Below are 115,343 nucleotides of genomic sequence, written 5' to 3'. Positions count from 1 at the left end.
TTTTAAATGTTGAACTTCTTTGCGTAATTTTATTAACTCTTTTTCATCACTTTTTAAATTATCTTGATGATTGAAGGATCCAGTATTTTGGTGTTGTTTTATCGAATTTGAGAAAATTGAGGGTTTTAAATCATACTCGCGTATAATTTCATTCTTAAGCTTACCATTTTTATATAATCTAACCATTTGTAACTTAAACTCTGAACTAAATGTTCTTCTTTCTTTTGTCATAATAAAATTGACTACTTTCTTAATTTAACAATATCTATTCTCATAGAATTTGTTCAATTAAGTGTAGACGACTCACTGACACATCATAAGTACGTATGGAATTTTGATCGTTCATTTTTATTGCTTTATGTTTTAGGAAATGTGCTATTGAAGGGTTTAAAGATGTTTGGAATTTCTTGGTTTCTTGACTTATATAGTTATGAAAGAGGGCGTGGTCCTTTATTAAATTTCTGAGATCAGAAATGCTATAAATAAAGTGATTAAGATTTTTTGTTTTCATGTAATTTAAGAAATGGATTTGTTTTTTGTGGGGTATTTTTAATTCTATTATGAAATGGTTTGAATTTTGCAGTTGCAAATATGATAGCTGCTTCTTTTGACAAAGTAATAGAACCTTTTTCTTCTGGTACCATGATATTCACTCATTGTACAATTCAATTTAAGTATTATAAAATAATTTTACTATACAATTACCTTTGTGTAAATCGTTTCCTATTGTTACCAAATTATTTGTTTAAAAGCGTTATGCAATGCCAATCAACACTAATGGGGTGTAAGTATTTCCCTGTTAATATTTTATTAGCGTTATTTACATATACCTTCTGTAATGTGAATTTTTAAAATTACAGTTTACATGGAACGTTGTGGCGTATATTCTGTATATAGAAGTGTAAAAACACAATTGGGTTGGTAGTCCTAATGCAGTTTTAAAACTGTCAGTAACCTTCCTCCTCGGGTCGTCCGTCATTTCTAATTAAACTAGAGAAGGGATAGCATGGAGCTATCTATTTTTTACAATGGGCAATTTTTTGTAGCATTGGTAGAATATAAAATGGGAAATAAATCAAAATTTATCCAATACACATTTGGGAATGAACCTGATGATATAGAGGTATTGGATTTTATTCATCATCAATTAATGAAAATGATTGATGATGTGCAAACTATTGTTTATACGAAAAATATTTCTAGAAAAGTAAACCCGAAAAGGCTACAAAGACAAATTGCTAAGGAGCAAAAGAAACCTAAATACTCTACCCAAGCACAAATAGCTATTAAGAAAGAATTAGAATTAAAGAAAAAGCAAAAGCGGAAGAACTATAAAGAAAAACGTGATGCATTTCGAAAAAGAAAAAGAGAAATTAAAAAGGTTAAAGCAAAAGAGAAGCATAAGGGGCATTAGCAATACGACAAATAAATTAAAGCAAAATGATTTATAGGTGGTTGGGATGATTTTAATTAGTTCGTGTTTGATAGGCGAAAATGTAAGATACGATGGTGGCAATCAATTGGATGTTAGATTGAAAAAATTAATAGACAGCGGAAAAGCTATTCACGCATGTCCAGAATTACTTGGTGGATTATTAATTCCTAGAGAACCTGCAGAAATTATTGGTGGCGATGGTTTTGATGTGTGGAATGATGCTGCAAAGGTTGTTACTATTTCGAACAAAGACGTAACTGATGATTATAAACATGGAGCAATAGTTACATTAAAAATTTTGAAAAAATATCAATGTGATACAGTTATTTTAAAAGCAAATAGTCCATCTTGTGGATCTCAAGAAATATATGATGGGAATTTTACAGGAAATAAGAAAAAGGGTATAGGTGTGGCAACTGCTTTACTCATTAATGAAGGTATAAACGTATATGATGAAAATACGTTTTTTGACCAAAACATGATTGAAACGATAGTACATGAAAAGTAAGTATTGAGGATATACGTAATAAACCAAGTGTTTAAGTTGTGCGATGTTTTATGAAATGTTTTTTAAATATCCTGAATAATATTGAAATAATAAACTTATAGTGATAATATTTATTTAACTGATCCATGAGAGTAGGAACCCCACCATACGGGAATTTCGAAATCATGGGTTTTTTGTTTTAAAGGATTGATGCAATAGATAAAGTAGCCATTCTAATATATGGAGTATTTATCAACTGAAAATTAAATCAGATATGGGTTTTCTTCATTAAATAATTTTTCTATAAGGAAACAGAGGCAACGCTACTGTCACCTCTGCTTGAAATAATTAGGATGAAATACTCTGAGTCTAAAGTCCACACCCAAATCACTCAAATTCTTAAATCCTCCAAACCTCCGACTACATCTCCAAATCCCCAAACCCCAATACTTACCAAAGCATTGATATAAGTGCCAATACTGGCAATGTGCCTTGTTTGAAAAAGATACTAATATTGCTTGAAAGGCCACCATAAATAGCAACGCCAATGATATACACTAAAATAGCTGCGCATATTTCTTTTGGATTACTGCTGATAAACAAACCGTATATTAGCAAAATTCCGATTAAACCGTTATATACGCCTTGGTTCTTCAAAAGTACGTTAATATTTTTGTCTTTCAACTTATCGACGCTTATATTAAATGTCTCGCTAGTCTTTTTGGAAGTTGTAGCAATCGTTTCAAGGTACATAATATAGAAAAACTCTATTGCTACAAATATGATTAAAATTGTCGAGATGATATTCACTGTAACGCTCCTTTAGTATTAAATATTTTCTTGTAAAAATGATTGCAGTGTCTGTGGTTGATCATTGACTAATTGTTGGAAATCATTGGATTCTTGGTCTAATAGTCCTCTTGCTCCTGCGTCGTACATTGATGCCAATAATGCACCAAAGCCTTTAGGTTCATCGTACATTTCTGCAAATGTCTCTAATGAAACGGGCTCATATTTAATTTCTGTGCCTGATGCCTCAGATAAAATTGCAGCAAGTTCTTTCATATCATAACTGTAGCCTGATAATAAATAGCGTTTGCCCCAAGTATCTGGATTTTTAATAATAGCAATGACACCTCTAGCAATATCATTTCTAGTAATATAATTAATACGACCATCACCAGCTGGATAAATCAGTTTATGCATATTCATCAATTCTGGTAAATATGGTTTAAGTGGATCCATGTACATTGCCATTCTTACATAGGTATAGTCAATGCCACTTGTTGCCAATAGACGTGTTGCATAACCAAAATAAGGACTCATATGGAATGGATTATTATGCTGATCTGCGTAATAACCTATGAAAATGATATGAGCAACGCCACTTTGCTTTGCCGCATATACTAAATTTTCCACTTCAGGAATACGTTTGAATGATGGATGAATAATACTTGGAATAAACACAACGGTATCCATTCCTTTAAATGCTTCTACCATGCTTTCTTGATTAAAATAATCTAATTGTCGAACAGAAACTTTTCCACGCCAATCTTCTGGAACTTTCTCAACATTTCTAACACCAATGTGAAAATGATCTATGTGATTTGCAATGGCTTGATTTGTAATATGTGTGCCTAAATGACCTGTAGCACCTGTTAACATAATATTCATTCACTTCATCTCCTAATCTTTATATACATAACATAATACTTATTCGATGGTTTTCAAAACATTTGATTTTATAAAAAATTGTAATCTGTATTTATTGTCGTCGTGTATAGTAAATACGTATATGTTATTAATGTTGAAAATACCATAATGACGCGTTTTAGTTGATGCGTGTCACCATGATCTTTGAAAATTTTGACATGGTACTGCGACGATATGGTGTCATTTTTGTGTCTGAAACTTTTACATTTTTTAAAATAAAATGGTATAAAGTGTGAATTGTATAAAAATGAGTCTCGTAGGATAAGAATTGATTAATAACAGTTAGCATTTTATTAATTACCTTAACAATGATTCAAGTTTAGTTAAATGAGGTTTAATTTGAAAGGGGATAGCGCCTCAATATAATGTAGGTAGATTGTTCATATTACGTAATTGAAAAATCAAATTTAAATAGATTGGGGCTAAAAATTATGAAATTTAAAGCGATAGCAAAAGCAAGTTTAGCATTGGGAATGTTAGCAACAGGTGTAATAACGTCGAATATACAATCAGTACAAGCGAAAACAGAAGTTAAACAACAAAGTGAATCAGAGTTGAAACACTATTATAATAAACCATTTTTCGAGCGTAAAAATGTGACTGGATATAAATATACTGAAAATGGTAAAGATTATATGGAAGTCGCAACAGATCATCAGTATTATCAAATATCGTTACTAGGTCCGGATAAAGATAAATTTAAAGAAGGAAATAATCCAGGTCTAGATATATTTGTCGTTAGGGAAGGTGACAGTAGGCAAGCTGCGAATTACTCAATTGGTGGCGTAACAAAAACAAACAGTCAACCTTTTATTGACTATATACACACACCAATCCTTGAAATCAAGAAAGGTAAAGAAGAACCACAAAGTAGTCTATACCAAATTTATAAAGAAGACATCTCATTAAAAGAACTTGATTATAGATTACGAGAACGTGCAATTAAGCAACATGGCTTGTATTCAAATGGTCTTAAACAAGGTCGAATTACAATTACAATGAAAGATGGCAAATCACATACTATCGATTTAAGTCAAAAACTTGAAAAAGAACGTATGGGTGATTCTATCGACGGCAGACAAATACAAAAAATTCTAGTAGAAATTAAATAATACATTCTAACAACAAAGCGCTATGTTGAATAGTGCTTGTTATAGAAACTATGGAAGTTAAGCGACGTACTGTTGCTTAGCTTCTTTTTTGAGGGGAAAAGTTACAAAACTCACACAAACAGTCGCACCACGCATTATCTTTTGCTTAAATAGCTTAATCATATTTTATGAATAGTTAAAAACAGGTTAATGTGAATATCCGAATACAGCTCCTATAATATGGGTGTATGATTCAAATTACGTAATAAAACAATCTAATTATAATAGATTGGAGAATACAACTATGAAAATGAAAAATATTGCAAAAATAAGTTTGTTATTAGGAATATTAGCAACAGGTGTAAACACTACAACGGAAAAACCAGTTCATGCCGAAAAGAAACCTATTGTAATAAGTGAAAATAGCAAAAAATTAAAAGCTTATTATACTCAACCTAGTATTGAATATAAAAATGTGACAGGTTATATCAGTTTCATTCAACCAAGTATTAAATTTATGAATATCATAGATGGTAATTCTGTTAATAATCTTGCTTTAATTGGCAAAGATAAGCAACATTATCATACGGGTGTACATCGTAATCTTAATATATTTTACGTTAATGAGGATAAGAGATTTGAAGGTGCGAAGTACTCTATTGGGGGTATCACAAGTGCAAACGATAAAGCTGTCGACCTAATAGCAGAAGCAAGAGTTATTAAAGCAGATCATATTGGTGAATATGATTATGACTTTTTCCCATTTAAAATAGATAAAGAAGCAATGTCATTGAAAGAGATTGATTTTAAATTAAGAAAATACCTTATTGATAATTATGGTCTTTACGGTGAAATGAGTACAGGAAAAATTACCGTCAAAAAGAAATACTATGGAAAGTATACATTTGAATTGGATAAAAAGTTACAAGAAGACCGTATGTCCGATGTTATCAATGTCACAGATATTGATAGAATTGAAATCAAAGTTAGAAAAGCATAACACAAACTTGACGACGAAATAATTTGAAATTGAAATAGAGAGGTTAAGTGATGATCAAACGTTGCTTAACTTCTTTTTAATGCTTAAAAATCATTTCAAAGGCACATAGAAACGCTATATTAATCTCATAATCACTCATTATTTTTTGCTTAAATTACTTAATAATACTTCAATAATTGTTAAAAGGGGTTTAATGTGATTATCTTAGAACGCCATCTATAATGATGTTGTATGATTCAAATTACGTAAAAAGACAATCGAATATAATATAGATTGGAGCATACAATTATGAAAATGAGAACAATTGCTAAAACCAGTTTAGCACTAGGGCTTTTAACAACAGGCGCAATTACAGTAACGACGCAATCGGTCAAAGCAGAAAAAGTACAATCAACTAAAGTTGACAAAATATCAACGCTTAAAGCAGAGCGATTAGCAATGATAAACATAACAGCAGGTGCAAATACAGTAACAACACAAGCAGCTAAAACAGGACAAGAACGCACGCCTAAACTCGAAAAGGCACCAAATACTAATGAGGAAAAAACTTCAACTTCCAAAATAGAAAAAGTATCACAACCTAAACAAGAAGCGCAGAAATTGCTTAATATATCAGCAACGCCAGCGCCTAAACAAGAACAATCACAAACGACAACCGAATCCACAACGCCGAAAACTAGAGTGACAACACCTCCATCAACAAACACGCCACAACCAATGCAATCTACTAAATCAGACACACCACAATCTCCAAACATAAAACAAGCACAAACAGATATGACTCCTAAATATGAAGATTTAAGAGCGTATTATACAAAACCGAGTTTTGAATTTGAAAAGCAGTTTGGATTTATGCTCAAACCATGGACGACGGTTAGGTTTATGAATGTTATTCCAAATAGGTTCATCTATAAAATAGCTTTAGTTGGAAAAGATGAGAAAAAATATAAAGATGGACCTTACGATAATATCGATGTATTTATCGTTTTAGAAGACAATAAATATCAATTGAAAAAATATTCTGTCGGTGGCATCACGAAGACTAATAGTAAAAAAGTTGATCACAAAGCAGAATTAAGCATTACTAAAAAAGATAATCAAGGTATGATTTCACGCGATGTTTCAGAATACATGATTACTAAGGAAGAGATTTCCTTGAAAGAGCTTGATTTTAAATTGAGAAAACAACTTATTGAAAAACATAATCTTTACGGTAACATGGGTTCAGGAACAATCGTTATTAAAATGAAAAACGGTGGGAAGTATACGTTTGAATTACACAAAAAACTGCAAGAGCATCGTATGGCAGATGTCATAGAAGGTACAAACATTGATAAAATTGAAGTGAATATAAAATAATCATGACGTTCTCTAAATAGAAGCTGACATCGGAAAAACAAGAAGTTAAGTGACAACGGTTTACATGTTGCTTAGCTTCTTTTATTATGCGCAATGATGTAAAAAGACGAATATTCATTTGTTTGCAAAAGTGGCATTTCTATGTCTTAAAAGTGACGGAACCTCAAATGTGCCAAGTGTTGAATCACATCAAAATCATTTTTATTTAACGAACATTATGGATTTCTTAATTTACTTAACGATGATTCAAATATAGTTAAACAAGATTTAATGTGAATGGAGCAATACGCCATCTATAATAAAGCTGTATGATTCAATGAATGTAATCGAACAAATCTAATAATTATGAATGGAGCATACAACTATGAAAATAACAACGATTGCTAAAACAAGTTTAGCACTAGGCCTTTTAACAACAGGTGTAATCACAACGACAACGCAAGCAGCAAATGCAACAACACCATCTTCAACTAAAGTGGAAGCACCGCAACAAACAGCAAATGCGACAACACCGCCTTCAACTAAAGTGGAAACAACGCAAGCAGCAAACGCGACAACACCATCTTCAACTAAAGTGGAAACACCACAACAAACACCAAATCCACCAACTTCGCCTTCAACTAAAGTGGAAACACCGCAACAAGCAGCAAACGCGACAACACCATCTTCAACTAAAGTGGAAGTACCACAATCAACACCGCTCTCAACTAAAGTAGAAGCACCGCAATCAAAACCAAACGCGACAACACCACCTTCGTCTAATGTAGACACATCACCACCACAATCGCCAACCACAAAACAAGTACCAACAGAAATAAATCCTAAATTTAAAGATTTAAGAGCGTATTATACGAAACCAAGTATAGAATTTAAAAATGAGATTGGTATTATTTTAAAAAAATGGACGACAATAAGATTTATGAATGTTGTTCCAGATTATTTCATATATAAAATTGCTTTAGTTGGTAAAGACGATAAAAAATATGGTGAAGGAGTACATAGGAATGTCGATGTATTTGTCGTTTTAGAAGAAAATAATTACAATCTGGAAAAATATTCTGTCGGTGGTATCACAAAGAGTAATAGTAAAAAAGTTGATCACAAAGCAGGAGTAAGAATTACTAAGGAAGATAATAAAGGTATAATCTCTCATGATGTTTCAGAATTCAAGATTACTAAAGAGCAGATTTCCTTGAAAGAACTTGATTTTAAATTGAGAAAACAACTTATTGAAAAAAATAATCTGTACGGTAACGTTGGTTCAGGTAAAATTGTTATTAAAATGAAAAACGGTGGAAAGTACACGTTTGAATTGCACAAAAAATTACAAGAAAATCGCATGGCAGATGTCATAGATGGCACTAATATTGATAACATTGAAGTGAATATAAAATAATCATGACATTCTCTAAATAGAAGCTGTCATCGGAAAAACAAGAAGTTAAGTGACAACGGCCTACATGTTGCTTAGCTTCTTTTGTTATGTTCGATGATTTGAGAACCCGAATTTTCGATGGGTCCAAATATGACGTGGAAGAGTCCTGAATTTATCTGTAAATCCCTATCTATCGGGTGTGAAGCACAACGGGATCAGTTTTATTTAACGAACATTATAGATTCCTTAATTTACTTAATAATGATTCAATGATTATTAAAGATGGTTTAATGTGAAAGGTCAAATACGCCAACTATAATAAAGCTGTATGATTCAATAGACGTAAGCGAACAAATCTAATAATTACGAATGGAGCATACAACTATGAAAATGACAGCAATTGCGAAAGCAAGTTTAGCACTAGGTATTTTAGCAACAGGAACAATAACATCAACGCATCAAACTGTAAATGCGAGTGAACATGAAGCAAAATATGAAAATGTGACAAAAGATATTTTTGACTTAAGAGATTACTATAGTGGCGCAAGTAAGGAACTTAAAAATGTTACTGGTTATCGTTATAGCAAAGGTGGCAAGCATTACCTTATCTTTGATAAAAATAGAAAATTCACAAGAGTACAGATATTTGGTAAAGATATTGAAAGATTTAAAGCACGCAAAAATCCGGGATTAGACATATTTGTTGTTAAAGAAGCGGAAAACCGTAATGGCACAGTGTTTTCATATGGTGGTGTCACTAAGAAAAATCAAGACGCTTATTATGATTATATAAACGCACCAAGATTTCAAATCAAGAGAGATGAAGGTGACGGTATTGCTACGTACGGTAGAGTACACTACATTTATAAAGAAGAGATTTCACTTAAAGAACTCGACTTTAAATTGAGACAGTATTTAATTCAAAATTTTGATCTGTATAAAAAGTTTCCTAAAGATAGTAAGATAAAAGTGATAATGAAAGATGGCGGCTATTATACGTTTGAACTTAATAAAAAATTACAAACAAATCGCATGAGTGACGTCATTGACGGTAGAAATATTGAAAAAATAGAAGCCAACATTAGATAATGCAATGAAATATGGATAATAGTAAAATATGGATAGTATAGAGGAGTTAGGCAACATAAGTTGCTTAGCTTCTTTTTTGTGTTGGAGAGATGAAAAATAGAAGAGGGTTCATGATCAAAATTTTGGAAATAGTTGATACCTATAGTCGCGCGTTGTCCTTTTCGTGACATGAAACAATGTGGAAAACATAATTAAATTGAGGGAAAGTGTGAATAGTTAAAAAATTAGCATTGTGTTATAAAAAATAATTAATACTGTTAGGATTTCATTAACTAACTTAACGTTGGTTCAAAAATAGTTAAAAAGAGGTTAATTCATAGCGCAGTATCTCGCTTATATAATGATAGTAGATTGTTCGTATTACGTAATTGAATTAATCATATAAAAATATATTAAGACAAAATTTATAAATAGATTGGGAGAATAGTACTATGAAATTAAAAACGTTAGCTAAAGCAACATTGGCATTAGGCTTATTAACTACTGGTGTGATTACATCAGAAGGCCAAGCAGTTCAAGCAAAAGAAAAGCAAGAGAGAGTACAACATTTATATGATATTAAAGACTTACATCGATACTACTCATCAGAAAGTTTTGAATTCAGTAATATTAGTGGTAAGGTTGAAAACTATAACGGTTCTAACGTTGTACGCTTTAACCAAGAAAAACAAAATCACCAATTATTCTTATTAGGAAAAGATAAAGAAGAATATAAAGAAGGTATTGAAGGCAAAGATGTCTTTGTGGTAAAAGAATTAATTGATCCAAACGGTAGATTATCTACTGTTGGTGGTGTAACGAAGAAAAATAACCAATCTTCTGAAACTAATATACATTTATTAGTTAATAAATTGGACGGAGGAAATTTAGACGCTACAAATGACTCATTTTTAATTAATAAAGAAGAAGTTTCACTGAAAGAACTTGATTTCAAAATTAGAAAGCAATTAGTTGAAAAATACGGTTTATATCAAGGTACGTCTAAATACGGTAAAATCACTATCATCTTGAACGGCGGGAAAAAGGAAGTAATTGATTTAGGTGATAAATTGCAATTCGAGCGCATGGGTGATGTGTTGAATAGTAAGGATATTAATAAAATTGAAGTGACTTTGAAACAAATTTAAAGTAAGTAATCAATGACTCGAAAGTAATAAATTTGAAGCAGCTTAACGATGAAATGTTGAATAAATACGTACATCCTCCAAAAAGGGGCGTATCTAAATCAACAGTGTCGTTAGGCTGTTTTTATGTTTTATAACGCAGGGTATAAGCATACTAAAAATTCAAATTACTCCTGAAAGTGATGTCCACTGAATATTAATTAGAACTTCATTAACCATGATTTAAGTTTAATTAAACGAGTGTTAATGTCAGTCTGTCTCAAAGCCCTTTATAATAAATGTGTATTATTCAAATTACGTAATAAAAGCAATCCAATATATTAAGATTGGAGCACATGAATATGAAATTTACAGCGATAGCTAAAGCGATATTTGTATTAGGAATATTAACAACAAGTGCAATGATAACAGAAAATCAATCGGTTAATGCAAAAGGAAAGTATGAAAAAATGAACCGTTTATATGATACAAACAAGTTACATCAATACTATTCAGGACCTAGTTATGAGTTAACAAATGTTAGTGGCCAAAGTCAAGGTTATTATGACTCTAACGTTTTGCTTTTTAACCAACAAAATCAAAAGTTCCAAGTATTTTTATTGGGAAAAGATGAAAATAAATACAAAGAAAAAACACATGGTTTAGATGTCTTTGCGGTACCAGAATTAGTAGATTTAGATGGAAGAATATTTAGTGTTAGTGGTGTAACGAAGAAAAACGTAAAATCAATATTTGAGTCTCTAAGAACGCCGAACTTACTAGTTAAAAAAATAGACGATAAAGACGGTTTTTCTATTGATGAATTTTTCTTTATTCAAAAGGAAGAAGTGTCATTGAAGGAACTTGATTTTAAAATAAGAAAACTGTTGATTAAAAAATACAAACTGTATGAAGGGGCAGCTGATAAAGGTAGAATTGTTATTAATATGAAAGATGAAAATAAGTATGAAATTGATTTAAGTGATAAATTAGATTTCGAGCGTATGGCAGATGTCATTAGTAGTGAACAAATTAAGAACATCGAAGTGAATTTGAAATAATCAATGATATATATAGAATGAAAGCTTAAGAAGCGGTTTAATAATTCCATGTTTAATGATTTTGATACGTGTTTTTATAATAAAAACATATCGAACATTGACTACATTATTAAGCTGCTTTTTTGTACACTTTATAATGAATAACTTAAGATTTAAAACTAATCTGAAAGAACAATGATTCACCAAAAAATATTTATGTTGCTATTAAAAATCAGTTAATACGAATGTTAACATACGTTTGATTTTCATTAATAATGATTCAAGTTTATTTAAATGAGCGTTAATGTCAGTCTGTTTTGATGCACCTTATAATAAAGACAGATAGTTCAAATTACGTAATAATAACAATCCAATACATTAAGATTGGAGCAAAAAAATATGAAATTAACAACGATAGCTAAAGCAACATTAGCATTAGGAATATTAACTACAGGTGTGTTTACAGCAGAAAGTCAAACTGGTCACGCGAAAGTAGAACTTGATGAGACACAACGCAAATATTATATAAATATGCTACATCAATACTATTCTGAAGAAAGTTTTGAACCAACAAATATTAGTGTTAAAAGCGAAGATTACTATGGCTCTAACGTTTTAAACTTTAAACAACGAAATAAAGCTTTTAAAGTATTTTTACTTGGTGACGATAAAGATAAATATAAAGAAAAAACACATGGCCTTGATGTCTTTGCAGTACCTGAATTAATAGATATAAAAGGTGGCATATATAGCGTTGGCGGTATAACAAAGAAAAATGTGAGATCAGTGTTTGGATTTGTAAGTAATCCAAGTCTACAAGTTAAAAAAGTTGATGCTAAAAATGGCTTTTCGATAAACGAGTTGTTTTTTATTCAAAAGGAAGAAGTATCATTGAAGGAACTGGACTTTAAAATAAGAAAACTCTTAATCGAAAAATATAGATTGTATAAAGGAACGTCTGATAAAGGTAGAATTGTTATCAATATGAAAGACGAAAAGAAGCATGAAATTGATTTAAGTGAAAAATTAAGTTTTGAACGTATGTTTGATGTAATGGACAGTAAGAAAATTAAAAACATTGAAGTGAATTTAAATTAGTTCGAGTTAATAGCATAATAGCTTAAGAAGCGACTTAACGACAAAATGTGAATTGACATCTGTGTCCTTATATAAGGAACTGTGTTAAATACATTACTGTTGTTAAGTTGTTTTTGTAATTCAAAGAGCAGAACAGAGTAACATCATCAGTTGTAGTAAACGATAATCCAGTAAAACAACTAAATGAAATAATGAAAGTCATTTAACCTGAACATTAAAATATATTTGTTTTTCATTAAGAATAATTCAAGTATATTTAAATCGAGGTTAATTATCGTATGAAACGATGCACGTTATAATAAAAATGTATGATTCAAATTACGTAATGAAAACAATCCAATATATTAAGATTGGAGCAAAACAATATGAAATTAACAGCGATAGCTAAAGCTGCATTAGCTTTAGGAATTTTAACAACAGGAACTTTAACAACAGAAGTTCATTCAGGTCATGCAAAACAAAATCAAAAGTCAGTAAATAAACATGACAAGGAAGCATTATACCGATACTACACTGGAAAGACTATGGAAATGAAAAATATTAGTGCTTTGAAACATGGTAAAAACAACTTACGTTTTAAGTTTAGAGGTATTAAGATTCAAGTTTTACTGCCTGGAAATGATAAAAGTAAATTTCAACAGCGTAGTTATGAGGGGTTAGATGTTTTCTTTGTTCAAGAAAAAAGAGATAAGCACGATATATTTTATACTGTTGGTGGTGTAATACAGAATAATAAAACATCTGGAGTTGTCAGTGCACCAATATTAAATGTTACAAAGGAAAAAGGTGAAGATGCTTTTGTGAAAGGGTACCCTTATTATATTAAAAAAGAAAAAATAACATTAAAAGAGTTAGATTTTAAATTGAGAAAGCATCTAATCGAAAAATATGGACTTTATAAAACAATCTCAAAAGATGGTAGGGTTAAAATTAGCTTGAAAGATGGCAGTTTTTATAACCTTGATTTAAGATCTAAATTAAAATTTAAATATATGGGGGAAGTCATAGAAAGCAAACAAATTAAAGATATTGAAGTTAACTTAAAGTAAATAATTACGAATAATTAAAAGTAATTGAAGCGGCTTAACGGTGAAATGTAAATTGGTGCGCATAGCTTATACAAAAAGGAGGCATCAATCGATATCGTCGTTAAGCCGTTTTGGTTTGCGTTTCATAAATCCTATTCCAATCTCTATGAATATAAAAATTTCCACCACCAACATCAAAATTCTCCACATCGCAACATAACCAAATGTTATAATAAATCTATTACACAAAGAGATAAATTACTTATTCAAAGGCGGAGGAATCACATGTCTATTACTGAAAAACAACGTCAGCAACAAGCTGAATTACATAAAAAATTATGGTCGATTGCGAATGATTTAAGAGGGAACATGGATGCGAGTGAATTCCGCAATTACATTTTAGGCTTGATTTTCTATCGCTTCTTATCTGAAAAAGCGGAACAAGAATATGCAGATGCCTTGTCAGGTGAAGACATCACGTATCAAGAAGCATGGGCAGATGAAGAATACCGTGAAGACTTAAAAGCAGAATTAATTGATCAAGTCGGTTACTTCATTGAGCCACAAGATTTATTTAGCGCGATGATTCGTGAAATTGAAACGCAAGATTTCGATATCGAACATCTGGCGACGGCAATTCGTAAAGTTGAAACATCAACACTAGGTGAAGAAAGTGAAAATGACTTTATCGGACTGTTCAGCGATATGGATTTGAGTTCAACGCGACTAGGTAACAATGTCAAAGAACGTACTGCACTAATTTCCAAAGTCATGGTTAACCTTGACGACTTACCATTCGTTCACAGCGACATGGAAATTGATATGTTAGGTGATGCATATGAATTCCTAATCGGGCGCTTTGCGGCGACAGCGGGTAAAAAAGCAGGCGAGTTCTATACACCACAACAAGTATCTAAGATACTGGCGAAGATTGTCACAGACGGTAAAGATAAATTACGTCATGTGTACGACCCAACATGTGGTTCCGGTTCATTGTTGTTACGTGTTGGTAAAGAAACGCAAGTGTATCGTTATTTCGGTCAAGAACGTAACAATACCACTTACAACTTAGCGCGCATGAACATGTTATTACATGATGTGCGCTATGAGAATTTTGATATCCGTAATGATGATACGTTGGAAAATCCAGCCTTTTTAGGCCATGCATTTGATGCGGTTATTGCGAACCCACCATACAGTGCGAAATGGACTGCAGATTCAAAATTTGAAAATGATGAACGCTTCAGCGGTTACGGCAAACTTGCGCCAAAATCCAAAGCAGATTTTGCCTTTATTCAACACATGGTACATTACCTAGACGATGAAGGGACCATGGCAGTCGTACTACCACATGGTGTATTATTCCGAGGGGCCGCAGAAGGTGTCATTCGTCGTTATTTAATCGAAGAAAAGAACTACTTAGAAGCCGTGATTGGCTTACCTGCCAATATTTTCTATGGGACAAGTATTCCAACATGTATCCTTGTATTTAAAAAATGTCGCCAACAAGACGATAACGTATTATTTATCGATGCATCCAATGATTTTGAAAAAGGAAAAAATCAAAACCATTTAAGCGATGCCCAAGTCGAACGTATTATTGACACATATAAGCGTAAAGAAACGATTGATAAATACAGTTACAGTGCGACATTACAAGAGATTGCCGATAACGATTACAACCTAAACATACCGAGGTATGTCGATACATTCGAAGAAGAAGCACCGATTGATTTAGATCAAGTCCAACAAGATTTGAAAAATATCGATAAAGAAATCGCAGAAATTGAACAAGAAATTAATGCATACCTGAAAGAACTTGGGGTGTTGAAAGATGAGTAATACACAAAAGAAAAATGTGCCAGAGTTGAGATTCCCAGGATTTGAAGGCGAATGGGAAGAGAAGCAGTTAGGGGATCTTACTACCAAAATAGGTAGTGGAAAGACTCCCAAAGGTGGAAGTGAAAACTATACAAACAAAGGCATACCATTTTTAAGGAGTCAAAATATTAGAAATGGTAAATTAAATCTTAATGACTTAGTTTATATTAGTAAAGATATAGATGATGAGATGAAAAATAGTAGAACGTACTATGGTGATGTTCTTTTAAATATTACAGGAGCATCAATAGGTAGAACAGCCATTAATTCGATAGTTGAAACGCATGCTAATTTAAATCAACATGTATGTATTATTAGATTGAAAAAAGAGTATTATTATATTTTTTTTGGACAGTATCTATTATCAAGAAAAGGAAAAAGGAAAATTTTCCTTGCACAAAGTGGAGGTAGTCGAGAAGGTCTAAACTTCAAAGAAATTGCTAATTTAAAAATCTTCACCCCAACTATATTTGAAGAACAGCAAAAAATAGGCAAGTTCTTCAGCAAACTTGACCGACAAATTGAATTAGAAGAACAAAAACTTGAATTACTTCAACAACAGAAAAAAGGCTATTTGCAGAAAATCTTCTCACAGGAATTGCGATTTAAGGATGAGAATGGAAATGATTATCCAGAGTGGAGATTTGCTAGATTTAAGGACTTTATGTATAAACCAATAAACATACGACCTGCAATAAATATTAGTAAGTCAGAATTGCTAACTGTAAAATTACATTGTAAAGGGATAGAGAAAGCTAATATAAATCGAGTATTAAAACTAGGAGCTACGAATTATTATAAGAGATTTGAAGGTCAATTTATTTATGGGAAACAAAACTTTTTCAATGGAGCATTTGACATAGTGCCAAAAAAATTTGATGGACTTTATTCATCAAGTGATGTGCCAGCGTTTGAAATAAATACCGAAAAGATTGAACCTAACTATTTTATCAGCTATATCTCTAGACCAAGCTTTTATAAAAGTAAGGAAAAATATTCTACTGGTACAGGTAGTAAAAGAATACATGAAAATACGGTGTTAAATTTCTCTTTACATTTACCTTGTTTAAACGAACAATTAAAAATTGCTTCTTTCGTTTGTTTTCTCAATAGAAAAATTGAATTACTAGAAAGAAAAATCTATCTAATAAAGAAACAAAAGCAAGCTTTGCTTCAACAAATGTTTATTTAAACAATTGTATCGTTCTACGAATCTATTAATGTATTTATGAAAAATTTTTCTAAAAATAACGAATGAATCGATCATACCAAAAACGAACATTAAATTTAGGCACTGTGAAAGCGCAGTGTCTTTTTTGTGTCGAAATTGTGTACAGAATAAGTAGTTAAATAAAGATTAAGTTGAGATAAAGTGTTATTCGTAAATAAAAGAGAGTAGATCGATAGGAATTAAATGATATTAGTTAACTATTTATTAAATTACTTAATAATGATTAATTTTTAGTTAAAGTAAGTTTAATGTGAAGCACGACCGTTGCTCATTATAATGAATGAGGATTGTTCGTATTGCGTAATAGAATAAATCAAATAGACTAAAAATTGGGAGCATAGAATTATGAAATTAAAAAATATTGCTAAAGCAAGTTTAGCACTAGGGATTTTAACAACAGGGATGATTACAACTACTGCTCAGCCAGTAAAAGCAAGCGAGTACAGCGATTTAAGAGCAGTATCAAATGATACATTTAATTTAAAAACATATTATACTGGTCCTAACTTTAATTATAAAAATTTAAAAGGTTATAAAGAAGGGAACAAAGTTGAATTTGTAGATGAGATTACTCACCAATTAAATGTAATTGATTTGAAAGGTTCAGATAAAGAAAAATTAAAAGATATGATAGATGGTACTCTGTTTGATGTGTTTGTAGTTAGAGAAGGAACAACTAAAGACGCTACTAATTATTCAATAGGTGGAATTAGTAAACCGAATAGTAAAAGCTATATAGATACACTCAAAAATGTAAATCTAAAAGTTTCAAAAAAAGTAAGCTCAAATTCAGCTACAGTAGCATCATCGCATTTTGAAATTAATAAAGAAGAAATTTCATTAAAAGAATTAGATTTTAAATTGAGAAAACAATTAATTGATAATCATGATCTTTATAAAACAGAACCTAAAGACAGCAAAATTACAGTTACTATGAATAATGGAGACTATTACACATTTGAATTAAATAAAAAGTTACAAGAACACCGCATGGGTGATGTAATCGATGGTACTAAAATAAAAGAAATTAATGTTGAATTAAACTAATAATATTCGAGGGAGTAAATCATGAGGGAAAATTTTAAATTACGTAAAATGAAAGTCGGTTTAGTATCTGTTGCAATTACTATGTTATATATCATGACATATGGCGAAGCAGAAGCATCAGAAACTAGTGATGCTATTGGAAATCACAATGTGAATAAAACAGAAGAATCTGAAACTACGTCACAAATTGTTCAAAATAATAAAGAAATAAATGCGGATCAAACAAAAAAGAATACTGTCAAATTGGATCCTATCAAGCCAGGAGATCAAAAAGTCACAGGTACTACATTACCAAATCAATTAATTTTATTAAGCATAGACAAAAAAGATGTGAGTTCATTTGATAGTGGAAATAGTGAGCTAGTGATGTCAAAGGAAGATGGAAAATTTGAGTATGACTTAAACGGAAGAAAAATTGTCCATAACCAAGAGATTGAAGTAACTTCATCTTCAACGGAAGGTTTATTTGACGATGAAGAGGATGAAGAATTGGAAGAAGCTACAACTGAAAAAGCTGGTGATGAGGAAGAAAGTACAGAAGCTAAAGCTACATATACTACGCCTCGATATGAAAATGCCTATAAAGTGCCTGAAAAGCAATTAGATAAGAAAAATGGACATCATCAAGTTTTCATCGAACCAATTACTGAAGGTTCAGGTATTATTAAAGGTCATACGTCTGTAAAAGGTAAAGTTGCACTTTCTATTAATAATAAATTTATTAATTTTGAAGAGAGCGTTAAGGGCGGAGTTAGTAAAGAAGATACTAAAGCTAGTTCAGATGGTATCTGGATGACTATTAAAGATAAAGGGTACTTTGATTTTGATTTCAAAACGAAACGTTTCGATAATTTAGAGTTAAAGAAAAATGATGATATTTCATTAACATTTGTACCTGATGATGAAGAAGATGCATTAAAACCTTTAATTTTCAAAACTAAAGTAACAAGTTTAGAAGATATTGATAAAGCAGAAACTAAATATGAACATACTAAAGTAAAAAAAGTTAATGTTTTAAAAAATGATGAAGAAGATTTACAAGTAGATGAAATTTATGGAAGCTTATATCATACAGACAAAGGTAAAGGTATTCTTGATAAAGAAGGTACTAAAGTAATTAAAGGGAAGACTAAATTCGCAAACGCAGTAGTGAAAGTATATTCTGAACTAGGTGAAGCACAATTGTTCCCTGATTTACAAGTTAATGAAAAAGGTGAATTTAGCTTTGACTCACATGGTGCAGGGTTCAGATTACAAAATGGAGAAAAGCTTAACTTCGCAGTAGTTGATCCAATTACTGGTGACCCCCTTAGCAAATTGGTAACTAAAGAGATTGATATTGAAGAAACACCTGAAGAAAAAGCAGATCGTGAGTTTGATGAAAGAATGGAAAATACACCCGCTTACTACAAGTTATATGGTGATAAAATAGTTGGTTTCGATACTAATGATTTCCCGATCACTTGGTTTTATCCATTAGGTGAAAAGAAAGTTGAACGCACAACACCAAAATTAGAAAAATAATTAATAAAATAAAACAGCTTAATGATGTAATGAAACTAGTGAGTTAATCACTGACTTCAACGTCATTGAGCTGTTTTTTTGAGCTTTGTTACAAAGCATTATTGAATTTATTTTACGTGTTCATATTTTGAAACATCAAAGCCGTCTTGCTTAGCTTTGTTGATGATGTCTTTGATTGAATGTAATCCTTTATCGGCGAAGTATGATCTTAAGTTGTCTTTTGTAGCTTGGTCAGCATTCTTATCTAGTAACACATCGATATAACTTAACTCGTGTTCTAAGAAGTTTGCGTCATCATGTAGTACGAGTCCATTTTGAGAATACACTTTCGCATCTGCTTGATTACCATATCCAACAACGCCAGTTGCTAATACACCTACCATTGCCGTAGCTACTAAAACCTTTTTTAATTTCATATCTATCACTCCTCTAAAAATTGTAACTCTATCATAACACTGAATATTAAGAAAAATACGTTTATTAAGTCGATTTAATAATTTTTAATAAATAGTTAAAATGGCAAATATTGATAAAAAGCAATTAATCTTTAATACGATGATTATGGATTTTCCTACTAAAACCTTGATTTCAAAGAGGGTTTAAATCAAATGAAACAATAATAAAAAATAATGCAACATAATAATAAGTACAAATTTAATTAAGAAATTAAATTGATTGTATATGTATAATTTGGTAACGTAAAAGAGAAATATACAAAATAATTAATTATTTATATGAAAAGAGAATATAAATGAAGTATAAAACAGAGAGACGTGAAACGATGCGATATTTAAAAAGACTTTCATGGTACATAAGCATCTTAATTTTAATAGTTGTTATAGCTGGTTGTGGCAAAGGTAATGAAGCAAAAGAAGGTTCAAAAGAAGAACAAATCAAAAAGAGCTTTGCGAAAACGTTAGATATGTATCCAATTAAGAATCTCGAGGATTTATACGACAAAGAAGGATATAGAGATGGTGAATTTAAAAAGGGCGATAAGGGGACTTGGACTTTACTCACAAGTTTTTCAAAAAGTAACAAACCGGGTGAAATAGATGACGAAGGCATGGTTTTATATCTAAATAGAAATACCAAAGAAGGCAACAGGATATTATTATATGAATAAAGCTCATGATGAATTTAATGAAAAAGATCAACAAAAAAAATATCATGTTGAACTTAAAAATAATAAGATTGTTCTTTTAGATAATGTAGAAGACGAAAAACTTAAACAAAAAATTGAAAATTTTAAATTTTTTTAGTCAGTATGCCGATTTTAAAGATTTAAAAAATTATCAAGATGGAAGTATAACAACTAATGAAAATGTACCGAGCTATGAAGCAGAATACAAATTGAATAATAGTGATACAAATGTAAAAAAACTTAGAGATATTTATCCAATTACAACGAAAAAGGCTCCAATATTAAAGTTACATATAGATGGTGATATAAAAGGAAGTTCAGTTGGATACAAAAAAATAGAATATAAATTTTCAAAAGTTAAAGATCAAGAGACAACATTAAGAGATTATTTAAATTTTGGGCCGTCTGATGAAGATAGCTAAAGTTTATTAAATGTAGAAATAATTCTAAAACAGAGAGACGTGAAATGATGGGATATTCAAAAAGGTTTGTATTGTACATAAGTATCTTGATTTTAATAGTTATGGTAGCAGGTTGTGGTAAAAGTGATGAAACAAAAGAAGATTCCAAAGAAGAACAAATTAAAAAGAGCTTTGCGAAAACGTTAGATATGTATCCAATCAAAAATCTCGAGGATTTATACGACAAAGAAGGATATCGAGATGGCGAATTTAAAAAGGGAGATAAGGGGACGTGGACTTTACTCACAAGTTTTTCAAAAAGTAACAAACCGGGTGAAATAGATGACGAAGGTATGGTTTTATTCCTTAATAGAAATACAAAGAAGGCAACAGGATATTATTATATGAATAAAGCTCATGATGAATTTAATGAAAAAGATCAACAAAAAAAATATCATGTTGAACTTAAAAATAATAAAATAGTTCTTTTGGATAATGTAGAAGATCCAAATCTCAAAAATAAAATAGAGAATTTTAAATTCTTTAGTCAGTATGCTGATTTTAGAGATCTTAAAAATTATAAAAATGGAAATATATCAAGTACAGATAATGTGCCAAGCTACGATGCAGAATATAAAATGAGTAATACGGATAAAAATGTAAAAAAACTTAGAGAAGTTTATCCTATTACAACCAAAAAGTCGCCAGTATTAAAATTACATATAGATGGCGACATAAAAGGAAGTTCAGTTGGTTATAAAAATATAGAATATAATTTTTCAAAAGTAAAAGACCAAGAAACAGCTGTAAGAGATTTTGTGAATTTTGGACCATCTGATGGAGGTAGCTAAAGTTTATTAAGTGTAGAAATAATTCTAAAACAGAGAGATGTGAAAAGATGGGATATTTAAAAAGGATTGGATTGTGCATAAGTATCTTGATTTTAATAGTTATTGTAGCAGGTTGTGGCAAAAGTGATGAAACAAAAGAAGGTTCCAAAGAAGAACAAATTAAAAAGAGTTTTGCGAAAACGTTAGATATGTACCCAATTAAGAATCTCGAGGACTTATATGACAAAGAAGGATATCGAGATGGCGAATTTAAAAAGGGTGATAAGGGGACTTGGGTTATCAGTTCAGCAATGGTTAAACAGCCAAAAGGTAAAATTATGAGGTCAAGAGGTATGTATCTATTTTTAAATAGAAATACAAGAACGGCAAAAGGATATTTTATTGTAGATGTAACAAGTAACGATACATTAAAAAAGACAGAAGATAAAGAAAAGCGTTATCCAGTAAAGATGGTAAATAATAAAATAATACCGATTGGTCCAATTAATGACGAAGGCATAAAAAAAGAAATTGAAAACTTTAAGTTTTTCTCACAATATGGTGATTTTAAAGGATTAAAGAATTATCAAAATGGTGATTATTCATATAACGCAGAAGCACCTACTTATTCTGCTAAATTTCAATTAAGTAATGATGATTATAATGTAAAACAATTACGTAAAATGTATGACATTCAAACCAAAAAAGCTCCTAAATTGTTGTTGAAAGGTACTGGAGATTTAAAAGGTTCATCAATTGGACATAAGGACATTGAGTTTACCTTCGTTGAGAATCAAGAAGAGAATGTATTTTTTACTGATAGTTTGGAGTTTACCCCAAGTGAGGACTATTAACTATGATAAAAAAAGGGGATACGGAACAATGAATAATTTTAGACAATGCGCGTTGTGTATAGGTACATCGGTCTTTATTCTATTAGTATCAGGTTGCAGTGGCGTATTTGACACTCCTGAAGATTCAAAAGAAATACAAATTAAAAAGAGCTTTGCGAAAACATTAGATATGTACCCAATCAAAAATCTTGAAGATTTATACGACAAAGAAGGATATCGAGATGGAGAATTTAAAAAGGGAGACAAAGGGACGTGGGTTGTTAGATCTGAAATGATAATTCAACCAAAAGGTAAAAGTTTAACTTCAAGAGGCATGATATTATACATGAATAGAAATACTAGGACCACAACCGGTTATTTTTCAATAGAAGAAATAGATTCAAGAAAAAGCCTTGATGAAAGAGAAACAGAAAAAAAGTATCCTGTGAAAATGATAAACAATAAAATTATTCCAACTGAGGAGATAAAAGATGAAAAGTTGAAAAAGGAAATTGAAAACTTTAAGTTTTTTGTGCAATATGGCAGTTTTAAAGGAATAGAGAATTATGAAAATGGTGACATTTCCTATAATTCTGAAGCTCCTATTTATTCAGCGAAATATAAACTGAAAAATGATGATTATAATGTTAAAGAATTACGAAAAAGATATAATATTCCAACAGAAAAGGCGCCTAAATTGTTGTTGAAAGGTTCGGGGGATTTGAAAGGGTCTTCAGTTGGATATAAGGAAATTGAATTTATATTCATAGAAAATAAAAAAGAAAATATATATTTTTCAGATGGATTAAACTTAATTCCAAGTGACTAAAAATAACACAAAGGTTGATAGTACTCAACAAATATTAACATGATAGAGAGAAGTGAAAAAATGAGGGATTCAAAAAGAGTAGTATTGTACATAAGCATTATGGTGTTGAGTATTTTTATAATTGGTTGTAATAGTTCAAGCGAGAATGCAAAAAAATCAAAAGAAGACTCAAAAGAAGACCAAATTAAAAAGAGCTTTGCGAAAACATTAGATATTTACCCAATCAAAAATCTTGAAGATTTATATGACAAAGAAGGATATCGAGATGGCGAATTTGAAAAAGGTGATAAGGGGACGTGGACGATATATACAGATTTTGCCAAAAGTAATAAAGCGGGTGAATTGGATAGTGAAGGTATGGTATTACATTTGAATAGAAATACGCGGACGGCTAAAGGATATTACTTTGTAAGAAAAACTTATAACGAAGAGGATAAGATGCCGCAAAGGAAAGATTATCGTATTGAACTAAAAAATAATAAAATAGTCCTTTTAGATAAAGTAGAAGATGAAAAACTCAAACATAAAATAGAAAATTTTAAATTTTTTGGGCAATATGCAGATTTTAAAGACTTGAAAAATTATCAAAACGGGAAAATATCGAGCAATGAAAATGTTCCATATTATGAAGCAGAGTACAAAGTAGAAAATAGTGATAGAAATGTAAAAAAACTTAGAAATGTTTATCCAATTACAACCAGTGAATCGCCAACTTTAAAATTTCATATAGATGGGGATATAAAAGGTAGCTCGATAGGATATAAAAAAGTGGAATATATCTTTTCAAAGCAAAAAGATAACCAAATTTCTGTCAGTGATTTTTTAAATTTTAACCCATCAAAAGATAATCAGTAGAGATTCAATAAAAAATCAGACAAGAAAGATGTGGAATAATGAGAAATTTAAAGAGAGACGTATTGTACATAAGCATTATGGATTTGAGTATTTTTATAATAGGCTGTGATAAATCTAGTGTTACTGCTGAAAAAGCAAAAGAAGACTCAAAAGAAGACCAAATCAAAAAGAGCTTTGCGAAAACGTTAGATATGTATCCTATTAAGAATCTCGAGGATTTATACGACAAAGAAGGATATCGAGATGGTGAGTTTGAAAAAGGCGATAAAGGGACTTGGACGATGTATACAGATTTCGCCAAAAGTAATAAACCGGGTGAGCTAAGTAATGAAGGCATGTTCTTGAGCTTAGATAGAAACACACGTACAGCTAAGGGGTACTAATTTGTCAGGACGTTTTATCGCAAGTATAAATTACCTTATAGAAAAAATTATAAAGTTAAAATGAAAAATAATAAAATCATTTTATTGGATAAAGTAGAAGATAAAAAGCTTAAACAAAAAATAGAAAATTTTAAGTTTTTTGGACAATATGCAAATTTTAAGGATTTGGAAAATTACAACAATGGCGACGTGTCAATAAATTGGAATGTTCCAAGTTATGACGTGAAATATAAAATGAGTAATAAAGATGAAAATGTTAAGCAATTAAGAAGTCGTTATAATATTCCTACTGATAAATCACCGGTATTAAAAATGCATATTGATGGTAATTTGAAAGGGAGTTCCGTTGGAGATAGGAAGTTAGAAATTGATTTTTCAAAACGCGAAAATAGCCATTTATCAGTAATAGATTCTTTGGATTACCAGCCAGCGAAAACTAATAAAGATGACAAATGATAAGGATGGTGTGAAACAATGAGGTCTATAAAAAGGATCAGATTGTGCATAATCCTATTGATTCTAATCATTTTTGTAACATCTTGCGGTGGTGGTAATAAGATTACTGGAGATTCGAAAGAAACACAAATCAAAAAGAGTTTTGCGAAAACATTAGAAATGTACCCAATTAAGAATCTCGAGGATTTATACGATAAAGAAGGATGCCGTGATGGTGAATTTAAAAAGGGGGACAAAGGTACATGGACAATATCAACAGATTTTGCTAAAAGCAACAAACAAGGTGAAATGAATAGCGAAGGTATGGTACTACATTTTAATAGAAATACGAGGACAGCAAGAGGATATTATACTGTAAGAACAACTTATGATGAAGTGGATAAGTTGGCACGCGAAAAAAATACCGTGTTGAATTTAAAAACAATAAGATAGTTCTATTGGACAAAGTAGAAGATGAAAATATTAAACAAAAAATAGAAAATTTTAAATTTTTCGGGCAATATGCCGATTTTAAAGACTTGAAAAATTATAAAAATGGAAGAATATCTAGCAATTTAAATGTTCCTTATTATGAAGCAGAGTACAAAAGGAATAATAGTGATGGAAATGTAAAAAAACTTAGAGAAAAGTACCCAATTACAACCAAGCAGTCTCCAATATTAAAACTGCATATAGACGGCGATATTAAAGGTAGCTCAGTTAGATATAAACAGATAGAATACACATTTTCTAAGGAGAAAGATGATGAGACTTTTATGAGTGATTTTTTGAACTTCGGTCCCTCACACAGTAAATAGTAAATAAAACCAAGGGCATAAACTAATTTGAAACAAGAGAGAAGTGAAAAGATGGGATATTTTAAAAGAGTTGTACTTTACATAATTGTTATGGTTGTGAGTGTTTTTATAATAGGTTGTGATAGTTCAAGCGATACTGCAGAAAAATCAAAAGAAGATTCAAAAGAAGAACAAATCAAAAAGAGTTTTGCGAAAACATTGGATATGTATCCAATTAAGAATCTCGAGGACTTATATGATAAAGAAGGATACCGTGATGGCGAATTTAAAAAGGACGACAAAGGAATGTGGACTATATATACAGATTTTGCTAAAAGCAATAAATCAGACGAATTGGATGATGAAGGTATGGTTTTAAATCTGGATAGAAATACTCGAACGGCTAAGGGATATTATTTTGTTAAGAAATTTTATGAAAAGGATAAATTTTCAGATAGAAAAAATTATAAAGTTGAAATGAAAAACAATAAAATTATTTTATTAGACAAGGTAAACGATCCAGACCTTAAAGAAAGAATAGAAAATTTTAAGTTTTTTGGACAATATGCAAATTTTAAGGATTTGGAAAATTACAACAATGGCGACGTGTCAATAAATTGGAATGTTCCAAGTTATGACGTGGAATATAAAATGAGCAATAAAGATGAAAATGTTAAGCAATTAAGCAGTCGTTATAACATTCCTACTGATAAAGCTCCAATGTTAAAAATGCATATTGACGGGGACTTAAAAGGAAGTTCTGTTGGATATAAAAGGTTAGAAATAGACTTTTCAAAAGAAGATAGGGATATTTCAGTCATTGATTATTTAAGTTATAAGCCAGCGAAAAAATAGTGTTGATAATTAAATATTAGGGTGTGAAATGATGAGATATTTAAAAAGAGTTGTACTGTACATAATTGTTATGGTTTTGAGTGTTTTTATAATAGGTTGTGATAAATCAAGCGATACTTCAGAAAAGCCAAAAGAAGATTCAAAAGAAGCACAAATTAAAAAGAGTTTTGCAAAAACGTTAGACATGTATCCTACTGAAAATCTAGAAGACTTTTATGACAAAGAGGGATATCGAGATGGAGAATTTAAAAAAGATGATAAAGGTACTTGGCTAATTAGATCCGAAATAGTTAAACAGCCAAAGGGCAAAGTGATGAAAACAAGAGGTATGCAATTATATATTAATAGAAATACCAAAACAGCCAAAGGTTTCTTTGTTTTGAAAGAAATAAGTGAAAATAATAATCGTGTAAATAAAGATAAGGAGGAAAAATACGAAGTGAAAGTGGTAGGAAATAAAATTATTCCTACTGAACAAATTAATGACGAGAAAATAAAAAAAGAAATTGAAAACTTCAAGTTTTTTGTGCAATATGGAAACTTTAAAAATTTCGAAAAATACAACAATGGTGAGTTTTCATATAATCCTGAAGCACCAATCTATTCGGCTAAATATCAATTACACAACGATGATTACAATGTAAGGCAACTACGTAAAAGATATGACATTTCAACAAAAGAAACACCGAAGTTACTTTTGAAAGGTGGAGGAGATTTTAAAAATTTCTCAGTTGGTCAAAACGATATTGAATTTACTTTTGTTGAAAGAAAAGGTGAGAATATTTATTTTAACGATAGTGTTGAATTCATACCAAGTAAGTAAAGTTAAATTACAATGTGTAGTTTGATGAAATAATCAAATATCAAAAAATGTGCAAAGAGATGTGACAAGATGAAGTGTTTTCAGAAATTATACATATTTATATTAATTTTAATCGTATTAATGGCAGGATGCGAAAGTAATAAGATCACTGGAGATTCGAAAGAAACACAGATTAAAAAGAGCTTTGCGAAAACGTTAGATATGTATCCTACTGAAAATCTAGAAGACTTTTATGATAAAGAAGGATATCGAGATGGAGAATTTGAAAAAGATGATAAAGGGACTTGGCTAATTAGATCTGAAATGAAAATCCAATTAAAAGGAGAAAATCTGGAATCTAGGGGAGCAGTTATAGAAATTAACAGAAATACTAGAACGGCTAAAGGGAATTATATTGTTAGAGAAGTTGTTGAAGATAGCGATGGAATGACACACAATCATACAAAAAGGTATCCTGTGAAAATGGAAAATAATAAAATGATTCCATTAAAATCAATTGATGATGAAAAAGTAAAAAAAGAAATTGAAGAATTTAAATTCTTTGTACAATACGGGAATTTCAAAGAATTGGAAAACTATAAAGAGGACGAAGTGTCATATAACCCAGAAGTACCAATATACTCTGCACAATATCAATTGAAAAACAGTGATTATAATGTAGAACAATTAAGGAAGCGATATAATATCCCGACGAAAAAGGCGCCTAAATTATTATTGAAGGGTTCAGGTAATTTAAAAGGCTCATCAGTTGGATATAAAAATATTGAATTTACCTTTGTTGAAAATAAGAAAGAAAACATTTACTTCACAGATAGTGTCTACTTTAATCCAAGCGAGGATAAATAAATATAATTACTAATATAAAAAATGACGTTAGAATATTTAATAATAAAGTTAAATTAGTTATATATATTAAATTGATTAAGTGAGTTTTGTTTGATAACATAAAAGTTGAATAATCACTATTTTAATAAGTTGTATGAAATATTCAAATGTTTATAAAATTAAAGCAGAGAGATGTGAAATGATGAAGTATATTAAAAAAAATGCTTTGTACATGTGTGTATTACTTTTAATCATTTTTATTGGAGGATGTGGAAATATGAAAGATGAACAAACAAATAAAACAGATTCAAAAGAAGAGCAAATCAAAAAAAGTTTTGCGAAAACGTTAGATATGTATCCTACTGAAAATCTAGAAGACTTTTATGATAAAGAAGGATATCGAGATGGAGAATTTAAAAAAGATGATAAAGGTACTTGGCTAATTAGATCTGAAATGAAAATTCAATTAAAAGGAGAAAATCTGGAATCTAGGGGAGTAGTTTTAGAAATTAATAGAAATACTAGAACGGCTAAAGGGAATTATATTGTTAGAGAAGTTGTTGAAGATAGCGATGGAATGACACACAATCATACAAAAAGGTATCCTGTAAAAATGGAAAAGAATAAAATCATTCCATTAAAACCAATCGATGACGAAAAAGTAAAAAAAGAAATTGAAGAATTTAAATTCTTTGTACAATACGGGAATTTCAAAGAATTGGAAAACTATAAAGAGGACGAAGTGTCATATAACCCAGAAGTACCAATATATTCTGCGCAGTATCAACTGAAAAACAGCGATTATAATGTTGAACAATTAAGGAAGCGATACAATATACCGACGAAAAAAGCGCCTAAATTATTATTGAAAGGGTCAGGTAATTTAAAAGGTTCATCAGTCGGATATAAAAATATTGAATTTACCTTTGTTGAAAATAAGGAAGAAAATATTTACTTCACAGATAGTGTCTACTTTAATCCAAGCGAGGATAAATAAATATGAAAAATAAGGATTATACTATAAATCCAGGTAATTTAAAAAGCAATTCCGAGGCAACAAGCTCCATATCTAGTGTTAGTTATGAAATAGAAAATGCTAATAATCATGGATTAAAAAAAGATAAAATACACGATCAAATTGAAGACTTAAAAGCAGGAAAAAAATTCCCTTCTAATCTTGAGTATATAGATAGTCACACAGATAAAAAACACGGTGTGACAGCATCAGCTTTCCTAAACAAAGATACCGGGAAAGTGATTATTGGCATGACTGGAACAAACTTCAAAAAGGAAGCTCTTGCGAAGCAACTTTTGCTACCAGGGTTTGCAACAACAAAACAAGATAAAATTGACTCAGCTGAGACTAGAAAGGATTTAATTTCCGGTGTCCAAATTGGAACATTTCCTCCGTCTGATAAAAGCAAACATTATGAAGAAACACAAGAGTTCATCAAAAAATAAAAAATAAGTATGATATTGATTTTATTACTGGGCATTCATTAGGCGGTAGAGAAGCGGTAATATTAGGTATGAGTAATGGTATTCCTAATATCGTTGTTTATAATCCAGCTCCCATATCAGCTATTGGCTTAGACCCTAATTCTCGATTATTTAAATTATATAAAGGATATAAAGGTAACATTACTAGAGTTGTATCTAATAAAGATGAGTTAACTAATTTTATTCAGGGATATACGAAATATGTTTATTTTGGACATGAGATAGTGATTGAAAATGGTAAAGGTCATTCAATGGATGGATTCTTAACTGAACAAGAACAAAAAGCTATAAAAAAAGAACTTAAAAAACTACAAGGTTATGTAGAAGAAAATAATAAGTCATTTGTAAAGCATTCTAATAATGCCATATCTAAATTAGCTAGTATAGAATTACTTAGAACAAATATGATGACTACAAATGGAGGTTGGTTATCTTCTTCGCAACAAAAAGCTTTAGAAAGTTTATCAGCTTTAACAATTGCGCAGTCATTCAGTCAACTGATAGATGATGAAATTAATCAAATTAAAAAAATGTATAATGAAAAGGAAAAGAAATTTGAAAAAAATTGGGAAGACGCGCAAAAAGCTGGAAACGCTGTAGGTAAAGATATAACTGTGAGTGAAGTGCTAGAAGCTTTAGATGAAGGTCATGTGAATGAAAGTAGTATGGTAGGAGATCCTGAACAAATGATATCTGCAAAAGAAAGACAACTTTCAACGATAGGGTCTTCTGTATCAAATTATATTCTAAGAGTTAGATCTAGTATTAATGAAATCGTTGATAAAGATCAAGTGCTTGCATCACAAATAGGTGGATTACTATGATGTTCAATCGAATTAATAATAAAAATGAATTAGAAGAATCATATGAATATGAGAAAAAACGTATAGAGAATGAACTGCAAAATTTGAATGAGTTTAGGCATAGAGCTCGAAAAGAAAATGAACGTAGTTATGATGTTTTTCAATATTTGAAACACGAAATGAATTATAGTGAAGATGCACAAAGGAAAATGACGAGAAATATAGAAGCGTATGAGCAAGAAATCAATGAGATAATTAGAAAGCAAGAATGGAAATTAGAAGAATATAAAGAAGACTTAAAAAAATCTTATAAAAATCAGTTAGATAAACTAAGTGATTGATAATTTGGAGGAGATTAAATGAGTCCAATGGTAGGACCAGTTATAGGACCGGATATAGTACCGAGTATATCGTCAATGATAAAGGATGCTCAAAAAGTAAATATTCGCACAGTTATTGCACCTGAACATAAGAAAAAACAGAAAAATATTGAAAATGAATTAAAAGGTGAAGAAAAAGTATTGATTGAACAAATGGCGCAGCATTGCGAAGCTTTTAAAGCTAATTTTAAAGGCGCAGCTCAAGGAGATTGGGTTAAAAGTGCCATGTCTGAGATAGACAGCATTAAGGATGACCTGAAAAAAATTAATAGCTAAACTACATATCATATTAATAAATAAAGCTCCCTTCAAAATTTTCATTTTTTCAATGTCTACTTTGGAGGGAGCGCTTCAGTATAATCACAACTGACACTAGGCCGCTTCTTTTTAATTTAATTTATTCCCATGTAAAGTGATTCGAACCGAATCGAAATATCACACTCACAATTGTAAAAACACAACTTAAATTACTGTCCCGCATTAAACATATCCACATTCCAAACAGCAACAACAAAATCCTCAAGTACCAAAAGCTATGATCACTTTATCAAAATCAACGCAAGTTAACCTCTCTGGAACTACCCGCCATAAATCATCTTCACCTTATAAACCATAAAGCGCTGCAGTTAAGTATTGAATGGCATAGCCAATTGAAATGAAAATAGCAATCGTTATAATAGCACTGCCAATGGTATATAACGTATGTTTCGTAGATAATCCTTCAGTCTTTGAACCAAAAACACTGAGTAGAATAAATGCAATACCAATGACATATAAAACTAAAATGACAAATAGCATGTTTATACACCTCGATTCTCTTTCGTGAGATATATCTTTGTCTCCATTATAAAGTAAAGCGCTCAATAATTTAATTAAGTATACTATTTTTTTATTATCGAAGATTGCGAAAGATGAAACGCTCCTATATAATGTAAAACGGAATTATTCCTATTTACAAATAAATTGAAGTGAGGGTATATATATGGCTAAAATTCCAGTTACGGTATTAAGTGGTTATTTAGGCTCGGGGAAAACAACGTTGTTAAATCATATTTTACAAAATCGTGAAGGTCGACGTATCGCGGTAATTGTAAATGATATGAGTGAAGTTAATATCGATAAAGATCTTGTCGCAGATGGTGGGGGACTATCGCGTACAGATGAAAAATTAGTCGAACTTTCTAATGGTTGTATCTGTTGTACACTTAGAGATGATTTATTAAAAGAAGTTGAGCGTTTAGTGAAAAAAGGTGGCATCGATCAAATTGTTATTGAGTCAACAGGGATTTCAGAGCCAGTACCTGTTGCACAAACTTTCTCATATATTGATGATGAACTTGGCATTGATCTTACAGCGATTTGCCGTTTAGATACAATGGTTACAGTTGTGGATGCTAACCGCTTCGTACATGACATCAACTCAGAAGATTTATTGATGGATCGTGATCAAAGCGTTGATGAAACAGATGAGCGTTCGATTGCTGATTTATTAATTGACCAAGTTGAATTTTGTGATGTATTGATTATTAATAAAATTGATTTAATTAGTGAAGAAGAACTAGCGAAGTTAGAAAAAGTGTTAAGTGCATTGCAACCGACTGCTAAAATTATTAAGACAACAAATTCTGAAGTAGATTTAAAAGAAGTTTTAAATACGCAGCGTTTTGATTTTGAAAAAGCGAGCGAGTCAGCAGGATGGATCAAAGAACTTGAGTCTGGTGGGCATGCATCGCATACACCTGAAACAGAAGAATATGGTATATCATCGTTTGTATATAAACGTCGACTTCCTTTCCATGCTAAAAGGTTCAATGATTGGTTAGAAACCATGCCAAATAATGTCGTACGCTCAAAAGGTATCGTATGGCTAGCACAATACAATCACGTAGCATGTTTATTATCTCAAGCAGGGTCATCTTGCAATATTCATCCAGTTACATATTGGGTGGCTAGTATGTCTGAAGCGCAACAAACGCAAATATTAGCAGAACGCCAAGACGTCGTAGCTGAATGGGATCCAGAATATGGCGATCGTCATACACAATTTGTCATTATTGGTACCGACTTAGATGAAGAAAAATTAACAAAAGAACTCGATGCATGCTTAGTCAATGCGCAAGAAATTGATGTAGATTGGCAACAATTTGAAGATCCATATCAATGGCAAATTAGACCAGCACGATAAGTTGAATGAAGTATAATCATTTTTGAATTGTGGCTTAATTGTTTGCAATTTATGACAATTAATAAAAAGTTAAGGTGTTCTTAGGATCTTTTTGTTTTCAATCTATCTAAAGTGTGATAGTTTTGATAAAGCAGAAATTTGCATTTTATCCATAGGGCTAGGACATGTATGTGTCTTAGTCCTTTTTATATTTACGTTGATGAAAAATGGCAAAACCATCGTACCAACTGTTAATTGAAGGTACAATCATTGTTTAACAGTCATAAAAATGAGCGAAGTAAATGCAGCTATCAATGTACTATTAACACTTACGGTCACACGAGTGTTTCAGTCTAAACGTGCAACGCAATTCTGCACGTGGCCAATATATCTTGCGCTAGATCATGAAGATCATTAAGATTTCGCATGCCAAATCATGAATGTCTCAAAACTCGAGTATCAAACATAAAACACGCCACAAAAATATAACGCGTCAGACTACAAAGATCACGAATATTCCGTACGTCCCACCAAGAACATCCTATACAAAAAACCAAGACCATTTATTTGCAACAAACAAGACTCACCTCACATCAATAAATCAACACAAAGCAAAGCCACCATCCCTATTGGCATAGTGGCCTGAGAATTTTAAGTATTCAATTCGCTTAAATTATTTTGCGAAAATGTCGATAATTGCTTTGATGATTTTAATGATAGTACCTACAATAGCCATCGTTTTGTCCTCCTGTATGTTGATTTAACATAGTGATGAGTTGTTGATCGTTAATGTTTGAGATTAGTTGTTACCTAAAAATTTACCAAGTAAATCTTTAAAGAATTTGAATAATTTTGCTACGAATTCCATGTGAATGGCCCCCTTCAAATAAGATGTTCATATCTATGAGATTTTTATAACTTACTTACCAGTGAATTTCTCAATTAATCCTTTAATGAATTTAATGATTCCTGCAATGATACCCATGTGAAAGACCTCCTTTGTTTGTTATGAAATCTTATTTACCAGTGAATTGTTCGATTAAGCTTTTGATAACTTTAATGATGCCAGCGATGATACCCATTAAGATTACCTCCTTTGCTTATGAGTTAACTTTATTGTACATAGTTATCTTGTGCGTAATTGATTTTTTTCCTAACTTGAATTGTTATGATCATAACTGCGAATTTTTTATTTTAAAAGGACGGGAAATACTGCCTAACTGTACAGGTGCATTTACAAAATCTTTACAATCATTGGTTTAATAGAGGTTAAGCTCATGAATTTGACATGAAGCAGAAATTTAATTATATTTTATGTTATAAGTTTAAAACGAATAACACGTTAGGTCTCGTCTAGGCAAAGCATATTTATGAAGATGAATTGAACAGACAGAAGTAACATTTTATATACATATGTGCATGGGAGCACGCTTAAAGAGAACACTGCAACAAGGTATATCAACGTACCGTGATGCAGTGTTCTAGTTAAACTGAAACCTGCAATAGTAAATTTTCTGCCATTATGTACAGAATCTACTATTGTAGGTTTTTATTTTTATACATAAGCAATTATGCGAGAGATTAGAAATAAGGAGGTTATGCAGTGTTAAGTTTTCAATTGCTATTTTCACTGTTTGTTATTGCGCTTATCATTGCATTGATAAGTGGCTTGTTATTTTTAGCACCAGTTATGCCAATGAGATATATTAAATTACATTTATACATACTAGTCATGCCAGTATTATTTGCAGTCATTGGCTTTTTCGGTATTCATGGTCAACATGTCTTAGGTCCATTTAAAATAGATCGTTTATCTTGGTTATTAGCTGGCTTTGTAATGGCGCTTGGCTTTATTATTCAAAAGTTTTCAATGCGATATTTACTAGGTGATCATCATTATAGACATTACTTTCCATTGTTCACTGCGATTACGTCGTTTGCATCTTTAGCATGGATGTCTGAAGACTTAAGACTGATGGCACTCTGCTGGGGTATGACATTATTATGTTTAACATTGCTGATGAACGTTAATCGTTTTTGGAAAGTGCCACGTGAGTCTGCGAAATTATCAAGCATGACATTTTTATGTGGTTGGCTTGCATTCGTTGGAGCAATTGTAACTATTTATATTGCGACTGGCGAGTGGCGCGTGCCTCAACATATGTCCAATTCGACATGGTCATTGTTGACGAATGTACTACTTGTATTAGCTGTCATGATACCAGCAGCACAATTTCCATTTCATCGATGGTTGATTGAATCTGTAACGGCACCAACGCCAGTATCAGCAATTATGCATGCAGGAATTGTGAATGCAGGTGGTGTTATTCTAACTCGTTTTGCGCCGATATTTGATAATGGATTTGCGTTATCATTATTACTTATCCTTTCTAGTATTTCTGTATTGTTAGGATCGGGTATTAGCTTAGTTCAAGTTGACTATAAACGCCAATTAGTGGGCTCTACGATGAGTCAAATGGGCTTTATGTTAGTTCAATGTGCATTGGGTGTATATTCAGCAGCGATTATTCATTTAATATTGCACGGTATTTTTAAAGCAACATTATTTTTACAATCAGGTTCTATCGTGAAGCGATTCAATATTCCAAAACAAGCATCTGCTAAAGACGCTTATGGCTGGATTGTCATGGGACGTGTATTAGCTATTATCGTGGCATTTCTATTTTGGATGAGTAGTGACAGAAGTGCATATGAAGTGTTAAGTGCACTCATTCTAGCATGGTCATTACTTGTATCTTGGAATCAGATGGTAGCCTTTAGTAAAGGGCGCATGGCACGTCTGGTTGGCATGATTTTGATTGCAATTGTGACATTTATCTACATCATCACACATAATTATTTTTACGATGTATTGCGAAATATAACAACACATGCGACAACACCGCCTACAGTGAGTGTCATCATTAGTGTTGTCATTTTAATCTTTGGTAGTTTATTAAGTATTTGGGTGGCGCGTCATCGATACTCTAAGGGTTTTGCGGTATTGTACGTGTGGTTAGTTAATCTAGGTGAAGCACGCTCGAAAGCGATAGAAAGTCATCCGAATTATTTGAAGAAGTATTTATAGGAGGTGAAAGGTATGACAACACAGTTAAATATCAATTCAGTCATTGAAAATGCGAAACGTGTTATTACACCATTATCACCGATTTCGATTTTTGCAGCACGAAATCCATGGGAAGGATTAGAAGCGGATACGTTTGAAGATGTTGCAAAATGGTTACGTGATGTTCGAGCTGTGGATATTTTTCCAAATAAAGCATTAATAGAAAGTGCTGTGGCACGTGGTGAATTAGATGAAAGTGTCTTTAATCAACTTGTTACTGATATGTTACTTGAACATCACTACAATATCCCGCAACACTACATCAATCTTTATATTGATAACATTAAAACATTAAAAGACGTACCTGCATCATATATGAATCATTCAAATGTTGATGTTGTTGCTGATCTACTATTAGAAAAATCAAAACTTGATATGGCTGATTCATATCATCACTATGATGTACGTCCGATGAGTGATGCAATAATAGATGAACAAGGTGAGCCACTTAGCGAACAAGTGAATCGTCAAATGATTAAATGGACGAAACTTTATATCGATCAATTTCTATCGAGTTGGACAATGCCGAAGCGAGAGCAAAGTTTTTACCATGCATGGTTGCATTTAGCGCAACATGACCATAGTTTTACTAAAGCACAGCGCCAAGTGATTAAAGGCTTACCCAATGATCCTGAAATGACGATAGAGTCAGTATTAACTCATTTTTCAATAGATCAGGAAGACTACCAAGCTTATGTTGAAGGACATCTTTTGGCGTTACCGGGTTGGGCAGGTATGTTGTATTACCGTTCACAACAGCATCACTTTGAACAATATTTGTTAACGGATTATTTGGCAATTCGGTTAATTGTCGAACAATTGCTAGTTGGTGATGAGTTTAAGTCAGTCACTAAAGATTGTGAAAGTAGATCGGAAAATTGGTTTAAGCAAACTGTTGCATCATGGTGTTACTACAGTGATATGCCTAGCGATGTATTACTACAACATGACGTCAATGAAATTCAAACGTTTATTCATTTTGCAGCAACTATGAATAAAAATGTATTTAAAAATTTATGGCTAATTGCCTGGGAAATGACATACGAATCTCAGTTAAAACAAAAAATTAAAGCAGGTCATGAAAGTGTGGCGGGCGCATTAGATGTAAACCAAGTAAATGTCTCAGAAAATGATAACGCTAATCAGCCACATTCAGTATTGTTAAATGACACACAAGCAGTTGATGAAAATAATAGCGAGCTAAATCAGATGGGCACATCAACGAAAGCGCAAATTGCATTTTGTATAGATGTTCGTTCAGAACCATTTCGTAGACATATCGAAGCAGCAGGGCCCTTTGAAACGATTGGTATTGCAGGTTTCTTTGGATTACCTATTCAAAAAGATGCCGTAGACGAACAATTCAAACATGATTCATTACCTGTCATGGTACCGCCGGCATATCGCATTAAAGAATTTGCAGACCGCTACGATATGAATGTTTATCGACAACAGCAACAGACAATGTCATCGATGTTTTACACATTTAAATTGATGAAAAATAATGTTATGCCTAGTCTGTTATTGCCTGAATTAAGTGGGCCATTTTTAAGCTTGAGTACCATTGTCAATTCGATTATGCCTAGAAAAAGTCGCGCGTCTTTACAAAAAATAAAACAAAAATGGTTGAAAAAGCCTGAAACAAAGTTAACGATTGATCGTGAGTTTGACCGAACATCAGATTTACCTGTTGGATTTACTGAGCAAGAGCAAATTGATTTCGCGTTACAAGCGTTGAAATTGATGGATTTAACCGAAGCATTTGCGCCGTTCGTTGTGTTAGCAGGTCATGCTAGTCATTCTCACAATAATCCACATCATGCATCACTTGAATGTGGGGCTTGTGGTGGCGCATCAAGCGGTTTTAATGCTAAGTTATTAGCGATGATATGTAATCGTCCAAATGTCAGACAAGGATTAAAACAAGCAGGCGTGTATATTCCAGAGACAACTGTTTTTGCGGCAGCAGAACATCATACGTCTACTGATACGTTGGCATGGGTATATGTGCCAGACACATTATCAGCTTTAGCTCTAGATGCATATGAATCATTGAATGACGCGATGCCGATGATTTCTGAACATGCGAATCGCGAACGTTTGGACAAACTGCCAACGATTGGTCGTGTGAATCATCCAGTGGAAGAAGCACAGCGGTTTGCGAGTGATTGGAGTGAGGTACGTCCAGAATGGGGCTTGGCTAAAAATGCATCATTTATAATTGGACGACGCCAATTAACAAAAGGCATTGATTTAGAAGGGCGGACATTTTTACACAATTATGATTGGCGTAAAGATAAAGATGGCACATTATTAAATACCATCATTTCTGGTCCGGCACTTGTGGCACAATGGATTAATTTACAATATTATGCGTCGACAGTTGCGCCGCATTTTTACGGAAGTGGGAATAAAGCGACACAAACCGTCACGTCAGGTGTTGGTGTCATGCAAGGTAATGCGAGTGATCTGATGTATGGCTTATCATGGCAATCTGTTATGGCTGCTGATCGAACGATGTATCATTCGCCAATTCGTTTGCTTGTCGTTATTCAGGCACCTGACTATGTTGTAGCTAGACTACTCGCGAATAATGAGCATTTCGCTAGGAAGGTGTCTAATCATTGGCTGCGTTTAATGAGCGTTAATGAGGAAGGGCGTTTTAAAAGTTGGATTTAACGATGAAATGTTGCGATGCTAAGTAACTAATATATCATCATATCTACAATGTTCTAGCTTCTTAAAATATACTAAAAATGATAAACTTAATGTAATAGTTGATGTCGTGATAACGATACAAAGATGAAGTAATCAATTTTAATATTATTGGAGTTAGTGATATGAAAAGAACGAAAGGTGAAATCGAAGCTGAAATCAGTAAAGCCATTACGCAATGGGAAAAAGATTTCCTTGGCAGAGGTTCCTTGTCAGTTAAATCAGACATTTTAAGAGATATGGTGATTATTAGTTTACAAGGTATCTTAACGCCAGCAGAATATCGTGTGTGTAGTACGAATGAAGGATTACTAAATATTAAACGAACACGTTCTGAATTAGTTGAATCCGGTGAGCAAGATTTGAATGATATCATTCTTAAAATTACAGGTATCAAAGTGATGAGCTTCCACAGTGATTTAAGTACAGTTACAGGTGAACGTATTATCGTATTCAAACTTGAGGATAATTTGGAAAAGCATATTTAAGAAGGTTAGGTATGCTTTTGTTGGCTTATTAAAGCTATAGAAGTATGTTTGGTTAAACAGCGCAACGCCATATATTTGGGTGTGCTGTTTTTCTATTATATGATGTGTTTATTACGTGGATGAATGCGTGGGTCTGAATATAGCCCGTGAAAGGCGTATGTCATAAAATTTGCGAATGGTGACAAGTCGACGCAAGCATATTTGTTGCGAGACATGCCCACTATCCTTTTACATAAAGAGTATATGTGTGACGTAGGCATATAATCGATAAAGTATTCCTAAAAAATTAGGTATAATGACCATTGTTGCAATAAGTTTTTCGGCCTTGAAACCGATAACGCATAGTATAATAGGAATAAAATATAATACAAATATCCAGTAAATCAAATTTGAAAACGATGGATGAATAGGGGTAAAGAATCTAACTAATGTAATGATTAACGCTATATAGACAAAAATAACTCTATTGATACGCCTTACCCCCTCTGTATAATAAATATAGATCGTACTAAATTGAAAATAGCAAAATATTGTTATTTCAATTATACAATGTTTTATTTGCAATATACATAACAATATGAACTTTATAATTTTGATATTGTCGGTAAAGTGAAATTTGTGGCACATTGATATTATGGATAACATTTGTAAAATGAAAATGATGATACGAGGAGATTGTAAGATGATAGATAAAAAATTAACATCACCGAAAATGACAGTGCCTTTATTTTTAATCGCGCTGATTGTATTTATAGGTATGTTTTACAGTGTAGTGACAAATCAAGAATGGCTTAAAAATATAGATATGGGATCATTAACATGGTTTACAGATTATTTCGGTGAGCCACAACGTCAGTATGTTAACAATTTATTTAATTACTATATGACGTTTAGTGCGGAAATTGGAGATGTCAAAGGTGTCGTGTTGATTTCCATTATCGTCACAATCATACTGTTTATTAAACAGAGGCATTTAGCGGTTTGGTTTGTGACATATTTGGTTTCAGGCGTCATCATGAACAAATTAATTAAAGATACTGTTTTACGTCCAAGACCATATAATCATTTAGCCGTTGATACAGGCTTTTCATTTCCAAGTGGACATTCCAACGCCAGCACATTATTATATTTCGCCTTAATGATCATAATTATTTCACTTGCTGCTAAGACAATAACAAAAGTGTTGAGTGCGCTAGTTATGGGAATATTATGGCTTAGCATATTATTTTGTCGCCTTTATTTTCATGCACATTACTTTTCAGATGTCATTGGCGGCACGTCACTAGCAATCATTTGGGTAGCGTTATTCTTAATGGTATACCCATACTTTATTAATCATCGACGACAACGCGTTTAGCAAACATCTTTAGACATAGTGGAGGTATATAGAAAAATGAGAATTAAAACACCGAGTCCATCGTATTTAAAAGGCACAAATGGACATGCGATATTATTATTACATTCATTTACAGGTACAAATCGGGATGTGAAGCATCTTGCAGCTGAGTTAAATGACCAAGGATTTAGTTGTTATGCACCGAATTATCCAGGTCATGGTTTATTGTTGAAAGATTTCATGACATATAATGTAGATGATTGGTGGGAAGAAGTTGAGAAAGCTTACCAATTTTTAGTCAATGAAGGTTATGAATCTATCAGTGCAACGGGTGTGTCTTTAGGTGGATTAATGACATTGAAATTGGCGCAACACTATCCTTTGAAACGTATCGCTGTCATGTCAGCACCAAAGGAAAAGAGTGACGATGGTTTAATAGAACATTTAGTTTATTATAGTCAACGCATGTCGGATATTTTAAATTTAGATCAGCAAGCATCGAGTGCGCAATTAGCAGCAATTGATGATTATGAAGGTGAAATTACGAAGTTTCAACATTTTATTGATGATATCATGACAAATTTAAATGTTATTAAAATGCCAGCTAATATATTATTTGGTGGTAAAGATGCGCCATCCTATGAAACAAGTGCACACTTTATTTATGAACATTTAGGATCAGTAGACAAAGAATTAAATGGTCTGAAGGATTCGCATCATTTAATGACGCATGGAGAAGGCAGAGATATTTTAGAAGAAAATGTTATTCGCTTTTTCAATGCTTTAACATAATTGAAGATTTTAAAAATTAACACTTGAATGACGATGTTATTATATTTGTCATTTGAGTGTTTTTTGTGGCGTGATAGTATAGGGAACTTAGCTAAAGTTAATTTGTGGCGTGATAGTATAGGGAACTTAGCTAAAGTTAATTTGTAGTGTGATGTCGTGGAAATATTATGGAGTTATACCAGAAGTTGATTTGTATTGTAATGTCGTGGAAATTTTATGGGCATTGCACCTGAAGTTGTTATGTGGCGAGATGTTGGGGATATAGATGGTGTTGTATATGGCGAGATATTGGCGCACGTATACAGCATTGAACCAGAAAATTTAATGTAGCGTAATGACAACACATTACAAGAGTTGACTATATTATGATAAATCCAGGCGCTACCGTATTAATGAAACAATTTTGATGCAGGTGTATTGCATGTTATTTACATACATGTTAGAGTGTTACTTAAACACGTAGACGCTTTAACGCTTTAAAGGAGATGTGAATGATGAAAAGACAACAATCACAATGGAAGTCATCAACTGGATTTATTTTAGCTAGTGCGGGTTCTGCAATCGGTCTTGGTGCCATGTGGAAATTCCCATATATGGCAGGGATTTATGGCGGCGGTGCCTTTCTAGCTATGTTCTTAATATTCACCATTTTTGTTGGGTTACCATTACTCATTATGGAATTCACTGTTGGGAAAATGGGACGGACATATACAACACAAATATATAGTAAATTAACTGGTAAAAAATGGCTCAATATCATTGGCTGGAACGGTAATTTGGCAGTGTTTATTTTATTTGGCTTCTATAGTGTTATCGGTGGTTGGATTGTCATTTACATCGGACAAGTATTATGGCAATTAGTTATATTTCAACGCATCAATCATCTCCAAGAAATGAATTTTGAAGCGGTAATATCAAATCCTTGGTTAACTGTTCTAGGGCAAGGTATATTCATATTCGCTACGATGATTATTGTCATGTTAGGTGTTGAAAAAGGATTAGAAAAGGCATCGAAAGTTATGATGCCATTGCTGTTTGTCTTTTTAATCATCATTGTGATTAAGTCTTTAACATTAGATGGTGCCTTAGAAGGTGTGAAATTTATTTTACAACCAAGAGTATCAGAGATTACTGCTGACGGTATCTTGTTTGCGCTAGGCCAATCATTCTTTACGTTATCATTAGGAACTACAGGTATGATTACTTATGCGAGTTATGCCTCTAAAGACATGACGATTAAGTCATCAGCTATTTCTATCGTTGTTATGAATATCTTTGTATCTGTATTGGCAGGTCTAGCTATATTTCCGGCGTTACATAGTTTTGGCTATGAACCACAAGAAGGGCCTGGATTATTATTTAAAGTACTACCAATGGTCTTTAGTCAAATGCATCTAGGCACATTATTCTATTTGGGATTCTTAGTGCTGTTCTTATTTGCGGCTTTAACGTCATCTATTTCTTTATTAGAATTAAATGTTTCTAACTTCACGAAGAATGACAATACAAAACGTAAAAAAGTCGCAGTGATTGGTAGTATTTTAGTATTTATCATTAGTATTCCAGCAACCTTATCTTTTGGTATCTTAAAAGATGTAAGATTCGGTGCGGGAACGATTTTTGATAATATGGATTTCATCGTTTCGAATGTATTGATGCCATTAGGCGCATTAGGTACTACGCTTGTCGTAGGACAATTATTAGATAAAAAATTATTACAACAATATTTTGGTAAAGATCGATTTAGATTATTCAGTGGTTGGTATTACTTAATTAAGTATGCGATGCCTGTCGTTATTATTTTAGTCTTTATCGTGCAATTATTTAGTTAATATATAGAAGCATCTGACACACAAGTATTTGTGTTGCTCAGGTGTTTTTTTGTTTTGAATTGAAAATTTAGTACTGGTTCTGAATTAATCGAAACTTAGATAATTGCAAAATAACAAAATGTCGTTTATAATTCTTATCTGAAAAGTAAGAATTAAAATTGAGACATGAAGAAAGGTTTCATTCATTTGATCGGCATGTCAGATGAGGGTGCATCTATGATTACTTATGATTTAATTGGCAATACACCATTAGTACTGTTAGAACATTATAGTGATGATAAAGTTAAAATTTATGCCAAGCTTGAACAATGGAATCCTGGAGGCAGTGTTAAAGACAGACTCGGGAAATATTTAGTAGAGAAGGCAATTCAAGAAGGGCGTGTGCGTGCAGGTCAAACTATTGTTGAAGCGACTGCTGGTAATACAGGCATAGGGTTAGCTATTGCAGCGAATAGACATCATTTGAAATGTAAGATCTTTGCGCCGTATGGTTTTTCAGAAGAAAAGATTAATATTATGATAGCGCTTGGTGCAGATGTTTCAAGGACGAGTCAGTCTGAAGGTATGCATGGGGCACAATTAGCTGCACGTTCCTATGCTGAAAAATATGGTGCCGTTTATATGAATCAATTTGAATCCGAACATAATCCGGATACATATTTTCATACATTGGGACCCGAATTGACTTCAGCATTACAGCAAATTGATTATTTTGTGGCTGGTATTGGCTCTGGCGGTACATTTACAGGTACCGCACGTTATTTAAAGCAACATCACGTGCAATGTTTTGCCGTTGAGCCAGAAGGGTCCGTGTTAAATGGAGGGCCAGCTCATGCACATGACACTGAAGGTATCGGTTCTGAGAAATGGCCGATATTTTTAGAGAGACGTCTTGTAGATGGGATATTTACGATTAAAGATCAAGATGCCTTTCGAAATGTCAAAAGTTTGGCTATAAATGAAGGGTTGTTAGTAGGCAGTTCTTCAGGTGCAGCATTACAAGGTGCATTGAATTTAAAAGCGCAACTAACTGAAGGTACGATTGTTGTCGTATTTCCAGATGGTAGTGATCGCTATATGTCTAAACAAATATTTGAATATGAGGAGAATAATAATGAACAAGAAAACTAAATTAATTCATGGTGGGCACACAACAGACGATTATACAGGTGCCGTTACAACACCAATTTATCAAACAAGTACATATTTACAAGATGATATTGGTGATTTACGTCAAGGATATGAATATTCTCGTACTGCGAATCCAACAAGAAGTTCTGTAGAAAGCGTTATTGCGACATTAGAAAATGGCAAACATGGCTTTGCATTTAGTTCAGGTGTTGCAGCAATCAGTGCAGTTGTTATGCTGTTGGACAAAGGAGATCATATTATTTTAAATTCAGATGTATACGGCGGTACTTATCGCGCATTGACAAAAGTATTTACACGATTTGGCATTGAAGTGGATTTTGTAGATACAACGCATACAGATTCAATTGTACAAGCGATACGCCCAACAACAAAGATGTTGTTTATTGAAACACCTTCTAATCCATTATTACGTGTTACTGACATTAAAAAGTCTGCTGAAATTGCGAAAGAACACGGTTTGATTTCAGTCGTTGATAACACATTTATGACACCTTATTATCAGAATCCATTAGATTTAGGCATCGATATTGTCTTACATTCTGCAACGAAATATTTAGGTGGACATAGTGATGTCGTTGCTGGTTTAGTTGCAACATCGGATGACAAGCTTGCAGAACGTTTAGCATTTATTTCAAATTCAACAGGTGGCATTTTAGGACCTCAAGATAGCTATTTACTTGTGAGGGGTATTAAAACATTAGGCTTACGTATGGAACAAATTAATCGCAGTGTTATTGAAATTATTAAAATGTTACAAGCACATCCAGCTGTGCAACAAGTGTTCCATCCAAGTATTGAAAGTCATTTAAATCATGAGGTCCATATGGCTCAAGCGGATGGCCATACAGGTGTGATTGCATTTGAAGTGAAAAATACAGAAAGTGCCAAACAATTGATTAAAGCAACATCGTATTACACATTAGCTGAAAGTTTAGGTGCAGTGGAAAGTTTAATTTCAGTACCTGCATTGATGACACATGCATCCATTCCAGCAGATATTCGAGCTAAAGAAGGTATTACAGACGGACTTGTAAGAATTTCTGTAGGTATTGAAGATACTGAAGATTTAGTCGATGATTTAAAACAAGCACTAGATACGTTATAAATAATAGCAGCACTAGCATATATTTTGAGTTCAACGTTTGTTGTTCTTGAATATACTAGTGCTTTTTTGTGCGATGTTAATCATTCGTGATTGAGTTATGGAGGTTTGGTGGACATTTTTATTCATTTAATTCGATAAATGTCATAGTAGTCTCACAATTCGTCATTGTCTCATGAATTACTTATTTTTTAACTTTTTAGAAAATTCGGCAAATTGTATTGACGATATATGCAATTTTACATATAATGCTTTTATTCCTAGTGGAATGATAAGAATTTGAAGGAGGGGGCTTTGCATGATTGAGTTTCGACAGGTAAGTAAGACCTTTAATAAAAAGAAGCAAAAAATAGATGCTTTGAAGGACGTATCATTTACGGTCAATCGCAATGATATTTTTGGTGTGATTGGATATAGTGGTGCAGGAAAAAGTACGTTGGTAAGACTCGTGAATCATCTTGAAGCTGCCTCGAATGGACAAGTGATTGTAGATGGACATGATATTACGAATTATAGCGATAAAATGATGAGGGATATTAAGAAAGATATCGGTATGATATTTCAGCATTTCAATTTATTAAATTCAGCTACCGTATTTAAAAATGTAGCAATGCCACTCATTTTAAGTAAGAAAAGCAAAACAGAAATTAAGCAACGAGTAACGGAAATGCTTGAATTTGTAGGATTGAGTGATAAAAAAGACCAATTTCCTGATGAATTATCTGGTGGGCAGAAGCAAAGGGTGGCTATTGCAAGAGCGCTTGTTACTAATCCGAAAATACTCCTATGCGATGAAGCAACAAGCGCATTGGATCCAGCAACGACTGCTTCGATATTGACGTTATTAAAGAATGTCAATCAAACCTTTGGCATTACAATTATGATGATTACACATGAAATGCGCGTTATTAAAGACATTTGTAATCGTGTTGCTGTAATGGAAAAGGGTCAAGTGGTTGAAACAGGAACTGTTAAAGAGGTGTTTAGTCATTCTAAAACGACGATTGCTCAAAATTTTGTGTCTACAGTTATACAGACTGAGCCAAGTACATCATTGATTCGTCGATTGAATGACGAACAAGTTGGCGATTTTAAAGATTATAAAATCTTCGTCGAGGAAACTCAGGTGACACAACCGATTATAAATGACTTGATTCAAATTTGTGGCAGAGAGGTTAAAATTTTATTTTCATCTATGTCAGAAATACAAGGTAACACCGTATGTTATATGTGGCTTCGATTTAATATAGATCTACAATTTGATGACACGGCAATAAATCAATATTTCAAAGAGAAAAATATTCAATTTGAGGAGGTGCATTAACATATGTTTGGTTCTGATTTAGACAGTGCACAGTTAGTGCAAGCATTATACGAAACGCTATATATGGTATCTATTGCTTTATTTTTAGGAGCAGTGATTGGTATTCCATTAGGTGTCTTATTGGTAATTACTCGAAAACAAGGCATATGGCCCAATATAGTGATACATCAAGTTTTAAATCCTTTAATCAATATTTTAAGGTCACTACCATTTATTATTTTGTTAATTGCGATTGTGCCATTCACAAAATTAGTAGTAGGTACTTCAATTGGTACGACTGCTGCCATCGTGCCTTTAACAGTATATGTGGCACCTTACATTGCAAGACTTGTTGAAAACTCATTATTAGAAGTAGACGAGGGGATTATTGAAGCGGCGAAAGCGATGGGCGCTTCACCACTACAAATCATTAGATATTTTTTAATTCCTGAAGCGTTAGGTTCATTAGTATTAGCAATTACCACTGCGATTATTGGACTTATTGGAAGTACGGCGATGGCAGGAGCTGTTGGCGGTGGTGGTATAGGAGACTTAGCTTTAGTGTAAGGTTATCAAAGATTTGATACGACGGTCATTATTATTACCGTTATTGTATTAGTCATTATTGTCCAAGTGATTCAAACGCTAGGGAATGTCCTAGCTAGATTCATACGTAGACATTAATGATATATAGTGAAGATTTTGAAAGGAATTGATAAAATGAAAAGATTGATTGGGTTAGTTATCGTAGCACTTGTATTATTAGCAGCGTGTGGTAGTAACAATGATAAAAAAGTAACAATTGGTGTCGCATCAAATGACACTAAGGCTTGGGAGAAGGTTAAAGAATTAGCTAAAAAAGATGATATTGATGTGGAGATTAAGCACTTTTCCGATTACAATTTACCGAATAAAGCATTAAACGATGGTGATATTGATATGAATGCATTCCAACATTTTGCATTTTTAGATCAGTATAAGAAGGCACATAAAGGAACAAAGATTTCAGGATTAAGTACAACAGTTTTAGCACCGTTGGGCATTTACTCAGATAAAATTAAAGATATCAAAAAGGTTAAAGATGGTGCTAAAGTTGTCATTCCAAATGATGTATCAAACCAAGCACGTGCTCTTAAACTATTAGAAGCAGCTGGTTTAATAAAACTGAAAAAAGATTTCGGATTAGCAGGTACAGTGAAAGATATAACGTCAAATCCAAAACATTTAAAAATTACTGCAGTAGATGCACAACAAACTGCGCGTGCTTTATCTGATGTCGATATTGCAGTTATTAATAATGGTGTAGCAACTAAAGCGGGTAAAGATCCTAAAAATGATCCGATATTTTTAGAAAAATCAAATTCAGATGCTGTAAAGCCATATATTAATATTGTTGCAGTTAATGACAAAGACTTGGATAACAAAACATATGCTAAAATCGTAGAATTGTATCATTCAAAAGAAGCTCAAAAAGCGTTGCAGGAAGATGTCAAAGATGGAGAGAAACCTGTTAATTTATCTAAAGATGAGATTAAGGCAATAGAAACGTCATTAGCAAAATAAATTATATTGCGTCCTACAAGCAAAGGTCATGCTTATGTTTGTAGGGCGTTATTGTTTGACAATAAAATTATTTCCAATAGAGAAAGGGATTGTAATCATTTTATAGTGAAATATTATGAAATTGTAATAATTTAGATATTGTAAAATCTAATAAGTTGTAATAATTTTAAGGGGTAATTATAAAATTTGATGATACAGTATATGATTTTTTTGTAATCATAATGTCATCAAACATCAACCTATTATACATAATAAAATCGTATAATGATGTAGTATTCATAAATTCGGATAAAAGAATGTTAGGAAAGTTAAGCAAGAGGAGGATTTTAAAGTGCAAAAAAAAGTAATTGCAGCTATTATTGGGACAAGCGCGATTAGCGCTGTTGCGGCAACTCAAGCAAATGCGGCTACAACTCACACAGTAAAACCGGGTGAATCAGTGTGGGCAATTTCAAATAAGTATGGGATTTCGATTGCTAAATTAAAGTCATTAAACAATTTAACATCTAATCTAATTTTCCCAAACCAAGTACTAAAAGTATCTGGCTCAAGTAATTCTACGAGTAATAGTAGCCGTCCATCAACGAACTCAGGTGGCGGATCATACTACACAGTACAAGCAGGCGACTCATTATCATTAATCGCATCAAAATATGGTACAACTTACCAAAACATTATGCGACTTAATGGTTTAAATAATTTCTTTATTTATCCAGGTCAAAAATTAAAAGTATCAGGTACTGCTAGCTCAAGTAACGCTGCGAGCAATAGTAGCCGTCCATCAACGAACTCAGGTGGCGGATCATACTATACAGTACAAGCAGGTGACTCATTGTCATTAATCGCATCAAAATATGGTACAACTTATCAAAAAATTATGAGCTTAAATGGCTTAAATAATTTCTTTATATATCCGGGTCAAAAATTGAAAGTAACTGGTAATGTATCTACGAACTCAGGATCTGCAACAACTACGAATAGAGGTTACAATACACCAGTATTCAGTCACCAAAACTTATATACATGGGGTCAATGTACATATCATGTATTTAATCGTCGTGCTGAAATTGGTAAAGGTATTAGTACTTATTGGTGGAATGCTAATAACTGGGATAACGCAGCGGCAGCAGATGGTTACACTATCGACAATAGACCTACTGTAGGTTCTATCGCTCAAACAGATGTAGGTTACTATGGTCATGTTATGTTTGTAGAACGTGTAAATAACGATGGTAGTATTTTAGTTTCAGAAATGAACTATTCAGCTGCACCAGGTATTTTAACTTACAGAACGGTACCAGCTTACCAAGTAAATAATTATAGATATATTCACTAAAGTCTTACGTATATAAATATATAATGAATTCCTATTACATTTCACAAGCTGAAAAGTTGGATTGAATCCTAAACTTTATGGCGGGGCTATCAAAGTCGTGATTGTTGTAATAGGAATTTTTGTATAAGAAAAAGGATTGGTCGAATGAACTTCATGTTCTATGTTCGACCAATCCTTTTCTGAATTAGTATTCATGCTTTACTTTGCGAATGCTTGTAAATAATCTAGCACCGTTTGTTATTAAAGTAACAACTGCCACTGCTTTTTTGAACTTACGTGGTGACTTAATTGAAATGTAAAAGTCTAACACGGTTCCTACAGTGCTTAAACCTAATGAAAGATATACTAATTTTTTATTTTTAGCATGATATTTATAGCCATTGTAGCCGTCGACTATGAAACCTGCGACATTTAGTAAACTTGATAAACGTTGTGATTTGGAACGTTTTGCCATAATAATAATTCCCCCTAGTATCTTCTGTTTATATGAAAAATTGGGTGCGCTGAATTGCTAACGTTTTGCGCTATAACTACTCATATATGATAACATAATTGTACAGTATAATTTTAAAAATTGATTTCACAAAGTTGGGGTGTCAAAGATGATTAAATGTGTCTGTTTAGTTGAAGAAACAGCTGATAAAATATTACTTGTTCAAGTAAGGAATCGCGAAAAGTATTATTTCCCAGGTGGTAAAATAGAAGAAGGGGAATCACGAGTACAAGCGCTGTTAAGAGAAGTAAAAGAAGAATTAAATTTAACATTAACAATGGATGAAATTGAATATATCGGGACAATTGTAGGTCCTGCATATCCACAACAGGATATGTTAACTGAGTTAAATGGATTTCGCGCATTAACCAAAATCGATTGGGAAAACGTAACTATCAATAATGAAATTACGGATATACGCTGGATTGATAAAGATAATGATGCGTTGATTGCGCCTGCTGTCAAAGTTTGGATTGAAACGTATGGTGGTAAACATGACAAATAATGACACCATCATGTTACGACATTATGTCCCACAAGATTATTCGATGTTAGAAGCTTTTCAATTAAGTGAAAGTGATTTGAAGTTTGTTAAAACGCCAGAGGAAAATATTACAGCTGCAATGTCTGATAATGAAAGGTATCCCATCGTTGTAATGGATGGCAGGCAATGTGTGGCCTTTTTTACATTACATCGTGGAAAAGGGGTCGCACCATTTAGCGATAACCAAGATGCAGTATTTTTCAGGTCATTTAGTGTTGATCAACGTTATCGTAATAGAGGAATAGGTAAAGTGGTAATGGAAAAATTGGCGTCATTTATCACTTCAACATTTCAGGATATTAATGAGATTGTGTTAACGGTTAATACTGACAATCCACATGCCATGGCACTTTATCGCCAACAAGGATATCAATATATGGAAGATAGTATGTTCATCGGAAGACCTGTTCATATTATGGCGTTAACTATAAAATAAATTAAATTTAAAAGCATCTTTACTCATCGTCGACCACAACAATTAATGATGAATAAAGGTGCTTTTTGTTATAGATCATCGGACAATTTACTATAGTAAAAAGCGACCTAGTGAACAATTGACATATATCCACAGGTCGCTTAACTTAAGTTATATTGCTAGTTGCGATTAATTGATAGACTCATCATTTTTGCGCTGTCGAGATGGTCTTTTTATTAAAAATGCCGTAATCCAAGCCGTAATCGGAATACTGATTGCAACGGCAATACCGCCTAAAATAATAGAAATAAATTCTTGGGCAAATATTTTAGAGTTTATAATATGACCAAATGAATATTTAAGTTTGAAAAACCAAATAAATAAAGCAAGTTGGCCACCAAAAAAGGCAAGGTAAATCGTGTTCGCAGATGTCGCTAAAATTTCTCTACCAACACGCATGCCAGATTGGAATAATTCGTATTGCGTAAGTGTTGGATTCACTTGATGCAATTCATAAATGGGTGAACTAATGGTAATCGTTAAATCTATCACAGCTGCAATAACAGCAAGAATAATAGTGAACACCATAAATTGAACCATATCAATGCCAATATTCATTGAATACACATATGTTTCATCTTGTTGTTCGGTTGAAAAGCCTTGTAGATGACCGAAGTAGACCGATAAATAAATGAGTGTAATCAACAATATTGTTGTAACGATAGTGCTGATAAATGCAGCTTGTGTTTTAACATTGTAACTATTGAGTACGAATAAATTACAAGCGCCAATAATAATGCAGAAAAAGAATGTGACGACATAAATCGGTACGCCAAAAATAATCAATACAATACTAATAATTAAAATAGCGAAATTTAAAAATAGGGTTAAATAAGAGATGAATCCCTTTTTACCTCCGAAAATTATCATCAGAAAGAGGAGCAATAACGCCAATATAAATACAGCATTCATTGTTTCGCCCTCCTTAATGTTTCAAATATTTCCATAAACAATATTGTGATAGGAATTGTAAGTACGATACCTATACCGCCTGTTAGTGCGCGCGCAATTTCTAACGACCAATTCATCGAAATAGTATAAGTCACAGTATTTGCATTTTTTAAAAAGATTAAAAACATAGGTAGTGCACCGGATAAATATGAGAATAATAAGATGTTAGTCATTGTTCCCATAATATCTTGGCCGATGTTTCGCCCAGCAAGCGCCCATCTCCTCATTGAAATGTATGGCGTACGCTGTAAAATTTCATGCATACCACTAGCAATTGTAATTGCAACATCCATAATAGCGCCAAGTGAACCTATTAACACTGAGGCTAGGAAGATATCTTTCGGTGGTAATGATAAAAAGTTCATCGTTTCATATTTAATGCCTTTACCATCTGTCATATATATGATTAATTCTGTTAAACCTATACTCAAAAAAGTTCCGATAATTGTACTGGCTATGGTAATGAGTGTACGCATATGCCAGCCTGTAACGAGCAATAAAGTGAGTATTGTTGAACAGATCATGGCAATGGTCATGAGTAAGAATAAATTAATATTGCTATGTTGAATATGAATGTAAATTGCGATTAATATGGCAATAGAATTCAAGATTAACGATAAAATCGATTGCAGTCCGACTTTGCGACCAACCAATAATACAGTTAATAAGAACAAACCAGTGATGATAACCGTTAAGGTATCACGCTTCTTTTCTATAATATAAGCATCACTCGGCTTGTTAGAAATATGTAATAATACTTTTTCGTGTGTGCGAAATGCCTCAGAATCTGCTTGCGATTTGACGTACTGATGATTAATCGTCGTCGTTTCTCCAGCAAATTGACCATTTAATATTTTGACTTTTAATTGATTTTTATATTTAATATCACGATTATTTTGTGCATCTTTTGTAGGTGTCGAAGAAACATGTTTGACATCTATAATTTGACCAATTGGTTTGTTGTAAAAGTTCTCATTATTGAATGTAAATAAAATAGCACCAATGAATGCGATGCAGAACAAACCTAAAATTATATTAAATGGCTTTGTAAATAAATTTCTATATTTCAAAAACAAAACCCCAATTCTATGAATGAATTAATATGGTGATTATACGCCCTTAATTTTTTATTTTCAAAGATATTACTGCTAAGTGTAAAACGAAAATCATCATTGATAAAGTCGAATTACTTAATGGAATGTAGACGTTTTAGTCATTAATTGCTGAATAAGTGTTAATAAGATACCAATATCACTCTTTGTATAAGGCTCCTTTGTAATAGCACATATCGTTCTTTTTAATTCAGTATGATCTAATTTTATATCTATCCATGATTTAGATTCTGGTAAATGTATATTTTGTGATGAAATGATATAACCTTCTTTTTGACGAAGGAGATACTGCGCAAGTGGTTGGCTACTGATTGTGTATACATCTGATTTAGTAATCTTGCGCAATTGTTTTTTTACAGTTTCGGCAAATGGTGCCAAGCAATAAATATGACTATGCTCAAACTGAATTAATGGTGGGTGTGTCGCCATCGTAATTGGATCGTCTGAAGGCGCATATAAATGATAGTGCTCTTCGAATAAAGGTAGCATATGTAATTGTTTGTGTTTACGTATTTCTGGTGTAAGTTCCGTGAAACCAATGTCTATATTCCCATTTAATACGCTATTTATAATTGTGTCATGTTCTAATAAGCTCGGTATGACATGTGTATCATTTTGTAAATGAAACGTTTGGATAAGTGGTAGTAACATGTGGGATACGTCACTCTCATCATAGCCAATGTAGATACTTTTATTTTTAGTTAATCCATGGCTTTGAAATTGTTCAATCGTGCTATCTAAATGTTCAATAATACGCAGAGCTTCATTAAATAATAATTTCCCTTCAGATGTGAGCGTAATATTGCGTCCTTGCTTTTTAAATAAAGACACATTAAGTTCTTGTTCTAATAATGTAATTTGACGGCTTATCGCTGATTGAGCAATGTTTAGTTCAAGTGCTGTTTCAGAGATATGTTCTCTTTTAGCGACCTCGATAAAATATCTTAATTGTTTAATTTCCATAGCGATATAGGCACCTCCAAAAATGAGTGTTTTGTAACTATTATAGCAATATTATTGATAAATGTTCTATTTTTTAGATGAATATCTTCTATTTTATATATTGAACAGATAAATTTTTTAGATTATAGTAATTATCATTAATAACTAATATCAGAATATTCTAAAAAAGGGGTGTGCATCATGCACAATGAGAAATTAATTAAAGGCTTATATGACTATCGTGAGGAACATGATGCGTGTGGTATTGGTTTTTATGCGAATATGGATAATAAAAGGTCTCACGACATCATTGATAAATCGCTTGAAATGTTGCGACGCTTAGATCATAGGGGCGGGGTCGGCGCAGATGGCATCACTGGTGATGGCGCAGGTATTATGACTGAAATACCTTTTGCATTTTTCAAACAACATGTAACGGACTTTGATATCCCAGGTGAAGGTGAATATGCCGTGGGGTTATTTTTTTCCAAAGAACGCATTTTAGGTTCTGAACATGAAGTAGTTTTTAAAAAATATTTTGAAGGCGAAGGGTTATCAATTCTTGGTTATCGTAATGTACCAGTTAATAAAGATGCCATTGCTAAACATGTAGCAGATACGATGCCAGTCATTCAACAAGTGTTTATTGATATTAGGGACATTGAAGATGTTGAAAAGCGTTTGTTTTTAGCGAGAAAACAATTAGAGTTCTATTCGACTCAGTGCGATTTAGAATTGTATTTTACGAGCTTATCACGCAAAACAATTGTATATAAAGGTTGGTTACGATCAGACCAAATTAAAAAACTATATACAGATTTATCGGATGATTTATATCAATCAAAGCTAGGGTTAGTGCATTCGAGATTTAGTACGAATACATTCCCGAGTTGGAAAAGGGCACATCCTAACCGTATGTTAATGCATAATGGTGAGATTAACACGATTAAAGGTAATGTAAACTGGATGCGAGCACGCCAACATAAATTAATCGAAACATTATTTGGCGAGGATCAACATAAAGTGTTTCAAATTGTCGATGAGGATGGTAGTGACTCTGCTATTGTAGATAATGCGCTAGAGTTCTTATCGTTAGCCATGGAGCCAGAAAAGGCAGCGATGCTACTCATACCTGAACCTTGGTTATATAATGAAGCGAATGATGCAAATGTACGTGCGTTTTATGAATTTTATAGTTATTTAATGGAACCGTGGGATGGTCCTACAATGATTTCGTTCTGTAACGGTGACAAACTTGGCGCGCTTACAGATAGAAATGGATTACGTCCAGGTCGTTATACGATTACTAAAGATAACTTTATTGTCTTTTCATCTGAAGTGGGTGTTGTGGACGTACCTGAAAGTAATGTTGCTTTTAAAGGTCAATTGAATCCTGGAAAGTTATTGCTTGTTGATTTTAAACAGAATAAAGTCATTGAAAATAATGATTTAAAAGGTGCGATTGCTGGAGAATTACCATATAAAGCGTGGATTGATAACCATAAAGTTGACTTTGATTTTGAAAATATACAATATCAAGATTCGCAATGGAAAGATGAGACGTTATTTAAATTACAACGTCAGTTTGCATACACGAAAGAAGAGATTCATAAGTATATTCAGGAACTTGTAGAAGGTAAGAAGGATCCTATCGGTGCAATGGGATATGATGCGCCAATTGCAGTGTTGAACGAGCGACCAGAATCACTATTTAATTACTTTAAACAGCTGTTTGCACAAGTTACGAATCCACCAATTGATGCGTATCGTGAAAAAATCGTAACGAGTGAACTTTCTTATTTAGGTGGCGAAGGTAACTTACTAGCACCTGACGAAACGGTTTTAGATCGTATTCAATTGAAAAGGCCGGTATTGAATGAATCACACATAGCAGCGATTGATCAGGAACATTTTAAATTAACTTATTTATCAACGGTATATGAAGGGGATTTGGAAGATGCGTTAGAAGCATTAGGCCGAGAAGCAGTGAATGCTGTAAAGCAAGGCGCTCAAATTCTAGTGTTAGATGACAGTGGATTAGTTGATAGCAATGGCTTTGCAATGCCGATGTTACTCGCAATAAGTCATGTGCATCAATTACTTATTAAAGCAGATTTACGTATGTCTACAAGTTTAGTCGCTAAATCTGGTGAGACACGAGAAGTGCATCATGTTGCTTGTTTACTCGCATATGGCGCGAATGCAATTGTGCCATACCTAGCGCAACGTACAGTTGAACAACTGACATTGACAGAAGGGTTACAAGGCACCGTTGTCGATAATGTTAAGACATATACGGATGTATTGTCCGAAGGTGTCATTAAAGTAATGGCTAAGATGGGAATTTCGACAGTGCAAAGTTATCAAGGTGCACAAATATTTGAAGCGATTGGCTTGTCTCATGATGTGATTGATCGTTATTTTACTGGGACACAGTCTAAGTTATCGGGTATTTCGATTGATCAAATTGATGCTGAAAATAAAGCACGTCAACAAAGTGATGATAATTATCTTGCATCAGGTAGTACATTTCAATGGAGACAACAAGGTCAACATCATGCTTTTAATCCGGAATCTATTTTCTTATTGCAGCACGCATGTAAAGAAAATGACTATGCGCAATTTAAAGCATACTCTGAAGCGGTGAACAAAAATAGAACAGATCACATTAGACATTTACTTGAATTTAAAGCATGTACACCGATTGACATCGACCAAGTTGAACCGGTAAGTGACATTGTCAAACGCTTTAATACAGGGGCGATGAGTTATGGATCGATTTCAGCGGAAGCACATGAAACGTTAGCACAAGCCATGAACCAATTAGGTGGAAAGAGTAATAGTGGTGAAGGTGGCGAAGATGCAAAACGTTATGAAGTACAAGTTGATGGAAGCAACAAAGTAAGTGCGATTAAACAAGTTGCTTCTGGGCGTTTTGGTGTAACTAGTGATTATTTACAACATGCCAAAGAAATTCAAATTAAAGTTGCGCAAGGTGCAAAGCCTGGTGAAGGTGGTCAATTACCTGGTACTAAGGTATATCCGTGGATTGCGAAGACAAGAGGGTCAACGCCAGGTATCGGTCTGATTTCACCACCGCCACATCATGATATTTATTCAATAGAAGATTTAGCGCAACTGATACATGATTTAAAAAATGCGAATAAAGATGCAGATATCGCGGTAAAATTAGTTTCGAAAACAGGTGTTGGTACCATTGCATCTGGGGTGGCAAAAGCATTTGCAGATAAAATTGTCATCAGTGGTTACGATGGTGGTACAGGGGCTTCACCTAAAACGAGTATTCAGCATGCCGGTGTTCCTTGGGAGATTGGTTTAGCAGAAACACATCAAACATTAAAACTAAATGACTTAAGAAGTCGTGTTAAGTTAGAAACAGACGGTAAGTTATTAACTGGTAAAGATGTAGCGTACGCATGTGCGCTTGGAGCGGAAGAATTTGGATTTGCAACTGCACCATTAGTGGTGTTGGGCTGTATTATGATGCGTGTATGCCATAAAGATACATGTCCAGTAGGAGTTGCAACTCAAAACAAAGATTTACGTGCTTTATATAGAGGTAAAGCACATCATGTTGTTAATTTTATGCATTTTATTGCACAAGAATTAAGAGAAATTTTAGCATCTTTAGGTTTGAAACGTGTAGAAGACTTAGTTGGAAGAACTGATTTATTACAACGATCATCAACATTAAAAGTGAATAGCAAAGCGGCTAGTATTGATGTTGAAAAACTGTTATGTCCTTTCGATGGGCCAAACACAAAAGAAATTCAACAAAATCATAATCTTGAGCATGGATTTGATTTAACAAATTTATATGAAGTAACGAAGCCGTATATTGCTGAAGGGCGTCGCTATACAGGTAGCTTTACAGTAAATAATGAACAACGTGATGTAGGAGTTATTACAGGTAGTGAGATTTCGAAACAATATGGAGAAGCAGGACTTCCTGAAAATACAATTAATGTTTATACGAATGGTCATGCTGGTCAAAGTCTTGCAGCATATGCACCGAAAGGCTTAATGATTCATCATACTGGAGATGCGAATGACTATGTTGGTAAAGGATTATCTGGTGGTACGGTCATTGTCAAAGCACCTTTTGAAGAACGACAAAATGAAATTATTGCTGGTAACGTCTCATTCTATGGTGCGACAGGTGGTAAGGCATTTATTAACGGTAGTGCAGGAGAAAGATTCTGTATTAGAAATAGTGGTGTAGATGTTGTCGTTGAAGGTATCGGTGACCATGGATTAGAGTACATGACTGGTGGACATGTCATTAATTTAGGTGATGTAGGTAAGAACTTCGGTCAAGGTATGAGTGGTGGTATTGCTTACGTTATCCCGTCTGATGTAGAAGCTTTTGTTGAAAATAATCAACTAGATACGCTTTCGTTTACAAAGATTAAACACCAAGAAGAAAAAGCATTCATTAAGCAAATGCTGGAAGAACATGTGTCACACACGAATAGTACGAGAGCGATTCATGTGTTAAAACATTTTGATCGCATTGAAGATGTCGTCGTTAAAGTTATTCCTAAAGATTATCAATTAATGATGCAAAAAATTCATTTGCACAAATCATTACATGACAATGAAGATGAAGCGATGTTAGCTGCATTTTACGATGACAGTAAAACAATCGACGCTAAACATAAACCAGCCGTTGTGTATTAAGGAAAGGGGGAGATACGATGGGTGAATTTAAAGGATTTATGAAGTATGACAAACAGTACTTAGGTGAATTATCACTGGTAGACCGTTTGAAGCATCATAAAGCATATCAACAACGATTTACTAAAGAAGATGCCTCTATCCAAGGTGCGCGATGTATGGATTGTGGAACGCCGTTTTGTCAAACCGGACAACAGTATGGTAGGGAAACAATAGGTTGTCCAATTGGAAACTACATTCCTGAATGGAACGACTTAGTGTATCATCAAGATTTTAAAACTGCTTATGAACGCTTAAGCGAAACAAATAACTTTCCTGACTTTACAGGGCGTGTATGTCCTGCACCATGCGAAAGTGCTTGTGTGATGAAGATTAATAGAGAATCGATTGCGATTAAAGGTATTGAACGCACAATTATTGATGAAGCTTTTGAAAATGGTTGGGTAGCGCCGAAAGTTCCGAGTCGCCGTAGAGATGAAAAAGTGGCAATCGTTGGAAGCGGTCCAGCAGGATTAACTGCTGCTGAAGAACTTAATCTACTAGGGTATCAAGTAACTATTTATGAACGTGCTAGAGAATCAGGCGGTTTATTAATGTATGGTATTCCGAATATGAAACTTGATAAAGATGTGGTTCGACGTCGTATTAAGTTAATGGAAGAAGCGGGCATTACTTTCATTAATGGTGTTGAAGTAGGCGTTGATATTGATAAAGCAACGTTAGAATCTGAGTATGATGCCATTATATTATGTACTGGTGCACAAAAAGGTAGAGATTTACCTTTAGAAGGACGCATGGGTGATGGTATACATTTCGCTATGGATTATTTAACTGAACAAACGCAGCTGTTAAATGGAGAAATTGATGATATTACAATAACTGCAAAAGATAAGAATGTCATTATCATTGGTGCTGGTGATACAGGGGCAGACTGTGTAGCGACAGCATTAAGAGAAAATTGTAAATCGATTGTTCAATTTAATAAATATACGAAATTGCCAGAAGCAATTACATTTACAGAAAATGCATCATGGCCTTTAGCAATGCCGGTGTTTAAAATGGACTATGCGCACCAAGAGTACGAAGCTAAGTTTGGTAAGGAACCACGTGCATATGGTGTTCAAACAATGCGTTACGATGTTGACGATAAAGGACACATACGTGGTTTGTATACTCAAATTTTAGAGCAAGGCGAAAATGGTATGGTCATGAAAGAAGGACCTGAAAGATTTTGGCCTGCTGACCTTGTATTATTATCAATCGGCTTCGAAGGTACAGAACCAACAGTACCGAATGCTTTTAACATTAAAACGGATAGAAATCGAATCGTGGCGGATGATACAAACTATCAAACTAATAATGAAAAGGTATTTGCTGCTGGAGATGCTAGACGTGGTCAAAGTTTAGTTGTATGGGCAATTAAAGAAGGTAGAGGCGTAGCGAAAGCAGTAGATCAGTATTTAGCGAGTAAAGTTTGTGTATAATCTTTGTATGGAAATGGTGGTTACGTTGACGTTGTGTCATGCTGAATCGAGTTTGAAATAATCTAGTATCTATCAACGTCACATGCCATCTTTGTAACCTAAAAACAAAGGTTTGTAAGACAACAAATAGATTAATTATAAGTAGTGATTTTTTACATTCGTTTTATAGGTCAACTGTAGTGGAAGACAATGATTTGTGGTAATCATGTAATGCTTAAAAACAATATTGACTTTTACAGAACGTTCATATATGATAAATATTGTGTTTAGGAGGAATACCCAAGTCCGGCTGAAGGGATCGGTCTTGAAAACCGACAGGGGCTTAACGGCTCGCGGGGGTTCGAATCCCTCTTCCTCCGCCATCAATATTTATATTAAATACTATATATAATGAAGGTAAGTGTTCAAATTTTGAGTATTTACCTTTTTTATTTGTCTTTGAATGACTCGTAATTTTTGATAATAGAAATGATAAGGCATTGAGATTGGAAGGGCATTTGGCTTGTGCAATATACATAGCTAAATGTCTTTTTTGTTTTGTGAAATATGATGGATGGCTTGTGTGGACAAGTTTGCTATTTATAGATATGCATTTTTCAATTTAGGAGTTGGCCATGCATCTACACTTTATAATGGTGAGAGCGTGGTGAGGTATTGTTAATAACGCAATTGTAGCGAGGAGTTATTGCTACATATGTCGTTATGGCTCATTGATTTTCTGAAATGGCTATCCCAGATAATTGTGACAAAATAAAAATATTTTGTTGAAAGCCTTTACATAACTTGTCTAGACAAGTTATACTCGTTTTAAGACATTAAGGGAGTGAAATATATGGCTGTAAAAAGAGAAGATGTAAAAGCCATCGTAACCGCTATTGGGGGAAAAGAAAATCTTGAAGCTGCAACGCATTGTGTAACACGATTACGTTTAGTGCTGAAGGATGAAAGTAAAGTTGATAAAGACGCATTAAGTAATAACGCGTTGGTCAAGGGGCAGTTTAAAGCAGACCACCAATATCAAATTGTCATTGGTCCAGGAACAGTCGATGAAGTGTATAAGCAGTTTATTGATGAAACAGGTGCTCAAGAAGCTTCGAAAGATGAAGCGAAACAAGCAGCTGCGCAAAAAGGGAATCCAGTACAACGTTTGATCAAATTGTTAGGGGATATTTTTATACCAATATTACCTGCGATTGTGACAGCTGGTTTGTTAATGGGGATCAATAATTTACTTACAATGAAAGGTTTATTTGGTCCAAAAGCACTTATTGAGATGTATCCGCAAATTGCTGATATTTCAAACATCATTAATGTGATTGCGAGTACGGCATTTATTTTCTTACCAGCATTAATTGGTTGGAGTAGTATGCGTGTATTTGGTGGTAGTCCGATTCTAGGCATAGTCTTAGGTTTGATTTTAATGCATCCGCAATTAGTATCTCAGTATGATTTGGCAAAAGGGAATATTCCGACGTGGAACTTATTTGGCTTAGAGATTAAGCAGTTGAATTACCAAGGTCAAGTGTTGCCTGTTTTAATTGCAGCTTATGTTCTAGCTAAAATTGAAAAAGGATTAAATAAAGTCGTTCACGATTCGATAAAAATGTTGGTCGTTGGACCCGTAGCGCTTTTAGTTACTGGATTTTTAGCATTTATTATCATTGGACCAGTTGCATTATTGATTGGTACAGGTATTACATCTGGTGTTACATTTATATTCCAACATGCAGGATGGCTTGGCGGAGCAATATATGGATTGTTATATGCACCACTTGTAATTACAGGACTACACCATATGTTTTTAGCAGTAGATTTCCAATTGATGGGTAGCAGCTTAGGTGGTACGTATTTATGGCCAATTGTTGCGATTTCCAATATTTGTCAGGGCTCTGCAGCATTTGGAGCATGGTTTGTCTATAAACGTCGTAAAATGGTTAAAGAAGAAGGCTTGGCATTAACATCTTGTATTTCTGGTATGTTAGGTGTTACTGAACCAGCTATGTTTGGTGTGAACTTACCTTTGAAATATCCATTTATCGCTGCGATATCAACGTCTTGGGTATTGGGGGCAATCGTTGGTATGAATAACGTACTTGGAAAAGTTGGTGTTGGTGGCGTGCCAGCATTCATTTCAATTCAAAAAGAATTTTGGCCAGTATATCTTATTGTGACAGCTATTGCTATTGTTGTACCATGTATACTAACAATTGTGATGTCTCATTTTAGTAAACAAAAAGCGAAAGAAATTGTTGAAGATTAATAAAATAAAAAAGGGGCGTTCGTTATTTGGACGTCCTTTATTACGTTATAAGGTGGTAATTGTGTGTCGAAAGAAATAGATTGGAGAAAATCCGTTGTATATCAAATTTATCCTAAGTCGTTTAATGATACGACGGGGAATGGTATAGGAGATATCAACGGAATTATAGAAAAATTGGATTATATCAAGTTATTGGGTGTTGATTATATTTGGTTAACACCAGTGTATGAATCACCGATGAATGATAATGGCTATGATATCAGCAATTATTTAGAAATCAATGAAGACTTTGGAACGATAGATGATTTTGAAAAGTTAATCAAAGTTGCGCATCAAAAAGACTTGAAAGTGATGTTAGATATTGTCATTAATCATACGTCGACGGAGCATGAATGGTTTAAAGAAGCCCGTAAATCTAAAGATAACCCTTATAGAGATTATTACTTTTTCAGATCATCTGAAGACGGGCCGCCAACAAATTGGCATTCTAAATTCGGTGGTAATGCATGGAAGTATGATTCTGAGACAGATGAATATTATTTACATTTATTTGATGTCAGTCAAGCTGATTTAAATTGGGATAATCCGGAAGTACGTCAATCGTTATATCGCATAGTCAATCATTGGATAGACTTCGGCGTTGATGGTTTTCGATTTGATGTCATTAACTTAATTTCTAAAGGTGAATTTAAGGACTCTGACAAAATAGGTAAAGAATTTTATACGGATGGTCCTAGAGTGCATGAGTTTCTGCATGAATTAAATCGTCAAACGTTTGGTAACACTGACATGATGACTGTAGGAGAAATGTCTTCGACGACGATTGAAAATTGTATTAAGTATACACAGCCAGAACGCCAAGAATTGAATAGTGTTTTTAATTTTCATCATCTAAAGGTTGATTATGTTGATGGTGAAAAGTGGACAAATGCGAAGCTTGATTTTCATAAGTTAAAGGAAATTCTGATGCAATGGCAACGAGGTATTTATGACGGTGGCGGATGGAACGCGATTTTCTGGTGTAATCATGATCAGCCACGGGTAGTGTCTAGATTTGGTGATGATACGTCGGAAGAGATGAGGATACAAAGTGCTAAAATGTTAGCTATCGCACTGCATATGTTGCAAGGGACGCCATATATTTACCAAGGTGAAGAAATTGGTATGACGGACCCACATTTTACATCAATAGCACAATATCGTGATGTTGAATCGATTAATGCCTACCATCAGTTGTTAAGTGAAGGGCATGCTGAAGCGGATGTGTTAGCGATTTTAGGACAGAAGTCACGAGACAATTCGAGAACGCCTATGCAATGGAGTGATGATGTTAATGCTGGATTTACAGCTGGTAAGCCTTGGATTGATATTTCGGAAAATTATCATCAGGTCAACGTTAGACAAGCACTTCAGAATAAAGATTCTATTTTCTATACGTATCAAAAATTAATACAATTAAGACATACGCATGATATTATTACGTATGGAGACATTGTGCCACGTTTTATGGATCATGATCATTTATTTGTTTATGAACGTCATTATAAGAATCAACAATGGCTAGTAATTGCGAATTTCTCAGCATCGGCTGTTGATTTGCCAGAAGGATTGGCTAGCGAAGGTCGTGTTGTGATTCAAACAGGCACAGTGGAAAATAATACGATAAGCGGGTTTGGTGCAATTGTAATCGAAACAAACGCGTAAAATAAATTGAGTGGATGCGTTTATATGATGAAGCAAAAGAAGTTTATGAAGATTTATGAGGCGTTGAAAGAAGATATACTAAACGGGCAGATTCAATATGGTGAACAAATTCCGTCTGAACATGATTTGGTGCAATTGTACCAGTCATCTCGAGAGACCGTGCGTAAGGCATTAGATTTGTTGGCATTAGACGGCATGATTCAAAAGATTCATGGTAAAGGGTCACTTGTCATTTATCAGGAGGTTACAGAGTTTCCATTTTCTGAACTTGTTAGTTTTAAAGAAATGCAAGAAGAAATGGGCGTCGCATATTTAACTGAAGTTGTTGTGAATGAGGTTGTTGAAGCGCATGAAGTTCCAGAAGTTCAACATGCTTTAAACATCAATTCTAGTGAATCGCTCATTCATATTGTTAGAACTCGTCGGCTTAACCAACATGTGAAGATTGTTGATGAAGATTATTTTCTAAAGTCGATTGTTTCAGATATAGGTAATGATGTTGCGAGTGATTCTATTTATGATTATTTGGAAAAGGTATTAAATCTTAATATTAGTTATTCAAGTAAGTCTATTACTTTTGAACCGTTTGATGAACAAGCATATCAATTGTTTGGTGATGTATCGGTGGCTTATTCAGCAACAGTTCGAAGTATTGTGTATTTAGAAAATACAATGCCGTTTCAATATAATATTTCAAAACATCTTGCAAATGAATTTAAATTTAACGACTTCTCAAGACGTCGTACAAAGTAAACAATGATATAAATGATTTATACTTGCAATTAACTATTAAAATATAGTAATATATATCTTGCCGTGCTAGGTGGGGAGGTAGCGGTTCCCTGTACTCGAAATCCGCTTTATGCGAGGCTTAATTCCTTTGTTGAGGCCGTATTTTTGCGAAGTCTGCCCAAAGCACGTAGTGTTTGAAGATTTCGGTCCTATGCAATATGAACCCATGAACCATGTCAGGTCCTGACGGAAGCAGCATTAAGTGGATCATCATATGTGCCGTAGGGTAGCCGAGATTTAGCTAACGACTTTGGTTACGTTCGTGAATTACGTTCGATGCTTAGGTGCACGGTTTTTTATTTTTTAAATATTAAACCGATTATTAAGAGTTGAAAATATATATTTATTTATAGAAGCTACTTTCTTGAAGACAATTCAGCGTATTATACGTGGAACATGTTTGTGGGAAGTAGCTTTTTTATATGTGAAGTTTGATTCAAGTGAACTCGATGTGCAGTTTGAATGATTTTTGTGTCAATGAAAAGTAAGAAGTTATAATTTGATGATAAAGAAATGATGGTGAAATGAGGGGGAGTATCTTACAATAGAATTATTAATGAGATACGTTATGATTATTGACAATCAAATGCCTACGGAGGACATATGCAAATATATTTAAGTACTTTAACAGAGTTAGATTATGATAAATCTTTAAATAGTATTGAAGAAAGTTTTGATGATAATCCTGAAACGAGTTGGCAAGCACGTGCGAAAGTAAAACATTTAAGAAAATCTCCTTGCTATAATTTTGAATTAGAAGTAATAGCGAAAAATGAAAATAACGATGTCGTTGGACACGTTTTATTAATTGAAGTAGAAATTAATAGTGATGATAAGACGTATTATGGTTTGGCGATTGCCTCTTTATCAGTTCATCCTGAATTACGTGGACAAAAATTAGGTCGTGGCTTGGTTCAAGCAGTAGAAGAGCGTGCCAAAGCACAAGAGTATAGTACGGTTGTTGTAGACCATTGTTTTGACTACTTTGAAAAGTTGGGTTATCAAAATGCTGCTGAGCATGACATTAAATTAGAATCTGGTGATGCACCGTTACTTGTAAAATATTTATGGGATAATTTGACGGATGCACCACACGGAATCGTAAAATTTCCAGAACATTTTTATTAATTGTTCAATTAAGAAGTAAAGGTATTATCATGCTATAATGAGAGGTAATTGTTTATGGAGGTGCTAACTTGAATTATCAAGCCTTATATCGTATGTACAGACCCCAAAGTTTCGAGGATGTCGTCGGACAAGAACATGTCACGAAGACATTGCGCAATGCGATTTCTAAAGAAAAACAGTCGCATGCTTATATTTTTAGTGGTCCGAGAGGCACGGGGAAAACGAGTATTGCCAAAGTGTTTGCTAAAGCAATCAACTGTTTAAATAGCACTGATGGAGAACCTTGTAATGAATGTCATATTTGTAAAGGCATTACGCAGGGGACTAATTCAGATGTGATAGAAATTGATGCTGCTAGTAATAATGGCGTTGATGAAATAAGAAATATTAGAGACAAAGTTAAATATGCACCAAGTGAATCGAAATATAAAGTTTATATTATAGATGAGGTGCACATGCTAACAACAGGTGCTTTTAATGCCCTTTTAAAGACGTTAGAAGAACCTCCAGCACACGCTATTTTTATATTGGCAACGACAGAACCACATAAAATCCCTCCAACAATCATTTCTAGGGCACAACGTTTTGATTTTAAAGCAATTAGCCTAAATCAAATTGTTGAACGTTTAAAATTTGTAGCAGATGCACAACAAATTGAATGTGAAGATGAAGCCTTGGCATTTATCGCTAAAGCGTCTGAAGGGGGTATGCGTGATGCATTAAGTATTATGGATCAGGCTATTGCATTTGGTGATGGTACGTTAACATTGCAAGATGCGTTGAATGTCACAGGTAGCGTACATGATGAAGCGTTGGATCACTTGTTTGATGATATTGTACAAGGTGACGTACAAGCATCTTTTAAAAAATACCATCAGTTTATAACAGAGGGTAAAGAAGTGAATCGCCTAATAAATGATATGATTTATTTTGTCAGAGATACGATTATGAATAAAACATCTGAGAAAGATACTGAGTATCGAGCACTGATGAACTTAGAATTAGATATGTTATATCAAATGATTGATCTTATTAATGATACATTAGTGTCGATTCGTTTTAGTGTGAATCAAAACGTTCATTTTGAAGTGTTGTTAGTAAAATTAGCTGAGCAGATTAAGGGTCAACCACAAGTGATTGCGAATGTAGCTGAACCAGCACAAATTGCTTCATCGCCAAACACAGATGTATTGTTGCAACGTATGGAACAGTTAGAGCAAGAACTAAAAACACTAAAAGCACAAGGAGTGAGTGTCGCTCCTGCTCAAAAATCTTCGAAAAAGCCTGCGAGAGGCATACAAAAATCTAAAAATGCATTTTCAATGCAACAAATTGCAAAAGTGCTAGATAAAGCGAATAAGGCAGATATCAAATTGTTGAAAGATCATTGGCAAGAAGTGATTGATCATGCCAAAAACAATGATAAAAAATCACTCGTTAGTTTATTGCAAAATTCGGAACCTGTGGCGGCAAGTGAAGATCACGTACTTGTGAAATTTGAGGAAGAGATCCATTGTGAAATCGTCAATAAAGACGACGAGAAACGTAGTAGTATAGAAAGTGTTGTATGTAATATCGTTAATAAAAACGTTAAAGTTGTTGGTGTACCATCAGATCAATGGCAAAGAGTTCGAACGGAGTATTTACAAAATCGAAAAAACGAAGGCGATGATATGCCAAAGCAACAAGCGCAACAAACAGATATTGCTCAAAAAGCAAAAGATCTTTTCGGTGAAGAAACTGTACATGTGATAGATGAAGAGTGATACATGACAAGCGATATAATCGTATGTATAATGAAAGAAACATCATTTTATTGATAAATATTTATTGATTTTCAAGGAGGAAATGGAATATGCGCGGTGGCGGAAACATGCAACAAATGATGAAACAAATGCAAAAAATGCAAAAGAAAATGGCTCAAGAACAAGAAAAACTTAAAGAAGAGCGTATTGTAGGAACAGCTGGCGGTGGCATGGTTGCAGTTACTGTAACTGGTCATAAAGAAGTTGTCGACGTTGAAATCAAAGAAGAAGCTGTAGACCCAGATGATATTGAAATGCTACAAGACTTAGTGTTAGCAGCTACTAATGAAGCGATGAATAAAGCTGATGAGCTTACTCAAGAACGTTTAGGTAAACATACTCAAGGCTTAAACATCCCTGGAATGTGATCATAGATGCATTATCCAGAACCTATATCAAAACTTATTGATAGCTTTATGAAATTGCCAGGCATTGGTCCAAAGACAGCCCAACGTCTGGCTTTTCATACCTTAGATATGAAAGAAGACGATGTTGTTCAGTTTGCCAAAGCATTAGTAGATGTTAAGAGAGAATTAACATATTGTAGCGTATGTGGTCACATTACTGAAAATGATCCATGTTATATTTGTGAAGATAAACAAAGAGATCGTTCAGTTATTTGTGTTGTGGAAGATGACAAAGATGTCATAGCTATGGAAAAAATGAGAGAATACAAAGGTTTATATCACGTTTTACATGGGTCTATTTCGCCTATGGATGGCATTGGACCAGAAGATATTAATATTCCTTCATTGATTGAACGCTTGAAAAACGATGAAGTTAGCGAATTAATCTTAGCTATGAACCCGAACTTAGAGGGGGAATCTACAGCCATGTATATTTCTAGATTAGTTAAGCCTATAGGTATCAAAGTGACGAGATTAGCACAAGGGTTATCGGTAGGTGGCGATTTAGAGTATGCTGACGAAGTAACATTATCTAAAGCAATCGCAGGTAGAACAGAAATGTAATGTCTTCTATTAAACATTTTTGATTTTAATACTATAGTAAGAAAAGTCACAGTGTAATCATTGTGGCTTTTTTTATGGTGTGGTGTGATGTACTACTTTATTTGCGGTGTGGCGGTGGTATGGTTTACCTAGTTTTACTGAGGGATGGGTAATCTTTAGGAAGCAAGCCGTTGGTTGTGATTTGTTACTTCTAATAGTAATGATGTGAATTGGATTATCGAATTAGATCTATGGTTATGGTGTGTTGGTGCTATTAATTTGATAAATGCGGTTAATGACTATGCAAATGAAATTCTTTTGTAATTGAAATGATAGATGCTGGCTTAGTAGTTGTACTTCTTTGGTCTAAAGCTTATTAAATCAGCCTGTATAGCGGTGTTTTGAGAGATTATTTAAAACTTGTAAATTTATTTTTAATTTCTGGTAAAAAAATAACGTTCTGTTTTGCGGTTTTTTTGATTGATATGGTTAGAGAAAAAGCTGTTTCTTGTTCTAAAAAACGTACTATTTATAAGTGGGGGTTTTTTAAGTTCGATTTTTAGGATAAGGGCGTTCAGAACAGATGGCAAAGGTGTAATTTTTACTGTTGTTAAGCAGTTTGAAAGCCTGTATAGTATTTATTTGTTGAGGCAAACAAAACAACTCAACTTAAGAAATAACTTGAATTACTAACGAAAATTAATTTTAAAAAGTTGTTGACTTAAATGTTAATAAAATGTATAATTAATTCTTGTCGGTAAGAAAAATGAACATTGAAAACTGAATGACAATATGTCAACGTTAATTCCAAAAAACGTAACTATAAGTTACAAACATTATTTAGTATTTATGAGCTAATCAAACATCATAATTTTTATGGAGAGTTTGATCCTGGCTCAGGATGAACGCTGGCGGCGTGCCTAATACATGCAAGTCGAGCGAACGGACGAGAAGCTTGCTTCTCTGATGTTAGCGGCGGACGGGTGAGTAACACGTGGATAACCTACCTATAAGACTGGGATAACTTCGGGAAACCGGAGCTAATACCGGATAATATTTTGAACCGCATGGTTCAAAAGTGAAAGACGGTCTTGCTGTCACTTATAGATGGATCCGCGCTGCATTAGCTAGTTGGTAAGGTAACGGCTTACCAAGGCAACGATGCATAGCCGACCTGAGAGGGTGATCGGCCACACTGGAACTGAGACACGGTCCAGACTCCTACGGGAGGCAGCAGTAGGGAATCTTCCGCAATGGGCGAAAGCCTGACGGAGCAACGCCGCGTGAGTGATGAAGGTCTTCGGATCGTAAAACTCTGTTATTAGGGAAGAACATATGTGTAAGTAACTGTGCACATCTTGACGGTACCTAATCAGAAAGCCACGGCTAACTACGTGCCAGCAGCCGCGGTAATACGTAGGTGGCAAGCGTTATCCGGAATTATTGGGCGTAAAGCGCGCGTAGGCGGTTTTTTAAGTCTGATGTGAAAGCCCACGGCTCAACCGTGGAGGGTCATTGGAAACTGGAAAACTTGAGTGCAGAAGAGGAAAGTGGAATTCCATGTGTAGCGGTGAAATGCGCAGAGATATGGAGGAACACCAGTGGCGAAGGCGACTTTCTGGTCTGTAACTGACGCTGATGTGCGAAAGCGTGGGGATCAAACAGGATTAGATACCCTGGTAGTCCACGCCGTAAACGATGAGTGCTAAGTGTTAGGGGGTTTCCGCCCCTTAGTGCTGCAGCTAACGCATTAAGCACTCCGCCTGGGGAGTACGACCGCAAGGTTGAAACTCAAAGGAATTGACGGGGACCCGCACAAGCGGTGGAGCATGTGGTTTAATTCGAAGCAACGCGAAGAACCTTACCAAATCTTGACATCCTTTGACAACTCTAGAGATAGAGCCTTCCCCTTCGGGGGACAAAGTGACAGGTGGTGCATGGTTGTCGTCAGCTCGTGTCGTGAGATGTTGGGTTAAGTCCCGCAACGAGCGCAACCCTTAAGCTTAGTTGCCATCATTAAGTTGGGCACTCTAAGTTGACTGCCGGTGACAAACCGGAGGAAGGTGGGGATGACGTCAAATCATCATGCCCCTTATGATTTGGGCTACACACGTGCTACAATGGACAATACAAAGGGCAGCGAAACCGCGAGGTCAAGCAAATCCCATAAAGTTGTTCTCAGTTCGGATTGTAGTCTGCAACTCGACTACATGAAGCTGGAATCGCTAGTAATCGTAGATCAGCATGCTACGGTGAATACGTTCCCGGGTCTTGTACACACCGCCCGTCACACCACGAGAGTTTGTAACACCCGAAGCCGGTGGAGTAACCTTTTAGGAGCTAGCCGTCGAAGGTGGGACAAATGATTGGGGTGAAGTCGTAACAAGGTAGCCGTATCGGAAGGTGCGGCTGGATCACCTCCTTTCTAAGGATATATTCGGAACATCTTCTTCAGAAGATGCGGAATAATGTGACATATTGTATTCAGTTTTGAATGTTTATTTAACATTCAAATATTTTTTGGTTAAAGTGATATTGCTTATGCGAGCGCTTGACAATCTATTCTTTTTAAAGAAAGCGGTTGTCAGACAATGCATTAAGAAAAATTAAAGCGGAGTTTACTTTTGTAAATGAGCATTTGATTTTTTGAAAATAAAGCAGTATGCGAGCGCTTGACTAAAAAGAAATTGTACATTGAAAACTAGATAAGTAAGTAAAATATAGATTTTACCAAGCAAAACCGAGTGAATAAAGAGTTTTAAATAAGCTTGAATTCATAAGAAATAATCGCTAGTGTTCGAAAGAACACTCACAAGATTAATAACGCGTTTCCTGTAGGATGGAAACATAGATTAAGTTATTAAGGGCGCACGGTGGATGCCTTGGCACTAGAAGCCGATGAAGGACGTTACTAACGACGATATGCTTTGGGGAGCTGTAAGTAAGCTTTGATCCAGAGATTTCCGAATGGGGAAACCCAGCATGAGTTATGTCATGTTATCGATATGTGAATACATAGCATATCAGAAGGCACACCCGGAGAACTGAAACATCTTAGTACCCGGAGGAAGAGAAAGAAAATTCGATTCCCTTAGTAGCGGCGAGCGAAACGGGAAGAGCCCAAACCAACAAGCTTGCTTGTTGGGGTTGTAGGACACTCTATACGGAGTTACAAAGGACGACATTAGACGAATCATCTGGAAAGATGAATCAAAGAAGGTAATAATCCTGTAGTCGAAAATGTTGTCTCTCTTGAGTGGATCCTGAGTACGACGGAGCACGTGAAATTCCGTCGGAATCTGGGAGGACCATCTCCTAAGGCTAAATACTCTCTAGTGACCGATAGTGAACCAGTACCGTGAGGGAAAGGTGAAAAGCACCCCGAAAGGGGAGTGAAATAGAACCTGAAACCGTGTGCTTACAAGTAGTCAGAGCCCGTTAATGGGTGATGGCGTGCCTTTTGTAGAATGAACCGGCGAGTTACGATTTGATGCAAGGTTAAGCAGTAAATGTGGAGCCGTAGCGAAAGCGAGTCTGAATAGGGCGTTTAGTATTTGGTCGTAGACCCGAAACCAGGTGATCTACCCTTGGTCAGGTTGAAGTTCAGGTAACACTGAATGGAGGACCGAACCGACTTACGTTGAAAAGTGAGCGGATGAACTGAGGGTAGCGGAGAAATTCCAATCGAACCTGGAGATAGCTGGTTCTCTCCGAAATAGCTTTAGGGCTAGCCTCAAGTGATGATTATTGGAGGTAGAGCACTGTTTGGACGAGGGGCCCCTCTCGGGTTACCGAATTCAGACAAACTCCGAATGCCAATTAATTTAACTTGGGAGTCAGAACATGGGTGATAAGGTCCGTGTTCGAAAGGGAAACAGCCCAGACCACCAGCTAAGGTCCCAAAATATATGTTAAGTGGAAAAGGATGTGGCGTTGCCCAGACAACTAGGATGTTGGCTTAGAAGCAGCCATCATTTAAAGAGTGCGTAATAGCTCACTAGTCGAGTGACACTGCGCCGAAAATGTACCGGGGCTAAACATATTACCGAAGCTGTGGATTGTCCTTTGGACAATGGTAGGAGAGCGTTCTAAGGGCATTGAAGCATGATCGTAAGGACATGTGGAGCGCTTAGAAGTGAGAATGCCGGTGTGAGTAGCGAAAGACGGGTGAGAATCCCGTCCACCGATTGACTAAGGTTTCCAGAGGAAGGCTCGTCCGCTCTGGGTTAGTCGGGTCCTAAGCTGAGGCCGACAGGCGTAGGCGATGGATAACAGGTTGATATTCCTGTACCACCTATAATCGTTTTAATCGATGGGGGGACGCAGTAGGATAGGCGAAGCGTGCGATTGGATTGCACGTCTAAGCAGTAAGGCTGAGTATTAGGCAAATCCGGTACTCGTTAAGGCTGAGCTGTGATGGGGAGAAGACATTGAGTCTTCGAGTCGTTGATTTCACACTGCCGAGAAAAGCCTCTAGATAGAAAATAGGTGCCCGTACCGCAAACCGACACAGGTAGTCAAGATGAGAATTCTAAGGTGAGCGAGCGAACTCTCGTTAAGGAACTCGGCAAAATGACCCCGTAACTTCGGGAGAAGGGGTGCTCTTTAGGGTTAACGCCCAGAAGAGCCGCAGTGAATAGGCCCAAGCGACTGTTTATCAAAAACACAGGTCTCTGCTAAACCGTAAGGTGATGTATAGGGGCTGACGCCTGCCCGGTGCTGGAAGGTTAAGAGGAGTGGTTAGCTTCTGCGAAGCTACGAATCGAAGCCCCAGTAAACGGCGGCCGTAACTATAACGGTCCTAAGGTAGCGAAATTCCTTGTCGGGTAAGTTCCGACCCGCACGAAAGGCGTAACGATTTGGGCACTGTCTCAACGAGAGACTCGGTGAAATCATAGTACCTGTGAAGATGCAGGTTACCCGCGACAGGACGGAAAGACCCCGTGGAGCTTTACTGTAGCCTGATATTGAAATTCGGCACAGCTTGTACAGGATAGGTAGGAGCCTTTGAAACGTGAGCGCTAGCTTACGTGGAGGCGCTGGTGGGATACTACCCTAGCTGTGTTGGCTTTCTAACCCGCACCACTTATCGTGGTGGGAGACAGTGTCAGGCGGGCAGTTTGACTGGGGCGGTCGCCTCCTAAAAGGTAACGGAGGCGCTCAAAGGTTCCCTCAGAATGGTTGGAAATCATTCATAGAGTGTAAAGGCATAAGGGAGCTTGACTGCGAGACCTACAAGTCGAGCAGGGTCGAAAGACGGACTTAGTGATCCGGTGGTTCCGCATGGAAGGGCCATCGCTCAACGGATAAAAGCTACCCCGGGGATAACAGGCTTATCTCCCCCAAGAGTTCACATCGACGGGGAGGTTTGGCACCTCGATGTCGGCTCATCGCATCCTGGGGCTGTAGTCGGTCCCAAGGGTTGGGCTGTTCGCCCATTAAAGCGGTACGCGAGCTGGGTTCAGAACGTCGTGAGACAGTTCGGTCCCTATCCGTCGTGGGCGTAGGAAATTTGAGAGGAGCTGTCCTTAGTACGAGAGGACCGGGATGGACATACCTCTGGTGTACCAGTTGTCGTGCCAACGGCATAGCTGGGTAGCTATGTGTGGACGGGATAAGTGCTGAAAGCATCTAAGCATGAAGCCCCCCTCAAGATGAGATTTCCCAACTTCGGTTATAAGATCCCTCAAAGATGATGAGGTTAATAGGTTCGAGGTGGAAGCATGGTGACATGTGGAGCTGACGAATACTAATCGATCGAAGACTTAATCAAAATAAATGTTTTGCGAAGCAAAATCACTTTTACTTACTATCTAGTTTTGAATGTATAATTTACATTCATATGTCTGGTGACTATAGCAAGGAGGTCACACCTGTTCCCATGCCGAACACAGAAGTTAAGCTCCTTAGCGTCGATGGTAGTCGAACTTACGTTCCGCTAGAGTAGAACGTTGCCAGGCAAAAAATGGATGCGATGAGCCGCATTGAGACCGCAAGGTCTCTTTTTTTTATGTCTAAAACATCAAAATAAAAAGCAAACACAAAGAAAAATGGCTTGGCGAAGTGAAAACGTTTGAATCTGACGAAACGAGAAAAGAGCGCAACGAGTTTAGTAGAGCTAAATGAGTAAGCGAGAGCCGAAGGAGAGGAAAGAGCAAGCGATTGTCACAAGTCAAGAAAGGTTCTTAGCGACGATGGTAGCCAACTTACGTTCCGCTAGAGTAGAACGTTGCCAGGCAAAAAATGGATGCGATGAGCCGCATTGAGACCGCAAGGTCTCTTTTTTTTATGTCTAAAACGTCAAAATAAAAAGTAAACACAAAGAAAAATGGCTTGGCGAAGTGAAAACGTTTGAATCTGACGAAACGAGAAAAGAGCGCAACGAGTTTAGTAGAGCTAAATGAGTAAGCGAGAGCCGAAGGAGAGGAAAGAAGCAAGCGATTGTCACAAGTCAAGAAAGGTCTTTAGCGGCGATGGTAGCCAACTTACGTTCCGCTAGAGTAGAACGTTGCCAGGCAAGTTGAGACCGCAAGGTCTCTTTTTTTTATGTCTAAAACATCAAAATAAAAAGCAAACACAAAGAAAAATGGCTTGGCGAAGTGAAAACGTTTGAATCTGACGAAACGAGAAAAGAGCGCAACGAGTTTAGTAGAGCTAAATGAGTAAGTGAGAGCCGAAGGAGAGGAAAGAAGCAAGCGATTGTCACAAGTCAAGAAAGGTCTTTAGCGGCGATGGTAGCCAACTTACGTTCCGCTAGAGTAGAACGTTGCTAGGCAAGAAATGGATGTGATGAGCCGCATTGAGTGTGAAATTGATATTTTAATAATGTGCACTTTTGATTATTTAAATCTGTGACTAGAAGTATAAGTGAAGACATTCAGAAGTATTATAAAAAGTGAACAGCAGTAAGATAGTTTTTAATCATAAATCATCTTACTGCTGTTTTTAGATTTTATGTCTAATATTTTTTAAATCGAAATACAAAAAGGAAATTAATTATTATACAATAGACAAGCTATTGCATAAGTAACACTAACTTTTGTCAAAGAAGTGTTACTATATAATTAATACTTTTGAAAGTAACTAATTCCAAAACAGTGTAAATAAAGGAAGCGTATATCATGAAGCAACCTATTTTAAATAAATTAGAAAGTTTAAATCAAGAAGAAGCGATTTCTTTGCATGTTCCGGGTCATAAAAATATGACTATCGGTCATTTATCTCAATTATCAATGACAATGGATAAAACTGAAATACCTGGATTAGATGATTTACATCATCCTGAAGAAGTCATTTTGGAAAGTATGAAGCAGGTGGAGAAACATTCAGATTATGATGCTTATTTCTTAGTGAATGGCACCACTTCAGGAATATTATCTGTCATCCAGTCTTTTTCACAGAAAAAAGGCGATATCTTAATGGCAAGAAATGTACATAAATCTGTGTTACATGCGCTCGATATTAGCCAACAAGAAGGGCATTTTATTGAAACGCATCAAAGTCCGTTAACGAATCATTATAATAAAGTTAATTTAAGCCGTTTGAATAATGACGGTCACAAACTTGCTGTGTTGACTTATCCTAACTATTACGGTGAAACATTTAATGTAGAAGAGGTTATCAAATCTTTGCACCAATTAAATATTCCTGTACTCATTGACGAAGCACACGGCGCGCACTTTGGATTGCAAGGATTTCCAGATTCTACATTAAATTATCAAGCTGACTATGTTGTTCAATCTTTTCATAAAACGTTACCAGCTTTAACGATGGGCTCGGTACTTTATATTCATAAAAATGCACCTTATAGAGAAACTATTATAGAATATCTAAGCTACTTCCAAACATCTAGTCCTTCGTATTTGATTATGGCTAGTTTAGAGTCAGCTGCCGAGTTCTATAAAACATATGATAGTACCGTGTTTTTTGATAAGAGAGCGCAATTAATCGAATGTTTGGAGAAGAAGGGTTTTGAAATGCTTCAAGTTGATGATCCGTTGAAGTTGCTGATAAAATATGAAGGTTTTACAGGTCATGATATTCAAAATTGGTTTATGAATGCACATATCTATTTAGAATTAGCGGACGACTATCAAGCATTAGCGATATTGCCGTTATGGCATCATGATGATACGTATTTATTTGATTCGCTTTTACGTAAAATTGAAGATATGATTTTACCGAAAAAATCAGTTTCTAAAGTTAAACAAACACAACTTTTAACAACTGAAGGTAACTATAAACCAAAACGCTTTGAATATGTTACTTGGTGTGATTTGAAAAAGGCAAAAGGTAAAGTTCTGGCGCGACATATTGTCCCGTATCCGCCAGGGATTCCTATTATTTTCAAAGGAGAAACAATAACTGAAAATATGATAGAATTGGTAAATGAATATCTGGAAACTGGAATGATAGTTGAAGGAATTAAAAATAATAAAATTTTAGTTGAGGATGAATAAAATGTCAGCTTTTATAACTTTTGAGGGCCCAGAAGGCTCTGGAAAAACAACTGTAATTAATGAAGTTTACCATAGATTAGTAAAAGATTATGATGTCATTATGACTAGAGAACCAGGTGGTGTTCCTACTGGTGAAGAAATACGTAAAATTGTATTAGAAGGCAATGATATGGACATTAGAACTGAAGCAATGTTATTTGCTGCATCTAGAAGAGAACATCTTGTATTAAAGGTCATACCAGCTTTAAAAGAAGGTAAGGTTGTGTTGTGTGATCGCTATATCGATAGTTCATTAGCTTATCAAGGTTATGCTAGAGGGATTGGCGTTGAAGAAGTAAGAGCATTAAACGAATTTGCAATAAATGGATTATATCCAGACTTGACGATTTATTTAAATGTTAGTGCTGAAGTAGGTCGCGAACGTATTATTAAAAATTCAAGAGATCAAAATAGATTAGATCAAGAAGATTTAAAGTTTCACGAAAAAGTAATTGAAGGTTACCAAGAAATCATTCATAATGAATCACAACGGTTCAAAAGCGTTAATGCAGATCAACCTCTTGAAAATGTTGTTGAAGACACGTATCAAACTATCATCAAATATTTAGAAAAGATATGATATAATTGTTAGAAGAGGTGTTATAAAATGAAAATGATTATAGCGATCGTACAAGATCAAGATAGTCAGGAACTTGCAGATCAACTTGTTAAAAATAACTTTAGAGCAACAAAATTGGCAACAACAGGTGGGTTTTTAAGAGCGGGTAATACAACATTCTTATGTGGTGTCAATGATGACCGTGTAGATGAAATATTGTCTGTGATTAATCAAACGTGTGGTAATAGAGAACAGTTGGTTTCACCTATTACACCTATGGGAGGCAGTGCGGATTCGTACATTCCATATCCAGTTGAAGTTGAAGTTGGCGGTGCTACTGTATTTGTTATGCCAGTTGATGCATTCCATCAATTTTAATTCTATAATACAATCATCAATTAGAGATACTTAAAATAGTGTATTAATAAGTTATTAACAATTTTGGGTTGCTTGACTGCGACTAGTTCAGATGCCAATAGATTTGATTTTTGTGGTTCTAAAAATAATCACAAATCATGGTCGCTATTGTTGCAGTAATTAGTTGCTCTTTGGCAACCTTTTTATATAAAAGCAAAAGGGAGTTTGTAATGAATGGATGAACAGCAACAATTGACGAATGCATATCATTCAAATAAATTATCGCATGCCTATTTATTTGAAGGTGATGATGCACAAACGATGAAACAAGTTGCGATTAATTTTGCAAAGCTTATTTTATGTCAAACAGATAGTCAATGTGAAACAAAGGTTAGTACATATAATCATCCAGACTTTATGTATATATCAACAACTGAGAATGCAATTAAGAAAGAACAAGTTGAACAACTTGTGCGTCATATGAATCAACTTCCTATAGAAAGCACAAATAAAGTGTACATCATTGAAGACTTTGAAAAGTTAACTGTTCAAGGGGAAAACAGTATCTTGAAATTTCTTGAAGAACCACCGGACAATACGATTGCTATTTTATTGTCTACAAAACCTGAGCAAATTTTAGACACAATCCATTCAAGGTGTCAGCATGTATATTTCAAGCCTATTGATAAAGAAAAGTTTATAAATAGATTAGTTGAACAAAACATGTCTAAGCCAGTAGCTGAAATGATTAGTACTTATACTACGCAAATAGATAATGCAATGGCTTTAAATGAAGAATTTGATTTATTAGCATTAAGGAAATCAGTTATACGTTGGTGTGAATTGTTGCTTACTAATAAGCCAATGGCACTTATAGGTATTATTGATTTATTGAAACAGGCTAAAAATAAAAAACTGCAATCTTTAACTATTGCAGCTGTGAATGGTTTCTTCGAAGATATCATACATACAAAGGTAAATGTAGAGGATAAACAAATATATAGTGATTTAAAAAATGATATTGATCAATATGCGCAAAAGTTGTCGTTTAATCAATTAATTTTGATGTTTGATCAACTGACGGAAGCACATAAGAAATTGAATCAAAATGTAAATCCAACGCTTGTATTTGAACAAATCGTAATTAAGGGTGTGAGTTAGATGCCAAATGTAATAGGTGTTCAGTTTCAAAAAGCGGGAAAATTAGAATATTATACACCTAATGATATACAAGTAGATATAGATGACTGGGTAGTTGTCGAATCTAAAAGAGGCATAGAGATAGGTATTGTTAAAAATCCATTAATGGATATTGCTGAAGAGGATGTTGTGTTACCTCTTAAAAATATTATTCGCGTTGCTGATGACAAAGATATTGATAAATTTAATTGTAATGAACGAGATGCTGAAAATGCATTAATACTATGTAAAGACATTGTAAGAGAACAAGGTTTGGACATGCGTTTAGTCAATTGCGAATATACATTAGATAAATCGAAAGTTATTTTTAATTTTACGGCGGATGATCGTATTGATTTTAGAAAATTAGTAAAAATATTAGCGCAACATTTAAAAACACGTATCGAGTTGAGACAAATTGGTGTAAGGGATGAAGCCAAATTGCTTGGCGGTATCGGACCTTGTGGTAGGTCGTTATGTTGTTCTACATTTTTAGGGGATTTTGAACCAGTATCGATTAAGATGGCTAAGGATCAAAATTTATCATTAAATCCAACTAAAATTTCTGGTGCATGTGGTCGTTTGATGTGTTGTTTAAAATATGAAAATGACTATTATGAGGAAGTACGTGCACAATTACCTGATATTGGTGAAGCAATTGAAACGCCTGATGGTAACGGGAAAGTAGTTGCTTTAAATATATTAGACATTTCTATGCAGGTGAAGCTTGAGGGACATGAACAGCCACTTGAATATAAATTAGAAGAAATAGAAACTATGCATTAAGGAGGCATTATTACATTTGGATCGCAATGAAATATTTGAAAAAATAATGCGTTTAGAAATGAATGTCAATCAACTTTCAAAGGAAACTTCAGAATTAAAGGCACTTGCAGTTGAATTAGTAGAAGAAAATGTAGCGCTTCAACTTGAAAATGATAATTTGAAAAAGGTGTTGGGCAATGATGAACCAACTACTATTGATACTGCGAATTCAAAACCAGCAAAAGCTGTGAAAAAGCCATTACCAAGTAAAGATAATTTGGCTATATTGTATGGAGAAGGATTTCATATTTGTAAAGGCGAATTATTTGGAAAACATCGACATGGTGAAGATTGTCTGTTCTGTTTAGAAGTTTTAAGTGATTAATCAAGCACTCTCAAATAGTGTTATAATTATAAATGAATATGATTTGGATAAGTCTGAGACAATGCATGTTTCAGGCTTTAATTGTGTATAAAGTTTTGGTGATTGCATAAGAGATGGCGGTACTAAATGTTATTATTAAGTGTGCACGCAGTATCATTAGTTATAAAATGTAGCTGTTAAAAGTCAAAAATACATCGAATGTAGTTAGGCATATAATATAAAAAGAGTTTTCAATTACTCAATAGAAAAAGGTTGTCTTCATAGGAGTTAAAAATGTTAAAAGAGAATGAACGATTTGATCAACTAATCAAAGAAGATTTTAGTATTATTCAAAATGATGATGTTTTTTCGTTTTCAACGGATGCTTTGTTGTTAGGGCATTTTACAAAACCTAGAACAAAAGATATTGTGTTGGACTTATGTTCAGGCAATGGGGTGATACCGTTGTTATTGTTTGCGAAACATCCACGACATATAGAAGGTGTTGAGATTCAAAAAACACTTGTCGATATGGCGCGACGCACATTTCAATTCAATGATGTTGATGAATATATAACAATGCATCACATGGATTTGAAAAACGTTACTAAAGTATTTAAACCTTCACAATATACTTTAGTAACGTGTAATCCACCTTATTTTAAAGAGAATCAGCAACACCAACATCAAAAAGAAGCACATAAGATAGCGAGACATGAGATTATGTGTACACTTGAAGATTGCATGATTGCAGCCCGTCATTTATTAAAAGAAGGTGGCAGGCTAAACATGGTACATCGTGCAGAGAGACTAATGGATGTCTTGTTTGAAATGAGAAAAGTGAATATTGAACCTAAGAAAGTCGTTTTTATATATAGTAAAGTAGGGAAATCAGCACAAACGATAGTAGTAGAAGGTCGAAAAGGTGGAAATCAAGGTTTAGAAATCATGCCCCCATTTTATATTTATAATGAAGATGGTAATTATAGCGAAGAAATGAAGGAAGTATATTATGGATAGTCATTTTGTATATATTGTAAAATGTAGTGATGGAAGTTTATATACAGGATACGCTAAAGACGTTAATGCACGTGTTGAAAAACATAACCGAGGTCAAGGAGCCAAATATACGAAAGTAAGACGTCCGGTGCATTTAGTTTATCAAGAAATGTATGAGACAAAGTCTGAAGCATTGAAGCGTGAATATGAAATTAAAACTTATACCAGACAAAAGAAATTGCGATTAATTAAGGAGCGATAGTATGGCTGTATTATATTTAGTGGGCACACCAATTGGTAATTTAGCAGATATTACTTATAGAGCAGTTGATGTATTGAAACGTGTTGATATGATTGCTTGTGAAGACACTAGAGTAACTAGTAAGCTGTGTAATCATTATGATATTCCAACTCCATTAAAGTCATATCACGAACATAACAAGGATAAGCAGACTGCTTTTATCATTGAACAGTTAGAATTAGGTCTTGACGTTGCGCTCGTATCTGATGCTGGATTGCCCTTAATTAGTGATCCTGGATACGAATTAGTAGTGGCAGCCAGAGAAGCTAATATTAAAGTAGAGACTGTGCCTGGACCTAATGCTGGGCTGACGGCTTTGATGGCTAGTGGATTACCTTCATATGTATATACATTTTTAGGATTTTTGCCACGAAAAGAGAAAGAAAAAAGTGCTGTATTAGAGCAACGTATGCATGAAAATAGCACATTAATTATATACGAATCACCGCATCGTGTGACAGATACATTAAAAACAATTGCAAAGATAGATGCAACACGACAAGTATCACTAGGGCGTGAATTAACTAAGAAGTTCGAACAAATTGTAACTGATGATGTAACACAATTACAAGCATTGATTCAGCAAGGCGATGTACCATTGAAAGGCGAATTCGTTATCTTAATTGAAGGTGCTAAAGCGAACAATGAGATATCGTGGTTTGATGATTTATCTATCAATGAGCATGTTGATCATTATATTCAAACTTCACAGATGAAACCAAAACAAGCTATTAAAAAAGTTGCTGAAGAACGACAACTTAAAACGAATGAAGTATATAATATTTATCATCAAATAAGTTAATCACTTTATCGATTATATGAAATTTTAAACGATTTTATAAACGCAAGCTGTAATTTTAAATGGTAAGTTATCATTTTGCATTGATACTGATAAAATGATGTTGACTATGATAAAAAAATGATGACATCGACGTTTTTTAATGTAAAATAAATACATTGAAAGTAATAAATACCTTAACATTGAATAAGATGAAAATGAGATGACGAGATAAATGTTCGCGTCCGTTGAAATGCATAGAAATCTTAGATATTATTTGAAGTGAGACATTACGAGGAGGAACAGTTATGGCTAAAGAAACATTTTATATAACAACCCCAATATACTATCCTAGTGGGAATTTACATATAGGACATGCATATTCTACAGTGGCTGGAGATGTTATTGCAAGATATAAGAGAATGCAAGGATATGATGTTCGTTATTTGACTGGAACGGATGAACACGGTCAAAAAATTCAAGAAAAAGCTCAAAAAGCTGGTAAGACAGAAATTGAATATTTGGATGAGATGATTGCTGGAATTAAACAATTGTGGGCTAAGCTTGAAATTTCAAATGATGATTTTATCAGAACAACTGAAGAACGTCATAAACATGTCGTTGAGCAAGTGTTTGAACGTTTATTAAAGCAAGGTGATATCTATTTAGGTGAATATGAAGGTTGGTATTCTGTTCCGGATGAAACATACTATACAGAGTCACAATTAGTAGACCCACAATACGAAAACGGTAAAATTATTGGTGGCAAAAGTCCAGATTCTGGACACGAAGTTGAACTAGTTAAAGAAGAAAGTTATTTCTTTAATATTAGTAAATATACAGACCGTTTATTAGAGTTCTATGACCAAAATCCAGATTTTATACAACCACCATCAAGAAAAAATGAAATGATTAACAACTTCATTAAACCAGGACTTGCTGATTTAGCTGTTTCTCGTACATCATTTAACTGGGGTGTCCATGTTCCGTCTAATCCAAAACATGTTGTTTATGTTTGGATTGATGCGTTAGTTAACTATATTTCAGCATTAGGCTATTTATCAGATGATGAGTCACTATTTAACAAATACTGGCCAGCAGATATTCATTTAATGGCTAAGGAAATTGTGCGATTCCACTCAATTATTTGGCCTATTTTATTGATGGCATTAGACTTACCGTTACCTAAAAAAGTCTTTGCACATGGTTGGATTTTGATGAAAGATGGAAAAATGAGTAAATCTAAAGGTAATGTTGTAGACCCTAATATTTTAATTGATCGCTATGGTTTAGATGCTACACGTTATTATCTAATGCGTGAATTACCATTTGGTTCAGATGGCGTATTTACACCTGAAGCATTTGTTGAGCGTACAAATTTCGATCTAGCAAATGACTTAGGTAACTTAGTAAACCGTACGATTTCTATGGTTAATAAGTACTTTGATGGCGAATTACCAGCGTATCAAGGTCCACTTCATGAATTAGATGAAGAAATGGAAGCTATGGCTTTAGAAACAGTGAAAAGCTACACTGAAAGCATGGAAAGTTTGCAATTTTCTGTGGCATTATCTACGGTATGGAAGTTTATAAGTAGAACGAATAAGTATATTGACGAAACAACGCCTTGGGTATTAGCTAAGGACGATAGCCAAAAAGATATGTTAGGCAATGTAATGGCTCACTTAGTTGAAAATATTCGTTATGCAGCTGTATTATTACGTCCATTCTTAACACATGCGCCGAAAGAGATTTTTGAACAATTGAACATAAACAATCCTCAATTTATGGAATTTAGTAGTTTAGAGCAATATGGTGTGCTTACTGAGTCAATTATGGTTACTGGGCAACCTAAACCTATTTTCCCAAGATTGGATAGCGAAGCGGAAATTGCATATATCAAAGAATCAATGCAACCGCCTGCTACTGAAGAGGAAAAAGAAGAGATTCCTAGCAAACCTCAAATTGATATTAAAGACTTTGATAAAGTTGAAATTAAGGCAGCAACGATTATTGATGCTGAACATGTTAAGAAGTCAGATAAGCTTTTAAAAATTCAAGTAGACTTAGATTCTGAACAAAGACAAATTGTATCAGGAATTGCCAAATTCTATACACCAGATGATATTATTGGTAAAAAAGTAGCAGTTGTTACTAACCTGAAACCAGCTAAATTAATGGGACAAAAATCTGAAGGTATGATATTATCTGCTGAAAAAGATGGTGTATTAACCTTAGTAAGTTTACCAAGTGCAATTCCAAATGGTGCAGTGATTAAATAACTGTATTTTTAAAAATTAGGAGAGATAATTATGTTAATCGATACACATGTCCATTTAAATGATGAGCAATACGATGATGATTTGAGTGAAGTGATTACACGTGCTAGAGAAGCAGGTGTTGATCGTATGTTTGTAGTTGGTTTTAACAAATCGACAATTGAACGCGCGATGAAATTAATCGATGAGTATGATTTTTTATATGGCATTATCGGTTGGCATCCAGTTGACGCAATTGATTTTACAGAAGAACACTTGGAATGGATTGAATCTTTAGCTCAGCATCCAAAAGTGATTGGTATTGGTGAAATGGGATTAGATTATCACTGGGATAAATCTCCTGCAGATGTTCAAAAGGAAGTTTTTAGAAAGCAAATTGCTTTAGCTAAGCGTTTGAAGTTACCAATTATCATTCATAACCGTGAAGCAACTCAAGACTGTATCGATATCTTATTGGAGGAGCATGCTGAAGAGGTAGGCGGGATTATGCATAGCTTTAGTGGTTCTCCAGAAATTGCAGATATTGTAACTAATAAGCTGAATTTTTATATTTCATTAGGAGGACCTGTGACATTTAAAAATGCTAAACAGCCTAAAGAAGTTGCTAAGCATGTGTCAATGGAGCGTTTGCTAGTTGAAACCGATGCACCGTATCTTTCGCCACATCCGTATAGAGGGAAGCGAAATGAACCGGCGAGAGTAACTTTAGTAGCTGAACAAATTGCTGAATTAAAAGGCTTATCTTATGAAGAAGTGTGCGAACAAACAACTAAAAATGCAGAGAAATTGTTTAATTTAAATTCATAAAGTTAAAAGTGAGAAAGATCACCGCCATAAATGTAAACGATGCTATATTCGTTTAATATGCTATGGTTCTTTCTCACTTTTTTAAATTAAAATATCGTGCATGTGCAATACGTACGATAGAGATGGTTAGAGCTTTGAAATTAAGAATTGTAGGAAGGCGTTTTAAATGAAAATCAATGAGTTTATAGTTGTAGAAGGACGAGATGATACTGAGCGTGTTAAACGAGCTGTTGAATGTGATACGATTGAAACGAATGGTAGTGCCATCAACGAACAAACTTTAGAAGTAATTAGAAATGCTCAACAAAGTCGAGGCGTTATTGTATTAACAGATCCAGATTTCCCAGGAGATAAAATTAGAAGTACAATTACTGAACATGTCAAAGGTGTTAAACATGCGTATATTGATAGAGAAAAAGCTAAAAATAAAAAAGGGAAAATTGGTGTTGAACATGCCGACTTAATTGATATTAAAGAAGCGTTAATGCATGTTAGTTCACCCTTTGATGAAGCTTATGAATCAATTGATAAATCTGTGCTTATAGAGTTGGGGTTAATTGTTGGGAAAGATGCAAGGCGCCGTAGAGAAATTTTAAGTAGAAAATTGCGAATCGGCCATTCCAATGGTAAGCAGTTATTGAAAAAGTTAAATGCATTTGGTTATACCGAAGCGGATGTAAGGCAAGCTTTAGAAGATGAATGAGGAAGTGAAAATGTTGGATAATAAAGATATTGCAACACCATCAAGAACGCGAGCGTTGTTAGATAAATATGGCTTTAATTTTAAAAAAAGTTTAGGACAGAACTTTTTGATAGATGTGAATATCATTAATAATATCATTGATGCAAGTGATATTGATGCACAAACTGGGGTGATTGAAATTGGTCCAGGTATGGGGTCGTTGACAGAACAATTGGCCAGACATGCTAAAAGAGTATTGGCATTTGAAATTGATCAACGTTTAATACCTGTATTAAATGATACACTATCACCTTATGATAATGTGACGGTGATTAATGAAGATATTTTAAAAGCGAATATTAAAGAAGCTGTTGAAAATCATTTACAAGATTGTGAAAAAATAATGGTTGTTGCAAACCTGCCGTACTATATTACGACGCCAATTTTATTAAATTTGATGCAACAAGATATACCAATTGATGGCTACGTGGTGATGATGCAAAAAGAAGTGGGCGAACGCTTAAATGCTGAAGTAGGTTCAAAAGCATATGGTTCATTATCAATTGTCGTACAATACTATACAGAGACTAGTAAAGTATTAACGGTACCTAAATCTGTATTTATGCCACCACCTAATGTTGATTCAATAGTTGTAAAACTGATGCAGAGAACTGAACCGTTAGTAACAGTAGATAACGAGGAAGCATTCTTTAAGTTAGCAAAAGCAGCATTTGCACAAAGAAGAAAGACAATTAACAATAACTATCAAAATTATTTTAAAGATGGTAAACAACACAAAGAAGTGATTTTACAATGGTTGGAACAAGCAGGTATTGATCCAAGACGTCGCGGTGAAACGCTATCTATTCAAGATTTTGCTAAATTGTATGAAGAAAAGAAAAAATTCCCTCAATTAGAAAATTAAATGATTGACAAAGCAAAGCACTATTGTTAAAATTTAAATTTTGTTTGACGAAAACGCTGCAAATATGGTATTATGTAACTTGTAGCGAGGTGGAGCAATATGCCAAAATCAATTTTGGACATCAAAAATTCTATTGATTGTCATTTAGGAAATCGTATTGTACTGAAAGCCAATGGAGGCCGTAAGAAAACAATAAAACGTTCTGGAATTTTAAAAGAAACATATCCGTCAGTTTTCATTGTTGAGTTAGATCAAGACAAACACAACTTTGAGAGAGTATCTTATACATACACTGATGTGTTAACTGAAAATGTTCAAGTTTCATTTGAAGAGGATAATCATCACGAATCAATTGCACACTAAATAAGACATATAGAGATGTTAGACGTTTCTTAGTATAAGAAGTAAATATTATGATAATTATTTGAGTGTTGGGCATTATGTTCAATACTCTTTTTATTTACAAAATGTTTAACACTGATGTTTCGCTTATAGATTTTTCAGTAAATGGATAATTGTATTTATAAACACAAATACAAGTAAATACTAAGTAATTAGATGGAGAAAATTACTTTTTTATTAAAAAAACACTAAAAAACAAATTAAAATGTCAAATATTAATTCTCTTTATGTTAAAATCATCATATTAAGATAACGAAAAGAGGGCGGAAAATGATATATGAAACGGCACCAGCCAAAATTAATTTTACGCTCGATACACTTTTTAAAAGAAATGATGGCTATCATGAGATTGAAATGATAATGACAACAGTTGATTTAAATGATCGTTTAACTTTTCATAAAAGAAAAGATCGAAAGATAGTTGTTGAGATTGAACATAATTATGTGCCTTCTAATCATAAAAATCTCGCATATCGTGCAGCGCAACTATTTATTGAGCAATATCAACTAAAGCAAGGTGTAACAATTTCTATCGATAAAGAAATACCTGTTTCTGCTGGCTTAGCTGGAGGTTCGGCTGATGCAGCAGCAACGTTAAGAGGATTGAATCGACTTTTTGATATAGGGGCGAGTTTGGAAGAATTGGCTCTACTAGGCAGTAAAATTGGGACAGATATTCCGTTTTGTATTTATAATAAAACTGCACTATGTACTGGAAGAGGAGAGAAAATCGAGTTTTTAAATAAACCACCTTCAGCTTGGGTGATTCTTGCTAAACCAAACTTAGGCATATCATCACCAGATATATTTAAGTTGATCAATTTAGATAAGCGTTACGACGTACATACGAAAATGTGTTATGAGGCCTTAGAAAATCGAGATTATCAACAATTATGTCAAAGTTTGTCTAATCGATTAGAGCCAATTTCTGTTTCAAAACACCCACAAATCGATAAATTAAGAAATAATATGTTGAAAAGTGGTGCAGATGGTGCGTTAATGAGTGGAAGCGGACCGACTGTGTATGGGCTAGCACGAAAAGAAAGCCAAGCAAAAAATATTTATAATGCAGTTAACGGTTGTTGTAATGAAGTGTACTTAGTTAGACTATTAGGATAGAAGGGTTGAAAAGATGAGATATAAACGAAGCGAGAGAATTGTTTTTATGACGCAATATTTGATGAACCATCCGAATAAATTGATTCCATTAACTTTTTTTGTGAAAAAATTTAAACAGGCGAAGTCTTCAATAAGTGAAGATGTCCAAATTATAAAAAATACATTCCAAAAAGAAAAGTTAGGTACAGTAATTACTACTGCTGGCGCAAGTGGTGGTGTTACGTATAAACCAATGATGAGTAAAGAAGAGGCGACTGAAGTTGTTAATGAGGTCATTACTCTATTAGAAGAGAAAGAACGTTTGTTACCTGGCGGATATTTATTTTTATCAGATTTGGTAGGTAATCCATCGCTACTAAACAAAGTTGGTAAGTTAATTGCCAGTATTTACATGGAAGAAAAATTAGATGCTGTTGTTACCATTGCGACAAAAGGTATTTCATTGGCAAATGCGGTTGCTAATATTTTAAATTTACCAGTAGTAGTGATTAGAAAAGACAACAAGGTGACTGAAGGTTCTACAGTTTCAATTAATTACGTTTCAGGATCTTCAAGAAAAATAGAGACGATGGTACTTTCGAAGAGAACTTTAGCAGAAAATTCAAATGTTTTAGTTGTCGATGATTTTATGAGGGCTGGTGGCTCTATTAATGGTGTTATGAATTTAATGAATGAGTTTAAAGCCCATGTAAAAGGGGTATCAGTACTTGTAGAATCAAAAGAAGTTAAACAAAGATTGATTGAAGATTATACTTCCTTAGTGAAATTATCTGATGTAGATGAATATAATCAAGAGTTTAACGTAGAACCTGGCAACAGTTTATCTAAGTTTTCATAAAAGGAGTTTTAGTATTATGAAAATCATTAACACAACAAGATTACCGGAAGCACTTGGACCATATTCGCATGCAACAGTTGTGAATGGTATGGTTTATACTTCTGGTCAGATTTCATTGAATGTTGATGGACATATCGTAAGCGCTGATGTTCAAGCACAGACAAAACAAGTTTTAGAAAATTTAAAGGTTGTTTTGGAAGAAGCAGGATCTGATTTGAATTCTGTTGCGAAAGCGACCATTTTCATTAAAGATATGAATGATTTCCAAAAAATAAATGAAGTGTATGGTCAATATTTTAATGAACACAAGCCAGCGCGTAGTTGTGTAGAGGTTGCGCGTTTGCCAAAAGATGTGAAAGTAGAAATTGAATTAGTAAGTAAAATTAAGGAATTATAATTTTCGATTAATATGTTTAATCAAGCTTCTAAATAAAACAGAGAGATATATACTATAGGGGGGCTCACTACATGAAAGTGACAGATGTAAGACTTAGAAAAATACAAACAGATGGACGAATGAAAGCACTCGTTTCCATTACATTAGATGAAGCTTTCGTAATTCATGATTTACTTGTAATTGAAGGAAACTCTGGCTTGTTCGTTGCAATGCCAAGTAAACGTACACCAGATGGTGAATTCCGCGACATCGCGCATCCTATTAATTCAGATATGAGACAAGAAATTCAAGATGCAGTGATGAAAGTATATGATGAAACAGATGAAGTAGTACCAGATAAAAACGCTACATCAGAAGATTCAGAAGAAGCTTAATCAATTTTATATTTAGCGATGTAATACATTTGCAATAAGTTGATTTGATACTGTCGATAAAGCATAAAGCTTTGTCGGCAGTTTTTTTAGTTTGTATTAATGTTTTTTTATTTTTAATGAAAGGCTAATAAATATATACGTTAACAGATTATGATGATATGAAAATTATTGATTCATTGCTGATAAAAATTGCGTTTGAATGATGCTCGTATTTTTGAAGTAAGAAAAAAGTTGTTTTTAAAATTACAACGAATTAAAAACAATGCCTTTTATATGTTGAAAGAGTATTGCAGATTAAATTATAATAATGACGAAGTGTAAAATTTAATGGGGGTTAATGTTCATGCGAAGACACGCGATAATTTTGGCAGCAGGTAAAGGCACAAGAATGAAATCTAAAAAGTATAAAGTGCTACACGAGGTTGCTGGGAAACCTATGGTCGAACATGTATTGGAAAGTGTGAAAGGCTCTGGTGTCGATCAAGTTGTAACCATCGTAGGACATGGTGCTGAAAGTGTAAAAGGACATTTAGGCGAGCGTTCTTTATACAGTTTTCAAGAGGAACAACTCGGTACTGCGCATGCAGTGCAAATGGCGAAATCACACTTAGAAGACAAGGAAGGTACGACAATCGTTGTATGTGGTGACACACCGCTCATCACAAAGGAAACATTAGAAACATTGATTGCGCATCACGAGGATGCTAATGCTCAAGCAACTGTATTATCTGCATCGATTCAACAACCATATGGATACGGAAGAATCGTTCGAAATGCGTCAGGTCGTTTAGAACGCATAGTTGAAGAGAAAGATGCAACGCAAGCTGAAAAGGATATTAATGAAATTAGTTCAGGTATTTTTGCGTTTAATAATAAAACGTTGTTTGAAAAATTAACACAAGTGAAAAATGATAATGCGCAAGGTGAATATTACCTCCCTGATGTATTGTCGTTAATTTTAAATGATGGCGGCATCGTAGAAGTCTATCGTACCAATGATGTTGAAGAAATCATGGGTGTAAATGATCGTGTAATGCTTAGTCAGGCTGAGAAGGCGATGCAACGTCGTACGAATCATTATCACATGCTAAATGGTGTGACAATCATCGATCCTGACAGCACTTATATTGGTCCAGACGTTACAATTGGTAGTGATACAGTCATTGAACCAGGCGTACGAATTAATGGTCGTACAGAAATTGGCGAAGATGTTGTTATTGGTCAGTACTCTGAAATTAACAATAGTACGATTGAAAATGGTGCATGTATTCAACAGTCTGTTGTTAATGATGCTAGCGTAGGAGCGAATACTAAGGTCGGACCGTTTGCGCAATTGAGACCAGGCGCGCAATTAGGTGCAGATGTTAAGGTTGGAAATTTTGTAGAAATTAAAAAAGCAGATCTTAAAGATGGTGCCAAGGTTTCACATTTAAGTTATATTGGCGATGCTGTAATTGGCGAACGTACTAATATTGGTTGCGGAACGATTACAGTTAACTATGATGGTGAAAATAAATTTAAAACTATCGTCGGCAAAGATTCATTTGTAGGTTGCAATGTTAATTTAGTAGCACCTGTAACAATTGGTGATGATGTATTGGTGGCAGCTGGTTCCACAATCACAGATGACGTACCAAATGACAGTTTAGCTGTGGCAAGAGCAAGACAAACAACAAAAGAAGGATATAGGAAATAATCATTTACGTATTTAAAATGGCTAGGATAAAAGGATAATCCTATGTAATATTAATGTAATCTTTATGATTTAATGATTCGCATAGTAATGGAGTTACATTTTATATATAATAGTAATTGCGTAAGTAAATAATTGGAGGACTATAAATGTTAAATAATGAATATAAGAATTCGTCATTAAAGATTTTTTCATTGAAAGGAAACGAAGCATTAGCGCAAGAAGTTGCTGACCAAGTAGGAATTGAACTAGGTAAATGTTCAGTTAAACGTTTTAGTGATGGAGAAATTCAAATTAATATCGAAGAGAGTATTCGTGGTTGTGACGTATTTATTATTCAACCAACATCATATCCTGTGAATCTACATTTAATGGAATTATTAATTATGATTGATGCTTGTAAACGTGCTTCTGCAGCAACAATCAATATTGTAGTGCCATATTATGGATATGCAAGACAAGATAGAAAAGCCCGTAGCCGTGAGCCAATCACTGCTAAATTAGTTGCAAACTTAATCGAAACAGCTGGCGCAACTCGTATGATTGCGTTAGACTTACATGCACCACAAATTCAAGGATTCTTTGATATTCCAATTGACCACTTAATGGGTGTGCCAATTCTTGCTAAACATTTCAAAGATGATCCGAATATTAACCCAGAAGAATGTGTCGTTGTTTCACCAGACCATGGCGGTGTTACACGTGCACGTAAATTAGCTGACATTTTAAAAACTCCAATTGCAATTATAGATAAACGTCGTCCTAGACCAAATGTTGCTGAAGTGATGAACATTGTTGGTGAGATTGAAGGACGTACGGCAATTATTATTGACGATATTATTGATACAGCAGGTACAATCACTTTAGCTGCACAAGCATTAAAAGATAAAGGTGCTAAAGAAGTATATGCTTGTTGTACACACCCTGTTTTATCAGGACCGGCTAAAGAACGTATCGAAAATTCTGCTATAAAAGAATTAATCGTAACAAACTCAATTCATTTAGATGAAGATCGCAAACCATCTAACACTAAAGAATTATCTGTTGCTGGTTTAATCGCACAAGCTATCATTCGTGTATACGAAAGAGAATCAGTTAGCGTATTATTTGACTAATATTTAAAAGGCGTTTGACGAACATATTCCAAACGTGTATAATAGTTTCGTTCGTGATTATACGAATAAATAAACACTTGCAAGCAACGATGATGTTGATGGGTAAGTGAGGTGCTCGTTTTGAGCAAAAATGAAAGGTGGAAATGAGAATGGCTTCATTAAAGTCAATCATCCGTCAAGGTAAACAAACACGTTCAGATCTTAAACAATTAAGAAAATCTGGTAAAGTACCAGCAGTAGTATACGGTTACGGTACTAAAAACGTGTCAGTTAAAGTTGATGAAGTAGAATTCATCAAAGTTATCCGTGAAGTAGGTCGTAACGGTGTTATCGAATTAGGCGTTGGTTCTAAAACTATCAAAGTTATGGTTGCAGACTACCAATTCGATCCACTTAAAAACCAAATTACTCACATTGACTTCTTAGCAATCAATATGAGTGAAGAACGTACTGTTGAAGTACCAGTTCAATTAGTTGGTGAAGCAGTAGGCGCTAAAGAAGGCGGCGTAGTTGAACAACCATTATTCAACTTAGAAGTAACTGCTACTCCAGACAATATTCCAGAAGCAATCGAAGTAGATATTACTGAATTAAACATTAACGACAGCTTAACTGTTGCTGATGTTAAAGTAACTGGCGACTTCAAAATCGAAAACGATTCAGCTGAATCAGTAGTAACAGTAGTTGCTCCAACTGAAGAACCAACTGAAGAAGAAATCGAAGCTATGGAAGGCGAACAACAAACTGAAGAACCAGAAGTTGTTGGCGAAAGCAAAGAAGACGAAGAAAAAACTGAAGAGTAATTTTAATCTGTTACATTAAAGTTTTTATACTTTGTTTAACAAGCACTGTGCTTATTTTAATATAAGCATGGTGCTTTTTGTGTTATTATAAAGCTTAATTAAACTTTATTACTTTGTACTAAAGTTTAATTAATTTTAGTGAGTAAAAGACATTAAACTCAACAATGATACATCATAAAAATTTTAATGTACTCGATTTTAAAATACATACTTACTAAGCTAAAGAATAATGATAATTGATGGCAATGGCGGAAAATGGATGTTGTCATTATAATAATAAATGAAACAATTATGTTGGAGGTAAACACGCATGAAATGTATTGTAGGTCTAGGTAATATAGGTAAACGTTTTGAACTTACAAGACATAATATCGGCTTTGAAGTCGTTGATTATATTTTAGAGAAAAATAATTTTTCATTAGATAAACAAAAGTTTAAAGGTGCATATACAATTGAACGAATGAACGGCGATAAAGTGTTATTTATCGAACCAATGACAATGATGAATTTGTCAGGTGAAGCAGTTGCACCGATTATGGATTATTACAATGTTAATCCAGAAGATTTAATTGTCTTATATGATGATTTAGATTTAGAACAAGGACAAGTTCGCTTAAGACAAAAAGGAAGTGCGGGCGGTCACAATGGTATGAAATCAATTATTAAAATGCTTGGTACAGACCAATTTAAACGTATTCGTATTGGTGTGGGAAGACCAACGAATGGTATGACGGTACCTGATTATGTTTTACAACGCTTTTCAAATGATGAAATGGTAACGATGGAAAAAGTTATCGAACACGCAGCACGCGCAATTGAAAAGTTTGTTGAAACATCACGATTTGACCATGTTATGAATGAATTTAATGGTGAAGTGAAATAATGACAATATTGACAACGCTTATAAAAGAAGATAATCATTTTCAAGACCTTAATCAGGTATTTGGACAAGCAAACACACTAGTAACTGGTCTTTCCCCGTCAGCTAAAGTGACGATGATTGCTGAAAAATATGCACAAAGTAATCAACAGTTATTATTAATTACCAATAATTTATACCAAGCAGATAAATTAGAAACAGATTTACTTCAATTTATAGATGCTGAAGAATTGTATAAGTATCCTGTGCAAGATATTATGACCGAAGAGTTTTCAACACAAAGCCCTCAACTGATGAGTGAACGTATTAGAACTTTAACTGCGTTAGCTCAAGGTAAGAAAGGGTTATTTATCGTTCCTTTAAATGGTTTGAAAAAGTGGTTAACTCCTGTTGAAATGTGGCAAAATCACCAAATGACATTGCGTGTTGGTGAGGATATCGATGTGGACCAATTTCTTAACAAATTAGTTAATATGGGGTACAAACGGGAATCCGTGGTATCGCATATTGGTGAATTCTCATTGCGAGGAGGTATTATCGATATCTTTCCGCTAATTGGGGAACCAATCAGAATTGAGCTATTTGATACCGAAATTGATTCTATTCGGGATTTTGATGTTGAAACGCAGCGTTCCAAAGATAATGTTGAAGAAGTCGATATCACAACTGCAAGTGATTATATCATTACTGAAGAAGTGATCAGCCATCTTAAAGAAGAGTTAAAAACTGCATATGAAAATACAAGACCCAAAATAGATAAATCAGTGCGCAATGATTTGAAAGAAACGTATGAAAGCTTTAAATTATTCGAAAGTACATACTTTGATCATCAAATACTACGTCGCTTAGTAGCGTTTATGTATGAAACACCTTCGACAATTATTGAGTATTTCCAAAAAGATGCAATCATTGCAGTTGATGAATTTAATCGTATTAAAGAAACTGAAGAAAGTTTAACAGTAGAGTCTGATTCGTTTATTAGCAATATTATTGAAAGTGGTAATGGATTTATAGGACAAAGTTTTATAAAATATGATGATTTTGAAACATTGATTGAAGGCTATCCTGTCACTTATTTTTCATTATTCGCTACAACAATGCCGATAAAACTAAATCATATTATTAAATTTTCATGTAAACCTGTCCAACAATTTTATGGGCAATATGACATTATGCGTTCTGAATTTCAACGATATGTTAATCAAAACTATCATATCGTGGTTTTGGTCGAAACCGAAACTAAAGTTGAACGTATGCAAGCGATGTTAAGTGAAATGCATATTCCATCAATAACAAAATTGCATCGCTCAATGTCATCGGGACAAGCAGTGATTATTGAGGGCAGTTTATCTGAAGGATTTGAACTACCTGATATGGGATTAGTTGTCATTACTGAGCGTGAGCTTTTTAAATCAAAACAGAAAAAGCAACGAAAACGTACGAAAGCTATCTCAAATGCTGAAAAAATTAAGTCTTACCAAGATTTAAATGTGGGAGATTATATTGTTCATGTGCATCATGGTGTTGGTAGATATTTAGGTGTTGAGACGCTCGAAGTGGGGCAAACGCATCGTGATTATATTAAATTGCAATATAAAGGTACGGATCAACTATTTGTTCCAGTAGATCAAATGGATCAAGTTCAAAAATATGTAGCTTCGGAAGATAAGACGCCAAAATTAAATAAACTCGGTGGCAGTGAATGGAAAAAAACAAAAGCTAAAGTTCAACAAAGTGTTGAAGATATTGCTGAAGAGTTGATTGATTTATATAAAGAAAGAGAAATGGCAGAAGGTTATCAATATGGGGAAGACACAGCTGAGCAAACAACATTTGAATTAGATTTTCCATATGAACTTACGCCTGACCAAGCTAAATCTATCGATGAAATTAAAGATGACATGCAAAAATCGCGTCCAATGGATCGCTTGCTATGTGGTGATGTTGGTTATGGTAAAACTGAAGTTGCAGTGAGAGCAGCATTCAAAGCTGTAATGGAAGGAAAGCAGGTTGCATTTTTAGTTCCTACAACTATTTTAGCTCAGCAACATTATGAGACGTTAATTGAGCGTATGCAAGATTTTCCTGTTGAAATTCAATTAATGAGTCGTTTTAGAACGCCTAAAGAGATAAAACAAACTAAGGAAGGACTTAAAACTGGATTTGTTGACATAGTTGTTGGTACACACAAATTACTTAGTAAAGATATACAGTATAAAGATTTAGGGCTGTTGATTGTAGATGAAGAACAACGATTTGGTGTACGCCATAAAGAGCGTATTAAAACATTAAAACATAATGTAGATGTACTAACATTGACTGCAACCCCAATACCTAGAACATTGCATATGAGTATGCTAGGTGTGCGCGATTTGTCAGTGATTGAAACGCCGCCAGAAAATCGTTTCCCAGTTCAAACATATGTATTAGAACAGAACATGAGTTTTATCAAAGAAGCTTTAGAAAGAGAACTATCCCGTGATGGCCAAGTGTTTTATCTTTATAATAAAGTGCAATCCATTTATGAAAAACGAGAACAACTCCAGATGTTAATGCCAGATGCTAACATTGCAGTTGCTCATGGACAAATGACAGAGCGCGATTTAGAAGAAACGATGTTAAGTTTTATCAATAATGAATATGATATTTTAGTAACGACGACGATTATTGAAACAGGTGTCGATGTCCCAAATGCAAATACTTTGATCATTGAAGATGCAGATCGCTTTGGATTGAGTCAGTTGTATCAATTAAGAGGTCGTGTTGGTCGTTCAAGTCGTATTGGTTATGCATACTTCTTACATCCAGCAAATAAGGTACTAACTGAGACTGCAGAAGATCGATTACAAGCGATTAAAGAATTTACGGAGTTAGGCTCAGGATTTAAGATTGCGATGCGTGATTTGAACATTCGTGGTGCTGGTAATTTGTTAGGTAAACAACAGCACGGCTTTATTGATACAGTTGGATTTGATTTGTACAGTCAAATGTTAGAAGAAGCTGTAAATGAAAAACGTGGTATTAAGGAACCAGAATCTGAGGTGCCAGAAGTCGAAGTTGATTTAAACTTGGATGCATATTTGCCGACAGAATATATTGCAAATGAACAAGCTAAAATTGAAATTTATAAAAAGCTACGAAAAACTGAAACATTTGATCAAATTATCGACATTAAAGATGAATTAATTGATCGTTTTAATGATTATCCTGTTGAAGTAGCACGTTTGCTTGATATAGTGGAAATAAAAGTACACGCATTACATTCAGGTATCACGTTGATTAAAGATAAAGGGAAAATAATTGATATTCATTTATCTGTAAAAGCCACTGAAAATATTGATGGCGAAGTGCTGTTCAAAGCAACACAACCTTTAGGTAGAACAATGAAGGTTGGTGTTCAAAATAATGCAATGACAATTACTTTAACGAAACAAAATCAATGGCTTGATAGTTTGAAGTTTTTAGTTAAGTGCATTGAAGAAAGTATGAGAATCAGTGATGAAGCATAAAGAAGCATTTAATGGCGTTGTCGTGTTAACTGCTGCATTAATTGTCATTAAAATTCTGAGTGCTGTATATCGAATTCCATATCAAAATATATTAGGTGATACAGGTTTGTATGCATATCAACAAGTGTATCCAATTGTAGCATTAGGAATGATATTATCGATGAATGCCATTCCTAGTGCAATTACACAAAATATAGGGAAGTATCATAGTGACGAAGCATATGCAAAAGCAGTCGCTTATATACAATTAGTTGGTATATTATTATTTATTGCTATTTTTGTGTTTGCGAACAATATTGCACATATGATGGGTGATAGCCATTTAACACCAATGATTCAAGCAGCAAGTTTAAGCTTTATATTTATAGGTATGCTTGGCGTGTTAAGAGGTTATTATCAATCTGCAAATAATATGACAGTTCCGGCTATTTCCCAGGTTATAGAACAAGTTATACGAGTAGGTATTATCATTGTTACTATTGTTATTTTTGTAGACAGAGGTTGGACGATATATGAAGCGGGAACAATTGCTATTTTAGCATCAACGATAGGTTTTTTAGGTTCTTCAATTTATTTAGTAGCGCACCGACCTTTTAAGTTTAAAATGGTAAATAACACTGCAAAGATTGTTTGGAAACAGTTCGCACTTTCGGTTTTGATTTTCGCTATCAGTCAATTAATCGTAATTTTATGGCAAGTGATTGATAGTGTTACTATTATTAAGTCACTTCAAGCGATACGCGTGCCATTCGATGTTGCCATAACTGAAAAAGGAGTCTATGACCGTGGTGCATCATTTATTCAGATGGGATTGATTGTAACTACAACATTTAGTTTTGCGCTCATTCCTCTGTTAAGTGACGCAATCAAAATGAATAATCAGGTACTTATGAATCGTTATGCAAATGCGTCATTAAAGATTACGATTTTAATAAGTACAGCAGCGGGAATAGGATTAATTAATTTATTGCCTTTAATGAACGGTGTGTTTTTTAAGACGAATGATTTAACCTTAACGTTAAGTGTTTATATGATTACGGTCATTTGTGTATCGTTAATTATGATGGATATGGCTTTATTACAAGCGCAACATGCTGTGAGACCTATTTTTGTTGGTATGACGGCAGGATTGGTTATTAAATTTATACTTAATATCATTTTGATTCGTTTAAGTGGCATTATTGGTGCGAGCATTAGTACTGTTGTATCATTAATTATATTCGGTACGATTATCCATATTGCTGTCACGAGAAAATACCACTTACATGCGATGAGACGATTTTTTATCAATGTTGTTTTAGGTATGGTATTTATGTCGATTGTTGTTCAATGCGTGTTAAACATAGTGACAACACACGGTAGATTCACTGGACTCATTGAATTATTATGTGCAGCAGTATTAGGTATCATTGCATTGTTTTTCTATATTTTTAGATTTAATGTTTTGACATATAAAGAGTTAACTTATTTACCATTTGGTTCAAAGTTGTATCAAATTAAGAAAGGAAGACGTTGATGGCACATACCATTACGATTGTTGGCTTAGGAAACTATGGCATTGATGATTTGCCGCTAGGGATATATAAATTTTTAAAGACACAAGATAAAGTTTATGCAAGAACGTTAGATCATCCAGTTATAGAATCATTGCAAGATGAATTAACATTTCAGAGTTTTGACCATGTTTATGAAGCACATGACCAATTTGAAGATGTCTATAATGATATTGTGGCGCAATTGGTTGAAGCTGCTAATGAAAAAGATATTGTCTATGCGGTTCCGGGTCATCCTAGAGTTGCTGAGACAACTACAGTGAAATTACTGGCTTTAGCAAAGGACAATACTGATATAGATGTGAAAGTTTTAGGTGGTAAAAGCTTTATTGATGATGTGTTTGAAGCAGTTAATGTAGATCCAAATGATGGCTTCACACTGTTAGATGCGACATCATTACAAGAAGTAACACTTAATGTTAGAACGCATACATTGATTACGCAAGTTTATAGTGCAATGGTTGCTGCTAATTTGAAAATCACTTTAATGGAACGATATCCTGATGATTACCCTGTTCAAATTGTCACTGGTGCACGAAGCGATGGTGCGGATAACGTTGTGACATGCCCATTATATGAATTGGATCATGATGAAAATGCATTCAATAATTTGACGAGTGTATTCGTACCAAAAATCATAACATCGACATATTTGTATCATGACTTTGATTTTGCAACGGAAGTGATTGATACTTTAGTTGATGAAGATAAAGGTTGTCCATGGGATAAAGTGCAAACGCATGAAACGCTTAAGCGTTATTTACTTGAAGAAACATTTGAATTGTTCGAAGCTATTGACAATGAAGATGATTGGCATATGATTGAAGAACTAGGAGATATTTTATTACAAGTGTTATTGCATACTAGTATTGGTAAAAAAGAAGGGTATATCGACATTAAAGAAGTGATTACAAGTCTTAATGCTAAAATGATTCGTAGACACCCACACATATTTGGTGATGCCAATGCTGAAACTATCGATGACTTAAAAGAAATTTGGTCTAAGGCGAAAGATGCTGAAGGTAAACAGCCAAGAGTTAAATTTGAAAAAGTATTTGCAGAGCATTTTTTAAATTTATATGAGAAGACGAAGGATAAGTCATTTGATGAGGCCGCGTTAAAGCAGTGGCTAGAAAAAGGGGAGAGTAATACATGAGATTAGATAAATATTTAAAAGTATCACGGTTAATAAAGCGACGTACGCTAGCAAAAGAAGTAAGTGATCAAGGTAGAATTACAATAAATGGTAATGTTGCTAAAGCTGGATCGGATGTTAAAGTTGAAGATGTGCTGACGATTCGCTTTGGTCAAAAATTAGTAACAGTTAAAGTAACTGCATTAAATGAACATGCATCTAAAGATAACGCAAAGGGCATGTATGAAATCATTGAAGAGCGTCGACTTGAAGAAGCGTAAATTGGAGGTGACAAGCAATGAAAAATAAAGTAGAACATATAGAAAATCAGTACACGTCGCAAGAGAACAAGAAAAAACAACGTCAAAAAATGAAAATGCGTGTTGTTCGTAGGCGTATTACAGTATTTGCGGGCGTATTACTTGCGATAATTGTTGTTTTATCAATCTTGCTTGTTGTCCAAAAACATCGCAATGATATCGATGCACAGGAGCGAAAAGCGAAAGAAGCACAGTTTCAAAAGCAACAAAATGAAGAAATTGCGTTAAAAGAAAAGTTGAATAATCTGAATGACAAAGATTATATTGAAAAAATTGCGCGTGATGATTATTACTTAAGCAACAAAGGTGAAGTGATTTTTAGGTTGCCAGAAGACAAAGATTCGTCTAGCTCAAAATCTTCGAAAAAATAAATCCAAATTGATTCAAAATTATCCGAGTATAGACATTGTGAAAAAATCCAAACAAGGATATAATAAGGGAAAATCGAATCAAATCGGGAGGATTTATTTAACATATGTCAATCGAAGTTGGAAATAAGCTTAAAGGTAAAGTCACTGGTATTAAAAAGTTTGGTGCATTCGTAGAATTACCTGAAGGAAAAAGTGGTTTAGTTCACATTAGTGAAGTCGCAGATAATTATGTTGAAAACGTAGAAGAGCACCTTTCTGTTGGTGATGAAGTAGACGTAAAAGTATTATCTATTGCTGATGATGGAAAAATTAGTCTTTCAATTAAGAAAGCTAAAGACCGTCCACGTAGACAACATACGAGTAAACCAAGTCATCAAAAACCAGTGCAAAAAGCCGAAGATTTTGAAAAGAAATTAAGCAATTTCTTAAAAGATAGTGAAGATAAATTAACTTCAATCAAACGTCAAACAGAATCTAGACGCGGTGGCAAAGGTTCAAGACGTTAATTAAAATAAATAAAGACTGTTTCGATAAGGAATATATTTAGAATGATGCGTATCGAATAATCGATTGCAGCGTTAGACAATCTAAGACTGTTTCTTAAATAAGGAGCAGTCTCTTTTATTTGTAATGATATAACTAAGACTTATACCATTTTTGAAAATTGTAAAAGTGAGGTGATGTTATGCAGTTAAATAGTAATGGTTGGCATATTGATGACCATATTGTTGTCGCTGTTTCTACAGGTATTGATAGTATGTGTTTATTGTATCAACTACTAAATGATTATAAAGATAGTTATAGAAAACTAACATGCTTACATGTCAATCATGGCGTTAGGTCAGCTTCAATCGAGGAAGCCAGATTTTTAGAAGTATACTGCGAACGTCATCACATCGATTTACATATCAAAAAGTTAGATTTGTCGCATAGTCTCGACCGAAATAACAGCATTCAGAATGAAGCTCGAATTAAACGTTACGAATGGTTTGATGAAATGATGAATGTATTAGAAGCGGATGTATTGCTAACGGCGCATCATTTGGACGATCAATTAGAAACTATTATGTATCGTATTTTTAATGGGAAATCAACGCGTAATAAACTAGGATTTGATGAGTTATCGAAGCGAAAAGGTTATCAGATTTATCGACCACTTTTAGCTGTCTCTAAAAAAGAAATAAAACAATTCCAAGAGAGATATCATATTCCATATTTTGAAGATGAATCTAATAAAGATAACAAATATGTTAGAAATGATATTCGTAATAGAATTATTCCAGCTATTGATGAAAATAATCAACTTAAAGTATCGCATTTATTAAAATTAAAACAATGGCATGATGAACAATATGATATTTTGCAATATTCAGCTAAACAATTTATTCAAGAATTTGTGAAGTTTGATGAACAGTCAAAATATTTAGAGGTTTCTAGACAAGCTTTTAATAACTTACCAAACTCATTAAAGATGGTTGTGTTGGATTGCCTATTATCAAAGTATTATGAGTTGTTTAATATTAGTGCTAAAACATACGAAGAGTGGTTTAAACAATTTAGTAGTAAGAAAGCACAATTCAGTATTAATCTCACGGATAAATGGATAATTCAAATTGCATATGGTAAATTAATAATAATGGCTAAAAATAATGGCGATACATATTTTAGAGTTCAAACTATTGAAAAGCCAGGTAATTATATTTTTAACAAATATCGATTAGAGATACATTCTAATTTACCAAAATGTTTATTTCCGCTTACAGTGAGAACACGACAAAGTGGCGATACATTTAAACTGAATGGGCGCGATGGTTATAAGAAAGTGAATCGCCTGTTTATAGATTGTAAAGTGCAACAGTGGGTTCGGGATCAAATGCCAATCGTATTGGATAAACAACAGCGCATTATTGCGGTAGGAGATTTATATCAACAACAAACAATAAAACAATGGATTATAATTAGTAAAAATGGAGATGAATAGCGTTATGCATAATGATTTGAAAGAAGTATTGTTAACTGAAGAAGATATTCAAAATATCTGTAAGGAATTGGGAGCACAATTAACAAAGGATTATCAAGGTAAACCATTAGTATGCGTGGGTATCTTAAAAGGCTCAGCAATGTTTATGTCAGATTTAATTAAACGAATTGATACCCATTTATCAATTGATTTCATGGATGTTTCTAGTTATCACGGAGGCACTGAGTCAACTGGTGAAGTTCAAATCATTAAAGATTTAGGTTCTTCTATTGAAAATAAAGACGTATTAATTATTGAAGATATCTTAGAGACTGGTACTACACTTAAGTCAATTACTGAATTATTACAATCTAGAAAAGTTAATTCATTAGAAATAGTTACTTTATTAGATAAACCAAACCGTCGTAAAGCGGACATTGAAGCTAAGTATGTAGGTAAAAAAATACCAGATGAATTTGTTGTTGGTTACGGTTTAGATTATCGTGAATTATACCGAAACTTACCATATATCGGTACGTTAAAACCTGAAGTGTATTCAAATTAATTTTTTAATCAATTTCAGTTATTATTACTATGCGTTTGAGAAATAATAGTGTAGACTCAAAAATATGAAAAATGTATTTCATATATATTTAATTTTAGACAAGACATATGTCTTGAAAAGTTGAAAAATATAGAGATTGATAAAACTAATACGGGTGTGAATGACATTGATGTTAAGCTCAATTACTAGCTTATAAAACATGTCATATGTTACAATTTTTGTTAGTTTTATTATGGGAAGTAGGAGGAAATGACGCATGCAGAAAGCTTTTCGCAATGTGCTAGTTATCGTAATAATAGGCGTTATTATTTTTGGTCTATTTTCATATTTAAACGGTAATGGAAATATGCCGAAACAGCTTACATATAATCAATTTACTGAGAAGTTGGAAAAAGGTGACCTTAAAACTTTAGAAATCCAACCACAACAAAATGTCTATATGGTAAGTGGTAAAACGAAAAATGATGAAGACTATTCATCAACTATTTTATATAACAACGAAAAAGAATTACAAAAAATTACTGATGCTGCTAAAAAGCAAAACGGTGTAAAATTAACGATTAAAGAAGAAGAAAAACAAAGTGTCTTTGTGAGTATACTTTCAACATTAATTCCAGTTGTAGTCATAGCGTTATTATTTATTTTCTTCCTAAGCCAAGCACAAGGTGGCGGTAGTGGCGGTCGTATGATGAACTTTGGTAAATCTAAAGCAAAAATGTACGATAATAATAAACGTCGTGTTCGTTTCTCTGATGTAGCAGGGGCAGATGAAGAAAAACAAGAATTAATTGAAATTGTTGATTTCTTGAAAGATAATAAAAAATTCAAAGAAATGGGATCTAGGATTCCTAAAGGTGTCTTACTTGTTGGACCTCCAGGTACTGGTAAAACATTACTTGCTAGAGCGGTTGCAGGTGAAGCTGGCGCACCATTCTTCTCTATTAGTGGTTCAGACTTTGTAGAGATGTTTGTTGGTGTTGGTGCGAGCCGTGTTCGTGACTTATTCGATAATGCTAAGAAAAACGCGCCTTGTATTATCTTTATCGATGAGATTGATGCTGTTGGTCGTCAACGTGGTGCAGGTGTTGGTGGCGGTCATGATGAACGTGAACAAACCCTAAACCAATTATTAGTTGAAATGGATGGATTCGGTGAAAATGAAGGTATCATTATGATAGCTGCTACAAACCGTCCTGATATCCTTGACCCAGCCTTATTACGTCCAGGTCGTTTTGATAGACAAATTCAAGTTGGTCGTCCAGATGTGAAAGGCCGTGAAGCAATTCTTCATGTTCATGCTAAAAACAAACCACTTGATGAAACGGTTGATTTAAAAGCAATTTCACAACGTACACCTGGTTTCTCAGGTGCTGATTTAGAGAACTTATTAAATGAAGCATCTTTAATTGCTGTACGTGAAGGTAAAAAGAAAATTGACATGAGAGATATCGAAGAGGCAACGGATAGAGTTATAGCCGGACCTGCTAAGAAATCTCGAGTTATTTCTAAGAAAGAACGTAATATTGTTGCTCATCACGAAGCTGGTCATACAATTATCGGTATGGTACTTGATGAGGCAGAAGTAGTGCATAAAGTTACTATTGTTCCACGTGGACAAGCAGGTGGTTATGCAATGATGCTACCTAAACAAGATCGTTTCTTAATGACTGAACAAGAGTTATTAGATAAAATCTGTGGTTTACTTGGTGGACGTGTATCAGAAGATATTAACTTTAACGAAGTATCAACAGGTGCTTCAAATGACTTCGAACGTGCAACACAAATCGCACGCTCAATGGTTACGCAATATGGTATGAGTAAAAAATTAGGACCATTACAGTTCGGTCATAGCAATGGTCAAGTATTCTTAGGTAAAGATATGCAAGGTGAGCCTAATTATTCAAGCCAAATCGCATATGAAATTGATAAAGAAGTTCAACGAATCGTTAAAGAACAATACGAACGTTGTAAACAAATTTTATTAGAGCACAAAGAACAATTAATTTTAATTGCTGAAACATTATTAACAGAAGAAACATTAGTTGCTGAACAAATTCAATCATTATTCTACGAAGGTAAATTACCTGAAATTGATTATGATGCAGCTAAAGTTGTTAAAGATGAAGATTCTGAATTTAATGATGGTAAATTCGGTAAATCTTATGAAGAGATTCGTAAAGAGCAATTAGAAGATGGACAACGTGACGAAAGTGAAGATCGTAAAGAAGAAAAAGATATTGCTGAGGATAAAAAAGAAGCTGATAAATCTGATGAAAAAGATGAACCAGCACATCGACAAGCCCCAAATATCGAAAAACCTTACGATCCAAATCACCCAGACAATAAATAATCGATTATATTCAGTACCTCTTTCTATGATAAAGTTATAGAAAGAGGTACTTTTATCGTTTTTGAAAATACGTATTAGATTTTAAGTCATTGAATTGTTATAGCAGAAAATAATTGTAAAACAAGTTACTTCATTATTTAGAATGATGGGTGTAGAATAAGTACAATTGTTGCATTTTATGAAGTAAAGTAATTTTTTAAATATAGAGTAATAGAGGAGATTGAAATAATGACACACGATTATATTGTTAAAGCATTAGCATTTGATGGAGAGATTAGGGCTTATGCTGCTTTGACAACTGAAACTGTTCAAGAAGCACAAACGAGACATTATACATGGCCGACAGCATCTGCTGCAATGGGAAGAACAATGACAGCAACAGCTATGATGGGCGCAATGTTGAAAGGTGATCAAAAATTAACTGTCACTGTAGATGGCCAAGGACCTATTGGACGAATTATTGCCGATGCAAATGCTAAAGGCGAGGTGCGTGCTTATGTAGACCATCCACAAACTCATTTTCCATTAAATGAGCAAGGTAAACTTGATGTAAGACGAGCAGTAGGGACAAATGGATCTATTATGGTTGTTAAAGACGTTGGAATGAAAGACTATTTCTCTGGAGCAAGTCCAATTGTTTCAGGAGAACTTGGTGAAGATTTTACTTATTATTATGCTACAAGTGAACAAACACCTTCATCGGTAGGTCTTGGTGTATTGGTAAATCCTGATAATACGATTAAAGCAGCAGGAGGATTTATCATTCAAGTTATGCCAGGTGCCAAAGATGAAACAATTTCAAAATTAGAAAAAGCAATTAGTGAAATGACACCAGTTTCTAAATTAATTGAACAAGGATTAACGCCAGAAGGATTACTAAACGAAATCTTAGGTGAAGACCATGTGCAAATTTTAGAGAAAATGCCTGTTCAATTTGAATGTAATTGTAGTCATGAGAAATTTTTAAATGCTATTAAAGGATTGGGCGAGGCTGAGATTCAAAATATGATTAAAGAAGATCATGGTGCTGAAGCAGTATGTCATTTCTGTGGAAATAAATATAAATATACTGAAGAAGAATTAAACGTGTTGCTAGAAAGTTTAGCGTAATTTAATTTAAATCAATACGCTAAAATGTTTATTTTTAGCGGTTTAGTGAAATGTAGAACTAAATAGTTGTATAATCCTTAGTGATTTTGTTTGCTTTCTAGAATTTATTTGATAAAATAATTCTATATCCGATAAATAAACTAAGATTTCAACAACTAACTAAAAAGGAGTGTTCTTAATGGCACAAAAACCAGTAGATAATATTACTCAAATTATTGGCGGTACACCGGTAGTCAAATTGAGAAATGTAGTAGATGACAATGCAGCAGATGTTTATGTAAAATTGGAATATCAAAATCCAGGTGGTTCTGTAAAGGATAGAATTGCTTTAGCAATGATTGAAAAAGCAGAGCGAGAAGGCAAAATTAAACCTGGCGATACAATTGTAGAACCAACAAGTGGTAATACAGGTATCGGTTTAGCATTTGTATGTGCTGCTAAAGGATATAAAGCAGTATTTACTATGCCCGAAACAATGAGCCAAGAGCGTCGTAATTTATTAAAAGCATACGGTGCGGAATTAGTTTTAACGCCTGGATCAGAAGCGATGAAAGGTGCAATTAAAAAAGCTAAAGAATTAAAAGAAGAACATGGTTACTTCGAGCCACAACAATTTGAAAACCCTGCGAACCCTGAAGTTCATGAGTTAACTACAGGTCCTGAGTTATTACAACAATTTGAAGGGAAAACTATCGATGCGTTCCTAGCTGGTGTTGGTACTGGTGGTACGTTATCTGGTGTAGGTAAAGTTCTGAAAAAAGAATATCCTAACATCGAAATTGTTGCTATAGAGCCTGAGGCTTCTCCAGTATTGAGCGGTGGTGAGCCAGGTCCACATAAATTACAAGGTTTAGGTGCTGGATTTATTCCAGGCACTTTGAATACAGAAATCTATGACAGTATTATTAAAGTAGGAAATGATACAGCGATGGAAATGTCTCGTCGAGTTGCTAAAGAGGAAGGTATTTTAGCAGGTATTTCATCAGGTGCTGCGATTTATGCTGCCATTCAAAAAGCAAAAGAATTAGGAAAAGGTAAAACAGTAGTAACAGTATTGCCGAGTAATGGTGAACGCTACTTATCAACACCTTTATATTCATTCGATGACTAATTAATGTCATTTAAAAGAGTGAGTTATCTTTTTGAGATAACTTGCTCTTTTTTTCTACCATGTATATTTTTAAAAATATGAGCGTTAAATTAAACATTTTTCTGATAAAAATATCCAGTGAATGATAAGATAATAAACGTACATACTAATAACTAGTAAATAGCAGGAGTAAATTTTATTAGAGTTAAACAATACATAATTAAAGGGTGGTTAACATGACTAAAACAAAAATTATGGGCATATTAAACGTCACACCTGATTCATTCTCAGATGGTGGAAAATTTAATAATGTTGAATCAGCTATAAATAGAGTGAAAGCCATGATAGATGAAGGTGCTGACATTATAGATGTTGGAGGTGTTTCAACGAGACCAGGTCATGAAATGGTTTCATTAGAAGAAGAGATGAACAGAGTATTACCTGTTGTTGAAGCTATTGTCGGTTTTGATGTAAAAATTTCAGTCGATACATTTCGAAGTGAGGTTGCTGAAGCATGTTTAAAATTAGGCGTTGATATCATTAATGATCAATGGGCTGGGCTGTATGATCATCATATGTTCCAAATTGTAGCTAAATATGACGCGGAAATTATTTTAATGCATAATGGAAATGGTAATCGTGATGAACCGGTTGTCGAAGAAATGTTAACATCTTTGTTAGCACAAGCACATCAAGCTAAAATAGCTGGTATACCTTCAAATAAAATTTGGCTAGATCCAGGTATAGGTTTCGCTAAAACTAGAAATGAAGAAGCCGAAGTTATGGCAAGACTGGATGAACTTGTTGCAACAGAATATCCAGTTTTATTAGCGACAAGCCGGAAACGTTTCACTAAAGAGATGATGGGTTATGATACAACACCGGTTGAAAGAGATGAAGTAACTGCAGCTACGACTGCATATGGTATTATGAAAGGCGTTAGAGCAGTACGCGTTCATAATGTCGAGTTGAATGCTAAATTAGCTAAAGGTATAGATTTTTTAAAGGAGAATGAAAATGCAAGACACAATCTTTCTTAAAGGTATGCGCTTTTATGGATATCATGGTGCTTTATCAGCTGAAAATGAAATAGGGCAAATTTTCAAAGTGGATGTAACTTTGAAAGTAGACTTAGCTGAAGCTGGGCGTACTGATAATGTTATTGATACAGTTCATTATGGTGAAGTGTTCGAAGAGGTTAAATCAATTATGGAAGGTAAGGCCGTTAATTTACTTGAGCATCTAGCTGAACGTATTGCAAATCGTATAAATTCACAATATAATCGTGTAATGGAAACGAAAGTGAGAATCACTAAAGAAAACCCACCGATTCCGGGTCATTATGATGGAGTAGGTATCGAAATAGTGAGGGAGAATAAATGATTCAAGCATACTTAGGATTAGGTAGTAATATTGGTGATAGGGAAAGCCAGTTAAACGATGCTATAAAGATTTTGAATGAATATGATGGTATTAACGTATCTAATATTTCTCCGATTTATGAAACAGCACCAGTTGGGTATACTGAGCAACCTAACTTTTTAAATTTGTGTGTTGAAATTCAAACAACACTCACAGTATTACAACTGTTGGAATGTTGCTTGAAGACAGAAGAATGTTTACACCGTATTAGAAAGGAACGATGGGGTCCTAGAACTTTAGATGTGGATATTTTGTTGTATGGAGAAGAAATGATAGATTTACCAAAACTGTCGGTGCCACATCCGAGAATGAATGAACGTGCATTTGTTTTAATCCCATTAAATGATATAGCAGCAAATGTCGTAGAACCACGTTCGAAATTGAAAGTGAAAGATTTAGTTTTTGTCGATGACAGTGTAAAGAGATATAAATAATGTATTGTTGAGAACATTCATATTTATTGGGAATAGATGATTGATTATTGGAGATGTTTCCGCATTTTGATTATCTCTAAATGCATTTGATTTCGAATTAGTATATGATGATTTAGTATGTGTTAGAATTAAGTTATTTCATAAAATCAAAGTAAGCAATATTTGATAAATTGCTGTAATTTATTTGGGCTTTTGTTGAAGTTTGTGGAAGATAATTTTTATACATTTACTTAGGGTTGTATTAATGATAATCGTATTTTAAATGAATAAGTAATTCATAAACGAAAACAGAAATTGCTTTATTACATTTACAAGCTCTTGTAAAATTAAAAAAGTGATAAAATTGATGTTATGAATATAAGAAAACATGCCACATCATAACTTTAAGGTGTAATGGTTAATGATAAAGTATTAGAAACATCGAAAGAGATGTATGTTGAGCAAAAATGTCTGATATTTTATAAAACTTTAAAGGAAAATGTTTGAGTGTACCAGTTGGAATACTAAAGGATTACAACAAGTTAAAGGAGAGAAAGTTATGTCAGAAGAAATGAATGACCAAATGTTGGTTCGACGTCAAAAATTACAAGAATTATATGATCTTGGTATAGACCCGTTTGGTTCTAAATTTGACCGTTCAGGTTTATCTAGTGATTTGAAAGAAGAGTGGGACCAGTATTCTAAAGAAGAATTGGTAGAAAAAGAAGCGGATAGTCATGTCGCTATAGCTGGACGATTAATGACTAAGCGTGGTAAAGGTAAAGCAGGATTTGCACACGTTCAGGACTTAGCTGGACAAATTCAAATTTACGTTCGTAAAGATCAAGTTGGCGATGACGAATTTGATTTATGGAAAAATGCTGATTTAGGCGATATCGTTGGTGTTGAAGGTGTAATGTTCAAAACAAATACTGGCGAATTATCGGTTAAAGCGAAGAAATTCACGCTACTAACTAAATCATTGCGACCATTACCGGATAAATTCCACGGTTTACAGGATATTGAACAGAGATATCGTCAAAGATATTTAGATTTAATTACGAACGAAGATAGCACTCGTACATTTATTAATCGTAGTAAAATCATTCAAGAAATGCGTAATTATTTAAATAATAAAGGTTTCTTGGAAGTAGAAACACCTATGATGCACCAAATTGCTGGTGGCGCAGCTGCTAGACCATTTGTAACACATCATAATGCATTAGATGCAACGTTATACATGCGTATTGCTATTGAGTTGCATTTAAAACGTTTAATTGTCGGTGGACTTGAAAAAGTATATGAAATTGGTAGAGTATTCCGTAATGAAGGTGTATCAACTAGACATAACCCTGAATTCACAATGATTGAATTATATGAAGCATATGCAGATTATCATGACATTATGGATTTAACAGAATCTATGGTGAGACATATTGCCAATGAAGTATTAGGTTCTGCAAAAGTACAATACAATGGGGAAACGATTGATTTAGAATCTGCTTGGACTCGTTTGCATATTGTTGATGCTGTAAAAGAAGCTACTGGTGTAGATTTTTATGAAGTTAAAAGTGATGAAGAAGCTAAAGCTTTAGCTAAAGAACATGGTATTGAAATTAAAGATACAATGAAATATGGTCATATTTTAAATGAATTCTTTGAGCAAAAAGTTGAAGAAACACTTATTCAGCCAACGTTTATCTATGGTCATCCGACTGAAATTTCACCTTTAGCGAAGAAAAATCCTGAAGATCCTAGATTTACTGATCGTTTCGAATTGTTCATTGTAGGTAGAGAGCATGCAAATGCATTTACTGAATTAAATGATCCTATTGATCAAAAAGGTCGTTTTGAAGCGCAACTTGTTGAAAAAGCGCAAGGTAATGATGAAGCGCATGAAATGGATGAAGATTACATTGAAGCGTTAGAATATGGTATGCCTCCGACAGGTGGTCTTGGTATCGGTATTGACAGATTGGTTATGTTATTAACTGATTCTCCATCAATCAGAGACGTGTTATTATTCCCTTATATGAGACAAAAATAAATGACGTTGATGTTAGTAAGAGCTCTCGTGTATACAACATGTGTATGCGAGGGTTTTCTTAATTATGGTAATTAGTTCGTGTTTGAATGTTTTTGATAGTAATAGTTAACGATAGTGGTGCCATTTTTGACTGTTAAACAAGGTAGTTGGCTGATAGATGAAAATGACGATACGTATATAGAGTAGTTCGGATGAGAAATGTTAACGATAGACATTGAGATATCTTATAACAAAAATTGCTATATTAGTATAATTTATCTTAATCAGCTATAAAAGTACTTTAAAATTGTATAGAATGTGTATGGTTTTGTACATATGTGTATGATAGAATACTAAAAGTGTTATGAATTAGAGAGCACGAGAAATGTCAGTTTTGAAGAATAAAAAAGTTGATTAAAAGTGTTGACTTTATCAATTGAATGAAGTAATATATAAAAGTCGTCAAAAACAGACGAAACACACTAAAAGCTGATGTGACAAAGTTTACATCAAAGTGTAAAATTAACTATTGCACCTTATTAATTAAGCGTGTATCATAAATAAGTAAGTTATTTTGTCTGGTGACTATAGCAAGGAGGTCACACCTGTTCCCATGCCGAACACAGAAGTTAAGCTCCTTAGCGTCGATGGTAGTCGAACTTACGTTCCGCTAGAGTAGAACGTTGCCAGGCAAATGACAAATCGGAGAATTAGCTCAGCTGGGAGAGCATCTGCCTTACAAGCAGAGGGTCGGCGGTTCGAACCCGTCATTCTCCACCATTTATTCTTAGATATAGCCGGCCTAGCTCAATTGGTAGAGCAACTGACTTGTAATCAGTAGGTTGGGGGTTCAAGTCCTCTGGCCGGCACCATCTTTTGAGCCATTAGCTCAGCTGGGAGAGCATCTGACTTTTAATCAGAGGGTCAGAGGTTCGAATCCTCTATGGCTCATTACGATTTAATTTTTATATTTAGCAAAATAATGCAGAAGTAGTTCAGCGGTAGAATACAACCTTGCCAAGGTTGGGGTCGCGGGTTCGAATCCCGTCTTCTGCTCCATTATTTTGCCGGGGTGGCGGAACTGGCAGACGCACAGGACTTAAAATCCTGCGGTGAGAGATCACCGTACCGGTTCGATTCCGGTCCTCGGCACCATTTTAGCGCCCGTAGCTCAATTGGATAGAGCGTTTGACTACGGATCAAGAGGTTATGGGTTCGACTCCTATCGGGCGCGCCATTTTTAAATTAATTGAATAACGGGAAGTAGCTCAGCTTGGTAGAGCACTTGGTTTGGGACCAAGGGGTCGCAGGTTCGAATCCTGTCTTCCCGATTACTTCTTAAATTCCATTTTATGGGGGCTTAACTCAGCTGGGAGAGCGCCTGCTTTGCACGCAGGAGGTCAGCGGTTCGATCCCGCTAGTCTCCACCATTTATTTTTTACACGATGAACATTGAAAACTGAATGACAATATGTCAACGTTAATTCCAAAAAACGTAACTATAAGTTACAAACATTATTTAGTATTTATGAGCTAATCAAACATCATAATTTTTATGGAGAGTTTGATCCTGGCTCAGGATGAACGCTGGCGGCGTGCCTAATACATGCAAGTCGAGCGAACGGACGAGAAGCTTGCTTCTCTGATGTTAGCGGCGGACGGGTGAGTAACACGTGGATAACCTACCTATAAGACTGGGATAACTTCGGGAAACCGGAGCTAATACCGGATAATATTTTGAACCGCATGGTTCAAAAGTGAAAGACGGTCTTGCTGTCACTTATAGATGGATCCGCGCTGCATTAGCTAGTTGGTAAGGTAACGGCTTACCAAGGCAACGATGCATAGCCGACCTGAGAGGGTGATCGGCCACACTGGAACTGAGACACGGTCCAGACTCCTACGGGAGGCAGCAGTAGGGAATCTTCCGCAATGGGCGAAAGCCTGACGGAGCAACGCCGCG

At 34.1% G+C, this 115,343-nt stretch carries 106 protein-coding genes, 9 tRNA genes, 5 rRNA genes, 1 other RNA gene and 7 pseudogenes (1 of these 128 cut by a window edge); 112 read left to right on the top strand and 16 right to left on the bottom strand.

The genetic code is table 11. The features are described from left to right. Nucleotides 1-72: 72 nt before the first annotated feature. Both JQN76_RS14105 and JQN76_RS01510 read right to left on the bottom strand, forming a co-directional pair. Nucleotides 73-186 (bottom strand): annotated as a pseudogene (locus JQN76_RS14105) (IS3-like element IS655 family transposase); the annotation flags it as partial. A gap of 305 nt (nt 187-491) precedes the next feature. Beyond that, nucleotides 492-644 carry a hypothetical protein gene (locus JQN76_RS01510; RefSeq protein WP_000248843.1) on the bottom strand — a complete coding sequence of 51 codons (153 nt, stop codon included), beginning with the start codon at nt 642-644 and terminating at the stop codon, nt 492-494. Nucleotides 645-1,006: 362 nt separating this feature from the next. Here JQN76_RS01510 and JQN76_RS01505 point away from each other — a divergent pair, with 362 nt between their 5' ends. Together JQN76_RS01505 and JQN76_RS01500 are read left to right on the top strand one after the other, a co-directional pair. Beyond that, complete coding sequence (locus JQN76_RS01505) at nt 1,007-1,414, top strand: DUF2992 family protein (protein ID WP_000423534.1); 408 nt, start codon at nt 1,007-1,009, stop codon at nt 1,412-1,414. Nucleotides 1,415-1,460: 46 nt separating this feature from the next. Then, on the top strand, nt 1,461-1,943 hold the full coding sequence (locus JQN76_RS01500; RefSeq protein WP_205397781.1) for a 2-thiouracil desulfurase family protein: 483 nt from the start codon (nt 1,461-1,463) through the stop codon (nt 1,941-1,943). Nucleotides 1,944-2,372: 429 nt separating this feature from the next. On the opposite strand, the gene JQN76_RS01495 is transcribed toward JQN76_RS01500, so the two are convergent. Continuing rightward, entirely contained in the window at nt 2,373-2,732 is a 360-nt protein-coding gene (locus JQN76_RS01495; protein WP_001021614.1) for a DUF1304 domain-containing protein, read from the bottom strand. 18 nt (nt 2,733-2,750) lie between these two features. After that, nucleotides 2,751-3,596 carry an SDR family oxidoreductase gene (locus tag JQN76_RS01490; protein ID WP_001024391.1) on the bottom strand — a complete coding sequence of 282 codons (846 nt, stop codon included), beginning with the start codon at nt 3,594-3,596 and terminating at the stop codon, nt 2,751-2,753. A 470-nt stretch (nt 3,597-4,066) separates the two neighbouring features. Here JQN76_RS01490 and JQN76_RS01485 point away from each other — a divergent pair, with 470 nt between their 5' ends. The 10 genes from JQN76_RS01485 to JQN76_RS01440 all read left to right on the top strand — a co-directional run bounded on the left by JQN76_RS01485 (nt 4,067) and on the right by JQN76_RS01440 (nt 13,839). Next, nucleotides 4,067-4,747: a superantigen-like protein SSL1 gene (locus JQN76_RS01485; RefSeq protein WP_000668996.1), complete on the top strand. Its 681-nt coding sequence runs from the start codon at nt 4,067-4,069 to the stop codon at nt 4,745-4,747. 283 nt (nt 4,748-5,030) lie between these two features. Next, entirely contained in the window at nt 5,031-5,726 is a 696-nt protein-coding gene (locus tag JQN76_RS01480; RefSeq protein ID WP_000782622.1) for a superantigen-like protein SSL2, read from the top strand. Nucleotides 5,727-6,014: 288 nt separating this feature from the next. Further along, nucleotides 6,015-7,085 (top strand): superantigen-like protein SSL3, encoded by a 1,071-nt coding sequence (locus JQN76_RS01475; RefSeq protein WP_000784034.1) that lies wholly within the window; start codon nt 6,015-6,017, stop codon nt 7,083-7,085. Between the two features lie 118 nt (nt 7,086-7,203). Continuing rightward, nucleotides 7,204-7,341, top strand: coding sequence for a hypothetical protein (locus JQN76_RS01470; protein WP_031797543.1), 138 nt, complete (start codon nt 7,204-7,206; stop codon nt 7,339-7,341). 108 nt (nt 7,342-7,449) lie between these two features. Beyond that, on the top strand, nt 7,450-8,481 hold the full coding sequence (locus tag JQN76_RS01465) for a superantigen-like protein SSL4 (protein WP_001836653.1): 1,032 nt from the start codon (nt 7,450-7,452) through the stop codon (nt 8,479-8,481). A gap of 363 nt (nt 8,482-8,844) precedes the next feature. Beyond that, a complete protein-coding gene (locus JQN76_RS01460; protein ID WP_000784251.1) occupies nt 8,845-9,549 on the top strand; it encodes a superantigen-like protein SSL5 in 705 nt (234 codons plus the stop codon). 431 nt (nt 9,550-9,980) lie between these two features. Beyond that, the gene (locus JQN76_RS01455; protein WP_000769833.1) at nt 9,981-10,676 is read left to right on the top strand and encodes a superantigen-like protein SSL7; all 696 of its coding nucleotides are present in this window, start codon (nt 9,981-9,983) and stop codon (nt 10,674-10,676) included. Between the two features lie 338 nt (nt 10,677-11,014). Continuing rightward, nucleotides 11,015-11,713 (top strand): superantigen-like protein SSL8, encoded by a 699-nt coding sequence (locus JQN76_RS01450; protein ID WP_000673029.1) that lies wholly within the window; start codon nt 11,015-11,017, stop codon nt 11,711-11,713. A 378-nt stretch (nt 11,714-12,091) separates the two neighbouring features. Then, complete coding sequence (locus JQN76_RS01445; RefSeq protein ID WP_000779444.1) at nt 12,092-12,790, top strand: superantigen-like protein SSL9; 699 nt, start codon at nt 12,092-12,094, stop codon at nt 12,788-12,790. 365 nt (nt 12,791-13,155) lie between these two features. Continuing rightward, nucleotides 13,156-13,839, top strand: coding sequence for a superantigen-like protein SSL10 (locus tag JQN76_RS01440; RefSeq protein WP_000778478.1), 684 nt, complete (start codon nt 13,156-13,158; stop codon nt 13,837-13,839). Between the two features lie 84 nt (nt 13,840-13,923). Here JQN76_RS01440 and JQN76_RS01435 read toward each other — a convergent pair. Beyond that, nucleotides 13,924-14,026, bottom strand: a pseudogene (locus JQN76_RS01435) (hypothetical protein). Nucleotides 14,027-14,103: 77 nt separating this feature from the next. Between JQN76_RS01435 and JQN76_RS01430 the strand changes: the two are divergent. From JQN76_RS01430 to JQN76_RS01415, 4 genes are all read left to right on the top strand, one after another. Continuing rightward, on the top strand, nt 14,104-15,660 hold the full coding sequence (locus JQN76_RS01430) for a type I restriction-modification system subunit M (RefSeq protein ID WP_000028648.1): 1,557 nt from the start codon (nt 14,104-14,106) through the stop codon (nt 15,658-15,660). Further along, nucleotides 15,653-16,891, top strand: a complete 1,239-nt coding sequence (locus tag JQN76_RS01425) for a restriction endonuclease subunit S (protein ID WP_000072586.1) — start codon at nt 15,653-15,655, stop codon at nt 16,889-16,891. The genes JQN76_RS01430 and JQN76_RS01425 overlap by 8 nt, the downstream gene beginning before the upstream one ends. 384 nt (nt 16,892-17,275) lie before the next feature. Next, nucleotides 17,276-17,977 carry an exotoxin beta-grasp domain-containing protein gene (locus JQN76_RS01420; RefSeq protein ID WP_000769151.1) on the top strand — a complete coding sequence of 234 codons (702 nt, stop codon included), beginning with the start codon at nt 17,276-17,278 and terminating at the stop codon, nt 17,975-17,977. 21 nt (nt 17,978-17,998) lie between these two features. Beyond that, on the top strand, nt 17,999-19,501 hold the full coding sequence (locus JQN76_RS01415) for an FKLRK protein (RefSeq protein ID WP_001208925.1): 1,503 nt from the start codon (nt 17,999-18,001) through the stop codon (nt 19,499-19,501). 107 nt (nt 19,502-19,608) lie between these two features. On the opposite strand, the gene spn is transcribed toward JQN76_RS01415, so the two are convergent. Beyond that, a complete protein-coding gene (spn, locus tag JQN76_RS01410) occupies nt 19,609-19,917 on the bottom strand; it encodes a myeloperoxidase inhibitor SPIN (RefSeq protein ID WP_000768889.1) in 309 nt (102 codons plus the stop codon). A 365-nt stretch (nt 19,918-20,282) separates the two neighbouring features. Between spn and JQN76_RS01405 the strand changes: the two are divergent. From JQN76_RS01405 to JQN76_RS01340, 14 genes and pseudogenes are all read left to right on the top strand, one after another. Then, a pseudogene (locus JQN76_RS01405) lies at nt 20,283-21,067 on the top strand (tandem-type lipoprotein). A gap of 47 nt (nt 21,068-21,114) precedes the next feature. Beyond that, nucleotides 21,115-21,897, top strand: a complete 783-nt coding sequence (locus JQN76_RS01400; RefSeq protein WP_000542370.1) for a tandem-type lipoprotein — start codon at nt 21,115-21,117, stop codon at nt 21,895-21,897. Nucleotides 21,898-21,944: 47 nt separating this feature from the next. Next, the gene (locus tag JQN76_RS01395; protein WP_001836845.1) at nt 21,945-22,730 is read left to right on the top strand and encodes a tandem-type lipoprotein; all 786 of its coding nucleotides are present in this window, start codon (nt 21,945-21,947) and stop codon (nt 22,728-22,730) included. A gap of 28 nt (nt 22,731-22,758) precedes the next feature. Next, nucleotides 22,759-23,538 (top strand): tandem-type lipoprotein, encoded by a 780-nt coding sequence (locus JQN76_RS01390; RefSeq protein ID WP_001834661.1) that lies wholly within the window; start codon nt 22,759-22,761, stop codon nt 23,536-23,538. A gap of 60 nt (nt 23,539-23,598) precedes the next feature. Further along, nucleotides 23,599-24,393 carry a tandem-type lipoprotein gene (locus JQN76_RS01385; RefSeq protein WP_025175393.1) on the top strand — a complete coding sequence of 265 codons (795 nt, stop codon included), beginning with the start codon at nt 23,599-23,601 and terminating at the stop codon, nt 24,391-24,393. A 35-nt stretch (nt 24,394-24,428) separates the two neighbouring features. Then, nucleotides 24,429-25,232 (top strand): annotated as a pseudogene (locus tag JQN76_RS01380) (tandem-type lipoprotein). A gap of 18 nt (nt 25,233-25,250) precedes the next feature. Continuing rightward, a pseudogene (locus tag JQN76_RS01375) lies at nt 25,251-26,029 on the top strand (tandem-type lipoprotein). Nucleotides 26,030-26,080: 51 nt separating this feature from the next. Then, nucleotides 26,081-26,863: a tandem-type lipoprotein gene (locus JQN76_RS01370; protein ID WP_000540319.1), complete on the top strand. Its 783-nt coding sequence runs from the start codon at nt 26,081-26,083 to the stop codon at nt 26,861-26,863. Nucleotides 26,864-26,894: 31 nt separating this feature from the next. Next, entirely contained in the window at nt 26,895-27,686 is a 792-nt protein-coding gene (locus tag JQN76_RS01365) for a tandem-type lipoprotein (protein WP_001269768.1), read from the top strand. A gap of 69 nt (nt 27,687-27,755) precedes the next feature. Continuing rightward, nucleotides 27,756-28,532, top strand: a complete 777-nt coding sequence (locus JQN76_RS01360) for a tandem-type lipoprotein (RefSeq protein ID WP_001836841.1) — start codon at nt 27,756-27,758, stop codon at nt 28,530-28,532. Nucleotides 28,533-28,713: 181 nt separating this feature from the next. Further along, nucleotides 28,714-29,508 carry a tandem-type lipoprotein gene (locus JQN76_RS01355; protein WP_031929877.1) on the top strand — a complete coding sequence of 265 codons (795 nt, stop codon included), beginning with the start codon at nt 28,714-28,716 and terminating at the stop codon, nt 29,506-29,508. 2 nt (nt 29,509-29,510) lie between these two features. Continuing rightward, nucleotides 29,511-30,835 (top strand): annotated as a pseudogene (locus tag JQN76_RS01350) (alpha/beta hydrolase family protein). Next, a complete protein-coding gene (locus JQN76_RS01345) occupies nt 30,832-31,155 on the top strand; it encodes a hypothetical protein (RefSeq protein WP_000971506.1) in 324 nt (107 codons plus the stop codon). The pseudogene JQN76_RS01350 and the gene JQN76_RS01345 overlap by 4 nt, the downstream one beginning before the upstream one ends. Nucleotides 31,156-31,173: 18 nt before the next feature. Further along, the gene (locus JQN76_RS01340) at nt 31,174-31,470 is read left to right on the top strand and encodes a hypothetical protein (RefSeq protein WP_000074800.1); all 297 of its coding nucleotides are present in this window, start codon (nt 31,174-31,176) and stop codon (nt 31,468-31,470) included. A gap of 327 nt (nt 31,471-31,797) precedes the next feature. On the opposite strand, the gene JQN76_RS01335 is transcribed toward JQN76_RS01340, so the two are convergent. Next, on the bottom strand, nt 31,798-32,058 hold the full coding sequence (locus JQN76_RS01335) for a hypothetical protein (RefSeq protein ID WP_072433528.1): 261 nt from the start codon (nt 32,056-32,058) through the stop codon (nt 31,798-31,800). A gap of 118 nt (nt 32,059-32,176) precedes the next feature. On the opposite strand from JQN76_RS01335, the gene JQN76_RS01330 reads away from it, so the two are divergent. Both JQN76_RS01330 and JQN76_RS14245 read left to right on the top strand, forming a co-directional pair. After that, the gene (locus JQN76_RS01330; RefSeq protein WP_001062999.1) at nt 32,177-33,379 is read left to right on the top strand and encodes a GTP-binding protein; all 1,203 of its coding nucleotides are present in this window, start codon (nt 32,177-32,179) and stop codon (nt 33,377-33,379) included. Nucleotides 33,380-33,647: 268 nt separating this feature from the next. Then, nucleotides 33,648-33,776 (top strand): hypothetical protein, encoded by a 129-nt coding sequence (locus JQN76_RS14245; RefSeq protein ID WP_001815412.1) that lies wholly within the window; start codon nt 33,648-33,650, stop codon nt 33,774-33,776. A 255-nt stretch (nt 33,777-34,031) separates the two neighbouring features. On the opposite strand, the gene JQN76_RS01325 is transcribed toward JQN76_RS14245, so the two are convergent. The 4 genes from JQN76_RS01325 to JQN76_RS01310 form a co-directional block, all read right to left on the bottom strand. Continuing rightward, entirely contained in the window at nt 34,032-34,094 is a 63-nt protein-coding gene (locus JQN76_RS01325; RefSeq protein WP_014532416.1) for a phenol-soluble modulin PSM-alpha-4, read from the bottom strand. A gap of 63 nt (nt 34,095-34,157) precedes the next feature. After that, the gene (locus JQN76_RS01320; protein WP_014373779.1) at nt 34,158-34,226 is read right to left on the bottom strand and encodes a phenol-soluble modulin PSM-alpha-3; all 69 of its coding nucleotides are present in this window, start codon (nt 34,224-34,226) and stop codon (nt 34,158-34,160) included. Nucleotides 34,227-34,277: 51 nt separating this feature from the next. Then, complete coding sequence (locus tag JQN76_RS01315) at nt 34,278-34,343, bottom strand: phenol-soluble modulin PSM-alpha-2 (protein WP_014373780.1); 66 nt, start codon at nt 34,341-34,343, stop codon at nt 34,278-34,280. A 31-nt stretch (nt 34,344-34,374) separates the two neighbouring features. Beyond that, nucleotides 34,375-34,440 (bottom strand): phenol-soluble modulin PSM-alpha-1, encoded by a 66-nt coding sequence (locus JQN76_RS01310; protein ID WP_014373781.1) that lies wholly within the window; start codon nt 34,438-34,440, stop codon nt 34,375-34,377. 521 nt (nt 34,441-34,961) lie between these two features. Here JQN76_RS01310 and JQN76_RS01305 point away from each other — a divergent pair. From JQN76_RS01305 to JQN76_RS01295, 3 genes are all read left to right on the top strand, one after another. Continuing rightward, complete coding sequence (locus JQN76_RS01305) at nt 34,962-36,446, top strand: NADH dehydrogenase subunit 5 (protein ID WP_000948298.1); 1,485 nt, start codon at nt 34,962-34,964, stop codon at nt 36,444-36,446. Between the two features lie 12 nt (nt 36,447-36,458). Beyond that, nucleotides 36,459-39,164 (top strand): DUF2309 domain-containing protein, encoded by a 2,706-nt coding sequence (locus tag JQN76_RS01300; RefSeq protein ID WP_000211528.1) that lies wholly within the window; start codon nt 36,459-36,461, stop codon nt 39,162-39,164. Nucleotides 39,165-39,325: 161 nt separating this feature from the next. Continuing rightward, a complete protein-coding gene (locus JQN76_RS01295; RefSeq protein ID WP_000831496.1) occupies nt 39,326-39,688 on the top strand; it encodes a Na-translocating system protein MpsC family protein in 363 nt (120 codons plus the stop codon). 228 nt (nt 39,689-39,916) lie between these two features. Here JQN76_RS01295 and JQN76_RS01290 read toward each other — a convergent pair whose 3' ends face one another. Beyond that, entirely contained in the window at nt 39,917-40,333 is a 417-nt protein-coding gene (locus JQN76_RS01290; protein WP_001789536.1) for a hypothetical protein, read from the bottom strand. A gap of 37 nt (nt 40,334-40,370) precedes the next feature. Between JQN76_RS01290 and JQN76_RS01285 the strand changes: the two genes are divergently transcribed. The 10 genes and pseudogenes from JQN76_RS01285 (at nt 40,371) to aaa (ending at nt 50,104) form a co-directional block, all read left to right on the top strand. Further along, nucleotides 40,371-41,045: a phosphatase PAP2 family protein gene (locus JQN76_RS01285; RefSeq protein WP_000565820.1), complete on the top strand. Its 675-nt coding sequence runs from the start codon at nt 40,371-40,373 to the stop codon at nt 41,043-41,045. A 36-nt stretch (nt 41,046-41,081) separates the two neighbouring features. Continuing rightward, the gene (locus JQN76_RS01280) at nt 41,082-41,816 is read left to right on the top strand and encodes an alpha/beta hydrolase (RefSeq protein ID WP_001220807.1); all 735 of its coding nucleotides are present in this window, start codon (nt 41,082-41,084) and stop codon (nt 41,814-41,816) included. Between the two features lie 216 nt (nt 41,817-42,032). After that, entirely contained in the window at nt 42,033-42,146 is a 114-nt protein-coding gene (locus tag JQN76_RS01275) for a hypothetical protein (protein WP_000510436.1), read from the top strand. Nucleotides 42,147-42,310: 164 nt separating this feature from the next. Continuing rightward, nucleotides 42,311-43,648 (top strand): sodium-dependent transporter, encoded by a 1,338-nt coding sequence (locus JQN76_RS01270; protein WP_000828722.1) that lies wholly within the window; start codon nt 42,311-42,313, stop codon nt 43,646-43,648. 216 nt (nt 43,649-43,864) lie between these two features. Continuing rightward, nucleotides 43,865-44,779, top strand: coding sequence for a PLP-dependent cysteine synthase family protein (locus JQN76_RS01265; protein ID WP_000634094.1), 915 nt, complete (start codon nt 43,865-43,867; stop codon nt 44,777-44,779). Continuing rightward, nucleotides 44,763-45,905, top strand: coding sequence for a bifunctional cystathionine gamma-lyase/homocysteine desulfhydrase (locus JQN76_RS01260; protein WP_001036664.1), 1,143 nt, complete (start codon nt 44,763-44,765; stop codon nt 45,903-45,905). Before JQN76_RS01265 ends, JQN76_RS01260 begins: the two co-directional genes overlap by 17 nt. 295 nt (nt 45,906-46,200) lie before the next feature. Then, the gene (locus JQN76_RS01255; protein ID WP_001836843.1) at nt 46,201-47,226 is read left to right on the top strand and encodes a methionine ABC transporter ATP-binding protein; all 1,026 of its coding nucleotides are present in this window, start codon (nt 46,201-46,203) and stop codon (nt 47,224-47,226) included. A gap of 3 nt (nt 47,227-47,229) precedes the next feature. After that, a pseudogene (locus JQN76_RS01250) lies at nt 47,230-47,889 on the top strand (methionine ABC transporter permease). A gap of 36 nt (nt 47,890-47,925) precedes the next feature. Then, nucleotides 47,926-48,768 carry a dipeptide ABC transporter glycylmethionine-binding lipoprotein gene (gmpC, locus tag JQN76_RS01245; RefSeq protein ID WP_001836847.1) on the top strand — a complete coding sequence of 281 codons (843 nt, stop codon included), beginning with the start codon at nt 47,926-47,928 and terminating at the stop codon, nt 48,766-48,768. Nucleotides 48,769-49,099: 331 nt separating this feature from the next. Then, nucleotides 49,100-50,104 carry an autolysin/adhesin Aaa gene (aaa, locus tag JQN76_RS01240; protein ID WP_001170268.1) on the top strand — a complete coding sequence of 335 codons (1,005 nt, stop codon included), beginning with the start codon at nt 49,100-49,102 and terminating at the stop codon, nt 50,102-50,104. Nucleotides 50,105-50,288: 184 nt separating this feature from the next. On the opposite strand, the gene JQN76_RS01235 is transcribed toward aaa, so the two are convergent. Beyond that, the gene (locus JQN76_RS01235; RefSeq protein ID WP_001129473.1) at nt 50,289-50,558 is read right to left on the bottom strand and encodes a hypothetical protein; all 270 of its coding nucleotides are present in this window, start codon (nt 50,556-50,558) and stop codon (nt 50,289-50,291) included. A gap of 148 nt (nt 50,559-50,706) precedes the next feature. Between JQN76_RS01235 and JQN76_RS01230 the strand changes: the two genes are divergently transcribed. Next, the gene (locus tag JQN76_RS01230; RefSeq protein WP_000588530.1) at nt 50,707-51,102 is read left to right on the top strand and encodes an NUDIX hydrolase; all 396 of its coding nucleotides are present in this window, start codon (nt 50,707-50,709) and stop codon (nt 51,100-51,102) included. Next, the gene (locus JQN76_RS01225; protein WP_000183667.1) at nt 51,092-51,577 is read left to right on the top strand and encodes a GNAT family N-acetyltransferase; all 486 of its coding nucleotides are present in this window, start codon (nt 51,092-51,094) and stop codon (nt 51,575-51,577) included. The genes JQN76_RS01230 and JQN76_RS01225 overlap by 11 nt, the downstream gene beginning before the upstream one ends. 168 nt (nt 51,578-51,745) lie before the next feature. Here the strand turns inward: JQN76_RS01225 and JQN76_RS01220 are convergent, their stop codons facing one another. The 3 genes from JQN76_RS01220 to gltC form a co-directional block, all read right to left on the bottom strand. Beyond that, a complete protein-coding gene (locus JQN76_RS01220) occupies nt 51,746-52,528 on the bottom strand; it encodes a YibE/F family protein (protein WP_000994678.1) in 783 nt (260 codons plus the stop codon). After that, on the bottom strand, nt 52,525-53,643 hold the full coding sequence (locus tag JQN76_RS01215; RefSeq protein ID WP_072433527.1) for a YibE/F family protein: 1,119 nt from the start codon (nt 53,641-53,643) through the stop codon (nt 52,525-52,527). Before JQN76_RS01215 ends, JQN76_RS01220 begins: the two co-directional genes overlap by 4 nt. Nucleotides 53,644-53,757: 114 nt before the next feature. Then, on the bottom strand, nt 53,758-54,642 hold the full coding sequence (gene gltC / locus JQN76_RS01210; protein ID WP_000403916.1) for a glutamate biosynthesis transcriptional regulator GltC: 885 nt from the start codon (nt 54,640-54,642) through the stop codon (nt 53,758-53,760). A 180-nt stretch (nt 54,643-54,822) separates the two neighbouring features. Between gltC and gltB the strand changes: the two genes are divergently transcribed. The 65 genes from gltB to JQN76_RS00885 form a co-directional block, all read left to right on the top strand. After that, nucleotides 54,823-59,322 (top strand): glutamate synthase large subunit, encoded by a 4,500-nt coding sequence (gene gltB, locus JQN76_RS01205; RefSeq protein WP_000551357.1) that lies wholly within the window; start codon nt 54,823-54,825, stop codon nt 59,320-59,322. A 17-nt stretch (nt 59,323-59,339) separates the two neighbouring features. Beyond that, the gene (locus tag JQN76_RS01200; protein ID WP_000503590.1) at nt 59,340-60,803 is read left to right on the top strand and encodes a glutamate synthase subunit beta; all 1,464 of its coding nucleotides are present in this window, start codon (nt 59,340-59,342) and stop codon (nt 60,801-60,803) included. Between the two features lie 269 nt (nt 60,804-61,072). Then, nucleotides 61,073-61,165, top strand: a tRNA-Ser gene (locus tag JQN76_RS01195). Nucleotides 61,166-61,635: 470 nt separating this feature from the next. Beyond that, nucleotides 61,636-63,063 carry a PTS system trehalose-specific EIIBC component gene (gene treP / locus JQN76_RS01190; RefSeq protein ID WP_000279375.1) on the top strand — a complete coding sequence of 476 codons (1,428 nt, stop codon included), beginning with the start codon at nt 61,636-61,638 and terminating at the stop codon, nt 63,061-63,063. Between the two features lie 63 nt (nt 63,064-63,126). Continuing rightward, entirely contained in the window at nt 63,127-64,767 is a 1,641-nt protein-coding gene (treC, locus tag JQN76_RS01185; RefSeq protein ID WP_000031494.1) for an alpha,alpha-phosphotrehalase, read from the top strand. A gap of 24 nt (nt 64,768-64,791) precedes the next feature. Beyond that, on the top strand, nt 64,792-65,520 hold the full coding sequence (gene treR, locus JQN76_RS01180; protein ID WP_000977611.1) for a trehalose operon repressor: 729 nt from the start codon (nt 64,792-64,794) through the stop codon (nt 65,518-65,520). Between the two features lie 61 nt (nt 65,521-65,581). After that, an RNA gene (gene ffs, locus JQN76_RS01175) (signal recognition particle sRNA large type) lies at nt 65,582-65,851 on the top strand. A gap of 72 nt (nt 65,852-65,923) precedes the next feature. Beyond that, nucleotides 65,924-66,025: a hypothetical protein gene (locus JQN76_RS01170; protein WP_001790661.1), complete on the top strand. Its 102-nt coding sequence runs from the start codon at nt 65,924-65,926 to the stop codon at nt 66,023-66,025. Nucleotides 66,026-66,162: 137 nt separating this feature from the next. After that, on the top strand, nt 66,163-66,687 hold the full coding sequence (locus JQN76_RS01165; RefSeq protein ID WP_001167828.1) for a GNAT family N-acetyltransferase: 525 nt from the start codon (nt 66,163-66,165) through the stop codon (nt 66,685-66,687). A 68-nt stretch (nt 66,688-66,755) separates the two neighbouring features. Beyond that, nucleotides 66,756-68,453, top strand: coding sequence for a DNA polymerase III subunit gamma/tau (gene dnaX, locus JQN76_RS01160; RefSeq protein ID WP_001109057.1), 1,698 nt, complete (start codon nt 66,756-66,758; stop codon nt 68,451-68,453). Between the two features lie 89 nt (nt 68,454-68,542). Beyond that, nucleotides 68,543-68,860: a YbaB/EbfC family nucleoid-associated protein gene (locus JQN76_RS01155; protein WP_001213992.1), complete on the top strand. Its 318-nt coding sequence runs from the start codon at nt 68,543-68,545 to the stop codon at nt 68,858-68,860. A gap of 6 nt (nt 68,861-68,866) precedes the next feature. After that, on the top strand, nt 68,867-69,463 hold the full coding sequence (gene recR / locus JQN76_RS01150) for a recombination mediator RecR (RefSeq protein ID WP_000559156.1): 597 nt from the start codon (nt 68,867-68,869) through the stop codon (nt 69,461-69,463). A gap of 204 nt (nt 69,464-69,667) precedes the next feature. Continuing rightward, complete coding sequence (locus JQN76_RS01145; RefSeq protein WP_001791812.1) at nt 69,668-69,766, top strand: hypothetical protein; 99 nt, start codon at nt 69,668-69,670, stop codon at nt 69,764-69,766. A 549-nt stretch (nt 69,767-70,315) separates the two neighbouring features. Next, nucleotides 70,316-71,867 (top strand): 16S ribosomal RNA (locus JQN76_RS01140). A 425-nt stretch (nt 71,868-72,292) separates the two neighbouring features. Further along, nucleotides 72,293-75,215, top strand: a 23S ribosomal RNA gene (locus JQN76_RS01135). Between the two features lie 72 nt (nt 75,216-75,287). Then, nucleotides 75,288-75,402: ribosomal RNA gene (rrf, locus tag JQN76_RS01130) — 5S ribosomal RNA — on the top strand. The 16S, 23S and 5S rRNA genes sit together here, the layout of an rRNA operon. Before the next feature lie 1,161 nt (nt 75,403-76,563). Then, nucleotides 76,564-77,901, top strand: a complete 1,338-nt coding sequence (locus tag JQN76_RS01125; RefSeq protein ID WP_000812832.1) for an aminotransferase class V-fold PLP-dependent enzyme — start codon at nt 76,564-76,566, stop codon at nt 77,899-77,901. Between the two features lies 1 nt (nt 77,902). Then, complete coding sequence (gene tmk / locus JQN76_RS01120) at nt 77,903-78,520, top strand: dTMP kinase (RefSeq protein ID WP_001272126.1); 618 nt, start codon at nt 77,903-77,905, stop codon at nt 78,518-78,520. A 27-nt stretch (nt 78,521-78,547) separates the two neighbouring features. Further along, complete coding sequence (locus JQN76_RS01115; protein ID WP_000781979.1) at nt 78,548-78,877, top strand: cyclic di-AMP receptor DarA; 330 nt, start codon at nt 78,548-78,550, stop codon at nt 78,875-78,877. A gap of 213 nt (nt 78,878-79,090) precedes the next feature. Then, nucleotides 79,091-80,017 carry a DNA polymerase III subunit delta' C-terminal domain-containing protein gene (locus JQN76_RS01110; RefSeq protein WP_000344337.1) on the top strand — a complete coding sequence of 309 codons (927 nt, stop codon included), beginning with the start codon at nt 79,091-79,093 and terminating at the stop codon, nt 80,015-80,017. Then, nucleotides 80,018-80,821: a PSP1 domain-containing protein gene (locus JQN76_RS01105; protein WP_001134193.1), complete on the top strand. Its 804-nt coding sequence runs from the start codon at nt 80,018-80,020 to the stop codon at nt 80,819-80,821. It begins immediately after the preceding gene. A gap of 16 nt (nt 80,822-80,837) precedes the next feature. Further along, a complete protein-coding gene (yabA, locus tag JQN76_RS01100) occupies nt 80,838-81,185 on the top strand; it encodes a DNA replication initiation control protein YabA (RefSeq protein ID WP_000375686.1) in 348 nt (115 codons plus the stop codon). Nucleotides 81,186-81,458: 273 nt separating this feature from the next. Continuing rightward, nucleotides 81,459-82,184 carry a tRNA1(Val) (adenine(37)-N6)-methyltransferase gene (locus JQN76_RS01095; protein ID WP_000910684.1) on the top strand — a complete coding sequence of 242 codons (726 nt, stop codon included), beginning with the start codon at nt 81,459-81,461 and terminating at the stop codon, nt 82,182-82,184. Continuing rightward, nucleotides 82,177-82,425, top strand: a complete 249-nt coding sequence (locus JQN76_RS01090; RefSeq protein ID WP_000377064.1) for a GIY-YIG nuclease family protein — start codon at nt 82,177-82,179, stop codon at nt 82,423-82,425. Before JQN76_RS01095 ends, JQN76_RS01090 begins: the two co-directional genes overlap by 8 nt. A gap of 1 nt (nt 82,426) precedes the next feature. After that, nucleotides 82,427-83,266: a 16S rRNA (cytidine(1402)-2'-O)-methyltransferase gene (gene rsmI, locus JQN76_RS01085; RefSeq protein ID WP_000279926.1), complete on the top strand. Its 840-nt coding sequence runs from the start codon at nt 82,427-82,429 to the stop codon at nt 83,264-83,266. 284 nt (nt 83,267-83,550) lie between these two features. Next, nucleotides 83,551-85,524, top strand: a complete 1,974-nt coding sequence (metG, locus tag JQN76_RS01080) for a methionine--tRNA ligase (RefSeq protein ID WP_001051129.1) — start codon at nt 83,551-83,553, stop codon at nt 85,522-85,524. Nucleotides 85,525-85,554: 30 nt separating this feature from the next. Next, nucleotides 85,555-86,328, top strand: coding sequence for a TatD family hydrolase (locus tag JQN76_RS01075; protein WP_000904312.1), 774 nt, complete (start codon nt 85,555-85,557; stop codon nt 86,326-86,328). Nucleotides 86,329-86,494: 166 nt separating this feature from the next. Continuing rightward, the gene (rnmV, locus tag JQN76_RS01070; RefSeq protein ID WP_000700080.1) at nt 86,495-87,031 is read left to right on the top strand and encodes a ribonuclease M5; all 537 of its coding nucleotides are present in this window, start codon (nt 86,495-86,497) and stop codon (nt 87,029-87,031) included. A gap of 10 nt (nt 87,032-87,041) precedes the next feature. Then, nucleotides 87,042-87,935, top strand: a complete 894-nt coding sequence (rsmA, locus tag JQN76_RS01065) for a 16S rRNA (adenine(1518)-N(6)/adenine(1519)-N(6))-dimethyltransferase RsmA (RefSeq protein WP_000886500.1) — start codon at nt 87,042-87,044, stop codon at nt 87,933-87,935. A gap of 99 nt (nt 87,936-88,034) precedes the next feature. Next, the gene (gene veg / locus JQN76_RS01060) at nt 88,035-88,298 is read left to right on the top strand and encodes a biofilm formation stimulator Veg (protein WP_001126662.1); all 264 of its coding nucleotides are present in this window, start codon (nt 88,035-88,037) and stop codon (nt 88,296-88,298) included. Between the two features lie 309 nt (nt 88,299-88,607). Then, nucleotides 88,608-89,456 carry a 4-(cytidine 5'-diphospho)-2-C-methyl-D-erythritol kinase gene (gene ispE, locus JQN76_RS01055; RefSeq protein ID WP_000638871.1) on the top strand — a complete coding sequence of 283 codons (849 nt, stop codon included), beginning with the start codon at nt 88,608-88,610 and terminating at the stop codon, nt 89,454-89,456. Between the two features lie 13 nt (nt 89,457-89,469). Continuing rightward, nucleotides 89,470-90,294: a pur operon repressor gene (gene purR / locus JQN76_RS01050; protein WP_001269643.1), complete on the top strand. Its 825-nt coding sequence runs from the start codon at nt 89,470-89,472 to the stop codon at nt 90,292-90,294. A gap of 16 nt (nt 90,295-90,310) precedes the next feature. Further along, nucleotides 90,311-90,691: a RidA family protein gene (locus tag JQN76_RS01045; protein WP_000691775.1), complete on the top strand. Its 381-nt coding sequence runs from the start codon at nt 90,311-90,313 to the stop codon at nt 90,689-90,691. Between the two features lie 71 nt (nt 90,692-90,762). Continuing rightward, on the top strand, nt 90,763-91,065 hold the full coding sequence (gene spoVG / locus JQN76_RS01040) for a septation regulator SpoVG (RefSeq protein ID WP_205397780.1): 303 nt from the start codon (nt 90,763-90,765) through the stop codon (nt 91,063-91,065). Nucleotides 91,066-91,254: 189 nt separating this feature from the next. Then, nucleotides 91,255-91,386 carry a hypothetical protein gene (locus JQN76_RS01035; protein WP_001789654.1) on the top strand — a complete coding sequence of 44 codons (132 nt, stop codon included), beginning with the start codon at nt 91,255-91,257 and terminating at the stop codon, nt 91,384-91,386. Between the two features lie 22 nt (nt 91,387-91,408). Then, nucleotides 91,409-92,761: a bifunctional UDP-N-acetylglucosamine diphosphorylase/glucosamine-1-phosphate N-acetyltransferase GlmU gene (gene glmU / locus JQN76_RS01030; protein ID WP_001252529.1), complete on the top strand. Its 1,353-nt coding sequence runs from the start codon at nt 91,409-91,411 to the stop codon at nt 92,759-92,761. A gap of 146 nt (nt 92,762-92,907) precedes the next feature. Next, complete coding sequence (locus tag JQN76_RS01025) at nt 92,908-93,873, top strand: ribose-phosphate diphosphokinase (RefSeq protein ID WP_000933774.1); 966 nt, start codon at nt 92,908-92,910, stop codon at nt 93,871-93,873. Between the two features lie 149 nt (nt 93,874-94,022). Continuing rightward, nucleotides 94,023-94,676, top strand: a complete 654-nt coding sequence (locus JQN76_RS01020) for a 50S ribosomal protein L25/general stress protein Ctc (RefSeq protein ID WP_000157650.1) — start codon at nt 94,023-94,025, stop codon at nt 94,674-94,676. Between the two features lie 310 nt (nt 94,677-94,986). Beyond that, complete coding sequence (pth, locus tag JQN76_RS01015) at nt 94,987-95,559, top strand: aminoacyl-tRNA hydrolase (RefSeq protein ID WP_000649791.1); 573 nt, start codon at nt 94,987-94,989, stop codon at nt 95,557-95,559. Beyond that, nucleotides 95,559-99,065, top strand: a complete 3,507-nt coding sequence (gene mfd / locus JQN76_RS01010; protein ID WP_000154228.1) for a transcription-repair coupling factor — start codon at nt 95,559-95,561, stop codon at nt 99,063-99,065. Before pth ends, mfd begins: the two co-directional genes overlap by 1 nt. Further along, a complete protein-coding gene (locus tag JQN76_RS01005; RefSeq protein ID WP_000680740.1) occupies nt 99,055-100,581 on the top strand; it encodes a polysaccharide biosynthesis protein in 1,527 nt (508 codons plus the stop codon). The genes mfd and JQN76_RS01005 overlap by 11 nt, the downstream gene beginning before the upstream one ends. After that, complete coding sequence (locus tag JQN76_RS01000; RefSeq protein WP_000951443.1) at nt 100,581-101,774, top strand: MazG nucleotide pyrophosphohydrolase domain-containing protein; 1,194 nt, start codon at nt 100,581-100,583, stop codon at nt 101,772-101,774. Before JQN76_RS01005 ends, JQN76_RS01000 begins: the two co-directional genes overlap by 1 nt. Beyond that, the gene (locus tag JQN76_RS00995; RefSeq protein ID WP_001234988.1) at nt 101,771-102,034 is read left to right on the top strand and encodes an RNA-binding S4 domain-containing protein; all 264 of its coding nucleotides are present in this window, start codon (nt 101,771-101,773) and stop codon (nt 102,032-102,034) included. The genes JQN76_RS01000 and JQN76_RS00995 overlap by 4 nt, the downstream gene beginning before the upstream one ends. A gap of 17 nt (nt 102,035-102,051) precedes the next feature. Then, a complete protein-coding gene (gene divIC / locus JQN76_RS00990) occupies nt 102,052-102,444 on the top strand; it encodes a cell division protein DivIC (RefSeq protein WP_000792417.1) in 393 nt (130 codons plus the stop codon). Between the two features lie 104 nt (nt 102,445-102,548). Beyond that, complete coding sequence (locus JQN76_RS00985; RefSeq protein WP_000021445.1) at nt 102,549-102,950, top strand: S1 domain-containing RNA-binding protein; 402 nt, start codon at nt 102,549-102,551, stop codon at nt 102,948-102,950. A 179-nt stretch (nt 102,951-103,129) separates the two neighbouring features. Further along, a complete protein-coding gene (tilS, locus tag JQN76_RS00980; protein WP_001176700.1) occupies nt 103,130-104,425 on the top strand; it encodes a tRNA lysidine(34) synthetase TilS in 1,296 nt (431 codons plus the stop codon). 4 nt (nt 104,426-104,429) lie between these two features. Beyond that, nucleotides 104,430-104,969: a hypoxanthine phosphoribosyltransferase gene (hpt, locus tag JQN76_RS00975; RefSeq protein WP_000551283.1), complete on the top strand. Its 540-nt coding sequence runs from the start codon at nt 104,430-104,432 to the stop codon at nt 104,967-104,969. 256 nt (nt 104,970-105,225) lie between these two features. Continuing rightward, nucleotides 105,226-107,319 (top strand): ATP-dependent zinc metalloprotease FtsH, encoded by a 2,094-nt coding sequence (ftsH, locus tag JQN76_RS00970; protein ID WP_001167888.1) that lies wholly within the window; start codon nt 105,226-105,228, stop codon nt 107,317-107,319. A gap of 228 nt (nt 107,320-107,547) precedes the next feature. Then, the gene (hslO, locus tag JQN76_RS00965) at nt 107,548-108,429 is read left to right on the top strand and encodes an Hsp33 family molecular chaperone HslO (protein ID WP_000148605.1); all 882 of its coding nucleotides are present in this window, start codon (nt 107,548-107,550) and stop codon (nt 108,427-108,429) included. A gap of 178 nt (nt 108,430-108,607) precedes the next feature. Beyond that, a complete protein-coding gene (cysK, locus tag JQN76_RS00960; protein WP_000057594.1) occupies nt 108,608-109,540 on the top strand; it encodes a cysteine synthase A in 933 nt (310 codons plus the stop codon). 215 nt (nt 109,541-109,755) lie between these two features. Beyond that, nucleotides 109,756-110,559 carry a dihydropteroate synthase gene (gene folP, locus JQN76_RS00955; protein ID WP_000167923.1) on the top strand — a complete coding sequence of 268 codons (804 nt, stop codon included), beginning with the start codon at nt 109,756-109,758 and terminating at the stop codon, nt 110,557-110,559. Next, the gene (folB, locus tag JQN76_RS00950) at nt 110,537-110,902 is read left to right on the top strand and encodes a dihydroneopterin aldolase (RefSeq protein ID WP_001154302.1); all 366 of its coding nucleotides are present in this window, start codon (nt 110,537-110,539) and stop codon (nt 110,900-110,902) included. The genes folP and folB overlap by 23 nt, the downstream gene beginning before the upstream one ends. Beyond that, nucleotides 110,899-111,375, top strand: coding sequence for a 2-amino-4-hydroxy-6-hydroxymethyldihydropteridine diphosphokinase (gene folK, locus JQN76_RS00945; protein WP_000613716.1), 477 nt, complete (start codon nt 110,899-110,901; stop codon nt 111,373-111,375). Before folB ends, folK begins: the two co-directional genes overlap by 4 nt. Nucleotides 111,376-111,768: 393 nt before the next feature. Then, the gene (locus JQN76_RS00940) at nt 111,769-111,861 is read left to right on the top strand and encodes a hypothetical protein (protein WP_001790128.1); all 93 of its coding nucleotides are present in this window, start codon (nt 111,769-111,771) and stop codon (nt 111,859-111,861) included. A gap of 52 nt (nt 111,862-111,913) precedes the next feature. Then, nucleotides 111,914-113,401, top strand: coding sequence for a lysine--tRNA ligase (gene lysS / locus JQN76_RS00935; protein WP_001288202.1), 1,488 nt, complete (start codon nt 111,914-111,916; stop codon nt 113,399-113,401). Nucleotides 113,402-113,957: 556 nt separating this feature from the next. Further along, nucleotides 113,958-114,072: ribosomal RNA gene (gene rrf, locus JQN76_RS00930) — 5S ribosomal RNA — on the top strand. A gap of 12 nt (nt 114,073-114,084) precedes the next feature. Beyond that, nucleotides 114,085-114,160 (top strand) — tRNA-Val (locus JQN76_RS00925). Nucleotides 114,161-114,176: 16 nt separating this feature from the next. Then, nucleotides 114,177-114,252: transfer RNA gene (locus JQN76_RS00920), tRNA-Thr, on the top strand. A gap of 6 nt (nt 114,253-114,258) precedes the next feature. Beyond that, nucleotides 114,259-114,331: transfer RNA gene (locus JQN76_RS00915), tRNA-Lys, on the top strand. Nucleotides 114,332-114,364: 33 nt separating this feature from the next. Beyond that, nucleotides 114,365-114,439, top strand: a tRNA-Gly gene (locus JQN76_RS00910). 7 nt (nt 114,440-114,446) lie between these two features. Next, nucleotides 114,447-114,535 (top strand) — tRNA-Leu (locus tag JQN76_RS00905). 5 nt (nt 114,536-114,540) lie between these two features. Then, nucleotides 114,541-114,617 (top strand) — tRNA-Arg (locus JQN76_RS00900). Nucleotides 114,618-114,637: 20 nt separating this feature from the next. Next, nucleotides 114,638-114,711, top strand: a tRNA-Pro gene (locus JQN76_RS00895). 23 nt (nt 114,712-114,734) lie between these two features. Beyond that, nucleotides 114,735-114,810 (top strand) — tRNA-Ala (locus JQN76_RS00890). A gap of 122 nt (nt 114,811-114,932) precedes the next feature. Continuing rightward, nucleotides 114,933-115,343, top strand: a 16S ribosomal RNA gene (locus tag JQN76_RS00885); it runs 1,142 nt beyond the window's last position.

The organism is Staphylococcus sp. SM3655 (assembly GCF_016917315.1).
GTDB classification, from domain to species: Bacteria; Bacillota; Bacilli; order Staphylococcales; family Staphylococcaceae; genus Staphylococcus; species Staphylococcus aureus.
Note: the sequence above shows the minus strand (reverse complement) of the source record. Positions and strands in the feature narration are given on the sequence as shown.

Bases quoted from the DNA above. Each gene is read 5' to 3' on its own strand.
- JQN76_RS01105 (WP_001134193.1), top strand. From the start codon at position 80,018: ATGCCAAATGTAATAGGTGTTCAGTTTCAAAAAGCGGGAAAATTAGAA.
- veg (WP_001126662.1), top strand. From the start codon at position 88,035: ATGCCAAAATCAATTTTGGACATCAAAAATTCTATTGATTGTCATTTA.
- JQN76_RS01270 (WP_000828722.1), top strand. From the start codon at position 42,311: ATGAAAAGACAACAATCACAATGGAAGTCATCAACTGGATTTATTTTA.
- JQN76_RS01355 (WP_031929877.1), top strand. From the start codon at position 28,714: ATGAAGTATATTAAAAAAAATGCTTTGTACATGTGTGTATTACTTTTA.
- JQN76_RS01340 (WP_000074800.1), top strand. From the start codon at position 31,174: ATGAGTCCAATGGTAGGACCAGTTATAGGACCGGATATAGTACCGAGT.
- JQN76_RS01200 (WP_000503590.1), top strand. From the start codon at position 59,340: ATGGGTGAATTTAAAGGATTTATGAAGTATGACAAACAGTACTTAGGT.
- JQN76_RS01480 (WP_000782622.1), top strand. From the start codon at position 5,031: ATGAAAATGAAAAATATTGCAAAAATAAGTTTGTTATTAGGAATATTA.
- rsmA (WP_000886500.1), top strand. From the start codon at position 87,042: ATGTTGGATAATAAAGATATTGCAACACCATCAAGAACGCGAGCGTTG.
- JQN76_RS01115 (WP_000781979.1), top strand. From the start codon at position 78,548: ATGAAAATGATTATAGCGATCGTACAAGATCAAGATAGTCAGGAACTT.
- JQN76_RS01510 (WP_000248843.1), bottom strand. From the start codon at position 644: ATGGTACCAGAAGAAAAAGGTTCTATTACTTTGTCAAAAGAAGCAGCT.
- JQN76_RS01295 (WP_000831496.1), top strand. From the start codon at position 39,326: ATGAAAAGAACGAAAGGTGAAATCGAAGCTGAAATCAGTAAAGCCATT.
- JQN76_RS01225 (WP_000183667.1), top strand. From the start codon at position 51,092: ATGACAAATAATGACACCATCATGTTACGACATTATGTCCCACAAGAT.
- metG (WP_001051129.1), top strand. From the start codon at position 83,551: ATGGCTAAAGAAACATTTTATATAACAACCCCAATATACTATCCTAGT.
- rnmV (WP_000700080.1), top strand. From the start codon at position 86,495: ATGAAAATCAATGAGTTTATAGTTGTAGAAGGACGAGATGATACTGAG.
- purR (WP_001269643.1), top strand. From the start codon at position 89,470: ATGAGATATAAACGAAGCGAGAGAATTGTTTTTATGACGCAATATTTG.
- hslO (WP_000148605.1), top strand. From the start codon at position 107,548: ATGACACACGATTATATTGTTAAAGCATTAGCATTTGATGGAGAGATT.
- JQN76_RS01365 (WP_001269768.1), top strand. From the start codon at position 26,895: ATGAGATATTTAAAAAGAGTTGTACTGTACATAATTGTTATGGTTTTG.
- JQN76_RS00940 (WP_001790128.1), top strand. From the start codon at position 111,769: ATGGTTAATGATAAAGTATTAGAAACATCGAAAGAGATGTATGTTGAG.
- lysS (WP_001288202.1), top strand. From the start codon at position 111,914: ATGTCAGAAGAAATGAATGACCAAATGTTGGTTCGACGTCAAAAATTA.
- JQN76_RS01430 (WP_000028648.1), top strand. From the start codon at position 14,104: ATGTCTATTACTGAAAAACAACGTCAGCAACAAGCTGAATTACATAAA.
- JQN76_RS01125 (WP_000812832.1), top strand. From the start codon at position 76,564: ATGAAGCAACCTATTTTAAATAAATTAGAAAGTTTAAATCAAGAAGAA.
- JQN76_RS01230 (WP_000588530.1), top strand. From the start codon at position 50,707: ATGATTAAATGTGTCTGTTTAGTTGAAGAAACAGCTGATAAAATATTA.
- JQN76_RS01005 (WP_000680740.1), top strand. From the start codon at position 99,055: ATGAAGCATAAAGAAGCATTTAATGGCGTTGTCGTGTTAACTGCTGCA.
- JQN76_RS01165 (WP_001167828.1), top strand. From the start codon at position 66,163: ATGCAAATATATTTAAGTACTTTAACAGAGTTAGATTATGATAAATCT.
- JQN76_RS01020 (WP_000157650.1), top strand. From the start codon at position 94,023: ATGGCTTCATTAAAGTCAATCATCCGTCAAGGTAAACAAACACGTTCA.
- JQN76_RS01260 (WP_001036664.1), top strand. From the start codon at position 44,763: ATGAACAAGAAAACTAAATTAATTCATGGTGGGCACACAACAGACGAT.
- JQN76_RS01490 (WP_001024391.1), bottom strand. From the start codon at position 3,596: ATGAATATTATGTTAACAGGTGCTACAGGTCATTTAGGCACACATATT.
- JQN76_RS01415 (WP_001208925.1), top strand. From the start codon at position 17,999: ATGAGGGAAAATTTTAAATTACGTAAAATGAAAGTCGGTTTAGTATCT.
- ispE (WP_000638871.1), top strand. From the start codon at position 88,608: ATGATATATGAAACGGCACCAGCCAAAATTAATTTTACGCTCGATACA.
- JQN76_RS01445 (WP_000779444.1), top strand. From the start codon at position 12,092: ATGAAATTAACAACGATAGCTAAAGCAACATTAGCATTAGGAATATTA.
- tilS (WP_001176700.1), top strand. From the start codon at position 103,130: ATGCAGTTAAATAGTAATGGTTGGCATATTGATGACCATATTGTTGTC.
- folP (WP_000167923.1), top strand. From the start codon at position 109,756: ATGACTAAAACAAAAATTATGGGCATATTAAACGTCACACCTGATTCA.
- gltB (WP_000551357.1), top strand. From the start codon at position 54,823: ATGCACAATGAGAAATTAATTAAAGGCTTATATGACTATCGTGAGGAA.
- cysK (WP_000057594.1), top strand. From the start codon at position 108,608: ATGGCACAAAAACCAGTAGATAATATTACTCAAATTATTGGCGGTACA.
- JQN76_RS01285 (WP_000565820.1), top strand. From the start codon at position 40,371: ATGATAGATAAAAAATTAACATCACCGAAAATGACAGTGCCTTTATTT.
- JQN76_RS01390 (WP_001834661.1), top strand. From the start codon at position 22,759: ATGAATAATTTTAGACAATGCGCGTTGTGTATAGGTACATCGGTCTTT.
- folB (WP_001154302.1), top strand. From the start codon at position 110,537: ATGCAAGACACAATCTTTCTTAAAGGTATGCGCTTTTATGGATATCAT.
- tmk (WP_001272126.1), top strand. From the start codon at position 77,903: ATGTCAGCTTTTATAACTTTTGAGGGCCCAGAAGGCTCTGGAAAAACA.
- JQN76_RS01235 (WP_001129473.1), bottom strand. From the start codon at position 50,558: ATGGCAAAACGTTCCAAATCACAACGTTTATCAAGTTTACTAAATGTC.
- JQN76_RS01275 (WP_000510436.1), top strand. From the start codon at position 42,033: ATGGGCATTGCACCTGAAGTTGTTATGTGGCGAGATGTTGGGGATATA.
- JQN76_RS01505 (WP_000423534.1), top strand. From the start codon at position 1,007: ATGGAGCTATCTATTTTTTACAATGGGCAATTTTTTGTAGCATTGGTA.
- JQN76_RS01090 (WP_000377064.1), top strand. From the start codon at position 82,177: ATGGATAGTCATTTTGTATATATTGTAAAATGTAGTGATGGAAGTTTA.
- ftsH (WP_001167888.1), top strand. From the start codon at position 105,226: ATGCAGAAAGCTTTTCGCAATGTGCTAGTTATCGTAATAATAGGCGTT.
- rsmI (WP_000279926.1), top strand. From the start codon at position 82,427: ATGGCTGTATTATATTTAGTGGGCACACCAATTGGTAATTTAGCAGAT.
- JQN76_RS01265 (WP_000634094.1), top strand. From the start codon at position 43,865: ATGATTACTTATGATTTAATTGGCAATACACCATTAGTACTGTTAGAA.
- JQN76_RS01280 (WP_001220807.1), top strand. From the start codon at position 41,082: ATGAGAATTAAAACACCGAGTCCATCGTATTTAAAAGGCACAAATGGA.
- JQN76_RS01400 (WP_000542370.1), top strand. From the start codon at position 21,115: ATGGGATATTCAAAAAGGTTTGTATTGTACATAAGTATCTTGATTTTA.
- glmU (WP_001252529.1), top strand. From the start codon at position 91,409: ATGCGAAGACACGCGATAATTTTGGCAGCAGGTAAAGGCACAAGAATG.
- treR (WP_000977611.1), top strand. From the start codon at position 64,792: ATGATGAAGCAAAAGAAGTTTATGAAGATTTATGAGGCGTTGAAAGAA.
- JQN76_RS00995 (WP_001234988.1), top strand. From the start codon at position 101,771: ATGAGATTAGATAAATATTTAAAAGTATCACGGTTAATAAAGCGACGT.
- JQN76_RS01475 (WP_000784034.1), top strand. From the start codon at position 6,015: ATGAAAATGAGAACAATTGCTAAAACCAGTTTAGCACTAGGGCTTTTA.
- JQN76_RS01110 (WP_000344337.1), top strand. From the start codon at position 79,091: ATGGATGAACAGCAACAATTGACGAATGCATATCATTCAAATAAATTA.
- JQN76_RS01290 (WP_001789536.1), bottom strand. From the start codon at position 40,333: ATGTTATCCATAATATCAATGTGCCACAAATTTCACTTTACCGACAAT.
- divIC (WP_000792417.1), top strand. From the start codon at position 102,052: ATGAAAAATAAAGTAGAACATATAGAAAATCAGTACACGTCGCAAGAG.
- gmpC (WP_001836847.1), top strand. From the start codon at position 47,926: ATGAAAAGATTGATTGGGTTAGTTATCGTAGCACTTGTATTATTAGCA.
- JQN76_RS01440 (WP_000778478.1), top strand. From the start codon at position 13,156: ATGAAATTAACAGCGATAGCTAAAGCTGCATTAGCTTTAGGAATTTTA.
- JQN76_RS01385 (WP_025175393.1), top strand. From the start codon at position 23,599: ATGAGGGATTCAAAAAGAGTAGTATTGTACATAAGCATTATGGTGTTG.
- JQN76_RS01000 (WP_000951443.1), top strand. From the start codon at position 100,581: ATGGCACATACCATTACGATTGTTGGCTTAGGAAACTATGGCATTGAT.
- folK (WP_000613716.1), top strand. From the start codon at position 110,899: ATGATTCAAGCATACTTAGGATTAGGTAGTAATATTGGTGATAGGGAA.
- recR (WP_000559156.1), top strand. From the start codon at position 68,867: ATGCATTATCCAGAACCTATATCAAAACTTATTGATAGCTTTATGAAA.
- JQN76_RS01095 (WP_000910684.1), top strand. From the start codon at position 81,459: ATGTTAAAAGAGAATGAACGATTTGATCAACTAATCAAAGAAGATTTT.
- JQN76_RS01360 (WP_001836841.1), top strand. From the start codon at position 27,756: ATGAAGTGTTTTCAGAAATTATACATATTTATATTAATTTTAATCGTA.
- JQN76_RS01255 (WP_001836843.1), top strand. From the start codon at position 46,201: ATGATTGAGTTTCGACAGGTAAGTAAGACCTTTAATAAAAAGAAGCAA.
- JQN76_RS01220 (WP_000994678.1), bottom strand. From the start codon at position 52,528: ATGAATGCTGTATTTATATTGGCGTTATTGCTCCTCTTTCTGATGATA.
- JQN76_RS01420 (WP_000769151.1), top strand. From the start codon at position 17,276: ATGAAATTAAAAAATATTGCTAAAGCAAGTTTAGCACTAGGGATTTTA.
- JQN76_RS01450 (WP_000673029.1), top strand. From the start codon at position 11,015: ATGAAATTTACAGCGATAGCTAAAGCGATATTTGTATTAGGAATATTA.
- JQN76_RS01075 (WP_000904312.1), top strand. From the start codon at position 85,555: ATGTTAATCGATACACATGTCCATTTAAATGATGAGCAATACGATGAT.
- gltC (WP_000403916.1), bottom strand. From the start codon at position 54,642: ATGGAAATTAAACAATTAAGATATTTTATCGAGGTCGCTAAAAGAGAA.
- JQN76_RS14245 (WP_001815412.1), top strand. From the start codon at position 33,648: ATGAGCGAAGTAAATGCAGCTATCAATGTACTATTAACACTTACGGTC.
- pth (WP_000649791.1), top strand. From the start codon at position 94,987: ATGAAATGTATTGTAGGTCTAGGTAATATAGGTAAACGTTTTGAACTT.
- JQN76_RS01025 (WP_000933774.1), top strand. From the start codon at position 92,908: ATGTTAAATAATGAATATAAGAATTCGTCATTAAAGATTTTTTCATTG.
- spn (WP_000768889.1), bottom strand. From the start codon at position 19,917: ATGAAATTAAAAAAGGTTTTAGTAGCTACGGCAATGGTAGGTGTATTA.
- spoVG (WP_205397780.1), top strand. From the start codon at position 90,763: ATGAAAGTGACAGATGTAAGACTTAGAAAAATACAAACAGATGGACGA.
- treP (WP_000279375.1), top strand. From the start codon at position 61,636: ATGGCTGTAAAAAGAGAAGATGTAAAAGCCATCGTAACCGCTATTGGG.
- JQN76_RS01370 (WP_000540319.1), top strand. From the start codon at position 26,081: ATGGGATATTTTAAAAGAGTTGTACTTTACATAATTGTTATGGTTGTG.
- JQN76_RS01485 (WP_000668996.1), top strand. From the start codon at position 4,067: ATGAAATTTAAAGCGATAGCAAAAGCAAGTTTAGCATTGGGAATGTTA.
- JQN76_RS01345 (WP_000971506.1), top strand. From the start codon at position 30,832: ATGATGTTCAATCGAATTAATAATAAAAATGAATTAGAAGAATCATAT.
- JQN76_RS01500 (WP_205397781.1), top strand. From the start codon at position 1,461: ATGATTTTAATTAGTTCGTGTTTGATAGGCGAAAATGTAAGATACGAT.
- JQN76_RS01465 (WP_001836653.1), top strand. From the start codon at position 7,450: ATGAAAATAACAACGATTGCTAAAACAAGTTTAGCACTAGGCCTTTTA.
- mfd (WP_000154228.1), top strand. From the start codon at position 95,559: ATGACAATATTGACAACGCTTATAAAAGAAGATAATCATTTTCAAGAC.
- JQN76_RS01155 (WP_001213992.1), top strand. From the start codon at position 68,543: ATGCGCGGTGGCGGAAACATGCAACAAATGATGAAACAAATGCAAAAA.
- JQN76_RS01045 (WP_000691775.1), top strand. From the start codon at position 90,311: ATGAAAATCATTAACACAACAAGATTACCGGAAGCACTTGGACCATAT.
- hpt (WP_000551283.1), top strand. From the start codon at position 104,430: ATGCATAATGATTTGAAAGAAGTATTGTTAACTGAAGAAGATATTCAA.
- JQN76_RS01455 (WP_000769833.1), top strand. From the start codon at position 9,981: ATGAAATTAAAAACGTTAGCTAAAGCAACATTGGCATTAGGCTTATTA.
- JQN76_RS01300 (WP_000211528.1), top strand. From the start codon at position 36,459: ATGACAACACAGTTAAATATCAATTCAGTCATTGAAAATGCGAAACGT.
- JQN76_RS00985 (WP_000021445.1), top strand. From the start codon at position 102,549: ATGTCAATCGAAGTTGGAAATAAGCTTAAAGGTAAAGTCACTGGTATT.
- JQN76_RS01330 (WP_001062999.1), top strand. From the start codon at position 32,177: ATGGCTAAAATTCCAGTTACGGTATTAAGTGGTTATTTAGGCTCGGGG.
- JQN76_RS01425 (WP_000072586.1), top strand. From the start codon at position 15,653: ATGAGTAATACACAAAAGAAAAATGTGCCAGAGTTGAGATTCCCAGGA.
- JQN76_RS01460 (WP_000784251.1), top strand. From the start codon at position 8,845: ATGAAAATGACAGCAATTGCGAAAGCAAGTTTAGCACTAGGTATTTTA.
- JQN76_RS01395 (WP_001836845.1), top strand. From the start codon at position 21,945: ATGGGATATTTAAAAAGGATTGGATTGTGCATAAGTATCTTGATTTTA.